103 protein-coding genes and 2 pseudogenes (2 of these 105 running past the window's edge) are annotated in these 115,343 nt (G+C 50.1%); 60 read left to right on the forward strand and 45 right to left on the reverse strand.

The window, feature by feature from the left end:
- The 3 genes from CWC46_RS06885 to CWC46_RS06895 all read left to right on the forward strand — a co-directional run.
- Positions 1 to 516: the 3' end of a glycoside hydrolase family 1 protein gene (locus CWC46_RS06885; protein ID WP_021017608.1), read on the forward strand. Its footprint begins 921 nt before the window's first position; the window shows 516 of its 1,437 coding nt (coding positions 922–1,437); the start codon falls outside the window, past its left edge; it ends in the stop codon at positions 514 to 516.
- Positions 517 to 528: 12 nt separating this feature from the next.
- Positions 529 to 846, forward strand: coding sequence for a PTS sugar transporter subunit IIB (locus CWC46_RS06890; protein ID WP_021017607.1), 318 nt, complete (start codon positions 529 to 531; stop codon positions 844 to 846).
- A 119-nt stretch (positions 847 to 965) separates the two neighbouring features.
- A complete protein-coding gene (locus CWC46_RS06895; protein ID WP_021017606.1) occupies positions 966 to 1,733 on the forward strand; it encodes an FCD domain-containing protein in 768 nt (255 codons plus the stop codon).
- Positions 1,734 to 1,808: 75 nt separating this feature from the next.
- Here CWC46_RS06895 and galR read toward each other — a convergent pair whose 3' ends face one another.
- The gene (gene galR / locus CWC46_RS06900) at positions 1,809 to 2,834 is read right to left on the reverse strand and encodes an HTH-type transcriptional regulator GalR (RefSeq protein WP_021017605.1); all 1,026 of its coding nucleotides are present in this window, start codon (positions 2,832 to 2,834) and stop codon (positions 1,809 to 1,811) included.
- Positions 2,835 to 3,673: 839 nt separating this feature from the next.
- Between galR and ltrA the strand changes: the two genes are divergently transcribed.
- From ltrA to CWC46_RS06920, 4 genes are all read left to right on the forward strand, one after another.
- Positions 3,674 to 5,062 (forward strand): group II intron reverse transcriptase/maturase, encoded by a 1,389-nt coding sequence (gene ltrA, locus CWC46_RS06905; protein WP_021017604.1) that lies wholly within the window; start codon positions 3,674 to 3,676, stop codon positions 5,060 to 5,062.
- 335 nt (positions 5,063 to 5,397) lie between these two features.
- Complete coding sequence (gene aas / locus CWC46_RS06910; RefSeq protein WP_021017603.1) at positions 5,398 to 7,560, forward strand: bifunctional acyl-ACP--phospholipid O-acyltransferase/long-chain-fatty-acid--ACP ligase; 2,163 nt, start codon at positions 5,398 to 5,400, stop codon at positions 7,558 to 7,560.
- Positions 7,557 to 8,765, forward strand: a complete 1,209-nt coding sequence (gene lplT, locus CWC46_RS06915) for a lysophospholipid transporter LplT (protein ID WP_021017602.1) — start codon at positions 7,557 to 7,559, stop codon at positions 8,763 to 8,765. Before aas ends, lplT begins: the two co-directional genes overlap by 4 nt.
- 51 nt (positions 8,766 to 8,816) lie before the next feature.
- A complete protein-coding gene (locus tag CWC46_RS06920) occupies positions 8,817 to 9,272 on the forward strand; it encodes a GNAT family N-acetyltransferase (protein ID WP_021017601.1) in 456 nt (151 codons plus the stop codon).
- 109 nt (positions 9,273 to 9,381) lie between these two features.
- Here CWC46_RS06920 and CWC46_RS06925 read toward each other — a convergent pair whose 3' ends face one another.
- The 7 genes from CWC46_RS06925 to CWC46_RS06955 form a co-directional block, all read right to left on the reverse strand.
- Entirely contained in the window at positions 9,382 to 9,501 is a 120-nt protein-coding gene (locus CWC46_RS06925; RefSeq protein WP_416354395.1) for an entericidin A/B family lipoprotein, read from the reverse strand.
- 164 nt (positions 9,502 to 9,665) lie between these two features.
- A complete protein-coding gene (hemW, locus tag CWC46_RS06930) occupies positions 9,666 to 10,805 on the reverse strand; it encodes a radical SAM family heme chaperone HemW (RefSeq protein WP_021017599.1) in 1,140 nt (379 codons plus the stop codon).
- A complete protein-coding gene (gene rdgB / locus CWC46_RS06935; protein WP_021017598.1) occupies positions 10,798 to 11,391 on the reverse strand; it encodes an RdgB/HAM1 family non-canonical purine NTP pyrophosphatase in 594 nt (197 codons plus the stop codon). The genes hemW and rdgB overlap by 8 nt, the downstream gene beginning before the upstream one ends.
- A 17-nt stretch (positions 11,392 to 11,408) precedes the next feature.
- Positions 11,409 to 11,699, reverse strand: a complete 291-nt coding sequence (yggU, locus tag CWC46_RS06940) for a DUF167 family protein YggU (protein WP_021017597.1) — start codon at positions 11,697 to 11,699, stop codon at positions 11,409 to 11,411.
- Positions 11,696 to 12,250, reverse strand: coding sequence for a YggT family protein (locus CWC46_RS06945; protein ID WP_021017596.1), 555 nt, complete (start codon positions 12,248 to 12,250; stop codon positions 11,696 to 11,698). Before CWC46_RS06945 ends, yggU begins: the two co-directional genes overlap by 4 nt.
- A gap of 52 nt (positions 12,251 to 12,302) precedes the next feature.
- On the reverse strand, positions 12,303 to 13,124 hold the full coding sequence (gene proC, locus CWC46_RS06950; RefSeq protein WP_021017595.1) for a pyrroline-5-carboxylate reductase: 822 nt from the start codon (positions 13,122 to 13,124) through the stop codon (positions 12,303 to 12,305).
- 23 nt (positions 13,125 to 13,147) lie between these two features.
- On the reverse strand, positions 13,148 to 13,861 hold the full coding sequence (locus tag CWC46_RS06955) for a YggS family pyridoxal phosphate-dependent enzyme (protein ID WP_021017594.1): 714 nt from the start codon (positions 13,859 to 13,861) through the stop codon (positions 13,148 to 13,150).
- Positions 13,862 to 13,900: 39 nt separating this feature from the next.
- Between CWC46_RS06955 and CWC46_RS06960 the strand changes: the two genes are divergently transcribed.
- Positions 13,901 to 14,893 carry a type IV pilus twitching motility protein PilT gene (locus CWC46_RS06960; protein ID WP_021017593.1) on the forward strand — a complete coding sequence of 331 codons (993 nt, stop codon included), beginning with the start codon at positions 13,901 to 13,903 and terminating at the stop codon, positions 14,891 to 14,893.
- Positions 14,894 to 15,066: 173 nt separating this feature from the next.
- On the opposite strand, the gene codA is transcribed toward CWC46_RS06960, so the two are convergent.
- The 4 genes from codA to CWC46_RS06980 all read right to left on the reverse strand — a co-directional run bounded on the left by codA (position 15,067) and on the right by CWC46_RS06980 (position 20,759).
- Positions 15,067 to 16,305: a cytosine deaminase gene (gene codA / locus CWC46_RS06965; protein ID WP_021017592.1), complete on the reverse strand. Its 1,239-nt coding sequence runs from the start codon at positions 16,303 to 16,305 to the stop codon at positions 15,067 to 15,069.
- On the reverse strand, positions 16,302 to 17,537 hold the full coding sequence (locus CWC46_RS06970; protein ID WP_021017591.1) for a PucR family transcriptional regulator: 1,236 nt from the start codon (positions 17,535 to 17,537) through the stop codon (positions 16,302 to 16,304). The genes codA and CWC46_RS06970 overlap by 4 nt, the downstream gene beginning before the upstream one ends.
- 3 nt (positions 17,538 to 17,540) lie before the next feature.
- On the reverse strand, positions 17,541 to 18,803 hold the full coding sequence (codB, locus tag CWC46_RS06975) for a cytosine permease (RefSeq protein WP_021017590.1): 1,263 nt from the start codon (positions 18,801 to 18,803) through the stop codon (positions 17,541 to 17,543).
- Between the two features lie 366 nt (positions 18,804 to 19,169).
- Positions 19,170 to 20,759 (reverse strand): methyl-accepting chemotaxis protein, encoded by a 1,590-nt coding sequence (locus CWC46_RS06980; protein WP_021017589.1) that lies wholly within the window; start codon positions 20,757 to 20,759, stop codon positions 19,170 to 19,172.
- A 405-nt stretch (positions 20,760 to 21,164) separates the two neighbouring features.
- Between CWC46_RS06980 and nsrR the strand changes: the two genes are divergently transcribed.
- The 3 genes from nsrR to rlmB all read left to right on the forward strand — a co-directional run bounded on the left by nsrR (position 21,165) and on the right by rlmB (position 24,913).
- Positions 21,165 to 21,590, forward strand: coding sequence for a nitric oxide-sensing transcriptional repressor NsrR (gene nsrR / locus CWC46_RS06985; protein WP_021017588.1), 426 nt, complete (start codon positions 21,165 to 21,167; stop codon positions 21,588 to 21,590).
- Positions 21,591 to 21,630: 40 nt separating this feature from the next.
- The gene (gene rnr / locus CWC46_RS06990; RefSeq protein ID WP_021017587.1) at positions 21,631 to 24,096 is read left to right on the forward strand and encodes a ribonuclease R; all 2,466 of its coding nucleotides are present in this window, start codon (positions 21,631 to 21,633) and stop codon (positions 24,094 to 24,096) included.
- Between the two features lie 85 nt (positions 24,097 to 24,181).
- Entirely contained in the window at positions 24,182 to 24,913 is a 732-nt protein-coding gene (gene rlmB, locus CWC46_RS06995; protein ID WP_021017586.1) for a 23S rRNA (guanosine(2251)-2'-O)-methyltransferase RlmB, read from the forward strand.
- A 95-nt stretch (positions 24,914 to 25,008) separates the two neighbouring features.
- Here the strand turns inward: rlmB and CWC46_RS07000 are convergent, their stop codons facing one another.
- From CWC46_RS07000 to CWC46_RS07010, 3 genes are all read right to left on the reverse strand, one after another.
- Positions 25,009 to 25,278, reverse strand: a complete 270-nt coding sequence (locus tag CWC46_RS07000; protein ID WP_021017585.1) for a hypothetical protein — start codon at positions 25,276 to 25,278, stop codon at positions 25,009 to 25,011.
- A gap of 19 nt (positions 25,279 to 25,297) precedes the next feature.
- Positions 25,298 to 25,660, reverse strand: a complete 363-nt coding sequence (gene bsmA, locus CWC46_RS07005; protein ID WP_101377476.1) for a biofilm peroxide resistance protein BsmA — start codon at positions 25,658 to 25,660, stop codon at positions 25,298 to 25,300.
- Between the two features lie 135 nt (positions 25,661 to 25,795).
- Positions 25,796 to 27,724: a Cache 3/Cache 2 fusion domain-containing protein gene (locus CWC46_RS07010; RefSeq protein WP_021017583.1), complete on the reverse strand. Its 1,929-nt coding sequence runs from the start codon at positions 27,722 to 27,724 to the stop codon at positions 25,796 to 25,798.
- 428 nt (positions 27,725 to 28,152) lie between these two features.
- Here CWC46_RS07010 and rpsF point away from each other — a divergent pair, with 428 nt between their 5' ends.
- The 4 genes from rpsF to rplI are packed head-to-tail and all read left to right on the forward strand — an operon-like array spanning position 28,153 to position 29,597.
- Positions 28,153 to 28,545, forward strand: a complete 393-nt coding sequence (gene rpsF, locus CWC46_RS07015) for a 30S ribosomal protein S6 (RefSeq protein WP_021017582.1) — start codon at positions 28,153 to 28,155, stop codon at positions 28,543 to 28,545.
- A 5-nt stretch (positions 28,546 to 28,550) separates the two neighbouring features.
- Positions 28,551 to 28,871 (forward strand): primosomal replication protein N, encoded by a 321-nt coding sequence (gene priB, locus CWC46_RS07020; RefSeq protein WP_021017581.1) that lies wholly within the window; start codon positions 28,551 to 28,553, stop codon positions 28,869 to 28,871.
- 4 nt (positions 28,872 to 28,875) lie between these two features.
- A complete protein-coding gene (gene rpsR / locus CWC46_RS07025; RefSeq protein ID WP_005974788.1) occupies positions 28,876 to 29,103 on the forward strand; it encodes a 30S ribosomal protein S18 in 228 nt (75 codons plus the stop codon).
- A gap of 41 nt (positions 29,104 to 29,144) precedes the next feature.
- Entirely contained in the window at positions 29,145 to 29,597 is a 453-nt protein-coding gene (rplI, locus tag CWC46_RS07030; RefSeq protein ID WP_021017580.1) for a 50S ribosomal protein L9, read from the forward strand.
- Positions 29,598 to 29,699: 102 nt separating this feature from the next.
- On the opposite strand, the gene CWC46_RS07035 is transcribed toward rplI, so the two are convergent.
- Positions 29,700 to 30,215 carry an OapA family protein gene (locus CWC46_RS07035; RefSeq protein ID WP_237160212.1) on the reverse strand — a complete coding sequence of 172 codons (516 nt, stop codon included), beginning with the start codon at positions 30,213 to 30,215 and terminating at the stop codon, positions 29,700 to 29,702.
- Between the two features lie 420 nt (positions 30,216 to 30,635).
- On the opposite strand from CWC46_RS07035, the gene fklB reads away from it, so the two are divergent.
- Positions 30,636 to 31,256 carry an FKBP-type peptidyl-prolyl cis-trans isomerase gene (gene fklB / locus CWC46_RS07040; protein WP_021017578.1) on the forward strand — a complete coding sequence of 207 codons (621 nt, stop codon included), beginning with the start codon at positions 30,636 to 30,638 and terminating at the stop codon, positions 31,254 to 31,256.
- 40 nt (positions 31,257 to 31,296) lie between these two features.
- Here the strand turns inward: fklB and CWC46_RS07045 are convergent, their stop codons facing one another.
- The 9 genes from CWC46_RS07045 to CWC46_RS07085 all read right to left on the reverse strand — a co-directional run bounded on the left by CWC46_RS07045 (position 31,297) and on the right by CWC46_RS07085 (position 40,728).
- Positions 31,297 to 33,030, reverse strand: a complete 1,734-nt coding sequence (locus tag CWC46_RS07045; RefSeq protein WP_021017577.1) for a nitrilase-related carbon-nitrogen hydrolase — start codon at positions 33,028 to 33,030, stop codon at positions 31,297 to 31,299.
- Positions 33,031 to 33,072: 42 nt separating this feature from the next.
- The gene (locus CWC46_RS07050; protein ID WP_021017576.1) at positions 33,073 to 33,711 is read right to left on the reverse strand and encodes an ANTAR domain-containing response regulator; all 639 of its coding nucleotides are present in this window, start codon (positions 33,709 to 33,711) and stop codon (positions 33,073 to 33,075) included.
- Positions 33,701 to 34,867 (reverse strand): transporter substrate-binding domain-containing protein, encoded by a 1,167-nt coding sequence (locus CWC46_RS07055; protein ID WP_021017575.1) that lies wholly within the window; start codon positions 34,865 to 34,867, stop codon positions 33,701 to 33,703. Before CWC46_RS07055 ends, CWC46_RS07050 begins: the two co-directional genes overlap by 11 nt.
- A gap of 62 nt (positions 34,868 to 34,929) precedes the next feature.
- Positions 34,930 to 35,925 (reverse strand): acetamidase/formamidase family protein, encoded by a 996-nt coding sequence (locus CWC46_RS07060; RefSeq protein WP_021017574.1) that lies wholly within the window; start codon positions 35,923 to 35,925, stop codon positions 34,930 to 34,932.
- 99 nt (positions 35,926 to 36,024) lie between these two features.
- Complete coding sequence (locus CWC46_RS07065; RefSeq protein WP_021017573.1) at positions 36,025 to 36,744, reverse strand: ABC transporter ATP-binding protein; 720 nt, start codon at positions 36,742 to 36,744, stop codon at positions 36,025 to 36,027.
- Positions 36,741 to 37,463, reverse strand: a complete 723-nt coding sequence (locus CWC46_RS07070; RefSeq protein ID WP_021017572.1) for an ABC transporter ATP-binding protein — start codon at positions 37,461 to 37,463, stop codon at positions 36,741 to 36,743. The genes CWC46_RS07065 and CWC46_RS07070 overlap by 4 nt, the downstream gene beginning before the upstream one ends.
- The gene (locus CWC46_RS07075; protein ID WP_021017571.1) at positions 37,460 to 38,506 is read right to left on the reverse strand and encodes an ABC transporter permease subunit; all 1,047 of its coding nucleotides are present in this window, start codon (positions 38,504 to 38,506) and stop codon (positions 37,460 to 37,462) included. The genes CWC46_RS07070 and CWC46_RS07075 overlap by 4 nt, the downstream gene beginning before the upstream one ends.
- Before the next feature lie 9 nt (positions 38,507 to 38,515).
- A complete protein-coding gene (locus CWC46_RS07080) occupies positions 38,516 to 39,385 on the reverse strand; it encodes an ABC transporter permease subunit (RefSeq protein WP_021017570.1) in 870 nt (289 codons plus the stop codon).
- A gap of 98 nt (positions 39,386 to 39,483) precedes the next feature.
- Positions 39,484 to 40,728, reverse strand: coding sequence for an urea ABC transporter substrate-binding protein (locus CWC46_RS07085; protein ID WP_021017569.1), 1,245 nt, complete (start codon positions 40,726 to 40,728; stop codon positions 39,484 to 39,486).
- A gap of 766 nt (positions 40,729 to 41,494) precedes the next feature.
- Between CWC46_RS07085 and CWC46_RS07090 the strand changes: the two genes are divergently transcribed.
- Entirely contained in the window at positions 41,495 to 41,851 is a 357-nt protein-coding gene (locus tag CWC46_RS07090) for a DUF2502 domain-containing protein (protein WP_021017568.1), read from the forward strand.
- A gap of 41 nt (positions 41,852 to 41,892) precedes the next feature.
- Here the strand turns inward: CWC46_RS07090 and CWC46_RS22805 are convergent, their stop codons facing one another.
- Positions 41,893 to 42,069 carry a hypothetical protein gene (locus CWC46_RS22805; RefSeq protein WP_157831361.1) on the reverse strand — a complete coding sequence of 59 codons (177 nt, stop codon included), beginning with the start codon at positions 42,067 to 42,069 and terminating at the stop codon, positions 41,893 to 41,895.
- Between the two features lie 201 nt (positions 42,070 to 42,270).
- Between CWC46_RS22805 and cysQ the strand changes: the two genes are divergently transcribed.
- Positions 42,271 to 43,011 (forward strand): 3'(2'),5'-bisphosphate nucleotidase CysQ, encoded by a 741-nt coding sequence (cysQ, locus tag CWC46_RS07095; RefSeq protein ID WP_021017567.1) that lies wholly within the window; start codon positions 42,271 to 42,273, stop codon positions 43,009 to 43,011.
- A gap of 37 nt (positions 43,012 to 43,048) precedes the next feature.
- On the opposite strand, the pseudogene CWC46_RS07100 reads toward cysQ, so the two are convergent.
- Positions 43,049 to 43,603: pseudogene (locus tag CWC46_RS07100) on the reverse strand (YtfJ family protein); the annotation flags it as partial.
- A 330-nt stretch (positions 43,604 to 43,933) separates the two neighbouring features.
- Here CWC46_RS07100 and CWC46_RS07105 point away from each other — a divergent pair.
- Entirely contained in the window at positions 43,934 to 44,140 is a 207-nt protein-coding gene (locus CWC46_RS07105) for a DUF1107 domain-containing protein (protein ID WP_021017565.1), read from the forward strand.
- Between the two features lie 75 nt (positions 44,141 to 44,215).
- Here CWC46_RS07105 and paeA read toward each other — a convergent pair whose 3' ends face one another.
- Both paeA and msrA read right to left on the reverse strand, forming a co-directional pair.
- A complete protein-coding gene (gene paeA / locus CWC46_RS07110) occupies positions 44,216 to 45,541 on the reverse strand; it encodes a polyamine export protein PaeA (protein ID WP_021017564.1) in 1,326 nt (441 codons plus the stop codon).
- 199 nt (positions 45,542 to 45,740) lie between these two features.
- Positions 45,741 to 46,379, reverse strand: a complete 639-nt coding sequence (gene msrA / locus CWC46_RS07115) for a peptide-methionine (S)-S-oxide reductase MsrA (protein ID WP_084297678.1) — start codon at positions 46,377 to 46,379, stop codon at positions 45,741 to 45,743.
- A 298-nt stretch (positions 46,380 to 46,677) separates the two neighbouring features.
- On the opposite strand from msrA, the gene tamA reads away from it, so the two are divergent.
- Genes tamA through CWC46_RS07130 form a run of 3 tightly spaced genes read left to right on the forward strand, consistent with a single transcriptional unit; the run spans position 46,678 to position 52,564 of the window.
- Positions 46,678 to 48,423, forward strand: coding sequence for an autotransporter assembly complex protein TamA (tamA, locus tag CWC46_RS07120; protein ID WP_084297676.1), 1,746 nt, complete (start codon positions 46,678 to 46,680; stop codon positions 48,421 to 48,423).
- Positions 48,420 to 52,214, forward strand: a complete 3,795-nt coding sequence (gene tamB / locus CWC46_RS07125) for an autotransporter assembly complex protein TamB (RefSeq protein ID WP_021017561.1) — start codon at positions 48,420 to 48,422, stop codon at positions 52,212 to 52,214. Before tamA ends, tamB begins: the two co-directional genes overlap by 4 nt.
- Positions 52,215 to 52,216: 2 nt before the next feature.
- Positions 52,217 to 52,564, forward strand: a complete 348-nt coding sequence (locus CWC46_RS07130; protein WP_021017560.1) for a gamma-glutamylcyclotransferase family protein — start codon at positions 52,217 to 52,219, stop codon at positions 52,562 to 52,564.
- 159 nt (positions 52,565 to 52,723) lie between these two features.
- On the opposite strand, the gene ppa is transcribed toward CWC46_RS07130, so the two are convergent.
- Positions 52,724 to 53,251, reverse strand: a complete 528-nt coding sequence (gene ppa / locus CWC46_RS07135) for an inorganic diphosphatase (RefSeq protein WP_021017559.1) — start codon at positions 53,249 to 53,251, stop codon at positions 52,724 to 52,726.
- Positions 53,252 to 53,436: 185 nt separating this feature from the next.
- Positions 53,437 to 54,054 carry a glycerol-3-phosphate 1-O-acyltransferase PlsY gene (plsY, locus tag CWC46_RS07140; RefSeq protein WP_021017558.1) on the reverse strand — a complete coding sequence of 206 codons (618 nt, stop codon included), beginning with the start codon at positions 54,052 to 54,054 and terminating at the stop codon, positions 53,437 to 53,439.
- 107 nt (positions 54,055 to 54,161) lie between these two features.
- Here plsY and folB point away from each other — a divergent pair, with 107 nt between their 5' ends.
- Together folB and bacA are read left to right on the forward strand one after the other, a co-directional pair.
- Positions 54,162 to 54,515 carry a bifunctional dihydroneopterin aldolase/7,8-dihydroneopterin epimerase gene (gene folB, locus CWC46_RS07145; RefSeq protein ID WP_021017557.1) on the forward strand — a complete coding sequence of 118 codons (354 nt, stop codon included), beginning with the start codon at positions 54,162 to 54,164 and terminating at the stop codon, positions 54,513 to 54,515.
- Positions 54,516 to 54,703: 188 nt separating this feature from the next.
- On the forward strand, positions 54,704 to 55,522 hold the full coding sequence (bacA, locus tag CWC46_RS07150) for an undecaprenyl-diphosphate phosphatase (RefSeq protein WP_021017556.1): 819 nt from the start codon (positions 54,704 to 54,706) through the stop codon (positions 55,520 to 55,522).
- Between the two features lie 167 nt (positions 55,523 to 55,689).
- Here bacA and CWC46_RS07155 read toward each other — a convergent pair whose 3' ends face one another.
- Complete coding sequence (locus CWC46_RS07155; RefSeq protein WP_021017555.1) at positions 55,690 to 56,934, reverse strand: multifunctional CCA addition/repair protein; 1,245 nt, start codon at positions 56,932 to 56,934, stop codon at positions 55,690 to 55,692.
- Positions 56,935 to 57,158: 224 nt separating this feature from the next.
- Positions 57,159 to 57,779, reverse strand: a complete 621-nt coding sequence (locus CWC46_RS07165) for a TIGR04211 family SH3 domain-containing protein (RefSeq protein WP_021017554.1) — start codon at positions 57,777 to 57,779, stop codon at positions 57,159 to 57,161.
- A gap of 248 nt (positions 57,780 to 58,027) precedes the next feature.
- On the opposite strand from CWC46_RS07165, the gene CWC46_RS07170 reads away from it, so the two are divergent.
- The 5 genes from CWC46_RS07170 to CWC46_RS07190 all read left to right on the forward strand — a co-directional run bounded on the left by CWC46_RS07170 (position 58,028) and on the right by CWC46_RS07190 (position 66,091).
- Entirely contained in the window at positions 58,028 to 59,362 is a 1,335-nt protein-coding gene (locus tag CWC46_RS07170; RefSeq protein ID WP_021017553.1) for a CYTH domain-containing protein, read from the forward strand.
- A gap of 49 nt (positions 59,363 to 59,411) precedes the next feature.
- A complete protein-coding gene (gene glnE, locus CWC46_RS07175) occupies positions 59,412 to 62,267 on the forward strand; it encodes a bifunctional [glutamate--ammonia ligase]-adenylyl-L-tyrosine phosphorylase/[glutamate--ammonia-ligase] adenylyltransferase (protein WP_021017552.1) in 2,856 nt (951 codons plus the stop codon).
- A gap of 106 nt (positions 62,268 to 62,373) precedes the next feature.
- Positions 62,374 to 63,801, forward strand: coding sequence for a bifunctional D-glycero-beta-D-manno-heptose-7-phosphate kinase/D-glycero-beta-D-manno-heptose 1-phosphate adenylyltransferase HldE (gene hldE, locus CWC46_RS07180; protein WP_021017551.1), 1,428 nt, complete (start codon positions 62,374 to 62,376; stop codon positions 63,799 to 63,801).
- A gap of 27 nt (positions 63,802 to 63,828) precedes the next feature.
- Positions 63,829 to 65,862 carry an NAD-dependent DNA ligase LigA gene (gene ligA / locus CWC46_RS07185; protein ID WP_021017550.1) on the forward strand — a complete coding sequence of 678 codons (2,034 nt, stop codon included), beginning with the start codon at positions 63,829 to 63,831 and terminating at the stop codon, positions 65,860 to 65,862.
- Positions 65,863 to 65,869: 7 nt separating this feature from the next.
- Complete coding sequence (locus CWC46_RS07190) at positions 65,870 to 66,091, forward strand: DUF3820 family protein (RefSeq protein WP_021017549.1); 222 nt, start codon at positions 65,870 to 65,872, stop codon at positions 66,089 to 66,091.
- Between the two features lie 141 nt (positions 66,092 to 66,232).
- On the opposite strand, the gene CWC46_RS07195 is transcribed toward CWC46_RS07190, so the two are convergent.
- From CWC46_RS07195 to garD, 4 genes and pseudogenes are all read right to left on the reverse strand, one after another.
- Positions 66,233 to 66,598: a FlxA-like family protein gene (locus CWC46_RS07195; protein WP_021017548.1), complete on the reverse strand. Its 366-nt coding sequence runs from the start codon at positions 66,596 to 66,598 to the stop codon at positions 66,233 to 66,235.
- A 164-nt stretch (positions 66,599 to 66,762) separates the two neighbouring features.
- Positions 66,763 to 67,095: a FlxA-like family protein gene (locus tag CWC46_RS07200; RefSeq protein WP_021017547.1), complete on the reverse strand. Its 333-nt coding sequence runs from the start codon at positions 67,093 to 67,095 to the stop codon at positions 66,763 to 66,765.
- Between the two features lie 296 nt (positions 67,096 to 67,391).
- Positions 67,392 to 67,537: pseudogene (locus CWC46_RS23220) on the reverse strand (hypothetical protein); the annotation flags it as partial.
- Between the two features lie 811 nt (positions 67,538 to 68,348).
- Positions 68,349 to 69,923, reverse strand: coding sequence for a galactarate dehydratase (garD, locus tag CWC46_RS07205; protein WP_021017545.1), 1,575 nt, complete (start codon positions 69,921 to 69,923; stop codon positions 68,349 to 68,351).
- 640 nt (positions 69,924 to 70,563) lie between these two features.
- On the opposite strand from garD, the gene CWC46_RS07210 reads away from it, so the two are divergent.
- The 6 genes from CWC46_RS07210 (at position 70,564) to CWC46_RS07235 (ending at position 77,801) form a co-directional block, all read left to right on the forward strand.
- Positions 70,564 to 71,916 (forward strand): MFS transporter, encoded by a 1,353-nt coding sequence (locus tag CWC46_RS07210; RefSeq protein ID WP_021017544.1) that lies wholly within the window; start codon positions 70,564 to 70,566, stop codon positions 71,914 to 71,916.
- A gap of 27 nt (positions 71,917 to 71,943) precedes the next feature.
- Complete coding sequence (locus CWC46_RS07215; protein WP_021017543.1) at positions 71,944 to 73,281, forward strand: enolase C-terminal domain-like protein; 1,338 nt, start codon at positions 71,944 to 71,946, stop codon at positions 73,279 to 73,281.
- A gap of 39 nt (positions 73,282 to 73,320) precedes the next feature.
- Positions 73,321 to 74,661 (forward strand): glucarate dehydratase, encoded by a 1,341-nt coding sequence (gene gudD / locus CWC46_RS07220; protein ID WP_021017542.1) that lies wholly within the window; start codon positions 73,321 to 73,323, stop codon positions 74,659 to 74,661.
- Positions 74,662 to 74,715: 54 nt separating this feature from the next.
- Complete coding sequence (gene garL, locus CWC46_RS07225; RefSeq protein WP_021017541.1) at positions 74,716 to 75,486, forward strand: 2-dehydro-3-deoxyglucarate aldolase; 771 nt, start codon at positions 74,716 to 74,718, stop codon at positions 75,484 to 75,486.
- Positions 75,487 to 75,663: 177 nt separating this feature from the next.
- Positions 75,664 to 76,548 (forward strand): 2-hydroxy-3-oxopropionate reductase, encoded by an 885-nt coding sequence (garR, locus tag CWC46_RS07230; RefSeq protein ID WP_037382540.1) that lies wholly within the window; start codon positions 75,664 to 75,666, stop codon positions 76,546 to 76,548.
- 110 nt (positions 76,549 to 76,658) lie between these two features.
- Positions 76,659 to 77,801 (forward strand): glycerate kinase, encoded by a 1,143-nt coding sequence (locus CWC46_RS07235; protein ID WP_021017539.1) that lies wholly within the window; start codon positions 76,659 to 76,661, stop codon positions 77,799 to 77,801.
- A 49-nt stretch (positions 77,802 to 77,850) separates the two neighbouring features.
- Here the strand turns inward: CWC46_RS07235 and barA are convergent, their stop codons facing one another.
- Positions 77,851 to 80,613: a two-component sensor histidine kinase BarA gene (barA, locus tag CWC46_RS07240; RefSeq protein ID WP_021017538.1), complete on the reverse strand. Its 2,763-nt coding sequence runs from the start codon at positions 80,611 to 80,613 to the stop codon at positions 77,851 to 77,853.
- Positions 80,614 to 80,672: 59 nt separating this feature from the next.
- On the opposite strand from barA, the gene rlmD reads away from it, so the two are divergent.
- The 10 genes from rlmD to queE all read left to right on the forward strand — a co-directional run bounded on the left by rlmD (position 80,673) and on the right by queE (position 93,811).
- Positions 80,673 to 82,001 carry a 23S rRNA (uracil(1939)-C(5))-methyltransferase RlmD gene (gene rlmD, locus CWC46_RS07245; RefSeq protein ID WP_021017537.1) on the forward strand — a complete coding sequence of 443 codons (1,329 nt, stop codon included), beginning with the start codon at positions 80,673 to 80,675 and terminating at the stop codon, positions 81,999 to 82,001.
- A 14-nt stretch (positions 82,002 to 82,015) separates the two neighbouring features.
- Positions 82,016 to 84,250, forward strand: a complete 2,235-nt coding sequence (relA, locus tag CWC46_RS07250) for a GTP diphosphokinase (RefSeq protein ID WP_021017536.1) — start codon at positions 82,016 to 82,018, stop codon at positions 84,248 to 84,250.
- A 209-nt stretch (positions 84,251 to 84,459) separates the two neighbouring features.
- Positions 84,460 to 85,254, forward strand: a complete 795-nt coding sequence (mazG, locus tag CWC46_RS07255; protein ID WP_021017535.1) for a nucleoside triphosphate pyrophosphohydrolase — start codon at positions 84,460 to 84,462, stop codon at positions 85,252 to 85,254.
- Positions 85,255 to 85,481: 227 nt separating this feature from the next.
- On the forward strand, positions 85,482 to 87,119 hold the full coding sequence (pyrG, locus tag CWC46_RS07260; RefSeq protein WP_021017534.1) for a glutamine hydrolyzing CTP synthase: 1,638 nt from the start codon (positions 85,482 to 85,484) through the stop codon (positions 87,117 to 87,119).
- Positions 87,120 to 87,199: 80 nt separating this feature from the next.
- Positions 87,200 to 88,501, forward strand: coding sequence for a phosphopyruvate hydratase (gene eno / locus CWC46_RS07265; RefSeq protein ID WP_021017533.1), 1,302 nt, complete (start codon positions 87,200 to 87,202; stop codon positions 88,499 to 88,501).
- A 485-nt stretch (positions 88,502 to 88,986) separates the two neighbouring features.
- On the forward strand, positions 88,987 to 89,979 hold the full coding sequence (locus CWC46_RS07270) for a TRAP transporter substrate-binding protein (RefSeq protein WP_021017532.1): 993 nt from the start codon (positions 88,987 to 88,989) through the stop codon (positions 89,977 to 89,979).
- Positions 89,980 to 90,036: 57 nt separating this feature from the next.
- Positions 90,037 to 90,567, forward strand: a complete 531-nt coding sequence (locus CWC46_RS07275; RefSeq protein ID WP_021017531.1) for a TRAP transporter small permease — start codon at positions 90,037 to 90,039, stop codon at positions 90,565 to 90,567.
- Positions 90,560 to 91,867 (forward strand): TRAP transporter large permease, encoded by a 1,308-nt coding sequence (locus CWC46_RS07280; RefSeq protein WP_021017530.1) that lies wholly within the window; start codon positions 90,560 to 90,562, stop codon positions 91,865 to 91,867. The genes CWC46_RS07275 and CWC46_RS07280 overlap by 8 nt, the downstream gene beginning before the upstream one ends.
- A gap of 18 nt (positions 91,868 to 91,885) precedes the next feature.
- Entirely contained in the window at positions 91,886 to 93,025 is a 1,140-nt protein-coding gene (bglB, locus tag CWC46_RS07285; protein ID WP_021017529.1) for a beta-galactosidase BglB, read from the forward strand.
- A gap of 114 nt (positions 93,026 to 93,139) precedes the next feature.
- On the forward strand, positions 93,140 to 93,811 hold the full coding sequence (gene queE / locus CWC46_RS07290) for a 7-carboxy-7-deazaguanine synthase QueE (RefSeq protein ID WP_021017528.1): 672 nt from the start codon (positions 93,140 to 93,142) through the stop codon (positions 93,809 to 93,811).
- 9 nt (positions 93,812 to 93,820) lie between these two features.
- Here queE and queD read toward each other — a convergent pair whose 3' ends face one another.
- Entirely contained in the window at positions 93,821 to 94,198 is a 378-nt protein-coding gene (gene queD, locus CWC46_RS07295; RefSeq protein WP_021017527.1) for a 6-carboxytetrahydropterin synthase QueD, read from the reverse strand.
- Positions 94,199 to 94,551: 353 nt separating this feature from the next.
- Here queD and cysJ point away from each other — a divergent pair, with 353 nt between their 5' ends.
- The 15 genes from cysJ (at position 94,552) to rpoS (ending at position 109,924) form a co-directional block, all read left to right on the forward strand.
- Entirely contained in the window at positions 94,552 to 96,372 is a 1,821-nt protein-coding gene (gene cysJ / locus CWC46_RS07300; RefSeq protein WP_021017526.1) for an NADPH-dependent assimilatory sulfite reductase flavoprotein subunit, read from the forward strand.
- Positions 96,372 to 98,087, forward strand: a complete 1,716-nt coding sequence (gene cysI, locus CWC46_RS07305; RefSeq protein WP_021017525.1) for an assimilatory sulfite reductase (NADPH) hemoprotein subunit — start codon at positions 96,372 to 96,374, stop codon at positions 98,085 to 98,087. Before cysJ ends, cysI begins: the two co-directional genes overlap by 1 nt.
- Positions 98,088 to 98,099: 12 nt before the next feature.
- Positions 98,100 to 98,834, forward strand: coding sequence for a phosphoadenosine phosphosulfate reductase (gene cysH, locus CWC46_RS07310; protein ID WP_021017524.1), 735 nt, complete (start codon positions 98,100 to 98,102; stop codon positions 98,832 to 98,834).
- Between the two features lie 377 nt (positions 98,835 to 99,211).
- Complete coding sequence (cysG, locus tag CWC46_RS07315) at positions 99,212 to 100,639, forward strand: siroheme synthase CysG (protein ID WP_021017522.1); 1,428 nt, start codon at positions 99,212 to 99,214, stop codon at positions 100,637 to 100,639.
- A 9-nt stretch (positions 100,640 to 100,648) separates the two neighbouring features.
- Positions 100,649 to 101,557: a sulfate adenylyltransferase subunit CysD gene (cysD, locus tag CWC46_RS07320; RefSeq protein ID WP_021017521.1), complete on the forward strand. Its 909-nt coding sequence runs from the start codon at positions 100,649 to 100,651 to the stop codon at positions 101,555 to 101,557.
- A gap of 12 nt (positions 101,558 to 101,569) precedes the next feature.
- Positions 101,570 to 102,997 (forward strand): sulfate adenylyltransferase subunit CysN, encoded by a 1,428-nt coding sequence (cysN, locus tag CWC46_RS07325; RefSeq protein ID WP_021017520.1) that lies wholly within the window; start codon positions 101,570 to 101,572, stop codon positions 102,995 to 102,997.
- A gap of 25 nt (positions 102,998 to 103,022) precedes the next feature.
- On the forward strand, positions 103,023 to 103,628 hold the full coding sequence (gene cysC, locus CWC46_RS07330; RefSeq protein ID WP_037382535.1) for an adenylyl-sulfate kinase: 606 nt from the start codon (positions 103,023 to 103,025) through the stop codon (positions 103,626 to 103,628).
- A gap of 62 nt (positions 103,629 to 103,690) precedes the next feature.
- Positions 103,691 to 104,026, forward strand: a complete 336-nt coding sequence (locus CWC46_RS07335) for a DUF3561 family protein (RefSeq protein WP_037382533.1) — start codon at positions 103,691 to 103,693, stop codon at positions 104,024 to 104,026.
- Between the two features lie 221 nt (positions 104,027 to 104,247).
- Positions 104,248 to 104,583 (forward strand): cell division protein FtsB, encoded by a 336-nt coding sequence (ftsB, locus tag CWC46_RS07340; protein WP_021017517.1) that lies wholly within the window; start codon positions 104,248 to 104,250, stop codon positions 104,581 to 104,583.
- Between the two features lie 2 nt (positions 104,584 to 104,585).
- Complete coding sequence (gene ispD / locus CWC46_RS07345) at positions 104,586 to 105,302, forward strand: 2-C-methyl-D-erythritol 4-phosphate cytidylyltransferase (protein ID WP_021017516.1); 717 nt, start codon at positions 104,586 to 104,588, stop codon at positions 105,300 to 105,302.
- A gap of 14 nt (positions 105,303 to 105,316) precedes the next feature.
- Positions 105,317 to 105,814: a 2-C-methyl-D-erythritol 2,4-cyclodiphosphate synthase gene (gene ispF, locus CWC46_RS07350; RefSeq protein WP_021017515.1), complete on the forward strand. Its 498-nt coding sequence runs from the start codon at positions 105,317 to 105,319 to the stop codon at positions 105,812 to 105,814.
- Positions 105,815 to 105,816: 2 nt separating this feature from the next.
- On the forward strand, positions 105,817 to 106,845 hold the full coding sequence (gene truD, locus CWC46_RS07355) for a tRNA pseudouridine(13) synthase TruD (RefSeq protein ID WP_037382639.1): 1,029 nt from the start codon (positions 105,817 to 105,819) through the stop codon (positions 106,843 to 106,845).
- Positions 106,846 to 106,994: 149 nt separating this feature from the next.
- A complete protein-coding gene (locus tag CWC46_RS07360; RefSeq protein ID WP_021017513.1) occupies positions 106,995 to 107,621 on the forward strand; it encodes a protein-L-isoaspartate(D-aspartate) O-methyltransferase in 627 nt (208 codons plus the stop codon).
- A 258-nt stretch (positions 107,622 to 107,879) separates the two neighbouring features.
- Positions 107,880 to 108,878, forward strand: coding sequence for a murein hydrolase activator NlpD (gene nlpD, locus CWC46_RS07365; protein ID WP_037382529.1), 999 nt, complete (start codon positions 107,880 to 107,882; stop codon positions 108,876 to 108,878).
- 53 nt (positions 108,879 to 108,931) lie between these two features.
- Positions 108,932 to 109,924 carry an RNA polymerase sigma factor RpoS gene (gene rpoS / locus CWC46_RS07370; RefSeq protein ID WP_021017511.1) on the forward strand — a complete coding sequence of 331 codons (993 nt, stop codon included), beginning with the start codon at positions 108,932 to 108,934 and terminating at the stop codon, positions 109,922 to 109,924.
- A gap of 92 nt (positions 109,925 to 110,016) precedes the next feature.
- Here the strand turns inward: rpoS and proS are convergent, their stop codons facing one another.
- The 6 genes from proS to metN form a co-directional block, all read right to left on the reverse strand.
- Entirely contained in the window at positions 110,017 to 111,735 is a 1,719-nt protein-coding gene (gene proS / locus CWC46_RS07375; RefSeq protein WP_021017510.1) for a proline--tRNA ligase, read from the reverse strand.
- 115 nt (positions 111,736 to 111,850) lie between these two features.
- Positions 111,851 to 112,558 carry a tRNA (N6-threonylcarbamoyladenosine(37)-N6)-methyltransferase TrmO gene (gene tsaA / locus CWC46_RS07380; protein WP_021017509.1) on the reverse strand — a complete coding sequence of 236 codons (708 nt, stop codon included), beginning with the start codon at positions 112,556 to 112,558 and terminating at the stop codon, positions 111,851 to 111,853.
- Entirely contained in the window at positions 112,558 to 112,962 is a 405-nt protein-coding gene (gene rcsF / locus CWC46_RS07385; protein ID WP_021017508.1) for an Rcs stress response system protein RcsF, read from the reverse strand. The genes tsaA and rcsF overlap by 1 nt, the downstream gene beginning before the upstream one ends.
- Positions 112,963 to 113,071: 109 nt before the next feature.
- The gene (locus tag CWC46_RS07390; RefSeq protein ID WP_021017507.1) at positions 113,072 to 113,887 is read right to left on the reverse strand and encodes a MetQ/NlpA family lipoprotein; all 816 of its coding nucleotides are present in this window, start codon (positions 113,885 to 113,887) and stop codon (positions 113,072 to 113,074) included.
- A gap of 63 nt (positions 113,888 to 113,950) precedes the next feature.
- Positions 113,951 to 114,604, reverse strand: coding sequence for a methionine ABC transporter permease MetI (locus CWC46_RS07395; RefSeq protein ID WP_021017506.1), 654 nt, complete (start codon positions 114,602 to 114,604; stop codon positions 113,951 to 113,953).
- Positions 114,597 to 115,343, reverse strand: partial view of a methionine ABC transporter ATP-binding protein MetN gene (metN, locus tag CWC46_RS07400; protein WP_021017505.1) — the 3' portion only. It continues 285 nt past the right edge of the window; 747 of the gene's 1,032 nt are visible here — the last part of the coding sequence; its start codon lies beyond the right edge, outside the window — the gene reads right to left on this strand; the stop codon is at positions 114,597 to 114,599. The genes CWC46_RS07395 and metN overlap by 8 nt, the downstream gene beginning before the upstream one ends.

Here is a 115,343-nt window from a genome sequence, read left to right on the forward strand (position 1 = left end):
CACCGGGTGAAAGCCCCCAGCCGGGAGTGGAATAAAAATACGCCATTCCACCCGGCTTACTACTATGAGCCTTTTGAACTACCGGGCCGTCGTATGAATAAATCACGCGGTTGGGAAATCAATCCCAGAATTATTTATGACATGGCGATGCGGCTGAAGAGCGAGTACGGCAATATCCCCTGGTTCGTGGCGGAAAATGGTATGGGTATTGAAAATGAAGGGCAGTTCAAAGACAGCTCTGGTGTGGTACAGGATGATTACCGCATTGCCTTTATTGCTGAACATCTATATTGGGCACTTAAGGCGCGGGAAGCAGGGGCAGATTGTCGCGGCTACATGTTGTGGGCCTTTACTGATAATGTATCGCCAATGAATGCGTTCAAAAACCGGTATGGGTTGATAGAGATCGATCTGGATCAAGATCGGCAGCGGAGACCCAAAAAATCGGCTGGCTGGTTCAGGCAAGTGCGTGACTCGCGGGTGTTGGAGGTAACGTTGGATGATGAAGACAAATAGTGGGGAACAATTATGAAACGTATTGTGCTGGCCTGTTCCGCGGGGATGTCGACGTCGCTGGTGGTGACCAAGATGGAGAAAGAGGTGGTTGCCCGTGGACTGGAATATAAAATTTACGCTATTCCTGAACAAAATCTGCGGGATGAATTGCAAGAATACAGCAATGATATTGTGGTGGTATTACTGGGGCCGCAAGTGCGCTTTAAGCTCAATGAGAACAAAAAACTGACCGATGAGTATCATATTCCCATCGCGGTGATTGACTCGGTTGCTTATGGCACCTTAAACGGTGCAAAAGTGCTCGATCAGGCGCTGAGTTTGGTAAACTGACCCGATTGTTGCTGTAAGACGCAGACCGGTGGTGAATATCCTGGTCCGCGTTTGTGTATCTGGCCTTGCATTGCCGGGGCAACAGCGGTGTTTAATTCTCTGCCGTTTAGGGTGAAAGCGTGACAAAGGTCGTAGTTCTGCAAGAAAGAAAGCAGTACCAGGAAATCGGTGGTGATCTGAGAGAGAAGATCCGGCAGGGAAAATACCCCATTGGGTCACGTCTTCCTCCTGAGCGAAATATCGCGGAAACCTATGGCGTCAGTCGTACCATTGTGCGTGAAGCGCTGCTGATGCTGGAACTGGAAGGCACCGTGGATATCCGCCAGGGGTCTGGCGTCTATGTGCTGTGTATTCCATCTGACGAAGACGCGTCCTCTGGTGTGCAGAACCGTATTGGGGCGTTTGAAATGCTGCAAGCGCGTCAGCTACTGGAAAGTAATATTGCGGCATTTGCCGCTCGTATGGCAACCCGGGCGGATATCGAAAACCTGCGGCATACGCTGGAGCAGGAGCAGGCGGCCGTCGCCAAAAACGATTACTGTAGCGATTTTGATAAAATGTTCCATTTGCAAATCGCCGGGGCCACCCAAAATCAGATGTTGCTGGAAACAGTGAGCAATATTTGGTCGTGCCGTGATGAGAGTCCTATCTGGCAGCAACTGTATATTCATGTTGGCACACAGGGATATCGTCTGAAATGGCTGGCGGATCATCAACTCATTCTTGCGGCGTTGCGTCGCCGTGACGTGACCGGCGCTTATCAGACCATGTGGCAGCACCTGGAAAATGTCAAAAAAACCTTAATGGAGATTTCAGACGCTGATGCCCCAGAATTTGATGGCTATTTGTTTGATTCTGTTCCTATTTTTCAAGGTAAATTAGTGTAGGGCATGGCGCAGATTGTTTCTTCGCGGATGATCCAAATAGATCAGTACGGTTTACACCATCAGGCTATGACTTCATTAGGGGTTTGCTATTTTTTTAGCCACTGTCAGGTTGTTTACCGAATGACGGCGGATAAGCGTAGGGTGGAACAGGTTGATCACGTTGGGTAACGGCGTGTTATTGGCCAACGCTAATGCCATTTGGGCCGCCTGCGTCGCCATGGTGGTAATCGGGTAACGGATGGTGGTAAGCCGGGGACGTAAATAACGCGACAGCAGGACATCATCAAAGCCTATCAGCGAAATATCCTGGGGTACGTCAATGCTGTTATCGCTCAGCACTGATAGTGCGCCAGCCGCCATCGGGTCGTTATAGCAGGTCACGGCAGTGATGGGTTTACCACGTACCAGCAGTTCCGTCATCGTCTGTTCACCACCGGTTTCATCAGGTTCTCCGTAGGCAACCAACTGCTCATCGAATGGAATACTGTTTTCTGCCAGCGCGTCTTTATACCCCAGCAAACGGTCAGCCGCGTCAGAAATCGGGTGATTGGAACAAAGCAGGCCAATCTGGCGGTGTCCTTGCTGAATCAGATGGCGGGTAGCGAGCCAGGCACCGTAGCGGTCATCCAGCGCCACGCAACGGGATTCAAATCCGGGCAGAATGCGGTTAATCAACACCATTCCGGGAATTTGCTGCATCAATTGCACCAGTTCTTCATCCGGCAGCATTTTGGCATGGACCACCAACGCCGCACAGCGGTGACGAATCAGTTGCTCAATGGCCTGGCGCTCCTTCTGGGCAATATGATAGCCGTTACCAATCAGCAGAAAGTTTCCAGTACGGTAGGCTTCCTGTTCTACGGCTTTCACCATGCTGCCGAAGAAGGGGTCGGAAACGTCAGACACGACCAGCCCTAGTGTTTCCGTGGATTGCTGGGCCAGCGCACGGGCGTTGGCATTCGGATGGTATTGTAACTGCTGCATGGCATCGAATACTGCGCTACGAGCCTGCTCACTGGCTTTCGGCGAGTGATTGATGACACGCGACACCGTAGCTACTGATACGCCTGCCAGTTTGGCAACATCCTTAATCGTAGCCATTATGTCTTCCCGGGTTATCTCTGTGTTAGGGTTGAACGAACCTGAATAAAGCGTTTATGACGTTGTGCCGCTCTGTGCAGTGTCACGAAAAAAATCCGTTACTGCAAGGGGTTGGGATCGCAACTTCAGTAAGTATCCTGCCACTGTCATGGTAAATCAGGCCGTAGATTATCCGGCGTTACAGGTTGGTTATTACATGATTCAGTATAATTTTACAGTTGGTTGCACTTCGAGCAGTTATCTTTCGATTATGCGCTAGTGAATTACGATAACTCTCTCTAGAGTAATAAGTCCCAGAGGTATTGATGGGTGACAAATCGATGTGTTCATCACATTGGACCATTCAAATTGCACCAACCTACGCAGATGCGTAGGTTTTTTTTTGGTGCGCCGGGCATGGCGCGCAGCGTCTTGACAGGCGCTATCTGTTGACTGTGGTGGTTAACAGATGACTTGGAGGTGCGAGTCCTCTACACACCCGGCAAGGGGAAGTGTTAGCTGAACGGCAAGGGTGTTCATCGCGAGGTGAAATCTGAAGGAAGCCGAAAGCAAAATGCTGGCCTGACGAACAGGAAGCGATTAAGGCGTTGTAGCAGGGTAAGGTGGCCAATATCACTAAAGCCCAATACTTGCACGGAATGTTGCAACGTAAAGTCGACAGGTATAAGCAGGAAGGTCGCGCGAATTACCCCGGGAGGTCTGAACATCTGCCACAGTGCTACTGACATCGGAAGGTGTCGGGATGGATGTTCAGAAGTCAGCCGAGGCCGTAGTAGTGCTTTTGACCAATAGCATGAAGGGCTGAACATAGTTAACCGTGATTAGGACTCTGGACCTCGATGTTGATTGATGATGCACAAGCGCAGGCTACTGCTGCCATGAACAGAGGACGCGAACAGAATTCGCCGGTGCTGACTGATGGTGTTGAAATTGACACGGCGGCCAATGGGCGAACGAAAGCGGAAATGTCGTTAACGATGGACGCAGTGATAAGTCGCAAGAACCTGATGTTGGCGTATCAGCGAGTGGTGGAAAACAAAGGTGCAGCGGGAGTTGATAAGCTCACTGTGCAGGAGTTAAAGCCATGGCTGAAACAACACTGGCTCAGTGTCAAAGGCACACTGATAGCAGGCAGCTACCTGCCGCGGGCGATACGCAAAGTGGACATCCCGAAACCGAACGGTGACGTGAGAACACTGGGCATACCCACTGTGGTGGACCGGCTTATCCAGCAAGCGATAGCGCAAACATTAAGCCCTTATGTAGAGCCAAGCTTCTCAAATTCCAGCTACGGCTTCAGACCCAACCGCAATGCGTGGCAAGCGGTGCGCCAAGCACAGCAGTATATTCAAAGTGGCAAACGCTGGGTTGTGGATATGGACTTGGAGAAATTCTTTGATCGGGTAGACCACGACATTTTGATGTCGAGGTTGGCCCGAACCATCAAAGATAAGCGGTTACTCAAACTAATCCGCCGTTATCTGGAAGCAGACATGGTGGAAGGAAAAGAGGTGATAAAACGGGATAAAGGCATGCCACAAGGCGGGCCGTTATCGCCGCTGCTATCAAATATCCTGCTGGACGAACTGGATAAAGAGCTGGAGCGACGAGGCCACAGCTTCTGCCGCTACGCCGATGACTGCAACATTTATGTCAGCAGCCAAAAGGCAGGCAAGCATGCACAGAAGGATATCAGCGAGTTCTTAATGAACACCCTGAAATTACAAGTGAATGTACGCAAGAGTGCAGTTGCACGGCCTTGGGAGCGCAAGTTCCTTGGCTATAGCTTCACATGGCATCAAGAAGCCCGACTGAAAATTGCCCCCGGTAGTATAGACAGGCTGAAAGATAAAATCCGAAGCCTGACCACGGGAAATGGTTCAAAATCAGTGAGAAAAGCTATCAGTGAACTCACACCAGTGCTGCGTGGTTGGATAAGCTACTTCCGGCTGACACAAGTCAAAGGCGTGTTGGAAGAGCTGGATGGGTGGATAAGACGCAAACTGCGTTGCCTGTACTGGCGACAATGGAAGCGAACGTTAACCCGAGCCAACATGCTGATGAAAGGGGGTCTTAGTGAAGTCAGAGGATGGGCGTCGGCGTGTAACCAGCGCGGACCGTGGTGGAATGCGGGAGCCAGCCATATGAATCAGGCGCTAAAGAAGAAGTGGTTCGAAAGGCTGGGACTGGTATCACTGCTGGACTGCCACCGACAGTTCCAGTGTTAACATGAACCGCCGTATGCGGAACCGCACGTACGGTGGTGTGAGAGGACGGCGGGAGTGATCCCGCCTCCTACTCGATCCGGTACTTATTTACATGATAACGGCAAGCAAGCGTAGACCATCAATACTGGCAGATAGACGCGCCAAAGTCAGGACAAGCGCAAAGTTGGTTGCGCCGGGTTGGGCGCGTTATTCAGCGCCTTTTCTCTGTTTATTATGGTGACTATCAAGTAGCTGTAGTATTTTGAGCCGTTCGTTATTTGCCTAATCCATTTTGAACCATCACGTATACGGCAACTCCAATTCAGGTCATGTCGTTTATTACATAAGGAGGTGGGATGATTTTTACCTTTTTACGTTGGTTATTACGGCATCTGTACCGTATTCGTATTACCGGTGACGAGGTTTTTTCCCAACACTCGAGGTTATTAATTACCCCGAACCATGTTTCGTTTCTCGATGGCGTATTGTTGGTGCTGTTCCTGCCAGTAAACGTCAAACCGGTATTTGCCATCTATTCCCACATTTCTGAGCGCTGGTTTATGCGCTGGCTTCAGCACTATATTGACTTTGTGCCGCTGGACCCCACCAAGCCGTTGGCGCTCAAACGACTAATCCGTATTGTGGAACAGGGGCGTCCGGTGGTGGTGTTTCCGGAAGGGCGCATTACTGTCACCGGTTCATTGATGAAAATATACAGTGGTGCCGCGTTTGTGGCAGCACGCGCCGGTGCCGTGGTGGTTCCGGTACGACTGGAAGGGCCGGAGTTTACCCCGTTGAGCCGCTTGGCTGGCGTGGTCAAATACCGGATGTTTCCGCCGATCTCCATTCATTTCCTGCCTCCAGTACCATTACCGATGCCGACAGCAGAGACCGCCAGAGCCCGCCGTGAGCTGGCCGGACAGCATCTGCACCGGATTATGATGGATGCCCGAATGGCGATCCGTCCGCCGCATACGTTGTATCAGGCGTTTCTTGCCGCCTGCTCCCGCTATGGCTACAGTTCGGCCAGTATCGAGGATATTGCATTCAAAGAAGACAGCTATCAGTCGCTGCTGAAAAAATCGCTGGGCGTATCGCGTATTCTGCGGCGTTTTACCACCGAAAAAGAACATATCGGTTTGCTATTGCCGAATACTACCATCACGGCGGCGGTGATCCTGGGCGCGTCGCTGAGTGGTCGCGTGCCGGCGATGCTGAATTACACTACCGGTGCCAACGGGTTGCGAAGTGCGGTAACCGCGGCTTCTATCAAAACCATTGTTACGTCCCGCCAGTTTCTGGAAAAGGGTAAGCTGACCAACTTGCCATCGCAGGTTTCTGAAGCCAATTGGGTGTATCTGGAGGATTTGAAAGGGGCCGTCACGCTGAGCGACAAACTGTGGATCCTGTTTCATCTGCTGTTCCCGGTGCGAGCCATGAGCTTCCAGCAACCGGACGATGTGGCGATGATCCTGTTTACCTCCGGTTCGGAAGGCAACCCGAAGGGTGTGGTGCATTCTCATGACAGTCTGCTGGCTAATGTTGAGCAGATTCGTACCATTGCCGACTTTACGCCCCACGATCGCTTTATGTCGGCATTACCGTTGTTTCATGCTTTCGGGTTGACTGTCGGACTTTTGACCCCGCTGATGACCGGTGCACGGGTATTTCTCTACCCCAGTCCTCTGCATTATCGTGTAGTTCCAGAGCTGGTTTATGATCGCAATTGTACCGTCCTGTTCGGCACATCCACCTTTCTGGGGCATTATGCCTGCTTTGCGCATCCGTATGATTTTGCCCGCTTGCGCTATGTGGTGGCGGGAGCGGAGAAATTGTCAGAAAGCACACGCAACCTTTGGCAGGATAAGTTTGGTATTCGCATTCTGGAAGGCTACGGGGTAACAGAGTGTGCGCCCGTGGTGGCGATTAATGTCCCGATGGCGGCGAAAATTCATACTGTTGGTCGCTTGTTGCCGGGGATGGAAGCGCGTCTGATTGATGTGGACGGCATCGCTCATGGCGGCCGTTTGCAACTGCGCGGCCCGAATATGATGAAGGGTTATCTGCGGGTCGAACATCCTGGCGAACTGGAAATACCCATGGCTGAAAATGCCGCAGGTCATCAGGCAGAGGGCTGGTATGACACGGGTGATATTGCCAACCTGGACGATCAAGGCTTCTGTAGCATCGTCGGCCGGATTAAACGTTTCGCTAAACTGGCGGGGGAAATGGTGTCGTTGGAAAGTGTAGAACTTCTGGCTTTGCAGATCTCACCCGATGGGCAACATGCCGCCAGCGCCAAAAATGACAGCAGCAAAGGAGAAGCCGTGGTGTTGTTTACGACTGATGCCGAACTGACGCGCGAACGCTTATTGGCGCAGGCACGTTATAGCGGCATACCAGAGCTGGTTGTGCCGCGAGATATCCGGCATATGAAGGCGTTGCCGCTGTTGGGTAGCGGTAAGCCGGATTTCGTGACGCTGCGGCAAATGGCAGAGCAATCGGAGCAGAAGCGATGAGTAGCGTTCCAGAGAACGCCACATCGCTATTTTCCCGTAGTATGAAGGCGGTTATGGTAGCGCAGTTTTTCTCCGCTTTTGGCGACAATGCCTTGTTGTTCGCCACGTTGGCGTTGGTGAAATTCCTACATTATCCCAGCTGGAGCCAGCCTTTTCTGCAAATGGGGTTTGTGGCGGCTTACATCATTCTGGCTCCGTTTGTTGGCCAGTTTGCTGACAGTATTGCCAAAGGTCGGGTCATGATGTTGTCAAACGGACTGAAACTGGCGGGCGCGTTAGTGATCTGTTTCGGCGGGAGCCCTTTTTTGGGCTATACGTTGGTGGGGTTGGGGGCGGCGGGCTATTCTCCAGCGAAGTACGGTATCTTGGGAGAAATCACCTGTGGCAACCAACTGGTAAAAGCCAATGGACTGATGGAAGCATCGACCATCGCTGCTATTCTGATCGGCTCTGTGGCAGGTGGTGTACTGGCTGACTGGAATATTTATGGCGCACTGGCGCTGTGTGTGCTGGTGTATGGCATTGCGCTGGTGGCTAACCTGCTGATTCCCCGTTTGCCCGCGGCGCGTCCCGGTGCATCGTGGCATCCGTGGCGGATGACACTGGCGTTTTTTTCTGCCAGTAGGGTGTTATGGCGCAATGGTGAGACGCGTTTTACGCTGGTCGGGACCAGTATGTTTTGGGGGGCGGGTGTTACACTACGTTTTTTACTGGTGCTGTGGGTGCCGCTGGCGCTCGGTATCAGTGATAACTCGACACCGACGCTGCTGAACGCGATAGTCGCCGTCGGGATTGTGCTCGGCGCCGCCGCTGCCGGGCGTCTGGTGACGCTGAATACGGTTTGGCGTTGTCTGCCAGCGGGTTTGTTGATTGGCGTGATGGTGGTGATTTTTACCCTGCAACACAGTCTGCTGAATGCTTATGTTTGTCTGATTATTCTGGGGGTGCTGGGAGGATTTTTCATCGTGCCGCTCAATGCACTGCTGCAAGAACGGGGTCAGGCGAGTGTTGGTGCGGGGCACGCTATTGCGGTGCAGAATCTGGGGGAAAACAGCGCCATGTTACTGATGCTGGCACTGTATTCACTCGTGGTTAAATTAGGCGTATCTATTATCGTTATCGGAATCGGTTTCGGTATATTGTTTGCGCTGGCGATGGTTGCACTTTGGGCCTGGTTAATCGTGACCAAACGGCGTAGTAATTAACAACAACGGGGCAAATCACATCGTGCTGAATATATTACCGGATGAGTTGATATGAATCTTATATGGCATGACTGGGGTATTGATGATCTCAACCTCTATTCGTTACATGACATTCTGTTGCTGCGTAATCAGGTGTTTGTGGTCGAGCAACACTGTCCATATCAGGATATCGACGGCAGAGATTTAACGGTCGGTAACCGTCATGTAACGGCCTACCAAAACGGTAAATTGGTGGCCTATGCCCGCATACTGGCTCCTCATTCAGACCATGATGCAGTGAAAATCGGCAGAGTAATTGTCGCATCACCGGCAAGAGGGGAACATGTTGGACATCAATTGATGGAGCACGTTTTGATAGTCAGCGCCCGTCACTGGCCAAAGAAGCCGCTGTTTCTCTCCGCACAGGTCCATTTACAGCGCTTTTACAGTCAGTTCGGTTTTATGACCACTGGCGACGTCTATGATGAAGACGGTATTCCCCATATTGATATGCGAACGACGCTTTAACGATCTGTCTGGTCTCTTTGATGTGATGTTATTACCGCATCTTAGCGAAAAAATAACCCCCGGCGTGTGGGTGCCGAGGGTTAATAGCGGGATATCAGCAATGACGCAATTAGCTGGCTGAATGGGAAATCTTACTGCCCAGTTTCTCCACATCCTGACCAAAACCGCGAGTGGTATTACAGCCGCTTAACGTTGTGGTCATCAACAGCACTACCGCCAGTAATTTCATTATTTTCATAATTGTTACCTGTTATCTCGGTTTGAATTCTGTGCCCACTTTGTCATATTTCAGCAAGGAAATTCAATATGGTGTGGTGAGCTACTCAAGGTACTCGTGTGTTTCAGCTATTTCCGATAAACCAAGGATACCGCTTGATATCACTGAGGTTATCGTCATTCATCGTCCAGAAACAGTTCCAGCAATGAATTAAGAAACAGTTTTCCATGTTCGGTAATCTGCCAGTGGCTGTCTGTTTCGATCACATATCCCTGTGTGATCGCCGCCTCGATCTGTGGCCGGATGGCATTTTCAGTTAACCCGGTATAGGCAATGAAATCCGCACGTGGCGCAGGTTCCAGCAGACGAAAACGGTTCATGAAAAACTCAAACGGGCGCTCTTTGGCAACAACGTCATTCGTCTGGTGCAGGTAATTCCCTTGCATATAGCCGCGTGGATGCCGAGTTTTAACGGTACGCATAATCCGCCCATCCCTAAATGTTAGTTTGCCATGCGCGCCGCAGCCAATACCCAAATAATCGCCGAAACGCCAGTAGTTGAGGTTATGTTGGCACTGGTAGCCCGGTTTGGCATAGGCGGAGGTTTCGTACTGTTGATAGCCTGCATGACTCAGTAACCGGTGACCACGTTCGAAAATCTCCCACAAGGCGTCATCGTCCGGCAAGGCGGGAGGGCGTGAGCCAAACAGCGTGTTGGGTTCGATTGTGAGCTGATACCACGACAGATGCGGTGGATTAAGTGCTATCGCCTGGTGTAGATCGTCCAGTGCGTCTTCCAGCGATTGATCCGGCAAGCCGTGCATCAGATCAAGATTGAAACTGCGTAAACCAAGCCCTGATGCTAATTGTGCCGCACGTTTGGCCTCTTGTGGGCCGTGAATGCGCCCTAGCCGGGCCAGTTTCTCCGCACTGAAACTCTGCACACCGATGGAAATGCGATTAATGCCCGCACGCTGGTAGCCACTGAAGCGTTCGGCTTCCACTGTTCCGGGATTGGCCTCCATGGTGACTTCGGCGTTTTCCTCCAGTGGTAAGCGTGCCCGTACTCCGTCCAGCAAATGTTGCATGGCGTCGGCGCTGAGTAGACTGGGGGTGCCGCCGCCAATAAAAATGGAATGCAGAGACCGACCGCCGGCAAGCGGTAAATCGGCATCCAGATCCGCAAGCAGATGTTTCACATATTCCTGATGTGGTACATCACCTTTCAACGCGTGAGAATTGAAGTCGCAGTACGGGCACTTCTGTACACACCAGGGAATATGAATGTACAAGCTGAGTGGCGGTAGCTTAAGCATGGTGCAATGCGTCCAGCAGCAGGCGTAATGCCTGTCCACGGTGCGAATGGAGGTTCTTTTCGGCGCGGCTCAGTTCGGCGGAAGTTTTTCCCAATTCAGGGATATAAAAGATCGGATCGTAACCGAATCCGCCTTCTCCAGCAGCAGCATGAGTGATGATGCCGGGCCAGCGTCCATGACACACCAGTGGTGTTGGATCTTCCGCGTGACGTAAATAGACCAGTACACAGTGAAAACTGGCAGATCGCTGTTCATCTGGCACGTCTTTCAACGCGATTAACAGTTTCTCCAGATTTTGCCGGTCACTGGCTGCATCTCCGGCATAGCGGGCAGAGTAGATACCCGGTGCGCCACCCAATGCGTCAACTGCCAGACCAGAATCATCGGCAATGGCGGGTAAACCAGTGATTTTTGCGGCATGGCGTGCCTTCAGAATCGCGTTCTCAATGAAGGTCAGTCCGGTTTCTTCGGCAGAATCGACACCCAGTTCGGTTTGCGCCACGATATCCAGACCAAAATCTGTCAGTAGACTGGCGAGTTCACGCACCTTACCGGTATTACCCGTAGCCAAAACCACTTTTTGCATGTGTTATTCCTGCGATGTTATTGAATGAGTTCCGCGACAGTCGCCGGGATAGTTTGCGGATTAACAATTTTAATCTGCTTATGACGCCCAAGTTCACCTTTTTCGATCGTTACCAACCCTTTGGCGACGCGAAACTGCTTGGCGAGAAATTTGATCAGATGCGCATTGGCCTGGCCGTCAACCGGCGGGGCGGTAATGGCGACTTTCAGTTCGTCGCCATGCAAACCGACAATGAGGTCGCGGCTGGCTTTCGGCTGGATGTACAGTTGAATTACCAGCCCATTGTCGCAGCGAGTAACGGCACTCACAGCAGGAACCACAGCCCCGGGAACAGATCCATGCCCAGATAATTCAGCATGTACAGGATCAGGATAACCACCATGGCTGAGAAATCCAGCCCGCCCATCACCGGCAGAATACGGCGGATCGGCGACATCATCGGTTCCGTCAGTTGATACAGCAGATAGTCCACCGGGCTACGGCCCTGACTTACCCAGCTCATCAGTGAACGAATGATGATCATCCAGAACACCAAATATCCCGCTGATTTCAGCAGTGACAGCAGACCAACCAGCAGATTCACCGGGCTCAACGAAAATGCCCCTACCTGAATCAGTAACAGTAGCGGATATTTCAGGGTCGTCAGCAGGAAAGCCACCAGTAGCGATGAACTGTCAATCGGGCCCAGTGACGGAATAATACGGCGTAGTGGTCCCACTATCGGTTGGGTCAGCTTCACCACGAGCTGAGAGAGCGGGTTATAAAAATCGCTGCGAGACCACTGCATCCAGATACGTAGCAGCAGTACCATTACATAGAGGTCAACCAACGTTTTGACCAGAAAAGTCAAGGTAAGCATAGAGGCAATAATTCCTTAATTAACAGGGATAATTCCGATGAAATTACCGTCATTAAAACAGCTTTTCCATTTCTTTTGCACGAATTACCGCTGCCTGCATGGCATCGGCAACCGTTTGTGTTAACTGCCGTTCATTAAATACCCGTAAGGCCTCAGCCGTCGTGCCGCCTTTGGAGGTGATATTCTCACGCAGGGTAGCCAGAGACGTTCCAGGGTTGGCTTCGACCAGCGCCGCTGCGCCGCAAGCTGACTGCTGCACGAGCAGACGCGCGGTATCCGGATCGAACCCTTGACGTATCGCCTCTTCCTGCATGGCTTCCATCAACAGGAAAAAATAGGCTGGAGCACTGCCCGCCGCTGCAATAATACCGTTAATCTGGGTTTCTTCCTCCACCCAACACACTTTACCAACACTGCTCATCAGGCTGGTGGTAAACGTCCGATCGGCATCGCTGACCGTTGTCGGGGCGTAAAGGCCGCTCATGCCTTTCCCCACCAGTGATGGCGTATTGGGCATAATCCGCACGATATTCAATTTTTCATCCAGTATGGACTGAAAACGGGCGACACTGATGCCTGCCGCAATCGACAATACCAGCTTGTGACTGAAATCCACCTGTTGTGATAGTGGTTTGCATACGGTTGCCATCAGTTGCGGTTTTACCGCCAGCACGACGACCTCGGCCTGCTGTGCGCAACTGATATTATCATCGCTGCTGATGACGCCATAGCGTGCCGCCAGCGCATCGCGGTGTAGGGTCGAAGGCGCGCATACGCTGATATATTGCGCGGGATACCCGCTATCAACCAAACCGGCAATAATGGCCTGTGCCATATTCCCCGCCCCAATGAACGCTATTTTACGGTACTTCATACAGATTCTCTTTTTTTTAATGGTTAAACGGCTGGTGACGAATAATCACGCGCGCCAAAAATAGCGGTGCCGATCCGAACCAGCGTACTGCCTGCTTCAATTGCCGCAGCCATATCATCTGTCATTCCCATGGATAGCGTGTCGATATGGGGATAGTTGGTCTTGAGCTGTTGAAAAAGTACCGACATCTGCTGGAATACGGCCAACTGGTGCTGGTGATCGGTTTCCGGTGCCGGAATAGCCATCAAACCACGCAGACACATATGGGGTAAAACCGCAACTTTAGCGGCCAGTTCAGGCAGTTCGTCGACCATAATGCCGGATTTGCTCTGTTCATGGCTGATATTAATCTGTAACAGAACATTGAGCGGCGGCAGTGAAGCCGGGCGCTGTTCGCTCAACCGTTGGGCGATACGCAGGCGGTCAATGGTGTGGCACCAGTCAAAGTTCTCCGCGACCAGACGACTTTTATTCGACTGCAACGGACCGATAAAGTGCCATTCCAGTTGTGTCTGTGGCTGGTGTTCCCGGAAGTAATGGATTTTATTAACCCCTTCCTGAACGTAGTTTTCACCAAACGCACGTTGCCCGGCAAGGATGGCTTCTGCGATGGCCGTCACAGGTTTGGTTTTGCTGACGGCAAGCAACGTCACTTCTTCTGGTACCCGCGCGCAATGTTCAACTGCCGCTGAGATTCGCAGCCTGACGTCCTGTAGATTCTGCTGGATAGTGCTCATAGTGAGGTTCGTACTCATAGTGATTCAGGAGGCTTATCTATGGATGTGCATGAATGGGTGAGGTGTAGTGTAAAACAGAATGCCTCTGATCTGCACCTGTGTAGCGGACATCCGCCGGTACAGCGTATTGATGGTGTGCTGAGAATGGACAATAGCGTGCCGAACTTGAGATCAGATCAACTGGAATGTTGGTGTGAACGCTGGCTGGAACCCGTTTATCAGCAGCAGTTACAACAGTGCGGGCAGGTTGATTGCGCACTCACCTTGCCTGAGGGGCAGCGTTTGCGGGTGAATCTGTTTATGCAACGGCACGGCCTTTCCATCGCACTGCGGTTGATTCCTGCCTCCCATCCTTCGCTTTCCGCGCTGAAAACGCCACCGATTGTCGCGGAGTTGGCTGAGCGTCCAGATGGACTGGTTCTGGTGACTGGCGCCACCGGCAGTGGCAAGTCCACCACATTGGCGGCGATGATCGATGCGCTGAACCAGCGGTGCTCACGGCATATCATCACACTGGAAGATCCCATCGAGTTTCTTCATACCAGCCAGCGATGTCTGATTCAGCAGCGTGAAATAGGCCGGCACAGTGAGTCATTTAACGCGGCATTGCGGGCAGCACTGCGAGAAGACCCAGATGTGCTGTTACTGGGGGAATTACGGGATGCCGAGACTATCCGGCTGGCATTGACGGCCGCAGAGACCGGACATCTGGTGCTGGCCACGCTACACACCCGTAGCGCTGTGCAGGCGGTAGAACGATTGGTGGATGTGTTTCCCGCCGATGAAAAAGCGTTTGTGCGCACTCAACTGGCAGCGAGTTTACAAGCGGTGGTAGCACAAAAACTGATGCCGGGAGTCGGAGGCGGGCGCATTGCGCTGTTTGAAATACTGATGGTAACGCCTGCCGTTAGTAATCTGATCCGGGAAGGCAAAACCCATCAACTCCCCAGTTTGTTGCAAACCGGTGGGCAATTGGGCATGCAAACCTTTGAGCAAAGCTATCAGCAGCGTTGCCGGGAAGGCGAATTATAAATAACGATGATGAGTGTCAATTCAACACACGCTATGGCTATTTGTGCCTATCTTGTATCTTCCTTATTCACTATTGGAAACCGGTATCGTCCCATCGTATTGTCCGCTGCTTGCGGACATCTGATGATGACGCTACGGTAATATAAACATCATGCCTGCGATGTCAGAAGATGTTATTGACCATAACCGATTTGCTCCGGAATGCGCCGCATAATCACTTTACCGTGGCGGATGGAGAGCCGTGCTTTGGCTTGACGTCGTACCGCTTCGTAATCATTTTCCGCATCAAGAATCAGCAGATTTGCCGGACGTCCAACGACAATGCCATAACGTTCGCCCAGATGCATGGCAACGGCGCTGTTATCGGTTACGAAGTCCAGACAACGTTGTAAATCCTGATATCCCATCATATGGCAAATGTGCAACCCGGCATCCAGTATGCGCAGGATGTTTCCGTTGCCCAGCGGATACCAGGGATCTTTGATGGAGTCCTGCCCGAAACACACGTTCAGGCCCGCGCGGTCGAGTTCTGCCACTCGGGTGACGCCGCGTCGTTTGGGGAAGGTATCGAAACGTCCTTGCAGATGAATGCTTTCCGTCGGGCAAGAGATAAAGTTGATGTCTGATAAACGCAGTAGCCGAAACAGTTTGGAGCAGTAGGCATTGTCATAGGAACCCATCGCAACGGTATGGCTGGCGGTAACTCGTTGTCCCATACCGCGAACCCTGGCCTCCTCCGCTAATACTTCAAGAAAGCGGGATTGGGGGTCGTCGGTTTCGTCGCAGTGAACGTCAACCAGACAACCAGTGCGTTCGGCCAGATCCATCAGAAATTTTACCGAACTGACACCCTGTTCACGGGTATTTTCAAAATGTGGAATGCCACCGACGACATCGGCACCCATTTCAATCGCCTGCTCCATTAAGCGGCGACCATTGGCAAACGACTCAATGCCCTCTTGCGGAAACGCCACGATTTGCAGATCGATCAGGCCGCGGGCTTCTTCCTTTACCTCCAGCATGGCCCGCAAAGCGGCCAACGACGGATCAGTAACGTCCACGTGGGTACGTACATGCTGAATGCCGTGATCCCGCAGCATGCCGATCGTGGTATGCGCCCGCTGTTTGATATCATTGTGGGTCATGGTCGCCTTACGTTGGCTCCAACGCTCTATACCTTCAAACAGCGTACCGCTCATGTTCCATTCCGGTTCCCCGGCAGTTAATGTGGCGTCCAGGTGAATATGTGGCTCCACCAGTGGTGGAATGACCAACTGGCCGTTAGCATCAATGGCGTCGCTTTCCGGCGCTAGTCGTCCGGTTTGCGGTTCGATGGCAACAATCAGCCCGTTCTGTAACCGGAGGGTATGGAAACCCTGTTGATGTCGTAGGCTGGCGTTAATCAATTTCATAATAACTCCTGCTGTTGCGCATTGGACATGCGCCAGACCAGTAAGGCTACTGACGCATTTAAACGAAATTGTGGGTCATTGAGTGATTGCCCGGATCGCTGTTCGATACGCTGTAATCGCTGATGCAGCGTATTACGGTGGATAGCCAGCCGTTCCGCCGCTTTGATCAGATTACCGTTTTCCTGCAGAACGGCATCCAGTGTTTCAATTAGCAGCTCGGGATGTTTGCGGTTGCTTTCGAATAGCATGCCGAGCGTCTCTTTCACAAACTGAGTGACCAGCGCTGGTTCACTTACCGCCGTCAGTAGTTTGAGTACGCCAAGTTCATTGTAATCACACCAGCCTTTTTCCGGCCGCATGCTTTCAGCGACGTCGAGCGCCTGGCGTGCCTCCGTTAATCCCCGTCGATATTGATGAGCCGAAGCCACTACTGATGAAAGACCGCCTAACAGCATCAATGGCTGAATATCGGTGCCGAGAGTTTGCTGCACCTGCTGTAACCACGGTTTGTCTGGCTGAAACAGTACACTGTTACTGGGTAACAGCAGAATGTATAGATCTCCCAGCACAATTAACGGCAAAGCGTCCTCAACATCGGCCAGGTACTCTTCCAACCGCTGTTGTACTCGTTGGCGTATCAGTTGAAGTCTGCTTTCGGCAATAGCGGGTGTTTGGGTAGCAAACAGGGTCTGAATGCCGGAAAGCCGTAGTGAGATGACACGATGCGGGCGATCAAGCATCAGTTGCAAGTTATTAGCCCGCAGACTGGCTATATCAATACTGGGGTAGTCGCCGGTGAGCAACTGGACCAGAATATCGCGCTGTGAACGCAACAAGGTTTCCCGCTGTACCAAGGCAGTACCAATAAGTTGCGTCACGATCACCATCTTGAGCAGGTAAGGTTGCTCAATCAATGGAATGCCGAACTGATTTGCCAACATAATCACCGAATCGGGAATAGCGTGAATGAAGGGTTCGCCAGTGAGGATCACCATCCCGGCAATACCGCACTGGTATCCTTCACGCACCAACTGTTGCAGGTTCGCCTCGTCACGAGGATGGTTTATACCGGTCACGAATACCAGTTCCCCGCCCATAACCCACTCAGCAATTCCTTCGTTTTCTGCCACATAATACCAACGTACCGGCCGGTGAATTTTGCTTTGGCCGGCACGCAGCGTTAATTCCTCAAGTCCTGGTAGTACCATAATCTCACTGACGGACAAACTCATGCACTATTCTCCCTGCGTCGCCACAGAAGGTGTGGCGCGCCTGATGATCATCGTAAGGAGCAGATAGCTGGTTGCGGAGGCGGCAATGCCCACCAACGGCGCAATCCACGGTGAGAAATAAGCCAGCAGTGCGCCGATGGCGTAGGCACTCAACCCGGTTACATTAAAGCGTGGCAAGACTGTTTGCCGAATGGCGGGGTACTGTCCACGATAACGAAACCAGTAGTCAGCCATGATGACACCGCCGATCGGGGGAATGATTGACCCCAGTAGTACCAGGAAAGGGATCAGCATTTCATACATACCGCCAAGTGCCAGCAGAATGCCGACTCCCGCGCTGGTCAGCGTCAGTGTGCGGCGACGTTCGGTGCGTAGCAGATGGCAGGCCGCCGCGGAAACGTTGTAAATGGTCGGGCCCTGAATAGTCCACAGATTCAGGCACAGCATGATGACAGCAGCGATAGAAAGCCCTTGTAACATCATGACTGCCACGATATCCGCCTGTTGATAGACAATCGCGCAGTAGGCGCCAGAAATAATCATCAGGCCGTTGCCGCCGAGAAAGCTGATGATACTGGCGGTAACGGCAACCTTGCCACTGCGTGCCAGTCGGGTCCAGTTGGTGGCCTGCGTGGCACCACTGGCAAATGTGCCGAATACCATGGTAATGGCCACCGACCAGGTCATGGTTTTCGCCGGCATTTTACCTGTCAAACCTTGCCAGCCACCGGCGTCTCCCGTGGCGATCCACATCGATACCACCAGCATGATGAACATCAGTGGTACAGAGATGCGCGACAATATATCCAATCCTTTATAACCCACCAATGCCGTAATGGAAAAACCGAGTCCGAACAGCACCATCAGTGGTTGTGTGAATTCGGCTGGCAACGCCAGCAGTCTGACCAGCGTGATGGCGACTGTCGCGGTGCCCCAGGCATACCAACCCAATTCGGCAAAGCCCAGCAGAAAATCGGAAAGCTTGCTGCCTATTTCGCCAAAGCAGAATCGTCCCATCAGGACAGAGTTCAGCCCGCTGCGTGCGGCAATCAGTGCCAGTGACGCGGCATATAAAGCCAGTAGCAGGTTGCCGATGATGGCGATCCACAACATATCGACAAGCGGGAAAGCGACGCCCAGCTTCCCCCCAGCAAACATGGTGCCGGTAAAAAAGGTGAAGCTGAACAACACCATGGAAATGGATAATAGCCCTCGGCGGCCCTCTTTCGGGGCTTCGCTTAAGGGAAATTCGGTCTGTTCAGACATGATTTTTCCTCTGGTTCACTCTCTCTGACAGAGATGAAAGCAATAACAATCAGAGGGAATAGAGCAATAAGCGTGCCTATTTTTGTATGTACAGGAAGAGGGCAATCAGCACAATAATTATTGTGCAAAACGCATTGTTTAATGGTTTTTTTTTGCTAATTATTGCCCACTTTCTGTGCATTATGCTGAGCAATGCACTGAAAGTGGGCCGCAAAAAAAGAGAGACCGGTTGATATTTGTATATATCCCTCATCTTGAAGAACGATGAGGATAATCACTCCAATTCAATAATAGTCCTGATTTACATTTCCATACCGCCCTTTTACATAGGGCAGTTTCGTCATGAGTGGTAGTGATGTGTGTTGATCAATTGGCCTGACTCAGCAACGGTGTGTTCTCTTCAATGTGAAACATCCCCATCGCCTGGATCAGCTGACGTGATTGTTCTTCCAGTAACTGTGTCGTGGTGGCGGAGGCTTTTACCAACGAGGCGTTCTGTTGCGCGACCTTGTCGATTTGCGTAAACGCCACATTCACCTGTTCAATGCCGAGATGCTGTTCCTGCGAAGCATACGAAATTTCCTTCATCAGACTGGTAACACGGCTAATTTCCTGAGCGACATTATCCATGGTTTCACCCGCAGTTGATGCCAGATCCAACCCTTCCGACACGCGTGACTGGGAATCCATAATCAACGTTCGAATCTCTTTGGCCGCCTGGGCACTGTGCTGCGCCAGATTACGCACCTCGCCTGCTACCACCGCAAAGCCTTTACCCTGTTCGCCGGCACGGGCCGCTTCTACCGCCGCATTTAGCGCCAGAATATTGGTCTGGAACGCGATACCATCAATGACGCCCAGAATGTCACTGATACGTTTGGCGCTATTGGAGATTTCCTGCATTTTTTCGATCACATAACAGACCGATTCATTGCCGCGATCGGTCGTGTCAGAGGCTTTATTGGTCAACTGATGCGCCAGCTCGGCATTGTCGGCATTACGCTTCACAGTGGCACTCAGCTCTTCCAGGCTGGCTGCCGTTTGTTCCAGTGCGGCCACGGATTCCTCCGTGCGTTCAGCCAGATGGCTATTCCCGGCGAACAGCTCCCGGCTGCCATTATCGATCTGGACGCTGGCATCGCGCACTTGGCTAACCGAATCCAGCAACGCCATTTGCATACGATCAATCGCATCACTGAGCCGTCCCAGCTCATTGGTTCCTCCTTGTGAGATCCGGTGTGTCAGATCACCGGCAGCGACCAGCTCCAATTGTTCAATGGCGCGATCCAATGGTTTTAACAGCATGTGGCGCAGTGCGATCCAGGCAAGCAACACCATCACCACAGAGAGTGCGCAGGCAATGCCAATCAATAACAGCATGAGCTTTTCGTCATGTGCGGCTTCCTGAATCCGGGCATCGGAGAGCTGTTGGGCATAGGTGTGGAAATCCTGAATGGATTGTTCAAACGTATCACTCAGCGGCGTGAGGCTATTTTCCAGCAGGGTGTAATATTCATCGGTATACTGCTTTTTCAGCGCCTCGTACATGGGTTTCAGCCCTTGTGCAAGATAGGCCTGATAGCTTTTCAGCACTTTTTGTGCAAGCAATTGTTCCTGTTTGTTTTCGCTTTTTGCTTCGCTAAATTGCGTGATGACTTTCTCGGATTGCTGGATATAGTTCCCCAGTCGTTCGGTTTCTCTGGCGCCGACGTCCAGCAGGCCTATCTCGATTTTACGCACAGCCAGCGTGGCTGAAGCTCTTGATCGCAATGTCAGGTTATAGCCATCCATCAACCCGCCTAATTGCGTGCCTTGAATCTGGTTTAATGCGGTGAGAGATTCCCGGCTTTTGTTGATGGACTGGATGCCCATGCCGCTGACAATCAGCAGAAGAAGCGTGATGAGTAACAGTAATACCAATAAGCTGGCACGGATGGAGATATTTCTCAGACGCATGATGTCCCTTTCCTAAGGTGTACAGGTAATGAAGATAAAGAATAATTGACAGAACGTGGCAAGGTATCGCTGGGTGCTATGTTCTGTAAGAATAATACGTTCAGAACATAACAAAATAATTATCGTGTATGGAAAAACATTTCACTTATCTTTTACGACATTGCCGGCCTCGTTAACATGAATTCTGTTTTAAAAAGCAGAAGATGTTTCTAATTTGCATGAAATGATTAGCCCTGATGTTTACGGCTGGTTTATTATCTACCGATAAAAAATGAGCATGTGTTTCGAGAGTGTGTTTATGTGTGCCATTGCGTAATATCTGGTTCTTGTTAATAGTTTATGGTGAAAATCACCATGTACCCTCGACATACCAGCGATTGATACCCTGAGGTTCCAGAGGTTTATGTGCAGTTAACAAGCTTTACGGATTATGGTTTACGGGCGCTGATTTACATGGCGTCACTGCCAGAAGGGCGGATGACCAGCATTTCGGAAGTCACTGAAGTGTATGGCGTCTCACGTAACCATATGGTCAAAATCATCAATCAGTTAAGCCGAGCCGGATTGGTAACCGCGATACGAGGTAAAAACGGAGGCATACGGCTGGGCAAAGATCCTGCCACTATCCGCATCGGTGATGTGGTTCGTGAACTGGAGCCTTTGGCACTGGTTAACTGTAGCCATGAATTCTGCCATATCACTTCAGCCTGCCGGTTAAAGCAGGTGCTTCAACAGGCGGTGCAAAACTTTTTGGTGGAACTGGATAAATATACCCTCGCCGATATGGTTAAAGAGAACCCACCGCTCTACAAATTGCTTTTGGTTGAATAAATTTGTTCAGCCTCCTGCTGATGACAACGGAGGAACCGCTATGTCAAAAGATCCATTTTTGGAACGAGAAGCAGAGAAATACGAATCCCCAATTCCCAGTCGTGAATATATTCTGGCGCACATTGCCAAGCGGGATACGCCAATCAGCCGTGAGGAGTTGGCAACTGATCTGACATTAACTACCGACGAACAGCTTGAAGCGTTACGCCGCCGTTTGCGGGCCATGGAACGTGATGGGCAGTTGGTCTTTACCCGTCGTCAGTGCTATGCATTGCCGGAAAAACTGGATCTGCTGCGCGGTAAGGTTATTGGTCACCGCGATGGTTATGGTTTTCTGCGGGTGGAAGGTCGCAAGGACGATCTCTACTTATCGGCAGAGCAAATGAAAATTGCCATTCATGGCGATGTCGTATTAGCCCAGCCGTTGGGTGAAGATCGTAAGGGGCGCCGAGAAGGGCGTATTGTCCGTATTCTTGAACCTCGTACCGGGCAGATTGTTGGCCGCTATTTTGTTGACGCCGGTACTGGTTTTGTCGTGCCGGACGACAGTCGCCTGTGTTTCGATATCCTGATCCCGCCGGAATCTATTGGTGGTGCGCGGATGGGGTTCGTGGTGGTGGTAGAGCTGACTCAGCGTGCTACGCGTCGTACCAAGGCGGTAGGGAAAATCGTCGAGATCCTCGGAGACAACATGGGCACCGGGCTGGCGGTAGACATTGCCCTGCGCACCAACGAAATACCGCATACCTGGCCACCTAAAGTGGAAGAGCAAGTACGTGATCTTGCTGAAGAGGTGCCGGAAAATGCCAAGAAAGGTCGGGTGGATCTCCGTGAACTACCACTGGTAACGATTGATGGTGAAGATGCCCGTGATTTTGATGACGCCGTTTTCTGCGAGAAAAAACGTGGTGGCGGTTGGCGTCTGTGGGTCGCTATTGCTGATGTCAGTTATTATGTCCGGCCTAATACCCCGTTGGATAACGAGGCTCACGCCCGCGGCACGTCGGTTTACTTTCCTTCCCAAGTTGTTCCCATGCTGCCGGAAGTGCTCTCCAATGGACTGTGCTCGCTGAATCCACAGGTAGATCGTCTGTGTATGGTGTGCGAAATGACAGTCTCAGAGCAAGGTAAACTCACTTCTTACAAATTCTACGAAGCGGTGATGAGTTCCCACGCCCGTCTCACCTATACCAAAGTGTGGCATATTTTGCAGGGCGATGAAGAGTTGCGCACCCAGTATCATTCACTGGTGACGCCGCTGGAAGAACTGCACCGTTTATATAAGGTGTTGGAACATGCCCGGGATGTCCGCGGCGGTATTGCGTTCGAAACGGAAGAAGCCAAGTTTATTTTTAACGCCGAACGCCGGATTGAGCGGGTCGAGGCAGTAGTGCGTAACGATGCGCATAAACTGATTGAAGAGTGCATGATTCTGGCGAATATCTCGGCAGCCAGATTTGTGGAGAAAAACGAAGAGCCGGCATTGTTTCGTGTGCATGACCAGCCGAGTGAAGATCATGTCCTGGCGTTGCGCAGTGTGCTGGGAGAGCTGGGGCTGACATTAAAAGGTGGCATGAAACCGCAGCCGAAAGATTACGCCGAGTTGATGAACGAGGTCGCCGAACGTCCTGATCATGAAATGTTGCAAACCATGCTGCTGCGCTCAATGAAGCAGGCAGTGTACGATCCGGAAAACCGCGGACACTTTGGTCTGGCGTTGACGTCGTATGCGCATTTCACTTCGCCGATTCGTCGTTATCCTGATCTTTCACTGCATCGTGCAATTAAATATCTGCTTGGTGCACGTAAGGAACGTTGGACGCCAACCGGAGGCTGGCACAGTGATTTCCAGGAAATGCTACAACTGGGCCAACACTGCTCGATGACTGAACGCCGTGCGGATGAAGCCACCCGTTATGTATCGGACTGGCTGAAATGTGATTTCATGCAGGATCATGTAGGTAGCGTCTTTACCGGTATTATTGCCAGCGTGACGGGTTTTGGTTTCTTTGTTCGCCTGAACGATCTTTTCATCGACGGCCTGGTGCATGTCTCCACGCTGGATAACGATTACTATCGTTATGATAACGTCGGTCAGCGTTTGATCGGTGAATCCCGTGGCCAGGTTTATCGGCTGGGCGATGAAGTGGAAATCCGAGTGGAAGCGGTACATATGGATGAACGCAATATCGATTTTGCACTGGTTTCCAGTACCCGGAAAGTGCGGGGAGAAGGGAAAACCGCCCGTGAGCGCACCAGGAAAAGCAATGATCGGGAAGAAAAACCTACCCGTCGTCGTCGGGTAAGCCCGCGTACCAATTTTGAGCCGGATAAGGCGTTCCGTAATGAAGGGGAACGTAAGGGCAAAACTGCGGCCAAGTCGACAGACAAGCCGACAGACAGGCCGAAAAAGAAAACGGACAAAGCCAAAAAGAACGTGGAAAAAACACGTAAAATTGCGGCCGCGACCAAAGCAAAGCGGGCAAACAAAAAAACCGCAGAGTGATCTCTGTGGTATCGGTGATATGCCGATGATTGATTGAAATGATAGCGGGCGGTTTCCGTCCGTTTACCACTGTTGAAGAGCATCAATGAGCGAAATTATTTACGGTATCCATGCGGTTAAAGCCCTGTTGGAGCGCGATCCTCAGCGCTTTCTGGAAGTATTCATCCTGAAAGGACGCGAGGATCGTCGTTTGCAGCCGCTGATTGCGGAACTGGAATCCAGCGGTATCGCGGTACAGGTTGCCAACCGTCAGTGGCTGGATACCAAGGTCGAAGGCGCTGTACATCAGGGGATTGTCGCCAGAGTAAAGGAAGGTCGGCAATATCAGGAAAATGATCTGCCCGACTTGTTGTCGTCACTGGATACACCGTTTCTACTGGTGTTGGATGGTGTGACGGATCCGTACAATCTCGGTGCCTGCTTGCGTAGCGCCGATGCTGCTGGCATCCATGCGGTTATTGTCCCCCGAGATCGTTCTGCCCAATTAAACGCTACAGTGAAGAAAGTCGCTTGTGGTGCAGCGGAAAATGTACCGCTGATCCGCGTCACTAATCTGGCGCGTACACTGCGTTTTCTGCAGGAACAGAATATCTGGATTGTGGGCACGGCTGGGGAAGCTGACCATACGTTGTACCAAAGTAAACTGAATGGCCCGTTGGCGCTGGTCATGGGTGCCGAGGGTGAGGGCATGCGCCGGTTGACCAGAGAGCATTGCGACGAGTTGATCAGCATCCCGATGGCGGGTAGCGTTTCTTCCTTGAACGTCTCTGTGGCGACGGGGATCTGCCTGTTTGAGGTGGTGCGTCAGCGTAGCTGAAGCGGATTTTTTCTGTGGCGGGCAATTAATCACTGGCGTGTTTTATTGCCCGTTTCTCTGGTTGCCTCCATGGGGCGAATCGCCGTAATTTACCTTTATTGAGCAGCGAGTTTCTTCTGTACCATGATGCACCACAGTACCGAGTTCTTGGTCGGCCATGTCTCTTTCTTCGATGTTGATCTCAGTTGTTGCTCCACCTGCTGTTGCCAGCTTGTCGAGCCAATCTCTTTATTCTGCGTTTTAACCTGAGATTCAACCCAGTCATTCCATGCTGTACTACGACATGGTGCCGACGAGGTTGATGCTGCGCTGACATAGCCGGCCACAATGACTGACAGAACAAAAATGGTAATCGCTTGTTTCATTACTTACTCTCACGCCCTGTTAAAACGACGATGTGGAAGCGGGTTTCACGGATGAATTCGACGCGGAGTGGTACAGCACGGCATAGGCACGCCAAAGCTCCGAGATTATGCCATCACCATCGGTTTTCATGACGATCAGATAGTAATCCGCACCACGGGCATCGGCCTGGCGCTGAATTTCCCGATCAGCATCATCCGGGCTGCCACGTACGGTAACGGAAACGGTTCCGAATTTTTTCAGCGAGTAAGTCTGTGCCCGGCTAACTTCAATGGCGTGCTTGCCTGGCGGTGGCGGTGGAACGGGTTTTCCCTCAAACACGCTACATCCGGCCAATAACATAATCAACAGGATAGGCATAGCAAGTGTGCGCACCTTCATCATAGATTCCTATTTTTTCGAGGGTGATTCACAGTGTATCTGTTCTGACGGACGGTCGATACCGTAGCGGAGCAAGGTTCAAGAATATCATCAGGAAAATTACCTCCATGGTATGCCCGTAGCGGCCACCAAGGGTAATTAATCCTGGATGCGGAAGACGCTGACCAGTTCACTCAGGTGATGGCCTTTCTGGCGGAGTTCGTGCGCTGTCTGGTCGGAGTTTTGCACCAGTGAGGCATTTTTATGAATTGCCAGGCCAATCTGGTTGATGGCGTTATTTACCTGATCGATTCCCATCGACTGTTCACGAGAAGCGGTGTCAATGTCATTAACAATGGTGCTGACTTGTTGGATCCGTTGCAGCAGGTCTTCCATTACTGCCTGTGTTTTTTCAGAAAAACGATATCCGGATTCAATTCTGTCCAGTGACTCGGCGATCAGCGTTTCAATTTCTTTGGCGGCAGATGCGCTGTGCTGGGCCAGCGAACGCACTTCAGCGGCTACTACCGCAAAACCTTTACCGTGTTCACCTGCACGGGACGCCTCTACAGCAGCATTAAGCGCCAGAATATTAGTTTGAAACGCAATGGACTCAATGGTGGTAGTAATGTCGGCGATTCTCTGAGAAGAGCTTTTAATTTCACCCATGGTTGTAACCGAATCCGCGACTGTTTTGCTGCCGCTTTGTGCAGCTGATGCACTTTTATTGGCCAGATTTTTGGCGGCGGAAACATTATCCGCATTTTGTTTCACGGTAGAGGACAATTGTTTCATCGTGGCGGATGTCTCTTCTATACTGCTGGCCTGACGGGACATCTGCTCACTGATATTATCACTATCTTGTGCCAGCACATCGGTACCCTGTGCGATATCTTCCGAAGCATTCCGGACCTGAGAGACAATCCGGGTCAAGCCCTGACCGATACCGTTAATGGCATCAATCAGACGCCCCACTTCATCTTTGCTGGTAGAGGTCATTGTCGCTTGCAGATTTCCGTCCGCGAATTGTTCTGCGACTTTAACCACCTCTTCCAACGGTCGACTGACCCAGCGGCGGGTGAGAAACGCGAAAAACAGTGCGAAAACCACCACCGGTACGATACCACCCGATAGAAACAAATTGCGGGTACGATTCACCTCGGCCAGTAGACTCGCTTTACTGACAGTGCCGCCGATAATCCATTTCCACTGGGGAAGCGTGCGGTAAACCATCACCTGGATATCACGTTGCCCATCATCATATTCGAGCGTTCCGGTTCCGGTGCTGAGTACTTTTTGCAATGTGCCTTTTGACCAGTCAGGCTGTTTACCGGTCAGTTTGGGGTGGACCAGATAATTACCCGTTGTTTTTCCACTGTTGCCGAGTACGAAAAAGTAGCCGTCTTCGCCAATCTTTTTATCCAGAATACGTTGCTGCATCAGAGCAAATTCTTTGCTGATATCCACACCAACAAACAGAATGGCAACCACTCTGCCACTGTTGTCCATCACGGGTTTGTACTGGGTCATGTACTGTTTGCCAAACAGTGCGGCGATGCCACTGTACACTTGTCCATGACTGATTTTGGCATATGAGGGGCTTTCCCTGTCGAGTTTGGTGCCGATAGCGCGGGTGCCGTCCTCTTTTTTCAATGACGTAGTGATGCGGATAAAATCATCGCCGTCACGGGCGAAAACGGTGGATATTGCCCCGGTTCGGGCAAAGAAATCATCAACGATGGCGGTATTCTGATTAAGCACATCCTCGCCAGCGCGCAATGTGGGTGCGGTAATTGTCCCCACAGGAACGCGAGTCTGATTGTCGAGCGTGAACCGTGAGGGTAAAAAGCTGGTAAATAGGCGGGTGTAACTGTCAACTTCAGCTTGCAGGCTGGTATCGTACATTGAGATCATGTCAGTCACTCCGGTGACCTGGACTTCCATGTTTTGCAATGTAAGCGATTGGAGTTTATCGCCTGCTGAGCGCGTCATACTGAGAGTAAAGGTAATAAGTAACACGGCAACACTTAGTGAGGCAATAACTGACAGCCTTACACCCAAGTTCCAGTGTCTGAAAGTAAACCGCATAATTCTTCTCCCATAATAATGGAGTTACAAATATGTTAACGGCAAAAAGGTAAAAAAATTTATAACCTTATTTGTTTTGTCATGAGGGTCTTGAACTGGGGCGTTGTTGCTTGTTATGCGTAGCGCATGTCATTTTTTTTCAAAACGGTAGAACCTTTCCCGTGTATTTGAGCTGGCTATTCCTGAAATTAAAGGCAATCCGCAATATTGACATCATTGTGAAATGGCAGCACCGATGCCATTGTCATCCCGGTTTGTCACGCTATGGTGATGGTTGGCTGATTAATCTGTAATGTTCCTTGTGTTCCCTATCGCTGGCACCTATAATTACGCGTCATTTTTTCAGCCGATCATATAACACGTTCCTTGCTTCCATGGGCCGCGGCTGACCCTGACAGGAGGCTGAATAATCCGTAAGGAGCAATTTGATGCGTCATTACGAAATCGTTTTTATGGTTCATCCTGACCAAAGCGAACAGGTTCCAGGCATGATCGAACGTTACACTGGTGCTATCACCAATGTACAAGGTCAGATTCACCGTCTGGAAGACTGGGGCCGCCGTCAACTGGCTTATCCGATCAACAAACTGCACAAGGCTCATTATGTTCTGATGAACGTTGAGGCTCCGCAGGAAGTGATCGACGAGCTGGAAACTAACTTCCGCTTCAACGACGCCGTTATCCGTAGCATGATTATGCGCGTTAAACACGCGGTAACCGAAGCATCTCCAATGGTGAAAGCGAAAGACGAACGCCGTGAGCGTCGTGATGATTTCGCTGAAGCTGGCGAAGGTGCCGAAGCTGGGGATTCTGAAGAGTAATTGTTGTGGTGACGACTAATCGTCTGGTGCTGTCAGGCACGGTGTGCAAGACACCTATTCGAAAAGTCAGTCCTTCGGGTATTCCTCACTGTCAGTTTGTGCTTGAGCACCGCTCGACGCAGAAGGAAGCCGGATTCAACCGACAAGCATGGTGTCGTATGCCCGTGATTGTCAGTGGACGCGAGTCACAAGCATTTACCCACAGTATAACGGTCGGCATGCAACTTACTGTCTACGGTTTCATTAGTTGCCACCAAGGGCGCAATGGGCTGAGTAAGGTTGTGTTACATGCCGAGCAGATTGAATTGATAGATTCTGGAGACTAGCCAAATGGCACGTTATTTCCGTCGTCGCAAGTTCTGCCGTTTCACCGCGGAAGGCGTTGTAGAGATCGACTATAAAGACATCGCTACGCTGAAAAACTACATCACTGAAAGTGGTAAAATTGTACCAAGCCGTATTACCGGTACCCGTGCAAAATACCAGCGTCAACTGGCTCGTGCGATCAAGCGCGCGCGCTACCTGTCTTTGTTGCCGTACACTGATCGTCATCAGTAATCGGCCACTGTCCATTAACGAGACTTTGAGAGGATAAGGTAATGCAAGTTATTCTGCTTGATAAAGTAGCAAACCTGGGCAGCCTGGGTGACCAGGTAAATGTTAAATCGGGTTATGCTCGTAACTTTCTGGTTCCGCAGGGTAAAGCTGTGCCGGCAACCAAGAAAAACATAGAGTTTTTTGAAACTCGCCGCGCTGAACTGGAAGCCAAGCTGACAGAAGTTCTGACAGCTGCCGAAGCACGCGCTGCTAAAATCACCGCGCTGGGCACCGTTACCATCGCGTCTAAAGCAGGCGATGAAGGTAAATTGTTTGGTTCTATCGGTACCCGTGATATCGCTGATGCGGTAACTGCGGCGGGTGTTGACATTGCCAAGAGCGAAGTTCGTTTACCGAACGGCGTTCTGCGTACTCTGGGCGATCACGAAGTGAGCTTCCAGGTACACAGCGATGTATTTGCTACGCTGAATGTTGTTGTCGTTGCTGAAGTGTAATTAGCGCTGAAGATAACGAGTGAAACGCTGGCTTAGGCCAGCGTTTTGCATTTTGGGATACATACCCACTCCATTAATGGCCTCGCACTATTGCCATCACCATTAACGGGTACGGATGAATGAGCCATCCTGCTGCCGGACAAACTGGATAACCTGATTTTCCGGTGTTTCAATTTCCAACTCACTTACCATGCCTTGTGCGTTAAGTTGCAGCTTTATCTTCTGCCCAGCGTGGAGATTGTTGAGTGGTTTATTGCGCCCTTCTACCTGTGCCATGGCAAACACATCATTTACCGGCAGATTATTATCCCGAAATAATTGCGCCAGCGTTTGCCCAGCAACAATCTGGTAGTTCTTCCACTGATTGTTTGTGGTTGATGCCTCTGGTGCAGGCATGTTATCGACCAGTTTTGCCTGCATTGGTATGTTTCCCATCGTCAGTGGTATGGATCCGGACTCCTGATGTGATTGTAGCGGTGATTGTGGGGATGAATAAGGCCATAGCAGAACCAACAGCAGAAAGCCGGTGGCGATTAAAATCCAGCGACGATGAAAGTGGGGCAGTGGATCCATCCAATGGTAATCATCAGAAAGATGCCAGATATGATTCAGTGACATTTTTATTTGCCGAATAATGAGAGGTGCAGCAGAAGCGGTATCCGTTTCTTTATGCTCACCTGTCCTGCCAGTTTGTATCCGTCTCTGCCGGAAAAAACACAGGCGAGATTGCCACGAGATGTGGCGATTCCCGGTAGCTTTTTCTCTCCTGGGCGCGATTCTGCCCATGGTGACCTCTCTTAAAACCGTATAAAAGTAATAACAGATTAAGTATATCGGTAATTGATGAATGATGACCAGTTAACCATTTGATGCACAGCATAAGCTGTACTTTGGTTAGTCTATTCTTTGATAGCTGTCGGATGCCAGTATCATTCTGGTTTGTGAAATAAACTATAACCGTCTGCACAGAGGATTTTACCCCTAAACGCCGCGCTGTTATGCTTCGCTCTCAGTATTTTACAGATTAAAGGAACATCAATGACAACCCCTTCTTATGAAAGTGTAGAAGCGCAGGCAAGTTACGGTATTGGTTTACAGGTTGGTCAACAGTTGCAGGAATCAGGTTTGGAGGGATTAATTCCCGAAGCACTGGTTGCCGGCTTGCGTGACGCGATAGAAGGAAAGGTGCCCGCAGTGCCTGTAGACGTAGTACATCGTGCGCTGCGTGAGGTCCATGAACGTGCAGATGCCGTGCGACGTGACCGTCAGCAGGCGTTGGCTGTTGAAGGACAACATTTTCTGGAGGTAAACGCACAGCAGGAAGGCGTAAGCAGTACAGAGTCTGGTCTACAGTTCCGGGTCCTGACCCAGGGCGAAGGTGAGATTCCGTCGCGTCAGGATCGTGTACGGGTACATTATACTGGGCGTTTGATTGACGGAACGGTATTTGACAGTTCGGTAGAGCGCGGTCAACCTGCCGAGTTTCCGGTCAATGGCGTGATCCCCGGCTGGATTGAAGCGCTGACCCTGATGCCCGCCGGCTCCAAATGGGAACTCTATATCCCGCATAATCTGGCGTATGGCGAGCGTGGCGCGGGTGCCTCTATTCCGCCATTCAGTGCGTTGATTTTTGAAGTCGAATTGCTGGAAATTCTGTAAATAGTCATGCCGGACATTCAGACTGATGTCCGGCTGCTCATCATCTGGTCAGCATGGGACGATAGTGATGAACCCGTCGCATGGCCACCAGATCTTTGCGTCTGACCACATTGGTGGGATAAACGCTTCCGGCCAGTGACGTGGTGTCCACCTGTAGTGTTGTCGTAACGCCTTCCTCCTGCCATAACACTTGTTCATCTCTGGGATAATGAAAGGTTTCCGGTCCGAATAGACCACTGTAGCCGCCGATTCCTGACTTGGGTTCTACTCGGTTTGCCAGGGCCAGATAGAGGTTGTTTTCTCCAGCCCGTGTACGGAATAAGTGCCAGTGAAGCGGGTCAGCCCCGGTGGGGATCGGGTAGTTTTGTGCCACCCGGCTGCCGGTATGCTTATCGGTAAATCCGCCGTCCAACGCGGCTGAGCAGGCTACGATATCGCATCCCATCAAGGCCAGAATGCGGGCCGATTCGGGAAATAGCGCATCATGTCCCAGTAGTAGTCCAATACGACCGACATCGGTATCGAAAACACCCCATTGTTCACCTGCACTGGCCCACTGTTGGTAAGTCGTGGGAATGTGCAGTTGGCGATAACAACCGACCACGCCTTCCGGGCCGAGCAACACCTGAGCGTTATAGCGATTTCCACCGATCTTTTCGGCCATGCCGAATACCAGCCAGACACGCTGGGTCATGGCCAGATGCAACAAGGGCTGGAGATACGGCGACTCTAGCGTGATGGCCCGATTTTCCGGGTTGTCATAACCGGTGAGCGCCAGTTCGGGAAAGACGATCAGGTCACTGTGCTGCTGTTCGATGGCTTGCCGAGCCAGCGTTACCATACGTTTACTGTTGTGTTCAATGTCGTTCTCCGGAGAGAACTGAACCACCGAGAGGTGGCTTTGTTTGCCGGGTGGTAGCGGACGGTGATCGTAGAGTTTGAAGAAGTCAGTTGGATTCCATAAGAAACTATTACTCAGCAACTGATGATAGAGCGTGGGGCGGCGTTGCTGAAAAACCGCTTCCCCCAGCACCTGTCGTGGGCGGTTGATAATATCCAGCATGGCGTAGGCGATGCCATTGCCCTGATCTACCACATCCAGAATATGGCCGTCCGGTGCAATGATGCAACTTCCACCGCTGAACTGCACGCCTCGTTCCCGTCCCCAGCGATTACTTTCCAGCAGGTAACAGCTGTTTTCCATGGCCCGGCTGATCCAATATGGCGCAGGAGTTCGTTCCGCTAACCAGTTGCTGATATGGCAGATAATATCTGCCCCGGCCAATGCCAGCAGTCGTGCAGTTTCCACATAATGAATATCCATGCAGATCAGCATACCAATGCGGCCCAACGGGGTATCAAACACCCGGTGTTCCTCGCCTGCGGCGGCCCATTTGGGTTCGGAAATATAGGGGTGACTTTTACGGTGGCAACCCATGACGCCATCAGGGCCAATTAATATAGCGCTGTTGTAGTAAAGTCCTGTTGCCGCTTCAAGCTCTGGCATACCCAGCACGATGTAACATTGATAGTGTTTCGCCAGTTCAGTAAACCGTTCCGTCGTGTGTCCGGGCACGGTTTCCACTTGATCGGCAATTTCCTCCCGGTCGTACCAACAGTAACCGGTGGTGGCCATTTCTGGGGTAGTGATGAGTCTGGCGCCTTGTTGCGCGGCTTGTTCCACCAGTGAAAACAGACTGTCAATATTAGCTTCCTTGTCGAATAACCTGGGTTCGAACTGCACGGCGGCGGCAAGAAAAGAGGGAGTAGGCATTATGTTTCCTCTCAAAATAGGATTCAGGGATGCGGTTTGCTGTCAGCCTTTTTTGGTAGCAAGCGCATTAGGGGTCGTCATGGAAAACACATCGTTGGCTTGCATCAGTGCGCAAGCCATCTCTTCCACAGTGATGCGTTTGTCCATGGCCTGATGGCGTAAAATTTCATAAGCACGTACCTCACTGATGCCATGCATACGCATCAGAATCGCTTTGGCTTCGCTGACGTAGCGAATCCCTTGCATTTTCTTTTCCAGCCTTTCGAAACGTTCCGCCATGCATCGGTGTCGCTGGGTATGATGTAGTGCCATCACCATGGAGGAGAGCAGACCTGATGCGCGGATAGGCGTGGTGATGATGGCACCGGCTCCCATGTTCAACGCTTGATCGATAAACGTCGGGTTTTCATAGGTAATCACCGAAATCAGTGCATGACGGCAGTGATCCATCCAGGGGGTGTCCAGTTCAGGTTGATCCGATTGTGGCGTGAAAAAAATGACGTCAGTGTCCGTTGGTAATCGTTCCGGAATCGGCCAGAAGGCCCGAACCTTGAACCCCATGCGGCGCAGATGTTTGGTTAGCGTTTCACCGTCCTCGTCATTGGGATGAAGAACGACACAACGGACTTCCCGGCTGAGCAATAGGGTGGTGGTATTGTTATTAAGTGGGTTATGGCGCATGGGGATACTCCACTTTTGACAGTTTGGTGACCCAGTCTCCCTGTACCTGATTGGTCATGTAAGGATCGGGAGGGACAATCCGTCGTGATTCCCGCAAGATGGTGAACTGGCCGGTTGGGTTGGCTTTTCCGATACGTGGATACAATCCGGTATGGTGGTTAAGCGGGTCGATGCATATCCGTCCCTGGGGGGCGTTAAATTCACTACCGCACAGTGCAGGCAGCAATTTCGGCAGGGCATCACTGCCGCAAGCGCCCATAGCGTTGGCGAACAGATGTACCTGGCTGTAAGTGGCTTCCCAGTTCATGTCCGTGGTCAGTGTCGAGCCGAACATTTGCCGAAATGTGGTCAATGCCATTTGGTTGGCTGGTGTGGCAATGCTTTGAAAATACGGGGACGAGGTGATATGCCCCGCCGCCATGTCTGCCCCCATCACGGCAATTTCCGTCTCGGACGTGTTCAGACTACCGATAGGCATTTTCTCCGGATCGAGCCCTGCCTCATAGTAAGCCCGGTATAGATAGGGAACGGTTTGGCCGATGACCGTACTGAAAATAAAGTCTGGTTGTTTCTTGCGTACTTCTTCCATGATGGGTAGAAACGCGTCATAAGAGGCATTCAGGTCCAAATAGCGTTCACCTATCACCGCGCCATCATCTCGTTGTAACAGCAACTCTTGCATATTCCGGTTGCATTCATAGGGATAGATGTAACGTGAGCCGATCATGAATACCCGGGCGCCAAAATGGCTGGAAAGGTAATCTTCCAGTTGCAGGCAATTCTGGTTTGGTGCCGCCCCGCCATAGAAAATGTTTTCTGAAAATTCAAAACCTTCATATAACTGAGAATAGAACAGCAGGCGCTGATATTTTTCCACCACAGGTGACATGGCTTTGCGGCTGCTGGACGTGTAGCCGCCGAAAATGACATTCACCTGATGTTCCACAATCAGCTGTTCTGCCAATGTTCGAAAGCGGGCATTGTCTGATAATGGATCAAGGTGAATTGCTTGCAGGGGACGTCCGTGGATCCCCCCGGCCTGATTGATCTCGTCAATGGCTTGCAGTGCTCCCCGTAGCTGAGACTGTTCCAGCAGCGCGGTGACACCACTGGACGAGTACAGCAAGCCGATGTTGATTGGTGTTGAAAGCCCCATAATGACTCGCTTTAGGTTGGTAAAAGGGTAACGAGACGCCGAACGTCATCTATTTCGTAACATTACCGGGCCAGCAGATGTTTGTTCAGCATGGCCCCAACGGTATATTTAGGATCGACCATATTGCCCAGCCGGACCTTACCGCACTGGCTTAGCAGCATGTAGGCATCCCACTGTTCAAAGCCAAAATCCTCCACCAGCCAGTAAATCAAGTCACGGTAGGCAATACGGGTGGCATCTTCCAGCGGACGGGCGCTGCCAATGCTCATAATGGTTTCCTGGTTTTCCATCCGCGGCCAGGAGAGTGCCCAATGTTTGATTAGATCGACTTTAATGGTAGTAACGGATGGGTATTCCACCGCCGTACCGCAGATTTCACCATCTCCCTGACAAGCGTGCGCGTCGCCGATGAACAACCTGCCGCCGGGAGAACGTACCGGCAAATAGGTAATGCTGCCTGGGCCGATGTCAGGAACATCCATATTGCCGCCGTGATTATCTGGCGTCAGTGAGTTGATAGAGTCGATCTCCGGCGACACGCTCAGTGTGCCGATATGGGGCTTATAAGGCAGAGTATGGCGTTTGCTCCAGTAGACTTTTTCGCTGTCCAGCTTGATGATCCTGACCTTTTCCGGCAGTGGATCGTTAAGCATGGCGGTCAGATCGGTGCCGGTCAGCCCGCCAAAATGCGGGATCATGGCGCAGATGCCATAGGGATTTTCCCCACGTGGCAGCATGGATTCAATATGTACCGCCAGCACATCACCTTTTTCCGCGCCACGGACCATAATCGGACCATTTTGCGGATTGAGAAAAGGCATCTTCAGTAACTGGCTGGGGATATCCTGCTCGGACTGAATAGCACCTTCAAACGCATCCCGGGTATCGACAATGACACGATCACCTGGATCGATGGTGAGCACTGGCGTGGAGTAAGGACCGATAGTGTAGTGGAATGCTTTCTGCATCTCTTCGGTCAAATGGTGAGTAATGGATTCTCGCTGTGCGCCTACTCCACGTTTGAACATGATCGATTCTTTCAACCAGTCATTTTTCATTGTTCATTTCTCCGTAAATGGGTTACCAACTGCAGGTATTGGTATCGGGTCACCAACGTGAACGTGTGCTGATGACGCCAGTAATTATTGGCATGACGGTTACAACATCAGATGTCGGCGTATGCCGTCGTCATCTGAGAGCTGCCGCTGATCCAGCGTGTCGATGACCCGGCCTTTATCCATGACACAGCATCGGTGAGCAGCCCGTTGAATCATGGCGATATCCTGTTCTACCAAGATCACGGCGACTCGCAGCTCTTGAGCGATGCGCACCAGCGTATCGGCGATGATGGTGACGATAGAGGGCTGAACGCCTTCGGAGGGTTCATCTAGCAACAATACTTTGGGGGAACCGACCAGTGCGCGGGCGATGGCCAGTTGTTGTTGTTCACCACCACTCATGGTGCCGGCCTTTTGTTTCAGCCGCTGGCGTAGAATCGGAAAATAGTTGAGCACCCGCTCCAGCAGATCCTGTGCCAGTTCCCGGTGTTCCCGGACAAACTGCATGCCAACCTGTAGGTTTTCCGCGACGGTCAATCCGGAGAAGATCTCCCGTCCTTGTGGCACATAGCCGATGCCCAGCCGAGCCCGTCGTTGGGGGGAGGTGTGGGTGATTTCGGTTTCGCCCAGCAGTATCTTGCCTTGTCGTATAGGTATGGTGCCGATCAGGGAACGCATCAGTGTGGTTTTACCCACACCATTTCGGCCAATCAATCCCAGGATTTCCGCCGTATTGAGTTGCAATGAGGTGCCATTGAGCACCAGTCCGCCGTCGTAGCCACTGGTGACATTATCGATTTGCAGTAGTATGTCTTTCATCCGTTTTTCCCCAGGTAGATATCTGCCACGTCATCCCGCATCAGTACATCTTGTGCATTACCGTCGGCAAACACATGACCACCGTGCAATACGGTGACCTGAGAGGCGATCTGTCGAACGAACGTCATGTCGTGTTCCACCACCATCAGCGTCAGGCCATCGCGCTGCATTTGTTTGATAAGTTCACCGGTTAAATAGGTCTCTTCCACCGAGAGCCCTGCTACAGGCTCATCCAACATCAGCAGAGAGGGTTGAAGCGACACCGCCATAGCCATTTCAAGCCACTGTTTTTTACCATGGGAGAGGTTGCCCGCCCGTTGATGGTATTCGCTGGTGAGATTGAAACGCTGCAACAGGTCATCAACGTTATCGGACTGGCGGCGCTTTGCTCGCCGATGACTCAACGACAGTTGCAGATGCTGCGCTACGCTGAGATCCGCAAAGATGCCGGGGATCTGAAATTTGATGCTCATGCCCCGACGAATGCGCTGAAAAGGGGGTAAGGCATTGAGGCGTTCTCCCTGAAAACGGATCTCGCCGCTACTGGGGGCGTGTTCACCGGTCAACAACTTGAAGAAGGTGCTTTTGCCCGCGCCGTTCGGCCCGATCACACAGCGCACTTCTCCCTGGCGGATGCGGATGTCTACCTGATGGATCACCTGAATGCCGCCGAAACGTTTACCCAGCCCCTGCGTCTCTAATACCGGTGTGTTATTCATAATGAAGTCCTCTTGTGACGAGAGGCGGCAAATAGTCGTCGTATACGATGCATCAACCAGGCCAAAATACCTTCAGGTGCGATAAGAATGACGAACAGCAGGATTACGCCGAGCAGAATCATGGCGTATTCACTGCCATAAACCGCCAGCCACTGCGACAGCCACACCAGTAGTGCGGTTATGATGACAGTGCTGAGGAGGCTTTTTCGTCCAGCGGTAGCCACCCAGATCACTGGCATGGCCGCCGCAGATAATCCCATTGAAGACGGGGTGATGTAGGAGCCCCATAGGGTGTACAGCACACCAGACAGGCCGGACAGCACCCCGCCGATAGTGAATATCAGCAATTGATAGCGACGAATATCAATACCCAACATTTCGGCTCGACGCGGATTTTCCCGGATAGCGGCGAGCGTCAGGCCGGTATCGCTGCGCAACAGGCGCTGCATGCCGAAGTAAACCACTGTCAGCAGCAACACAATCAGGTAATAGAAGGCGTTGTCCTCCAGCGTAATCCCTCCCGGCAGCGCCAGCGGCGGCATGCCAGACATACCATTGAAGCCGTTCAGGCGTGCGCTGCCGATAGCCCATTGTGGTCCGGCGGTTTGCGACATAAACATTTCCAACACCAGTGTGAACGACAGCGTGACAATCCCTACGAAGATGCCAGTCACACCACCATAGAACATCATGTAACCGAGGGCGGCAGCGACTGCGCCAGCCATCACTAATGCCAGTACAAAGCCAGACCAGGTAGAAAAAACGCCATCACCGAAGTTCAGTGTTAGAACACCATAGGTATATCCGGCCAGCCCGAAAAAGGCTGTCTGGCCAAACGAGAGAATCCCGGCCTGCCCCCACATGGCGGCCAATCCTATAGCGCAGAAAGCCCAGAGTAGAAAGTAGGCCAGATTGTTAATGAACCCGCTGTCTAGAATCAGTGGCAACAGCACTGCCGATACCAGAAATATCAGACCATTCCATGGTATACGCGGGTGTTTCTGTCGTTCTGTTATGGTGAGGTTGAGAGAGTTTATGGTCACAGGCAGCTCCTAACGATTGCGGGTAAACAGGCTGCCGACACCGTTTGGCAACAGGCGGATAACCAACATGGCCGTAATCAGCAGGCCGATTTGACCGGCCAGTTGTCCATACCAGGCATTCAGACCGGTCTGGATAGTGCTAAGCGTCATGGCAGCAGGAATGGTGCCAATCAGCACATTGGCACCGCCTACGACGACTGAAACGAAAGCTTGTATGATGAACGCATTGCCCATCGTGGGAACAGCCGTCATCGTCGGGGCATAAATAGCCCCCGCCAACCCGGCCATCCCGGCACCCAGTGCGAATGTCTGGGTATAGATACGGTCGGTTTCCAGTCCAAGACAAGAGGCCATGCGGGCATTTTGTATTGTGGCTCTGGCGCAGACGCCGTAATTGGTATGGAAAAACAGCCAGTACAGCAGCAGGAGCACCGCGATGGCGAACAGCGGCAGCAAGGCCCGGTAGGTGGAAAACGAGTAGTCACCTAGTGTGAATGAACCAAACGGCGTGGAAAGTCCTTCCAGTGAGGGCCCCGCCAACAGCAACATGCTTTGCTGCACAATCAGGCTAATCGCCCAGGTGGCTACCACCGAGTCATATAGGCGATCATACAGATGACGAACCACTAGCCGTTCGATGACGCCACCGGCAAAAGCCGACACCAGAGCGCCGACCAGCATGGCGAGCGGAAGTGGTAGCCCGGATTTGTTCAGCGTGATGGTCACGTAAGCTCCGCACATGATGAATTCACCATGGGCCAGATTAATAACGCCCATCATGCCGAAGATCACCGCCAGCCCAAGAGCTGACAGAACCAGAAAGGCAAAGTTATCGCCAAACTGGTAGATCGCTGAATAAACAAAGGACAGCAATAACATGACAGTACAATCCTTGGTGTCCCGACTGACACCGGTTGAGATAGATAACTCAGGGAAGCGCATGTAGGACAACGGCTTCCCTGATGGTCATTTCAGACTCAGGCTTTGGGCGGATTGGACGGCGTATACTGGCTGGTATCTGGTTTGACCGGGAGGTTGCAACCTGCCTGATCCAGCCAGTAAGGTTGGATATCCGGCCATACCTTGGGTATTTCGACAGAATGGTCGGCCTTGACGTGCGCCAGATAAATGGTGTGGCTCAGATGGTGGCTTTTGGGATCGATACAGACCTTGCCGGAAGGGCCATCGGTACAGATACCACCACTTTCCAATGCCTTGCGTACAGCAACTTGATTGGTGCTATTGGCTTTTTCCACTGCCAGTTTGTAGAGGTAAACCGCATCATAGGCGTTGGCCGCCTCCTGATTGATATACGGCTCATCAGGGAATTTGGCGTGGAACCGTTTTTTGAAGTCATTACTGGCAGGTGTGTCCACCTCTTCCATATAGTTGGCGGTGATGTACATGTCTTTCAGCGCTGGTGGCTTAAAGCGTTTGTGTTCATAAGCTTGTGCCACGCTAACTGAGCTTGCCATGGGTAGATTCAGTCTGGCGGCAGCTTGCTGCTCATAGTAGGAAGACTGGTTGGTGCCGACCAGAAGTGTCATGACAAAGTCTGGTTTGGCTTTCTGAATATTCTGAATGGTTTGGCTAAACTGAGAAACACTCAGCGGGATAAACTCTTCCCCAACCATGGTGCCACCGTTTTCTGCGACAATTTTTCGCACCCATTCCGCCGAGATCTGACCAAAGTTGTAATCGGCAGCAATGGTATAAACCCGTTTGCCATATTTCTTCATCATCCAGGGAATCAGTGTGGAAAACTGCTGTTCAGGTACCGCGCCGGTGACAAATACATTGGTGTCGCAGACACCGCCCTCATACTGGTTGTTATACCAGTAAAGCTGTTTTGCTTTATCCATAATAGGGCGAATGGCCTCACGGGAAGCACTAGAGAAAGCGCCGAAAATAACATCCACTTTATCGTTTTTAATTAAACGACGAGCCATTTGCTGAAAACGGGTATTATCGGATTGGGTATCATATTTAATTAGTTCAATCGGACGACCAAGAATACCGCCTTTCGCATTGATTTCGTCAACAGCTAATTCCGTAGCGTGGATCTTGGGAATAACGGGTAAGGCAAAATTACCGGATGCGTCTTCTAATAAACCTATTTTAATGGGCTTGTCGGCCGCAACAGCTATGTGTGCAGTGCCTGCTACTAATATGGATGCCAGCGCAAGTGTCAACGTGGCGTAATGACATTGTATTCTGGACATAATTACCCCTGGTGTTGGTATTAAAAAAAAAGCAAAAAAAAAGCCCCGTAAAGTCAGATGACTTTCTCAGGGGCTCTGATGCCTTCACCACAAGCCGACAGCGTTGGCGGTCTTGCGGGGGAGTGGGTATCACTATAAGAAGCGAGTTAATGGATTGTCAACGGTTAACTTGTATTATAAGTATTCTCTATTTCAGTATTAATGATTGCACTTAAATAGCACTGTGATGCACAAAAATATCACAAGATGAAGAGAAGATAGATAAGAAATAAACAACATTTTTACGATAAAAAACAAATGATGAACTTGGCGTAAAACAATATAGAACACAAGCGGAGCGAATTCCGTTAATTATTTGCACCAGAATAAAGCGAGAGTTTATTTTAATCATTCCATTTTATGAAAAGTTATATGAAAAGTCATTTTAGGGCGGCCTGAATATAACTATTCCATTCCTATGAAAGCTATTCATTATATATCTAATAGACGGCAAGATGCAGCGGTAAGCATACCTGAGTAAGTGATTCGGGTGAGTGATACTTCTGCCTGAAGTCAATCTGAACGCTACTTGCAATGGCTCAGAAGCGGCCGAATACCATGGTGAATCATCAGGTTGGCGAACAGAATGAGTGGCGGTATTTATCGTGCTTTACGGATAAACTTGGGGATGACTTATCGAAAATTAGCCCTTTTCTGATGGTGACAAGGCTTGATTTGCCGTATATCTGTGCCATCCGCCGCATCGCGGTGACGTAGGGGTTGTTTTATGATTAAGCCGCTTTTATTCGGTGTCATGATGACTGGAATGCTGTCGTTCGCTGTGCCTACGGTACAGGCCGATAGTCTGAGCATTGCGCTGCCGGGGGTTTATTTCCATATCGGCGATCGTGACCAGCGTGGCTATTATTGGGATGGCAATCGGTGGTGTGCTCCGCATGAGTGGCGGCGTGAACACAGATACCACAGGCCACGACCCGTTTATTACTATGAAGCACCACCACCGAGATATTATGAAGCGCCACCACCGCGGGTTGTTGTAGTACAACCACCTCGGCCAGTGTTTATTGCGCCGCCGCCAGAACCTGGTTGGGGTCATCACTATAGAGGTGATCCTCGTTGGTAAACAGGCACTAGCGAAACCGCGCCATCCTTGGCGCGGATGCCTTACTTTTCTTCCTCATTATCATCGTTTTGACTCCGTTTCATTTCAACACCGATGTAGGTTCTCATGATCGCCTGATTTTCATCTGGTGATGCAACGGCATTATATTTCTCGCTGTAAACACGGTAGTAATTGGCGGTAATCGTAATCAGTGCGACGCGCAAACTTGGCGTCGGCATGTGCTTTATTACATTGTTTTCTCGACGTGTTAATGAGGCCGGTATCTCATGTAATGCTAAATACAGCGTTAATTATCACGGCAAAACACGGAAGGTGGCATAGAATAACCACAACAAACATAAAGAATCACAGTTATCAGTCACAAAGACAAATCTGAACGGGCGGATGATGCGCCCTGACAACCGGTAGAGAGGTGAAAAATGTTAGAACACATTTGCCAACTGGCGCGTGAGGCAGGCGATGCCATTATGCAGGTTTATGAGGGACATCAGCCGGTTGAGGTCGCGCACAAGAAAGATGATTCCCCAGTAACCGCTGCCGACATGGCGGCGCATCGTGTCATCAAACGAGGGTTGGCGGCACAGTACCCCAATATCCCGTTACTGTCTGAAGAAGATCCTCCACTGTGGTCGGAGCGCCAGCACTGGCAGCGTTACTGGTTGGTGGACCCGCTGGACGGTACGAAAGAGTTCCTGAACCGCAACGGTGAATTCACGGTAAATATTGCGTTGATTGAGAATGATCTACCGGTACTGGGCGTGATCTATGTTCCGGTGACTGGTGTGATGTATGCGGCGGCAAACGGCAAAGCCTGGAAAGAAGAGGGGGGACACCGACAACAGATACAGGTGAATGATGCCCGGCCTCCACTGGTGGTGGTAAGCCGCTCACACTCAGATAAAGAGCTACAGGATTACCTTGGTCAGTTGGGTGAGCATGAGACTGTTGCTATTGGGTCATCGTTAAAGTTTTGTCTGGTGGCGGAAGGGAAAGCCCAGCTTTATCCCCGTTTTGGACCTACCTGTATTTGGGATACCGGTGCCGGGCATGCAATCGCGTTAGCGGCGGGAGCACAGATACATGATTGGCAGGGAAAACCGCTATCTTATGCCCCACGGGAATCGTTTATTAATCCCGGATTTCGTGTTTCACTGTTTTGATGACAGGCAGCGTGCCTGTGTCATGATGAGATTCCTCCTGGTGTAATAGAGTATGCAGCAGGCTGACGACCTGCTGTATTTCTTGTCGGTTCAAGGCGCCATCCTTTACAAAACGAACTTTTCCCTGTGCATCCAGCACGACGATAGCCGAGCTTTTAGGCGTCAATTCCCATGCTCGACATGCATCACCATTACTGTCGATAACAAACTGTGACCAGGGATTTGCCTGCTTACTGTCCTTGACGCGCCCACGTACAAACATGCCCGTGCCTATCACGGCATCGTCGACATTGACGATTGTCGTTGTTTGGTAATATTCACGCGGTAGATTAGCCTCCCTGAGCGTGGTGATCAGCGGATTATTCATGTTCCGGGCAGATATACGCCCGGCGACATGCAGGATGACACGGACTTTCCCATTGAGCTGGGCACTACTCCAGTTCTGGTAGCTGAATTTTTCATTCTGATAATTCAGCTCCCCCTTTTCTACCACACCAACGGATGGCACAGGCTGGTTAATGGCAAAGGAGTGTGCGGATGTCAGGAACGGAATAAAAACCAGGGCAACAAACAGACAGGTCATTCTGGTCATTGATATTTCCCTCTTGTATCAAGCTTGTGGCGAGTCGTGTATTACTCATAAGCGTAGATACTGAGTGTTAGTCTGTCCTGAGCGGTTTATCGCTGAGTTTGTGTCAGTTCGCACAATTTACAGCGACTTGAAGGTTTATACTGATTTGTGAAGGATAACGTTAATCTACTCCGTAAAATTATGTAAATTCAGTAAGGAATGCTGAGATGTGAGGAACTATTGAGGGAATCACAGCACTAAATATTGTGTATGTCATTGACACTCCATCAGCTCTGTTACTTTTTTGAAACGGACGGCGTGTCAGAAGAAAAAGCGGGAGGAGAATAAAACATGAGGATCTTCGAACGTTACAACCCGATGAAGGTCGCAAAGTACGTGAAAACGTTGTTTCGCGGACGGTTGTATATTAAAGGAGTCGGTGCTTTTGAGTTTGATTACGGCAAGATTTTATTGCCGAAAAAACAGGATAAACAACACTTGGTGGTGATGTCAGAAGTTAACCGCCAAGTGTTGAAATTGCAGGCCGAAATGGGATGACGGCGCGTGCGTACAAGCAGTGCTGAAAAATAAACGGCCCACATACGGGCCGTTGTGGTTTAAGTCGATAATGGTTTATGACTCGGAGGTATTGGCAGCGGGTGATGCTACTGTTGGTTTGTCTTCCAGTCGGGTGACCAGTAACTGATCAATTTTGTAACTGTCGATATCCACCACTTCAAATTTATAACCGTAAAAGCGTACAAAATCAGTGCGTTTTGGTATTTTACGCAGCGTATACATCATAAACCCCCCGATGGTTTCGTAGTTACCGGAATGCGGGAATTCATCAATATTCAGCGCTCGCATCACGTCGTCGATAGGTGTCCCGCCTTCAATCAGCCACGAGTTTTCATCACGGGCGACAATCTGCTCTTCCAGGCCTTGTCCCACCAGATCGCCCATTAGGGTGGTCATCACATCATTGAGCGTAATAATCCCCACGACCAGTGCATATTCATTGAGGATAACGGCAAAATCTTCTCCGGCAGCTTTAAAACTTTCCAGTGCTTCTGACAGGGTAAGAGTATCTGGCACAATCAGCGCCGGACGAATCTGCACGCCGCTGTTCAGCTCCAGACTTTGATTCCCCAGTACGCGATTCAGTAAATCTTTCGAGTCGACATAACCGACGATCTGGTCAATGTGGGCATTACAAACCAGAAACTTGGAGTGCGGCTGCTGGGCAATCTTCTCTTTAATCTGCTCTTCGTCCTCATGCAGGTCAAAGTACACTACGCTTTCCCGGGATGTCATGGACGAGGGAACGGTACGGGACTCCAGCTCAAACACATTCTCAATCAGTTCATGTTCTTGCTTGCGCAACACACCAGCCAGTGCGCCGGCTTCCACCACCGCATAGATATCATCGGAAGTGATATCGTCCTTGCGCACCATGGGTAATTTCAGCAACCGGAAAATTACGTTAGCCAGACCGTTAAAAAACCAGACCAGTGGCCGGAATATGAACAGGCAAAAGCGCATAGGATTGATAATCTGGACAGCCACTGTCTCCGGGGCAATCATGCCAATACGTTTGGGGGTCAAATCACCGAACAAGATAAACAGACTGGTGACAAGAACAAAAGAGCAGATAAAGCTGACTTTTCCCGCTAACTCCGGAGACATGACGTTTTCAAACAACATATTGAGATAGGGGGAAAAGGCTGCGTCACCAATAATACCGGCCAGAATGGCGACGGCATTAACACCAATTTGAATCACAGTAAAAAAGATACCTGGTGTCTCCTGAAGTTTTAACACCAGGTCAGCATTCAGGTTGCCCTCATCGGCCATCTGCTTCAGTTTGATTTTACGTGAAGCGGCAAGGGATATTTCAGAAAGAGAAAAAAACGCGCTGATGGCAATGAGAAGTATTATTAGTAATAAGCTGTTTAACATAGTTTTTTCGCTTTGTCTCAGCAGACATAGGCGATCCTCGGGAAGGAAAAATCATTATAAGGCAGCGGATGTGGTACCCGCTGGCAAGGGCTGGTTTCCAGCCCTGTATTCCTTGAATCTATCCGGTCAGGAACCTATCACCGTGGGTGGCCCTGACGCGGTGCGCATTATAACAGGTGTGACGAAATAACCGCCATATTTAGCGTTGCGGCGGCAAGCAGACACCAATGCCACCTAATCCGCAGTAACCATCCGGGTTTTTGTACAGATATTGCTGGTGCTCGTCTTCAGCATAGTAGAACGGCCCGGCAGGTTTGATTTCCGTACTGATGGTACGATCATCTCCGCTGTCTTTCATCGCCTGCTGGAAACCGTGTGCGCTTTCCTTGGCGGCCGACTCCTGTTCAGGTGTGACGGGGTAAATAGCGGAACGATACTGAGTGCCAATATCGCCACCCTGACGCATGCCTTGCGCTGGGTCATGATTTTCCCAGAACAACTGTAACAGTTGTTTGTAGCTGATGACCGTTGGGTCAAAAACAACCCGTACTACTTCAGCATGGCCGGTTTTACCGGTACAGATTTCCCGGTAGGTAGGGTTGGGCGTATAGCCGCCACAGTAGCCTGCTGCTGTACTGTATATTCCCGGCTGTTGCCAGAACAAACGTTCCGCCCCCCAGAAACAACCCATGGCAAAGATGGCCACCTGCATATTTTCTGGCACGTATGTCATGGAATGTTGGCTAACCGCATGAAGTCGGGCGACGGGCATTGGCGTTATCCGACCGGAAAGTGCGTCAGATTGACTGATGCATTGGGTTTTATCGAAACTATCGATCACTTTTGGCTCCCGATATTGTAGTAATATCATTGTGTTTTCAGAGCATAACCGAGAAGCATTCGCCTGTCTTTACGGTATTATGGTTAAAAATGGCAGTAATGAATCAGTTAAGAAACCAATATTCACGGGGAAAACCGCTTAAGTAAGCAGTATGACAGTAATTACCCTACGCCATTTTTAGATTTACAAATTTAACTCTATATTTAGAAAGAAAAACCAGTTTATCTGATTGATATTACCAAGGGGTAACGTGGTAATTTTTACAGGAAAAAAGAAGCCATTCTTTCACCACAATATGCAACGCGGCTGTGATTTGAAAATATGTGTATTGTGCATATTGTTGGCGTTGCCTTCAGCCAGGGCAGCGTCCAATGTCCGGTTGCAACTTGTCGGGCTTAAGGGTGAATTACAAAAAAATGTCCGGGCGCGGTTATCGACAATTACACCAGACGAAGTTAGTGCCGACGGCCGTTTCCAGGCCCGTGTTGATGAGGCGATCCGACAAGGGTTGCGGGCATTGGGGTATTACGATCCTGAAATTCTGTTCAAATTCGAACCAGCGGTGAACGGTGGTCGCCCGGTACTCTTGGTTAACATCACGCCGGGAAAACCAGTCAGGATCGCCGGTGTGAATATCATTATTACTGGTCAGGCGCGAAACGATAAAGATTTTCAGCAACTGATTCAGACGAGTAAACCGCCCCTGGGAAGCATTCTGAACCATGGCGATTATGATGGCTTTAAACGCGCACTTAGCGACCTTTCCGTCAATAAGGGCTATTTCGATGCCCGTTTCACTAAAAGCCAATTGGGAGTGATACAAAGCACGCGTCAAGCGTACTGGAATATTGATTACGCTAGTGGTGAGCGTTACCGCTTTGGCAAAGTTCACTTCCAGGGGTCGCAGATCCGTGAAGATTATCTGCAAAATCTGTTGCCGTTCCATGAAGGCGATGAATACACCACACAAGCATTAGGTGAATTTAACCGCCGCTTATCGGCGACAGGCTGGTTCAACGCCGCTGTGGTGTCGCCGGATTTCAGTCAGGCCACACAGAGTAAAAAACTGCCGTTGGATGCGGTGCTGACGCCACGCAGCCGCAACACGGTAGAAGTCGGGGGCGGGTATGCCACGGATGTGGGCCCCCGTCTGAAAACCACCTGGAAAAAGCCATGGATTAATTCGCGTGGACACAGTCTGGAAAGCAGCCTCAGCCTGTCGGCACCGGAACAGATGCTGGATTTCAGCTATAAAATACCGCTGCTCAAGAATCCGCTGGAGCAATATTACTTGTTACAAAGCGGATTTAAACGGGAAGACCTGAATGATACCCGTTCGGATGCCACTACGCTGAATGTGGCGCGTTATTGGAATTATCCCAGTGGTTGGCAGCGGGCGGTCAACCTGCGCTGGAGTCTGGACCACTTTACGCAAGGCAGCATAACCGATACCACCATGCTGATTTATCCTGGTGTCAGCATCAATCGTACGCGCCAACGCGGTGGTCTGATGCCGTTCTGGGGAGATACCCAACGTTACTCGATAGATGTTTCCAATACGACGTGGGGTTCGGATATCGATTTTGCTATTTTCCAGGCGCAGAACGTGTGGATCCGTACGTTGGCGGATAAACATCGCTTTGTGGCCCGCGGCAATCTGGGGTGGATAGAAACCAGTGACTTTTCCCGCGTGCCGCCATCCCTGCGTTTCTTTGCCGGGGGAGACCGCAGTATCCGTGGTTATAAATACAAATCAATCTCGCCCCGTGATGATGACGATAAGCTGACCGGGGCCTCAAAGTTAGCTACTGGATCGATCGAATATCAATACAACGTCACTGGCAAGTGGTGGGGGGCGGTGTTTATCGACAGTGGTGAAGCGGTTAACGATATCAGAAAGAGTAATTTCAAAACCGGTGCCGGGATTGGTGTGCGCTGGGAATCACCAGTGGGACCAATCAAGTTTGATCTGGCCAGACCGATTGGTGATGCTGAAAAACATGGATTGCAGTTTTATATCGGTCTGGGGCCTGAATTATGAGTTGGCTAAAAAAAACCATAATTGGTTTCACCGCGTTTTTGTTGATGCTTATCCTCACTGTCGCCTTGCTGATCGGTACGACCCCGGGCCTGCATCTGGTGTTGAACAGCGCTTCGCGCTGGGTGCCGGGATTGAATATTGGCAGTGCCAGTGGTGGCTGGCGAGATTTAACACTAAAAGATCTGCATTACCATATGCCCGGCGTTTCGGCTAATGTGAGTGCATTACACTTATCGCTGTCGCTATCGCCCGCTTGCCTGTGGCGGGGGCAATTGTGTATCGATGCACTATCCGTCCAGGGTCTGGACGTCGTAGTGAAAACACAACAGATGCCAGTATCTGAGACGCAAGCCGCACCCACGGCGCCGTCAACAGAAATCACCATACCTTTTACTCTCGATCTCCAGCATTTCAGTCTGTCTAACAGCCTGGTCACCGTCGATGACATGACATTGTCATTGGCGGAATTCCGCTCCGGGCTGCATTGGCAGGGTCGAAAGTTAACACTGTTGCCAACATATATTGGATCGTTACTGGTAGCGCTACCCAAAACGCCCTCGACGAATCCTGAAACACCGCCCTCCGTGGTGAACAGTAAGCTGTCATCCCCTGGATTATCTGCGCTGTCAGAGCAACCTTTGGGGGAACGTTTGCAATCGCTGTTTGCCAAACCGCTGTTGTCAAAGATCCCTGACATTACTCTGCCGATGGATGTCACGGTCACTGAAATACAAGGTAAGCAGCTACGGATTACCGGCAGTCAGGACCTGATGATCACCCGGTTTTTTTTACAGGCCAGCAATCAACGACAGAAGTTGACTCTGCACCGGTTGGACCTCCAATCGCCACAAGGCGCGTTGTTTGCTCATGGAGAGGCGACACTCGGTGGACAGTGGCCGCTAGTGATAAATGCCAACGGTGTGCTGAATATCGATCCGTTGAAAGGTGAACGCCTCAAACTGACGGTAAACGGTGCTCTGCATGAGCAATTGAACGTCGCGCTGAATCTGTCCGGGCCACAACGTGCGCAACTGGCATTGCAGACAAAACCGGCTGTAGCGGGACTACCACTGTCACTTAGCCTGCAAAGTCCGCAGGTCCGCTGGCCTATTACCGGAGATGCGCGCTACCAATTGAACGATATCCATTTGAATATTAACGGTAAGGCCACAGACTATGCACTCTCACTGCATAGCGCTCTGCAGGGCAGCGAGTTACCTCCTGGTTCACTGTTACTGGAAGGTAAGGGAAATGTACGACAATTCTCTCTGACCCGCCTGCGTCTGGATGCGTTGCAGGGGAATGTGGAAATGACAGGGCAGATGGACTGGAACAACGCTATCAGTTGGAACAGTGAACTCACGCTGAGCGGTATCAATACCGAGCAGCAATGGCCGCAATGGCCCGCCCGCCTGAACGGTAAACTCGTTACCCAGGGGAGCATTGAAGGACGCGACTGGCAACTGAAGATTCCACAACTACAGTTGGAGGGCAATGTCCGTCAGAATCGGCTGACAGCACAAGGTAAACTGAGCGGCAATGCCGCCGGGCAATGGAGTATCTCTGATCTTGCCCTGACGCTGGGCCGTAATCGGCTGATGGTGAAGGGAACGTTGGGTGAGCAATGGAATATCACGGGTGATATTAATGCACCGGCATTGGACGGCACACTGCCCGGTCTGGCTGGGAGGATCGTGGGCAATCTCAAACTGGATGGCAACCGCGATGCGCCGCATCTGAAAACCGATCTGGCGGTGTCGGAATTACGCTGGCAAAACATGACTATCAAGCAGCTTGATATCGCGGCTGACGTGCAATCCGACAAGCAGATCCACGGGGCGATAACGGTACATTTGCAGCAGCTACACCGGGATAGCCTACGCATGAATACCCTGGCACTGCGGGTGGAGGGCAATGAAACTGAGCACCAGATGCACCTGACCATGAATGGGGAGCCGGTGTCGGGTCAACTGTCGCTGGCCGGCAGTTTTGATCGGGCACAGCAACGCTGGCGCGGTGAAATAACGAGTACTCATTTTGACACCCCGGTTGGCGAGTGGCGGTTGATGCAGGCGATGTCACTGGATTATCAGGTGGCTCAGCAGAAAATGACGATTGGTCATCACTGTTGGCATAACCCTGATGCTGAGCTGTGTGTGCCGCGTCCGATTGAAGTCGGGCCCTCGGGTCAGGCAAGTCTGGTCCTGAAACGGTTTGATTTGGTAATGCTGAAACCACTGATGGGAAATGGCACTGAACTGGGCGGTAATGTCACTGGCAATGCAGATGTCAGCTGGCAGACCGGAGCAGGGTTACCTCAGGCGAAAATTACGCTAACTGGACACGGCGTTACTGTGCAGCAACAAGTGCAGGGGAAAACGCTGCCGATTGCTGTTGAAACCCTGACACTGAATGCGGGGATCACGCATGATCAGGCGCAACTTGCCTGGGAGGTAGCGTTGCGCGGAAATGGGCGTTTTGCGGGTGATGTGCAGATTGCCGATCCGCAAAACCGACGTGACCTGAGTGGAAATGTGTCCATCAGCCATTTCTCATTGGATATGCTGAATCCGGTGTTGCGGGAAGGCGAAAAAGCAGCGGGATTGTTGAATGCCAGTCTGCGGCTGGGTGGTAATGTGCAGCGTCCTGAACTGTTTGGGCAAATGGTGCTGGAGCAGTTGGATATCGATGGTAACTGGATGCCGGTGGATCTGACTAATGGCCGCCTGGCTGTCTATTTCAACGGGGTTAATTCGACGTTACAGGGTTTCCTGAAAACCACCAATGGTCAGGTCAATCTGGCAGGGAATGCCGACTGGTCACAAGTAAATGACTGGCGAGCACATATTGCCGTCAAAGGGGAGCGTGTGCGGATTACCCTGCCGCCGATGGCCCGTCTGGATATTTCTCCCGATATCACCTTTGATGCATCGCCGCGGATACTTGCATTAAATGGTATGGTCACTATTCCCTGGGCAAGGATTGTCGTCCATGATATGCCACCGAGTGCGGTGGATGTGTCCAAAGATGAAGTCATGCTGAATGAGAAACATCAGCCAATTACGAAGGCATCAAGTGGGATACTGATTAACAGCAACCTGATCGTGCGGATCGGGGATGATGTTTGGCTGGATGCCTATGGCCTGCATGCTCAGTTGAAAGGTGATTTGAAAGTAGCGCAGAATGAGCGTGGACTGGGGCTGAACGGCCACATCAATATACCTTCCGGCCGTTTTAAAGCCTATGGGCAGGATTTGCAGATACGTAAAGGGCAACTTCTGTTCTCCGGGCCACCGGCACAGCCGATGCTGGACATTGAGGCTATCCGTAATCCGGACAATACTGAAGATGATGTGACTGTCGGTGTCCGTATCACGGGGTTGGCGACGTCACCTCGGCTGACAATATTTTCCGAGCCGACTCTGTCGCAACAGGAAGCGCTCTCTTACCTTCTGCGTGGTCAGGGATTGGGGAGCAGTGGCACCGACAGTGCAATGATGACATCCGCACTGATTGGTTTAGGGGTTGCACAAAGTGGTCAAGTTGTGGGTAAAATCGGCGAGGCTTTTGGCGTAAGCAATTTAGCCCTGGATACACAGGGCGCTGGCGACAGTTCACAGGTGGTGGTCAGCGGTTATGTCCTGCCGGGCCTGCAGGTCAAATATGGTGTTGGTATATTTGATTCACTGGCAACGTTAACATTACGTTACCGTTTAATGCCGAAACTATACTTGGAGGCGGTGTCTGGTATCAATCAGGCATTAGATGTGCTCTATCAGTTTGAGTTTTAGCGATGCGAATTATTGTCTACGGCAGTTTACGACGCAAACAGGGAAACAGTCATTGGATGACCAATGCGCAATGGTTAGGTGACCATCGGCTTGAAGGGTATGAGCTGTATGACTTAGGTCACTATCCGGCCGCAGTGGCAGGCGAAGGGGAGATTTATTGCGAAGTCTACCGGGTTAGTTCGTCCATTTTATCAGAGTTGGATGAGTTGAAACGGGGAGGGGGAGAGTATAAGCGTGCGTTAATCTCAACACCTTACGGTAGTGCCTGGATTTATCTCTATCAACGTCCTGTTACGGGGTTGCGTAGAATTACCAGTGGTGATTGGTTGAAGCGAGATACAGCGAAATAAAGTGAGAAATAAAAACACCGCGTACTGCACGGTAATACTTGTTCAGTTAAGAAGCCGAATACACGGGACTTAAGTGAATTGTATTACGCATTACGCGGTGTTTTTGACTATTGGCTGAAACGGCTCCCGCTATTTCTGTTGGGATCGGTGCGGCCTTGATTATTTTTTTGCGCGGTTGAAAGAAGCCAGAATCTCTGCTTTGGCAGCGTCAACGTCAGCCCAACCTTCAACTTTCACCCACTTGCCTTTTTCCAGATCTTTATAGTGCTCGAAGAAATGACTAATCTGCGCACGAAGCTGTTCCGGCAGGTCGGTCACGTCTTTAACATGATCGTAGTCTTTGCTGAGTTTGCTGTGGGGAACGGCAACCACTTTGGCATCTTCACCAGACTCATCGGTCATTTTCAGTACACCAACCGGACGGCAACGGATCACTGAACCCGGCTGTAACGGATACGGGGTTGGCACCAACACGTCAACCGGATCGCCATCCAGTGACAACGTGTGGTTGATGTAACCATAGTTACACGGATAGAACATGGCGGTAGACATAAAGCGGTCTACAAACAGCTCACCGGTTTCCTTATCAACTTCATATTTGATGGGATCGGCATTCGCAGGGATTTCAATAACCACGTAAATATCTTCCGGAAGATCTTTACCCGCCGGGACTGTATTCAAACTCATGTCGGTTTCCTTCTCTTCAAACCAGAAATAGAGTGGCGGCCATTATAGCCAACTCGTCAGAAAAGTTCGCGATTTTTAGGGCCTACAATCGGGAGGGAATCGGTGTGAAACGATGGGTGTACCGATAGGACTGGCTGGCCCCCATCATTTCCGTCCACCCGAAGATCATGGAAAACAGCCGCCGATTATTTTTTCTGCGCGGGCTTGTTTTTTCGCCGCTTTTTCCAGATTTTATGTTCCTGACCACGCCACAAGCGTTGGATATTATCGTGATGGCGCATCAGAATCAGGCAAGAAAGCATCGCGACCGGGAAAGTAAGCTGTGGTTTGAACCACCAGACATAGAACGGGGCGATTAACGCACTGACAATAGCACCTAACGAGGAGTAGCCGCTCAGCAGCACGGTCAGTAACCAGGTACCGATCATCAGGCCGGTAAGATCCCAACCGATCGGCGCGATGGCGCCTAACGCCGTGGCGACACCTTTGCCACCGTGAAAGCGAAAAAAGGCCGGATAAATATGCCCAAGGCAGGCGGCAATGGCAGTCAGCCCGAGATAAAGAGGGGGGATGCCCAGCGCATAGGCTCCCCACACGGGCAACATTCCTTTCAGAATATCGAAGATCAAGACAGTGGCAGCGGCGGCTTTTCCTCCGATACGCAGTACGTTGGTAGCACCAGGATTGCCTGATCCATGCTCGCGTGGGTCCGGCAGACCGGCGATCCTGCAGACCAGAATTGCACTGGAGATCGAGCCGCACAAATACGCGAGGATAATCATGCCAAGCGCGATAGCACTCATAATACGGTTCCGTTTAATAAAGGTCGTTTTAATCTCAGCATCAATGGATAATACGCATATTCTGTCGGAAGTGGTATCCGGCAACAGTAAAAACAGAGTGTGACGTGATGGATATCGTATTTATTGAAGAACTTGGCGTGATCACCACTATTGGTGTTTATGACTGGGAACAGACTATTCAACAGAAGCTGGTGTTCGATATCGAAATGGGATGGGATAACCGTCATGCGGCGGCCAGTGATGATGTGAACGATTGTCTGAGTTATGCCGACGTCAGCGACGCGGTCATCTCGCTGGTGGCCGGGCAACGTTTTGCGCTAGTGGAAAGAGTGGCGGAAGAGGTGGCGCAATTACTGATGCAACGGTTTGGTATTCCCTGGTTGCGAATTAAGGTTAGTAAACCCGGTGCAGTGGCCCAGGCACGCAGCGTAGGGGTAATAATTGAGCGGGGTGTGCGATAACGCTGATTTATTGGAAACTGGGATTAACTTTGGTCTATCAAAAACCGGGATTAATTCTGATTTATTGGAAACAGGGATATTAAGGTAACCTAAAGGTAACCTGTATAACGTAATATGTGTTCTTTTAGTAGCGGCTCGCTGGTAGCGATGCCGCTTTTTTATGAGCTACGGGAAAAGGTAAGCGTGTGATGGCGGATATGCATTCGTTACTGGTGGCATTCATTCTTGGTATAGTCGAAGGGCTCACCGAATTTTTGCCGGTATCATCTACCGGACATCTGATTATTGTGGGCCAGTGGTTGGGTTTTGAGGGCGCAACAGCTAAAACATTCGAAATTATCATTCAACTGGGATCCATTCTGGCGGTGGTAGCGGTGTTCTGGCGCCGGATGTTTGGTCTGATTGGGATTCATTTTGGCGAGGTTCCCCACGAGGGGCAGCATAATGGTCATTTAGCGCTGGGGCATATCCTGCTGGCGATGATACCTGCTGTGATACTGGGTCTGGTGTTCCATGATTTCATCAAATCGCTGTTTAATCCGCGTACGGTTGCATATGCACTGGTTGTCGGTGGTTTTTTACTGTTGGCCGCCGAGTGGTTAAAGCCAAAACATCCACGTTCCGTGGGACTGGATGATATCACTTACCGCCAGGCATTTATGATCGGCTGTTTCCAGTGTCTGGCGTTGTGGCCGGGTTTCTCTCGTTCTGGAGCAACCATTTCAGGTGGGATGTTGACGGGTGTTAGCCGTTATGCAGCGTCTGAATTTTCGTTCATTCTGGCGGTGCCGATGATGCTTGGTGCCAGTGCGCTGGATCTGTACGAAAGCTGGCACTTTCTGACAAAGGCTGATTTACCGCTCTTTATCGTGGGATTCCTGACGGCGTTTGTCGTGGCGATGATTGCGATTAAAACTTTCCTGCAACTGATTAAACGGATGTCGTTTATCCCGTTTGCCATCTATCGGTTCATTATCGCGGCAGTGGTGTATCTGGTCTTTATGTAAATCAGTAACCCGTCGGCCGGATCCCTCCGTTCGATCGCTATAATGTGATATCTGTAAGGTTCCCGGGGATAAAATTTCAGAAAATTCTTATCCCCGGCCTGCACATGAAAGCGTGACGTGGTAATGACGCAATATTGCCTTCGGATGTGGTTTTTATTGCAGCCAGATTATGGGCGGTCGGAAACACCAGACTGCTGTGCTTTCCAGCTTTCCAATGCACTAAGGCGCCGACGCTGTAATTCTTCTCCGATTTCGGCATTCTGAAATCCTGCGGCAATCACTTCTGCATTGGTAATCTGGCTGGCGACCTGAAAAGCCTGCCGCAGGTAGTCACCTTGGGGATAGGCCGCGTGTTCAAAACCGGTGCGGCCCCGGGCGTCCGCTTCTCCGGTAATAATCAATTGCTCCAGCCGTTGTGGTTTGCGCCAGACGTCAATCGCACTAAGCAGTTTCAGTAACGTTTTGGGTTTCAGGATCTGTACGTTATGCATCAGGTCGTGATATTCGGCCACAATTCTGGCCAGATCTCTTAGTGCATTGGGAATACGCAAGCGATGACACAATGCATCCACCAGCTTGACACCTGCCAGCCCATGTCCGTGATGATGTGGCCACTGTTCGGGCGGGGTCAACCCTTTACCCAGATCGTGGCACAATGTGGCGAAGCGTACATCAAGGCTCGGGCTCAGGCGGGCGGCCATCTCCAGTGCCATCATCGTGTGGATACCCGTATCGATTTCCGGATGCCATTTGGCCGGTGCCGGAACACCATACAGGCGGTCAATTTCGGGGAACAACACGGCCAGCGCGCCGCAATCACGCAAAACCTGAAAATAGATTTGCGGATCCTGTGTTCCCAGTGCTTTTTCCGTTTCTTTCCAGACTCGTTCTGGTGTCAGATATGCCAACTCATCTTCTCGGGTCATCCGTTGCATTAATGCCATGGTTTCTTCAGCAATATGAAACCCCAGATGAGCATAGCGAGCGGCAAAACGAGCGACACGCAACACCCGTAACGGATCCTCACCAAAGGCGTCGGAAACATGGCGTAAAATACGATTTTGCAGATCGCGCCGACCTTCATAAGGATCAATAAGATTGCCGTTTTCATCCTGAGCGATGGCATTAATGGTTAAATCCCGACGTTGTAAATCTTCTTCCAGCGTAACATTCGGTGCGGCATCGCAGATAAAACCCGTGTAGCCTTTACCGGCTTTTCGCTCGGTTCGTGCCAGTGCGTACTCTTCCCGGCTGACAGGGTGCAGGAAGACCGGGAAATCCTTTCCCACCTGCTGATAACCCAACGCCAGCAGATGTTCTGGTGTCGTGCCAACCACGACCCAGTCACGTTCCGTCACCGGTCTGTTTAACAAGCCGTCACGTACTGCACCGCCAACAAGATAAATCTTCAAGCCCGGCTCCCTTCCATCCGATATTACGGTTTATGTTTTTACCGCATACTATAGACTCCCCGTCATCTTTCAAGTCGCGGGTGCGTTGCCCACCCCAGTCACTTACTGGCATAAGTTCCAGGGAATTCATTCAGTTATCGCTTTTTTGTACGTTGAAATCTATTGGGTATCGCCGTTATTTTTATTCGCATTGGGGTCGTCACTATCAGATGTTGATGATGTGCCTATCCCATCCAGCGATCGTTCTTCTTGCGGCGCGGGATGAGATGTGGCAGCAGTAAACCGAGCAACAATCCGGCACCGGCTACGCCGCCACCGTACATAAACCACTGTAAAATGAGCGTGCGCTTTTTGTCATCTAACTGCACGCTGGCCGCGCTGACCTTTTGTTGCGCCGATAGCAGTTGTGCTTTCAAATCCTGATTATTCTTTTGTAGCCCGCTGATGATGCTGTCGCTGGCATCCACCTTCTGTTGCATGGCGGTGGTGCGCTGTTTCCAAGTCTGATCGATATTATTCAGCTTGTCCGTCAATACTTTGACTTGATTTTCCAGTTCGGGCACTCGGGTACTCAAACTGGGTGTCTGACTCAGTTGATCGAGAGGAATCCAACTGGTGTGATTTTTGTCATCGCGGATCTGAGCATAACCCGCGCTGTCATTCACGCTTAGTAGCGTGACTTCTGCGCCAGCTTTCAGCGCGCCAACGATACGGTATTGATTACCCGGACCGCTATGGGTGTAGGTGATTAATTCATCGGAGATATAGCGCTTTTCTTCTGCATGGATAGAAAAACTGCAAACGAGAGCGATAAGGCAGATAAAAATAGAACGTGATTTATGCATAAGATCATTATGTTATGTGAGTAGTTAGCGAAGAGTCGGAGAATAAGTCTGACTATGCAGGCGGAAAACCTGAATGAGAACTGTCTTACTCTGGTAAAGGTGCATTCCTGAATTATAACCTGTGATTCGTCTTGCAGCAGAATAACAGTAATGCAGCGAACCTCGGCATCTGATATGCCTAAAAGTGGCAAGGTGACGTAAAATGTTATTTACTGGCGTCATTATTACTGAACCCGGTGTTGTAGATTATGAGTGAAGAGATCGAGCTAAAGTTTATTGTCCATCCAGATACCGTTAGTTCTTTACGGCAGCAACTGAATGACTGGCAGAGTGAATACAGTCATAGCGAGCATCTGCAGGCACAGCAGTTAGCAAATACTTACTATGAAACCAAAGATGGCTACCTGCGACAGCATGGTATCGGCTTGCGTGTGCGTGGCGAAAATGGTCATTATGAAATGACCGTCAAAACAGCGGGTAAGGTTGTTGGCAGTTTGCACCAACACCCGGAATATAATGTCGATTTGACCAGCCCGCAGTTGGATATCAGTCTATTGCCGGAAGATATCTGGCCGGAAGGGTGTGATGTGGCTGTACTGGCGCAAGCGCTTCAGCCGTTGTTCAGTACGGATTTTCGTCGTGAAAAGTGGGTAGTGACTTACGCGCAAAGCGTGATTGAAATGGCACTCGATAGCGGTGAAATTGTTGCAGGTCATCACCGTGAGCCTATTTGCGAATTGGAACTTGAACTGAAGGTTGGCAGAATCGAAGATCTACTGTCATTTGCCAATGAGCTGTCCGATGTCGGGGGACTGCGTCAAGGCAGTTTAAGCAAGGCCGCTCGCGGGTATCATCTGGCAAAAGGCAATCCACATCGTGAACGGCGGCCGCTGGCGTTCATGCCGGTAGAACCCAAGATGACTCTCGATCAGGCTATTCGTGCCGGATTGGAATATGCATTAAGCCACTGGCAATATCATGAAGAATTGTGGGTTCGAGGTAATGCGGCAGCTCGTGAAGCATTGCCAGAGGCAGGGACCATGCTTCGGGAAATGCTGGTGCTGGTAGGCGGCGTGGTGCCACGTAAAGTCACGGCGTTATTTCGGGCGGCATTAAGTCAACTGGAAGCACTGGTTGACGCGAATCAGGATGCTGAAGCCGTCTGTTATACCAAGGATTACCTGAAAAGTAAGCTGGTACTTACTTCCTGGTTGGTGGAAGCTGGTTGGCGCCAATACATGGATAACAAGGAGCGTATGCGATTGCAAAGTTCCTACAAACGCTTTGCAGATATTATGCTGAGCCGAACGTTATCCGAGCTCAAGCAGGTATTCAGCCACTCGCTGGACACCCTGCAATATTCACAACAGTTGCCGCGCCTGAGGCGTGGAGTTTGTGCATTTCTGCTGCTTTCCGGTTTTTATCCTGTTCATGAAGCGACAAGTTATCTGCGTTTCTGGCGAGACATGGAAGATATTATTGCCCATCTTTCACCAGGAGATGACCTTCCGCATCAATTGGAGCTCAGCCGTAAGCAGGCCATATCGCAACCCCCATTCTGGCTGAGTAGCGCCAATAATTGATAACTGAAGCCGCCTGCATGCTGTCAGGCGGCCGTGCAAGGATATTGCCATGCCCAGTAGTCCTACGCAGGTTTTCCCCTTATCCGAACCGCTGGTTGCTCAGGCCCAATGCATCATGGCGCGACTACGAGAGCAGGACGTCTCCACTACATTCTCTGAGCAGGAACAGGCTGTACTGGCGCTCAGTGATTTTGTCAGTGATGCACTGACGCTCCACGCTGACTGGTGGCAAGAAATGCATCAGCAGCCGCCACAGCCAGACGAGTGGAGGAATTATGCTCAATGGCTGGCCGTAGCGATGGGTGAGGTGACAGATGATAACGGGTTGATGAGGATACTACGGTTGTTCCGTCGCCATATACTGGTGCGTATTGCGTGGTCACAAATCCTGCAAACCAGCACTACGGAACAAACGTTGCTTCAGCTCAGTACCTTGGCGGAGTTGCTGATTATGGCGGCGCGCAACTGGCTGTATGAAGCATGTTGTCGCGAATGGGGAACGCCGTGCAATGTGGCGGGCGATGCACAACCGCTACTGATCCTCGGCATGGGAAAACTGGGCGGCGGAGAGTTGAACTTTTCGTCGGATATCGACCTGATTTTTGCCTATCCGGAAAATGGTCAAACCCGCGGCGGACGTCGTGAGTTGGATAATGCCTCGTTTTTTACCCGTCTGGGGCAACGGCTGATCAAGGTACTGGATCAGCCGACTGTTGATGGTTTTGTCTACCGTGTCGATATGCGATTGCGGCCGTTTGGCGATAGCGGCCCACTGGTGCTGAGTTTTGCGGCGCTGGAGGATTATTATCAAGAACAGGGACGAGACTGGGAACGGTATGCGATGGTGAAAGCGCGTCTGATGGGTGGAACGGAGGACCGCTACAGTCAGGAACTGATGAGCATGCTGCGGCCTTTTGTGTATCGTCGTTACATTGATTTCAGCGTGATTCAATCGTTACGTAATATGAAGAGCATGATCGCGCGGGAGGTTCGCCGTCGTGATTTACGTAATAATATTAAGCTGGGCGCTGGCGGTATTCGCGAAATTGAATTTATCACTCAGGTATTTCAGTTAATTCGTGGTGGCCGGGAACCGGTGCTGCAATCGCGCTCGTTATTGCCCACGTTAGATCAAATAGGGACGCTGGGATTGCTGGCTCCGCCGCTGGTTTCCCAACTGCGTACCGCTTACTTGTTCCTGCGCCGGCTGGAAAATCTGTTGCAGTCGATTGCTGATGAACAGACGCAGACGCTACCGACTGATGAGCTCAATCAGCAGCGCCTGGCCTGGGGAATGGGAGTAGAGAGCTGGGCACAGCTGTGCGAAGCGTTACAGCAGCATATGCAGGCGGTACGCGCGGTATTTAATGATCTGATTGGGGATGACGCACCGGACGGCAGCGAAACGCCAGAATATACGCGCTATGGCAGTTTGTGGCAGGATCTGCTGGATGAAGCGGATTTGGCGTCATTGATGCCGCAATTGACAGAAGGCGTCCGCGAGACGCTGTTACGTAACATCATGGATTTTCGGAGCGATCTGGCAAAGCGGACTATTGGCCCGCGGGGCCGGGATGTGCTCGACCAACTGATGCCGACGCTGTTGGCGCAGGTATGTCAGCATGAACAGGCTGATAACATTCTGGCGCGTATTACGCCGTTGTTACTGGGTATTGTCACCCGCACCACATATCTGGAATTGCTGCTGGAATCCCGTGCCGCGTTAATTCATCTGATTCGGTTATGTGCGGCGTCACCGATGATTGCCAACCAATTAGCCCGCTATCCGCTACTGCTGGATGAACTGCTTGACCCTGCCACCTTATATCAACCTACCGCGCCACATGCTTATGCCGATGAACTGCGGCAATACATGATGCGTGTGCCGGAAGAGGATGAAGAACAGCAACTGGAAGCATTGCGTCAGTTTAAGCAGACCCAACAACTGCGTATCGCTGCCGGGGATATTGCCGGGGCATTGCCGGTAATGAAGGTCAGCGATCACTTAACCTATCTGGCGGAAGCGATTATCGCTGCCGTCATTCAGCAGGCATGGAGCCAGATGGTGGCCCGGTTCGGACAACCATCGCATCTGCATCAGCGCGAGGGACGTGGTTTTGCCGTTATCGGCTATGGCAAACTGGGTGGCTGGGAACTGGGCTACAGTTCCGATCTCGATCTGGTGTTTCTGATCGACTGTCCGTCTGATGTCATGACTGAGGGTGAACATAGCATTGATGGCCGTCAGTTTTACTTGCGGCTGGCCCAGCGGGTAATGCATCTGTTCAGTACCCGTACCTCGTCTGGCATTTTATATGAAGTGGATGCGCGTCTGCGTCCGTCCGGCGCGGCAGGCATGTTGGTCAGTACCGTGGAGGCCTTTGACGACTATCAGCGTACTGAAGCCTGGACTTGGGAACATCAGGCGCTGGTACGTGCACGCATGGTCTATGGGGAAAAACAGATCCAGCAGCAGTTTGAATCTATTCGCCAGGCTATTCTTTGCTGTCCCCGTGATGGTGACCGACTGCGTATTGATGTCCGGGAAATGCGGGAAAAAATGCGCCTCCATCATGCCAGCAAATCTCAGGATTGGTTTGATCTGAAGGCGGATGCCGGCGGCATTACCGATATCGAATTTATCGTCCAATATTTAGTGCTGTGCTATTCCGCTCAAGAGCCACGATTGACACGCTGGTCCGATAATGTGCGCATTCTGGAGCTGATGGCCCAGTATGACATTATGGAAGAACGTGAAGCCACGGCCCTGAAGCTGGCTTACATCACACTGCGTGATGAGATGCACCATCTGGCGTTGCAGGAACAGTCTGGTCGGGTCCGGGCCGACCGGTTTATGGCCGAACGTCAACAGGTACAGCAGAGCTGGGCAACATGGCTGGGTTGAGAGTGTGTTCGCATAATAGTCAATGTGGCGGTGGATTGTCATTGTTCTGTCAGTGCCTGTGATAGTATAGCGCGCGTCAAATTGAACCCATTTTTGGAGCCAGGGAATGAAAGTTACGCTGCCTGATTTTCGTCATGCCAGAGTATTGGTTGTGGGAGACGTTATGCTGGATCGCTACTGGTACGGCCCAACCAGCCGTATTTCACCGGAAGCACCGGTGCCGGTAGTGAAGGTTGATACGATTGAAGAGCGTCCAGGGGGCGCGGCAAACGTAGCAATGAATATTGCCTCACTAGGGGGCGGTTCACGTCTGGTTGGTCTCACCGGTATTGACGATGCAGCCCACGCCCTGAGCGCCAGATTGAATGAAGTTAACGTCAAATGCGATTTCGTTTCTGTTCCTACACATCCGACAATCACCAAGCTGCGCGTACTGTCCCGCAATCAGCAACTTATCCGCCTGGACTTTGAAGAGGGGTTCGATAACGTTGATCCGCAGCCAATGATTGAGCGTATCCAGCAGGCATTGCCACAGATTGGCGCCCTGGTTCTATCTGATTATGCCAAAGGGGCGCTGGTACACGTACAACAAATGATCCAGACGGCAAAAGCTGCCGGTGTTCCGGTGCTAATCGACCCGAAAGGTGCTGATTTTTCCCGCTACCGTGGCGCGACGCTTCTGACGCCTAACCTGTCTGAATTTGAAGCGGTTGCCGGTCGCTGTAAAGATGAAGACGATCTGGTGGTGCGGGGTATGAAGCTGATGGCTGATTATCATCTGTCGGCGTTATTGGTGACCCGTTCCGAACAAGGCATGACGCTGCTGCAACCGGGTAAGGCACCACTGCATTTACCGACGCAGGCACAGGAAGTTTACGACGTGACCGGTGCCGGTGATACGGTGATCGGCGTACTGGCCGCTGCGCTGGCCGCCGGGAAACCGCTGGAAGAGGCGTGCTTTCTGGCCAATGCCGCAGCCGGTGTGGTTGTCGGCAAACTTGGGACGTCAACAGTCACACCCATTGAGTTGGAAAATGCCATCCGTGGGCGTGCTGACACCGGTTTTGGCATCATGACGGAAGAGCAACTCAAAGCGGAGATGGCGATGGCTCGCCAGCGTGGTGAAAAGATCGTCATGACCAATGGTTGCTTTGACATTCTGCATGCCGGACATGTTTCCTATCTGGCAAATGCCCGTAAGCTGGGGGATCGTCTGATTGTGGCGGTAAACAGCGATGATTCAACCAAACGCCTGAAAGGACCAACCCGACCGGTAAATCCGCTGATGCAGCGGATGATTGTGTTGGGGGCTCTGGGGGCAGTGGATTGGGTTGTACCGTTTGATGAGGATACGCCACAGCGACTGATCGCCGAGATCCTGCCGGATGTATTGGTGAAAGGCGGAGACTATAAGCCAGAAGATATCGCCGGAAGTGAGGAAGTCTGGGCCAACGGTGGTGAGGTCAAGGTGTTGAATTTTGAAGATGGCTGCTCAACCACGAACATTATCAATATCATCAAGGCCGGTAAATAACTGGCCGCATCATGTTAGATAAAAGGTATGAACCTATTGAATTCACAGTCTGTTGAGTCTCGTATTAACGCATTACGCGCCCTGCTGCGTCATCACGAATACTTGTATCACGTCGAAGATGCGCCGGAAATTCCCGATGCGGAATACGATCGGCTGATGCAGGAGTTGAAAGGCCTGGAATTGACGCATCCTGAACTGGTGACGTCGGATTCGCCTACTCAGCGGGTAGGTGCTGCGCCACTGGCGGCATTTGAGCAAGTACGCCATGAAGTACCCATGCTGTCGCTGGATAATGTATTTGATGAGCAAAGCTATCTGGCCTTCAACAAACGTATCGGCGATCGTCTGAAGAGTGACGATGAGCTGACATTTTGCTGCGAACTGAAACTTGATGGTCTGGCCGTCAGCTTGCTGTATGAAGAGAGTGTGCTGGTCGGTGCTGCTACTCGTGGTGACGGTACCACGGGTGAGAATATTACTACCAATATTCGTACTATTGGTGCAATTCCGCTGCGACTAACGGGAGATAATATTCCTCGCCGACTGGAAGTGCGTGGTGAAGTGTTTATGAAACACAAAGGGTTCGAGGCGCTGAATGAGGAAGCGCGTCGTACCGGCGGCAAAGTGTTTGCCAATCCACGTAATGCGGCGGCAGGTTCTCTGCGTCAACTGGACCCACGTATTACGGCCAAACGGCCATTGAGCTTTTTTTGTTACGGTGTTGGGCTGGTGGAGGGGGGCACGTTACCCGATAGTCATTGGCAGCGTCTGATGCAGTTTAAAGCCTGGGGGCTGCCAGTCAGTGGGCACGTCACGCTATGCACTGGCAGTGATGCGGTACTGGCGTTTTATCACCGGGTTGAGCAGGAACGGGGCTCGCTGGGTTTTGACATCGATGGTGTGGTGATCAAGGTTGACGATCTGGTTTTGCAGGCGCGGTTGGGGTTTGTCGCCCGAGCCCCACGCTGGGCGGTCGCGTACAAGTTCCCGGCGCAAGAACAGCTTACCTGGCTGCGTGATGTGGAGTTTCAGGTTGGTAGAACCGGGGCGATCACACCGGTGGCTCGTCTGGAGCCGGTGGCTGTGGCCGGCGTGATGGTCAGTAATGCCACGTTACATAATGCGGATGAAATTGAACGCCTTGGTATACAGATTGGCGATCGGGTGATTGTGCGCCGCGCGGGCGATGTGATACCACAGATTGTGGGTGTCGTCATGGCGGAACGGCCGCAGGATAGCTATCCGGTCGTGTTCCCGACACATTGCCCTGTCTGTGGCTCCGATGTGGAACGCGTCGAAGGGGAAGCAGTCACCCGTTGCACGGCAGGGTTGGTGTGTGGTGCACAGCGAAAAGAATCACTGAAGCATTTTGTTTCCCGCCGGGCACTGGATGTAGATGGTATGGGCGATAAGATCATTGATCAACTGGTAGAAAAAGAATACGTGAAAACGCCGGCTGATCTATTCCGGCTTGGTGCGGGTATGCTTACCGGGCTGGATCGTATGGGGCCAAAATCAGCACAGAATCTGGTAAATGCGCTGGAAAAAGCCAAGTCCACCACGTTGGCCCGTTTTCTGTATGCGTTGGGTATCCGGGATGTTGGTGAAACGACGGCCGCCAGTCTGGCTTCACATTTCGGTTCGCTAGAGACATTATTCAACGCCGATATTGAAATGTTACAGCAAGTTCAGGACGTGGGAATTGTCGTTGCCACACATGTGCGCCATTTCCTGGATGAGGCACATAATCAGCAGGTTATCCGCGAACTGATCGGTTCTGAGATTGGGATTCACTGGCCCGCTCCCGTGGTAATTGATGCTAATGAACTAGACAATCCGTTCGCGGGTAAAACTATCGTGTTAACTGGTTCACTCAGTATTCTGTCCCGTGATGAGGCTAAAGATCGGTTAACGGCGTTAGGGGCGAAAGTCAGCGGCAGTGTCTCGAAAAAAACGGATTTGGTGATAGCTGGAGAGGCGGCAGGTTCCAAGCTGACTAAAGCGCAAGCGTTGGCTATTCCGGTGATTGATGAAGCAGAAATGATACGGTTATTAGGGTGACTACGATATGGAAAAAGACGATCTGGTCGCTATTGCCACCACGGTAATGCCATTTGGTAAATATAAAGGCCGAGTGTTGATCGATCTGCCGGAAGAGTATTTGCTGTGGTTTGCCCGTAAAGATGAATTTCCCAAAGGGCGATTGGGTGACCTCATGCAGATAACGTTAGTTATTAAAACGGAAGGATTGCAAAATCTGGTGATGCCACTACGAAACGCTGGTGGTTGAATGTGTCTCATGTTGGCGGCATTCGAGCCAGATTTTGTTGTTTACCGCGCAGAGAAGTCTTGATGCTGAGCGTAAAAAAAAAGCACCGCGGAGTGATGCTTTTTTGTATTGAATCAATTATCTATTATGCGATATTGACCATTAAACGTACATGTTAATGCTGTTTTCAGCTGTAGGGCTGTTAACGCCTTCCTTAGGCTTTATTTGCATGGTATCGCTGGATTGTGGTTGTTGAGCAGCTGTTTGACTTTGAGTCTGTTGCTGCTCTAACCGGGCAATTTGAGCTTGTAATTGCTGGATTTGTGCCTGAATGAGTGCTTGTTGTTGGCTCAACAGTTCGCGCTGTTTTTCATCCTGTGCCGCCACCTCCTGACTTGCTAACTCTTTTGTCTTTTGCATCAGCCTTTGAACCTGCTTGTTCAACTGTGCAATTTGCTGATCCGAGCTGCCACTGCTGCTGGATGAAGCCGCTGTGCTGGAAAGCACAGAATTGACTATACCTGCCATCGTTCTCTCCTGAAGATGAAATAGCTTTGCGTTACTACTATCGGCTCAACGCGCTATGTCTTTATCGTCTTTTTCAAAATGTCAACAAACGCGGCATTATACGATATTCCTTCCCAGGAGATAGGCCAGGTACTTCACTCCAATAAAAACGTAATGGATATCATCTAGATATAAACATCGATAGCATGTTCAGCCGAAGGGCGATTAACGCCTTCCACTGGTTTTACCAATGGTTTGCTTTCCTGAGTTGGCTGAACCGGTTGATTTTGTAACTGAGCTATTTGGGCCTGTAACATGACAATTTGCGCCTGCATAACCTGTTGTTGCGCATTGGGACTGGTTGTCTGCTGTTTATTTGTCGTATCCACAGCACTTTCTGCCACTTTTTGATTTTGCAGATTACGCTCAGCGACTTTCTGATCAGTATTGGTTCTTACATTCGATGAAGCCGTAATCGGCATCACAGCGAATGCGGAGGGGGCGAGTGAACTTATCATATTTCCTCCTTGACGGCTTACCACTCAGCAGAACGGTTGTTCTGCTATATAGGTTATCGGTATGAAACTTAAATATATGAATAATTATTGACCAAAGAAAGCAATTTATCTCTTCGTAGGTGTTCAATAAAGGTAAGCACATGTACTTTTCGTCTATCGGCTCGACTGCTATAGCCGTTCATGGTTATGATTTTTTTAAGTTTTAATCCTTTGATTGCTTCAAAATATTTCTTTTAATGCAGTGATTATTTTATCTGCGAGACAGTGGCTGTCCCACAGGTATGTTTTCAGGAGTATCAGGTTACCGGAGCCGGGTTGAAAACCGCGAACGCATTATACAGTCCTCTTCAATGGACCACATTTTCTTTCTGCCACTGGCGATATTACCAGCATTGATCGCCATGAGATCATACCAGCGGGTGGTCAGTGCTGTGCGGGTTGCTGTGCACCACAGAAGAAATCACACTGATACTGTTCATTTTTCCTTCGGATAAATGAACGAAAATTGTATTAATTCACTACTGGCAAAAGGTATTTTCCTTTGATCTGGATAAACGTGGAATTGGCGTAAGTAATATGACTTTTTACATTGGTGGTTGACATAAATGTCGCATCGGTATTCAACGGATACTCTTGTTGTGTAATAAGTGTATTGACCTCCATGAAAAATCCGGATGTGTGTGTCAGCCCATATTATTGGATTGATGCTAAGCAAGTAAAAGTAAAAATAAATAGGAAGGTCAATCGTCTTGACCTATATGGTAAATAAGTAGATGCGAAAAATGTATATCCACCATTCTCCACGTTACAGATACATTGGTGATGCTTGTTGACCCGAATTACTTACCTGGGTAAACACATCAAATTTATTCTTTTGCACCTTACCATGTCTTGAAATCTATTCGATTTATTAGTAACTATTTATTGGCTTTTATTATGGTATTGCTCTTATCTGAACAATAGATTAATTTTTTAGAAAATCCTTTGCTAAAGCCTTTTTATTCCTCTAGCAGGAGAATTATGATGAGGGGGTATGTCTGTCAATGAAATAATTACTTGAACGCAGAATTACAAATGATAATTTGATTTAATAATCATGTAATGGAGTAAGAAAAGTAACTTATTGTTATTCATGATCGATATATTTGATTAAGTGAAAGATAGATATGTTATTTCACATGACGGCGGTGTTAATTCTATGTGTTTGTTACCCTCTGCCCAGCATCTGACCAGAGGGTGTCATTGAGGGATGTTCAGGTTACTGGCGCCGGGTTGAAAACCGCTAAAGCATTATGCAGTCCCCATTGATCGGACCACGTTTTCTTTCTACCACTGGCGATATCCAGGATAAAGTGGAACAACTGCCAGCCGACGTCTTCAATAGTGGCTTCGCCAGTGGCAATAGTACCGGCATCAATATCCATGAGGTCATGCCAGCGGTTGGCCAGTGCTGTACGGGTCGCCATTTTGATTACCGGAACCGCAAGCAGTCCATAAGGCGTACCGCGACCGGTAGTAAATACCTGCACGGTAATTCCGGATGCGAGTTGCTGTGTACCACAGACGAAATCGCTGGCAGGTGTCGCGGCGTAAATCAGGCCTCGTTTCGTGGGGCGCTGACCCGGTGACAGCACTTCCATAATCGGGCTGGTGCCTGATTTGGCAATCGAACCGAGCGCTTTTTCCACCACATTTGCCAGCCCCCCTTTTTTATTACCAGGCGACGGGTTGGCACTGCGATCTGTCTGCCCGTTATCCAGATAATTGTCGTACCAGGCCATCTCTTCCAGCAGACGTTTGCCAACGTCCACATTAATAGCGCGTGGCGTCAACAAATGGATGGCATCACGTACTTCGGTGACTTCGGAGAACATCACAGTGGCACCACAACGGACCAGCAAATCAGACGCAAATCCTACTGCTGGGTTGGCGGTTACACCGGAGAAGGCATCGCTGCCGCCGCACTGCGTGCCAACCACCAGTTCGGAAGCCGGTACAGTTTCCCGACGGCGCCGATTGAGGCGTTGTAAATGTTTATCCGCCATGGTCAGGATGTCATCCACCATAGATCTGAATCCTACGTGAGATTCATCCTGCAAGCGCACGATACTGGTATCATCTGGCGAAATGGGCTGCACATCCGGCGTTCCTTCCAGCAGACGCTCAGGTTGCAGTTTTTCACAACCCAGTCCGATAATCATGACTTCACCGCCGAAATTGGGGTTAAGTGCCAGATTGTGGATGGTACGGATCGGTACAATCGCTGCTGGAGCATTGATAGCCACACCACAGCCATATAGATGATTCAGTGCGACTACACCCTCTACGTTTGGATATTTGGGTAATAGATCGCGTTCAATAATCTTCACCACATAATCCACGACGCCAGCCACACAATGTACGCTAGTGGTGATACCTAACAAATTTTTGGTACCGACACTGCCATCAGGATTACGGTAACCTTCAAAGGTATACCCTTCTAGCGGCGGCAATGGAGGGGGAACTTTGGTTGCCAGCGGTAGCGTTTCCAACGCCGGAGCCTTTGGCAATGCGACCAATGACTCATCGATCCAACTTCCCTGAAGTATATCCCGCAATGCATAGCCAATAATTTCACCGTAACGGATAATCGGATCTGATGCGGCAATATCTACCAGCGCGACTTTATGTCCCTGTGGAATATGTTCAATCAATTCCAATCCGTTATTAAAACGGGTACCGATGCGTAAGCCATTATTATTAACCACAATGGCAACATTATCAGACTCATGAACTTTTATATAAAGTGGCTGCTCTTGAGCTGCGTTTTCTCTGGTGTGATCTGACATGATGCAACCCTTTTATTATCTTATGATAATGCGTAAACCCTATTACACTATGCCTGTTTCACCTGCTACGTTGAAGCCATTACGTTGAAACGGGAATCATGCCTGAAATCCTCATATACTACGTGTGCTTTGCTGTTTCCGTCATCCGTCGCTGTCAATTATCACTTCGCTCAGGAAGTAGTATAGGTGAATGGGATGGACCAAACATTATGCAATTGACTGACATTATGTTTGATTACTTTTAATTTCTTTGGCAAAGAACTCATTATCAGTGAGGCCAATCACATTATTGGGCGTTTATCTCTTTTCTTTATGATATGGCCTATACCGATCGGTGTGCTTTTCTCTTCTCAATACCCACTTCCGTGAAATAACTCCCATTAAGTCGTACTTTTGCACCAACATAAGTTTTTTAAAACGGATAATGTTGTGCATACCTACAATGAGTCGCTATTGATAACCTTTTATAATCTCTCCCCGAAGCCATAAGACGTCATTCGTGTTTATTGTTGCTGTCATGCTATTTGCTCTGCTCAAAATTAAAAAATCATTACCTGACACTCGACTTCATTCTGATAACCCTACACCGTTTTGTTATCCAGGATGAATGAGCTAACCGCGATTTAAGTAGGAGTTCATTATGAATACAGCAAGCTCAGCGGTAGGCGCGATACCAAAGAGAACTAACGCCCGCTACTGGATTGTCGTGATGTTGTTTATTGTCACGTCATTTAACTATGGCGACCGCGCCACGATTTCCATTGCGGGTTCCGCAATGTCTAAAGATATAGGACTGGATGCTGTTGGCCTGGGGTATATCTTTTCCGCATTTTCATGGGCCTATGTGATCGGGCAAATACCAGGAGGCTGGTTGCTTGACCGCTTTGGTTCGAAGCGGGTGTATTTCTTCAGTATTTTTACCTGGTCGGTGTTCACCTTCTTACAGGGATTCGTCGATCTTTTCCACGGTTCTGCCATTGTCGTTTCGCTGTTTATGTTGCGCTTTATGGTCGGGCTGTGTGAAGCGCCATCGTTCCCCGGTAACAGCCGTATCGTCGCGGCCTGGTTCCCGTCACAAGAACGTGGTACGGCTGTGGCTATTTTCAACTCGGCCCAGTATTTCGCTACCGTGATTTTTGCTCCCATCATGGGTTGGTTGACACATGCTGTGGGGTGGTCGCATGTATTCTGGTTCATGGGCGGTCTGGGCATCATCATCAGTTTTATATGGTTGAAAGTGATTCATGATCCGAAAGATCATCCAGGTGTCAACAGTGCCGAGCTTGAGTACATCGAAGCGGGTGGTGCGTTGATCAACATGGATGCGGCCAAGGCCAGGAAAGCAACGGTCAAGGGTGAGAAGTGGCACCAGATTAAGCAATTGCTGACGTCTCGCATGATGCTTGGTGTGTATCTCGGCCAATACTGTATCAATGCGTTAACCTACTTTTTTATTACCTGGTTCCCGGTTTATCTGGTACAGGCCCGTGGAATGTCGATTTTGAAAGCCGGGTTCGTTGCTTCTGTGCCTGCTATTTGCGGTTTTGCTGGTGGGGTCTTAGGCGGAGTGATTTCTGACTTTTTGATGCGTCGTACCCAGTCACTGAATATTGCACGCAAAACCCCAATTGTACTGGGCATGCTGCTTTCCATGTCGATGGTGATTTGTAATTACGTGTCAACCGAGTGGGTGGTTATCGCCGTAATGGCTATGGCCTTCTTCGGTAAAGGCATCGGTGCGCTGGGCTGGGCGGTGATGGCTGATACCGCGCCGAAAGAAATCAGCGGGTTAAGTGGTGGACTGTTCAATATGTTCGGTAATATTTCCGGCATTGTTACCCCGATAGCGATTGGTTATATCGTCGGCGAAACGGGGTCATTTAGCGGCGGTCTGGTTTACGTCGGTATCCATGCGTTAGTGGCGATTCTTAGCTTCCTGTTCATCGTTCAGGATATCAAACGTATCGAACTGGAACCTTACCGAGCAAATTGATGCCTATTTTCACTAAAGGAATACGTTATGCGTAGTACACAAGATACGCCTGTCATTACTGACATGAAGGTCATTCCTGTCGCTGGTCATGACAGCATGTTGTTAAACATCGGGGGTGCTCACGGGGCTTATTTCACCCGTAACATCGTGATTCTTACCGATAGCGCCGGTCATACTGGTGTAGGGGAAGCACCCGGCGGTGAAGTGATTTACAAAACGTTGATTGATGCTATCCCTCAGGTTGTCGGTGCACAGGTAGCGCGGATGAACCGGCTGGTTCATGACGTGCATGTGGGGAATCAGTCATCTGATTTTGATTCCTTTGGTAACGGCGCCTGGACATTTGAGCTGCGGGTCAACGCGGTAGCGGCACTGGAAGCCGCTTTGTTGGATCTGATGGGGCAGTTTCTTGGGGTTCCGGTGGCTGAACTGCTGGGGCCGGGCCAACAGCGTGATGAGGTCACGGTACTGGGTTACCTGTTCTATATTGGCGATCGCACCAAAACCGACTTGCCTTATCAGCCGGGGGAAACGGGCAAACATGAGTGGTATCACCTGCGTCACCAACAGGCTATGAATAGCGACGCGGTGGTTCGGTTGGCTGAAGCAACTGCGGATCGCTATGGATTCAAGGATTTCAAACTCAAGGGAGGTGTTCTGCCGGGCGAACAGGAAATTGATACGGTTAACGCATTGAAAAAACGCTTCCCAAATGCCCGTATCACGGTCGATCCCAACGGTGCCTGGCTGTTGGATGAAGCCATTCGTCTGTGCAAAGACATGCAAGGAGTATTGACCTACGCGGAAGATCCCTGTGGTGCAGAGCAGGGTTTCTCCGGTCGTGAAGTCATGGCGGAATTTCGCCGCGCGACCGGATTGCCGGTCGCCACCAATATGATTGCCACCAACTGGCGTGAAATGAACCATGCAGTGATGTTACAGGCAGTGGATATCCCGTTAGCGGACCCGCATTTCTGGACCATGCACGGTGCGGTGCGTGTTGCCCAGTTGTGTGATGAGTGGGGGCTGACCTGGGGTTGTCATTCCAACAATCATTTCGATATTTCACTGGCGATGTTCACTCACGTCGGGGCGGCGGCACCGGGTAATCCTACCGCGATTGATACCCATTGGATCTGGCAGGAAGGACAGCATCTGACCAAAGAGCCGCTACAGATTGTGAACGGGAAAATCAAGGTGCCGGAACGACCGGGATTAGGCATTGAGCTGGATATGACGCAGGTAATGAAAGCGCATGAATTGCACAAAAAACTGCCCAGTGGCGCACGCAATGACGCGATGGCGATGCAATACCTGGTTCCCGGCTGGAAATTTGACCGTAAACGCCCGGTATTTGGTCGCTAGTTTTCACTGAATTTCGACATTAAGCAGAAGGAAAGAATCATGACTTCGCAAAGTATGACACCGGTGATAGCCAGTATGCAGGTTATCCCGGTAGCGGGGCACGATAGCATGTTGCTCAATTTGAGTGGCGCGCACGCCCCTTATTTCACCCGTAACATTGTCATTCTGAAAGATAACGCTGGCCATACCGGTGTGGGAGAAGTGCCCGGTGGTGAGAAGATTCGTCAGACGCTGGATGATGCCAGCGCGCTGGTGATCGGTAAAACGCTGGGTGAATACAAGAACGTAATGACAGCGGTTCGTCATCAGTTTGCAGATCGTGATGCTTCTGGTCGTGGTACGCAAACTTTCGACTTGCGAACCACCATTCATGTGGTTACCGGTATTGAAGCCGCGATGCTGGATTTACTGGGGCAGTTTCTCAACGTATCGGTAGCTTCACTGCTAGGGGATGGTCAGCAGCGTGATGCGGTAGAAATGCTAGGTTACCTGTTCTATATCGGCGATCGTAACAAAACTGACTTGCCGTATCAGAGCCAGCCAAATGAGACATGCGATTGGTATCGTCTTCGTCATGAAGAGGCGCTGACGCCGGAAACCGTGGTGCGTCTGGCTGAGGCGGCTTACGAAAAATATGGCTTCAACGACTTCAAACTGAAAGGCGGTGTACTGGCTGGTAGTGAAGAAGCGGAGGCGGTAACCGCGCTGTCAAAACGTTTCCCGCAGGCGCGTATCACACTGGATCCGAATGGTGCCTGGTCATTGAATGAGGCTATCCACCTGGGCAAGCAATTACGTGGCGTGCTGGCGTATGCGGAAGACCCGTGTGGGGCGGAGCAGGGCTTCTCCGGTCGAGAAGTGATGGCGGAGTTCCGGCGTGCTACCGGGTTGCCGACGGCTACCAATATGATCGCCACTGACTGGCGTCAGATGGGGCACGCCATTTCTCTGCAATCCGTGGATATCCCACTGGCGGATCCTCACTTCTGGACTATGCAGGGATCTGTCCGTGTCGCACAGATGTGTCATGAATGGGGTCTGACCTGGGGTTCTCATTCCAATAATCATTTTGATATTTCGTTGGCAATGTTTACCCACGTTGCGGCGGCAGCACCGGGCAAAATCACCGCTATTGATACTCACTGGATCTGGCAGGAAGGTAACCAGCGCCTGACCAAGGAACCGTTGCAGATTATGGGTGGGATGGTTGAAGTACCGAAGAAACCGGGTTTGGGAATCGAGCTGGATATGGCTCAGGTTATGAAAGCCCATGAATTGTATAAAAACATGGGGTTGGGTGCCCGCAACGATGCCGTCGGTATGCAGTATTTAATTCCTGACTGGACGTTTGATAACAAGCGTCCTTGTCTGGTTCGCTAATGATAAACCGTGCCGCTTCGGCTGAGGTGGCGTGGTAATGAGTAAGGACAAAACATGAAAACTCCACTATTACCTAACCGTTTTCGTCAAGACTTACAGCAAGGAACAACACAGATTGGTTGCTGGTGTGCACTTGGCAACCCCATTTCCACCGAAGTACTTGGGTTGGCGGGATTTGACTGGCTGGTACTGGATGGGGAACACGCACCGAACGATATCAACACGTTTATTCCGCAATTGATGGCGCTGAAGGGCAGCCATAGTGCGCCGGTGGTTCGTCCACCTTGCAATGAGCCGGTGATTATCAAACGTTTGCTGGATATCGGGTTTAACAATTTTTTGATCCCGTTTGTAGAAACTGAAGAAGAAGCTGTGCGTGCCGTTGCATCAACACGCTATCCGCCTGCCGGGATCCGCGGGGTTTCTGTCGCCCATCGTAGTAACGCCTATGGCACAGAACCTGATTACTTCGCCACGATTAACGACAACATCACGGTGTTGGTTCAGATCGAAAGCCAGGATGGGGTGGATAACCTGGATGCGATTGCGGCGGTAGAAGGTGTCGACGGTATTTTTGTCGGCCCGGGAGATCTTTCTGCGGCGCTGGGCTATTTGGGGCAGCCAAATCATCCAGCCGTGCAAAAAGTTATCCGCCATATTTTTGACCGTGCGGCGGCTCATGGTAAACCCAGCGGCATTCTGGCTCCACAGGAAGCGGATGCCCGTCGTTATCTGGAATGGGGGGCCACCTTTGTCGCGGTCGGCAGTGATCTAGGCGCTTTCCGTGCCGCTACACAGGCACTGTGTGACAAATTCAAACAGTAACCAAACAACAGGTTCCCTGAATAATCTGATGGCGTCATTTTTGCGTGAAAAGCGAAAATTAATCTATCTATCAGGTTGTTGGCGCCGTGAATGAGCGGGAGAGGGAATCGCAAGGCATGCTGTCCGGATTAATGCAGCACAAGGTATCTAAATGCATCTGACAATGGGGTTATAGCGATGAAAATTGGTTTTATTGGACTGGGCATCATGGGGAAACCGATGAGTAAAAACCTGATCAAAGCGGGTTACTCATTAGTCGTGCTGGATAGAAATAGCGATGCTGTCGCCGAAATCGTAGCGGCGGGCGCTGTAGCGGCGGAAACCCCTAAATCTGTTGCAGAACAGAGTGATATCGTCATCACCATGTTACCGAATTCACCGAATGTGAAAGAGGTGGTATTGGGTGAAAATGGTGTAATCGAAGGTGCGCGTAGTGGTAGCGTGGTCATCGATATGAGCTCTATTGCACCACTGGTTAGTCGTGAAGTTGCCTCCGCGCTGGCGGAGAAAGGGGTGGATATGCTGGATGCCCCGGTGAGCGGGGGTGAGCCCAAAGCAATTGATGGCACGCTTTCCGTAATGGTTGGCGGAGATAAAGCAATCTTTGCGCGCTGCTATGACATCATGAAATCAATGGCCGGATCCGTGGTACATACGGGGGATGTGGGCGCGGGTAACGTGACCAAACTGGCAAATCAGGTGATTGTGGCACTGAACATCGCGGCGATGTCGGAAGCTTTGGTGCTGGCCACCAAAGCAGGCGTGAATCCGGATTTGGTGTTTCAGGCTATTCGTGGCGGACTTGCGGGCAGTACCGTACTGGATGCCAAGGCTCCGATGGTGATGGATCGTAACTTCAAGCCCGGTTTCCGTATTGATCTGCATATTAAGGATCTGACAAACGCGCTGGATACTTCTCACAGTATCGGGGCGCAACTGCCGTTGACCGCGGCGGTTATGGAGATGATGCAGGCACTGAAAGCAGACGGTTTGGGTACGTCAGATCACAGTGCGTTGGCTTGCTACTATGAGAAACTGGCTAAAATTGAAGTCACTCGGTAGTTGGCAGGGCTGGTGCCCTGCGTCTATGGGAGCCAGCCCGGTTAACGGGTAATCATTCCGGCAAGCGTCTAGTCAATAACGCGCGGAGTATTTATGAAATCGGACTGTTTATGAAAATAGTTATCGCACCGGATTCTTATAAAGAGAGCCTATCCGCACAAGAGGTTGCCGCACAGATTGAAGCCGGGTTTCGGGAGGTGTTTCCTGATGCCTGCTATATCAAGTTGCCGGTCGCGGATGGTGGTGAGGGTACCGTGGAAGCCATGGTGGCGGCGACCAATGGTAAAATTGTGCATGTGAATGTAACTGGTCCGTTAGGCGATAATATTGACGCTTTTTTTGGATTGTCTGGTGATGAACAAACAGCGTTCATTGAAATGGCGGCGGCTAGTGGTCTGGAACGAGTGCCATCTCAATTGCGGAACCCATTGTTAACCACCAGTTACGGTACTGGTGAATTGATCCGCAGTGCACTGGATCATGGTGTGAAACATTGCATTATCGGTATTGGTGGTAGTGCGACCAACGACGGTGGTGCCGGGATGGTTCAGGCGTTGGGCGCAAAATTGCTGGATGCGCAGGGCGCCTCTATTGGTTTTGGCGGTGGTGAACTGGAGACGTTGGCTCAGATTGATATCAGTGAACTGGATAAGCGGATTAAGTTCTGTCGTTTTGAGGTGGCGTGCGATGTCACCAATCCGTTGACGGGTGAAAATGGCGCCTCGGCTGTTTTTGGTCCACAAAAAGGGGCGACGCAAGCGATGATCTTACAGTTGGATAGCGCGCTGAAACATTATGCTGCAGTTATCCGTCACGATCTGGATATCGATGTCGAACAAGTGTCGGGTGCGGGTGCCGCCGGTGGCATGGGTGCTGCATTGCAGGCGTTTTGCGGTGCGGAACTGCGCCAGGGGATTGAAATTGTTACTGAAGCCTTGGGGCTGGAGGCGTTGGTCCGTGATGCGTCACTGGTGATTACCGGTGAAGGCCGTATCGACAGCCAGACCATTCACGGTAAAGTGCCAATAGGCGTGGCGCGGGTAGCCAAACGTTATAACAAACCGGTCATTGGTATTGCAGGAAGTCTGACCGAGGATGTCGGTGTTGTGCATGATCATGGTCTGGATGCGGTATTTAGCATACTGCACAATATCTGTTCATTGGAGGAAGCGTTGGATAACGCCGCCGCTAATGTACGTATGACGGCGCGTAATATCGCGGCGACGATTAAACTGGCCCAGAAACTCGTTTGACTTGTCTCAACATTGCAGGCGTTGCTGCTGCTACGCCTGCCTATTGGTTTCAGTTGATTTTTGTCAGATGCCGCCTGGCCGCTATATCCACATTGGTTATTTCATCCAGCAGTTCCAGCCATTCCGGTTCCAATTCTAAGATATCAGCACCTTCACGTAGTTGCTGTTCCAGGCAATGGCAGATCTGTTTCAGCCGGGGAACGCCGCTATAACTGCAACTGCCATGCAGTTTGTGGACCAGATCCACAATATGATCCACCTTATGTCCATTGAGCATGGTTTCTACCTGTTGGCGAACCTGGGGTAAAAAATCCAGCAACATGATGAGTAGATCCCGTGCCAATTCAGGTTTATTGGCCGCTTGTCTTTTCGCCAGTTCCCAGTCAAGGGAACTGGTAATAAGGCGGTTTTCGGTAGCGGGTGGCACGGTATTTTCATGATTATGTACATGACGTAACAAGACATTCTGCAACATCTGTTCGTCTATCGGCTTGGCCAGATAATCGTCTATTCCGGCCTGAAGCAGTGATTCGCGTTCTCCACTGATGGCATGAGCCGTAACAGCGATAATCGGCGTATGGTGATGGTAAGGTAATTGTCGGATTAATTCGCTGGCGTGGATGCCGTCCATACCTGGCATCTGGATATCCATCAAAATAACATTGAGTGTATTTTCCCGGGCTTTGGCCACGGCTTCGGTACCGCTTCCACACAGAATGATGTTTTCCACTTGCTCATCCAGTAATGCACCAATCAGTTTTAAATTAGCAGGATTATCGTCTACGGCCATGACACTTAATGGCAGTCGTGATAGCGGCATTTTTTTAATCTGAGGTGTGGAGACTACCGGTAATGTCTGTTGAAGCAGCGAACTATCCTGTAACAATGATCGCAGTCGGGGAACGGTAATCGGTTTGCTCAGGAGGGTATGAATGCCAAAAGATTTCAATTGCTCTTCATCAATTTGCGCCAGGCTGGGAAGTGCCAGAATAGCCACTGGCGCCAGACGGCAGATATCCCGAATCGTAGGCGTAAAATCAAGCAAGGCTTGGTGGCTGTTAACAGGAACACCAATCAGCAGAATATCAAAAGTGTGATTGGGGAGCTGTTCCAGTGTCGGGCTGTAACTCACTATCAATGGGGTATCGGCCAGAATATCCAGCGTGGACTGAGCCGCCGCCGGGTTGGCTTCTACATAGGCCAGATGCCGGCCTTCCAGCATATCAAAGTTATTATTAATCGAAATGGTATGTGGATTAAGCAGCAGGTTGATGGTGAACCAAAAGGTAGATCCTTGATTTAATTTGCTGTGGAAACTGATATCGCCCCCCATTTCACGCACCAGTCGTTGAGTAATAACCAGACCCAGGCCGGTACCGCCATGACGGCGGGAAATACTGGTATCCGCCTGACGAAACGCCTGAAAAAGCTGAGCTTGCTGGATTTCAGCGATACCGATACCGGTATCTTTAAGCTGGATTTCCAGTTGTACCTGCTGATGTTCCTGCCTACGTTTTTCGACCCGAATATCAATGTTGCCCTGTTCAGTAAACTTGATGGCATTACCAAGCAGATTAGTGATGATTTGCTGCAACCTCAGCGGATCGCCGATGAACTGTTCCGGGACATCGTTCTGAATATTTAGCGTCAGCTCCAGACCCTTTTCATGCGCGGTATGTGCTAGCAGCATCACCACTTCATCCAGCGTGTTATGCAAGGAGAAGGGAATGTTCTCCAGTACCAGCTTGCCAGCTTCCAGCTTGGAGAAATCCAGCACGTCATTGATGATGTTTAACAGGTTATTGGCAGAACGTTCAATGGTTTGCAGATAATCTTTTTGCGTAGCGGTAAGCTGGGTTTTCAGTGTTTGGCGGGTAAATCCGATCACGCCATTAAGTGGTGTGCGCAGTTCATGTGACATGTTGGCCAGAAATTCTGATTTAATCCGGGCGGCTTCCTGAGCGCGTTTTTTGGCCAAATCCAGCTCTACGTTCTGTATTTCCATCTGCTCCAGCGTTTCACGCAGATCGTAAGTTGCCTGATCGATATTTTGCTGCATCTCTTCGTGATAAGCCGTTAGCGACATCGCCATAGAGTTGATGCCGTTTTTCAACATATCCAGTTCGCCGAGCATTTTCCCTTCTACTCGGCTGTCCAACTGACCGCGCCGGATGCGATCAACCGTTTCCACCATATTACTGATAGGCGCGGTGACATCACGCATTAGCCGGTAGGCGAACAATACGGCAATACCCATGCACAGCAGCAGTAACAGTGCCGCCATGGACATCTCCCGGTATTGCTGCAATTCAATCGTGTTTAAACTCAGCTCGATAGCGACATACCCGGAGGGGATAGGGCTTGGCATCGCTTGGGAAGCGGTCGGCGTAAATTCACCATCTGTAAAGATCGGCGTGCGTAAAATCAGGTGATCATCATGGCGTTCCATATAGAGTGAGCCAGGAATAGGCTCGCCTTTTGACAATTGAAGTATCGTTGAGTCGTCACGAACGCTGGAGGTGATAATCAGTTGATTTTGTGCGTCGAAAATACTGATAGCACGGATGATGTCGGAATGTTGGCGGTGCAACATATTAACCAATCGGCGTAATGAGTCTGGCTGGTGCATTGCAATGGCGTAAGCGCTGTTTGCTGCCAGTGGTTCAATGATACTGGTACCGGTATCTGCCAACTGGTTCTGCAATTGGTTGTAGCGGTGGATGACAAAAAAGGTACTGAGCAGTAATCCGATCATCAGCGTCGGAGCCAGAATCAGTATCATCATGCGCGCACGCAGACTGTATTTGGTCATGTGGTTCCAATGTGGGAGAATTAAAGCCGAATATTCCGTTAAAACAATGACAGCAAATTATGGCGCAATTCTACTCTCCAAACCGGCGTGTGACGACCCGGCAAATCATAACTGTGACGGTAAATGATCTCGATCCTTTTGGCCAGGGTGTCGCCCGCCATCAAGGTAAAACGGTTTTTATTGCCGGTGTATTACCGGGAGAGCAGGCCGAGATACAAATTACTGACGAAAAACGTCAGTTTGCGCATGCCCGACTCAAACGGTTGCTCAGTCGCAGCGAAGAGCGTGTCGAGCCGTGCTGTCCACACTTTATGGTGTGCGGAGGCTGTCAGCAGCAGCACGCTAGTCAGCCGCTTCAGCATCGCAGTAAAACGGCGGCTTTGACGCGAATGATGGCCCGGGAAACCGGTGCCCCGATACCGGAGGCGACGTTGATCGCCGGATCGGCCTATGGGTACCGGCGGCGTGCCCGACTTGCATTATACTATCTGGCGAAACAGCAGCGTTTGCTGATGGGATATCGGCAGGCTGGCTCACACGATCTGGTAGATATTCAAGTCTGCCCGATATTGTGCCATGAACTGGAGACATTGTTGGTGCCGCTGCGTGATTGCCTGAGCAGTTTACAAGCGGTGAAACGGCTGGGGCATGTGGAACTGGTACTGGCAGAACAGGGACCGCTGGTTGTTCTGCGTCATCTCGATGTGCTCAGTCAGACTGACCGGCAGGTATTGTCTGGATTTGCCCGGCAACAGGCTGTCTCTTTGTTTCTGGCCTCTGATGCCGACACGTTGGAATGCCTGCACGGTTCTGAGCCGCATTATCAGGTTGATTCACTATCTCTGGCATTCAGTCCGCGTGATTTTATTCAGGTTAATGATGATATTAACCAGAAAATGGTCGCGCAGGCGCTGGATTGGCTGGATGTCCAGCCGCAAGATCGGGTGCTGGATCTGTTTTGCGGCATGGGGAATTTTACGCTACCGCTGGCACAGCGTGCGGCAGCGGTCGTCGGCGTGGAAGGTGTGGCTGCCCTCGTGGTAAAGGGCAAGGAGAATGCCTACAGTAATGGTTTATCCAATGTTACATTTTTTCACCAAAATCTTGAAGATGATGTGACCCGGCAGCCGTGGGCGTCCCAAGGATTTGATAAAGTGTTACTTGATCCGGCACGTGCGGGTGCTCCCGGCGTGATGCCACAGATTGTGAAACTGAGCCCCAAACATGTAGTTTATATATCCTGTAATCCGACCACGCTGGCACGGGACAGTAAAGTCCTGCTGACGGCGGGTTACCAGCTGGCGCGTATCGCGATGCTGGATATGTTTCCACATACCGGGCATCTTGAATCAATGGCACTTTTTTGCTTGGTTCCGGTGGCTCGGTAAAGTAGGGAGAAATTATGGTTGCGGTAAGAAGTGCGCATTTGAATACGGCGGGCGAATTTGTACCGGATGCATGGATTGCGTCGTTAGGGATTGCCAGCAAGCAATCGTGTGACCGTTTAGCCGAAACCTGGCGCTATTGCGAACAACGAACTCAGAATCATCCGGATGCTATGCTGCTGCTGTGGCGTGGTATCGAGATGGTCGAAATCCTGTCTACATTGAGTATGGATAATGACAGTATGCGCGCCGCCATGCTGTTTCCGTTGGCCAATGCCAACGTGGTGGATGAAGAAGTACTCAGAGAAGAATTCGGTGCGAATATTGTCAATCTGGTGCATGGCGTGCGTGATATGGATGCTATCCGCCAACTGAAAGCCACGCAGAATGATTCGATGGCCTCAGAGCAGGTGGATAATATCCGCCGTATGTTGCTGGCCATGGTGGAGGATTTCCGTTGCGTCGTGATCAAGCTGGCAGAGCGGATCGCACATCTGCGTGAAGTGAAAGATGCGCCAGAAGAAGAGAGAGTACTGGCCGCCAAAGAGTGTACCAATATCTATGCGCCACTCGCGAACCGGCTGGGTATTGGTCAACTTAAATGGGAATTGGAAGATTTCTGTTTCCGTTACCTGCATCCGGATGAATACAAACGGATTGCCAAGCTGTTACATGAGCGGCGTATTGACCGTGAACAGTACATTGATGATTTCGTTAAAACATTGCGTGCAGAAATGGCGAAGGAAGATGTGAAGGCTGACATATATGGCCGTCCCAAGCATATCTACAGTATCTGGCGCAAGATGCAAAAGAAATCGCTGTCGTTCGATGAGCTGTTTGATGTCCGCGCCGTGCGTATCGTGGTTGAGCGTTTGCAGGATTGTTATGCGGCGTTGGGGATTGTTCACACTCACTATCGCCATCTGCCGGATGAATTTGATGACTATGTAGCCAACCCGAAACCGAATGGTTATCAATCTATTCATACTGTGGTGTTGGGGCCTGGCGGTAAAACGCTGGAAATACAGATTCGTACCCGGCAGATGCACGAAGATGCCGAACTGGGCGTGGCGGCGCACTGGAAGTATAAAGAAGGTGCTTCGGTCGTCGGTCGTGCCGGCTATGAAGGCCGTATTGCCTGGTTACGCAAACTGCTGGCCTGGCAGGAAGAAATGGCTGATTCGGATGAAATGCTGGACGAAGTTCGTAGTCAGGTGTTTGACGATCGGGTTTATGTGTTTACCCCGAAAGGGGACGTAATGGATCTGCCTATCGGCTCAACCCCGCTGGATTTTGCCTACCATATTCACAGCGACATTGGTCACCGTTGCATTGGCGCCAAGGTCGGCGGACGTATTGTGCCGTTTACCTACCAGTTACAGATGGGTGACCAGATCGAAGTCATTACCCAAAAACAGCCTAATCCCAGCCGTGACTGGCTGAATCCTAATCTGGGTTATGTCACCACCAGTCGTGGTCGTTCCAAAATTCATAACTGGTTCCGTAAACAGGATCGCGATAAGAATATTCTGGCGGGCAAACAAATCCTGGATGACGAGCTGGGTAATCTGAACATCAGTCTGAAGATGGCGGAGAAGCTGTTGCTGCCCCGCTATAACATTAATTCCATGGATGAGTTGCTGGCGGGCATTGGCGGTGGGGATATCCGTCTCAACCAGATGGTAAATTTCCTGCAATCCAAGGTGAATCAGCCCAGTGCGGAAGAGCAGGATCGCGAGGCGTTGCGTCAGTTGACACAAAAGCCACAGCCATCCATCCAGCGCAATAACAAAGATAATGGACGAGTGGTGGTGGAAGGGGTTGGTAACCTGATGCACCATATTGCTCGTTGCTGCCAGCCGATACCCGGCGATGATATTGTGGGGTTCATTACCCGCGGGCGGGGGATTTCCATTCATCGGGCGGATTGTGAGCAACTGGATGATCTGCGTGTCCATGCGCCGGAACGAATTGTGGAAGCCGTGTGGGGAGAAAGTTATTCCAGCGGTTATTCATTAGTGGTACGCGTTACTGCTAATGATCGTAGCGGATTACTGCGTGATATCACCACTATCCTGGCCAACGAAAAGGTTAATGTGCTTGGGGTTTCCAGTCGTAGTGATGTGAAGCAGCAGGTCGCCACTATTGATATGGAGATAGAAATCTACAACCTTCAGGTGCTGGGGCGCGTATTGGCGAAGCTGAATCAGCTACCAGACGTTATTGACGCCCGTCGTCAGCAAGGAGCCTGAGGTGAATCCAGCCACGAATGTTTGTCGGACTTTGTGCATGACACCTTCCCGTCCTTTTCTTTTCAGGAGAGGGTATTTTTGCCTTCTCTCTCCTGAAAAGGGGGACTGGTCGGGGTTAAGCATGTCGATTTGCCATCATACTCTCGACGCTTATCAACTCTGCTTTCCTTCTCATCGGAAAAACTCATCGGAAAAATCAGGACAGAACAATGCCTTCATCCACAGAACGTCTGCTTGACATCATGAAAAAACTGCGCGATCCCGCAAAGGGTTGCCCCTGGGATCGTGAGCAGACGTTTGACACCATTGCTCCTTATACGCTGGAAGAAACGTACGAAGTTTTGGACGCCATCAGCCGTAAAGATTTTGATGATTTGCGCAGTGAACTGGGCGACCTGTTATTTCAGGTCGTGTTTTACGCGCAGATGGCACAAGAGCAAGGGTTGTTTGATTTTTCTGACGTGTGTGATGCCATTAGCGATAAGCTGGAACGCCGTCACCCGCATATTTTTGCTGATGCTTGTCTGCCAGACAGTAAGGCCGTGCTGGCCAATTGGGAACAGACCAAGTCGCAGGAACGTGCCGAAAAAGATCGTCATTCGCAGTTGGATGACATCCCTGAATCGTTTCCGGCACTGATGAGAGCGCAAAAGATACAGCAGCGCTGTGCCGCTGTCGGTTTTGACTGGACCAGCCTGGGACCCGTACTTGACAAGCTCTATGAAGAAATAGACGAAGTCATGTTTGAGGCAAAGCAGGCGGTGATTGATGAAGATAAACTGGAAGAAGAAATTGGCGATATGCTGTTTGCTGCCGTGAATTTTTCCCGTCATCTCGGACATAAAGCGGAAATTGCGCTGCAAAAGGCGAATCATAAATTCAGCCGACGCTTCCGTCAGGTAGAACAACTCATTAGTACTAAAGGAAAAACGCTCTCTGACGCGAGTCTGGACGAAATGGAAGTAGCCTGGCAGCAAGTGAAAGAGACTGAAAAAAAAAGGTAAGTCCTTTTCCTCTGAGATAATGCCTGTTTAAGGACCTTTTTTCCGCTATCTACATGATTATTAAATAACTTGTTATGGTTGCTTTTTGGAGTTAGCGCCCGTTCACCAAGAAGATGGCTACGTCACAATTGGCAAAACGAACATTTGTGACGTTCATCAGGTTCGGGTATACTACTTTCCCGTCTTGGTCTTTCTATCGTCCTTAAACCTAAACTCTCAGGTTCAGCATGACAACTAATTATATTTTTGTGACCGGCGGGGTCGTTTCCTCTCTGGGTAAAGGCATTGCCGCAGCCTCTCTCGCGGCTATTCTCGAAGCCCGTGGCCTCAACGTTACCATCATGAAACTGGACCCGTATATCAATGTGGATCCGGGTACGATGAGTCCAACGCAGCATGGTGAAGTGTTTGTTACCGAAGATGGCGCAGAAACCGATCTTGATCTGGGTCATTATGAGCGCTTTATCCGTACTAAAATGACGCGCCGTAACAACTTCACCACCGGACGTATCTATTCCGATGTTTTGCGTAAAGAGCGTCGAGGCGACTATCTGGGGGCGACCATTCAGGTTATTCCTCACATCACTAACGCGATTAAAGAGCGCATCATTGAAGGCGGTGAAGGCCATGATGTTGTGCTGGTGGAAATCGGCGGTACGGTGGGTGACATCGAATCCCTGCCATTCCTGGAAGCTATTCGCCAGATGGCAGCGGAAGTAGGGCGTGAGCACACGCTGTTTATGCACCTGACGCTAGTGCCTTATCTGGCGGCGGCTGGTGAAGTGAAAACCAAACCTACCCAACATTCCGTTAAAGAGCTGCTGTCTATCGGTATTCAGCCCGATGTGCTGATTTGCCGTTCTGATCGTACCGTGCCGGCTAATGAGCGCGCAAAAATTGCGTTGTTCTGCAACGTACCGGAAAAAGCGGTTATCTCTCTGAAGGATCTTGATTCCATTTATAAAATCCCGGCGCTATTGAAATCACAGGGCCTGGACGATTATATTTGTAAACGATTCAGCTTGGACTGTGAGGAAGCTGATCTGTCAGAATGGGAACAGGTCATTTATGCAGAAGCGAATCCTGGCGGCGAAGTGACGATTGGTATGGTCGGTAAGTATGTTGAACTACCGGATGCCTATAAGTCAGTAATTGAAGCATTGAAACATGGTGGTTTGAAGAACCGCCTGACGGTGAATATCAAGCTTATTGATTCACAGGACGTTGAAACCCGTGGTGTCGGCGTGCTGAAAGGTTTAGATGCGATTCTGATTCCGGGTGGCTTTGGCTATCGTGGTATCGAAGGCAAAATCATGGCGGCAGGTTATGCCCGTGAAAATCAGATTCCCTATTTAGGCATTTGCCTGGGGTTGCAGGTCGCATTAATTGAATTTGCCCGTAATGTTGCCGGTATGGATGGGGCAAACTCAACAGAGTTTGTACCAGACTGCAAGTATCCGGTTGTCGCGTTGATTACCGAGTGGCGTGACGAAGATGGTAACATCGAAGTCCGCAGCGAGAAGAGCGATCTGGGCGGTACTATGCGTGTAGGCGGACAGCAATGCCATCTGGCTGAAGGAAGCCTGGTACGCCAGCTTTATGGTGAGCCGACGATCATTGAACGCCATCGTCACCGTTATGAAGTGAACAATATGTTGTTGAAACCGCTTGAAGCGGCGGGATTGCGTGTTGCCGGTCTTTCCTCCGATCGCAAGCTGGTGGAAATTATTGAAATTCCTGATCATCCGTGGTTTGTCGCGTGTCAGTTTCATCCGGAATTTACGTCAACTCCCCGTGATGGACACCCCTTGTTTGCTGGCTTTGTAAAAGCCGCAGGGGCGTATCAGAAGCGTTTGGTGAAATGAATTTTGTCAGCAATGCGCGAGTCTGTGATCGCGCGTTGTCTGTCTGAGGTTTTAGTTTAACTTGTACTGAGGAAAATCTAATGTCCAAAATTGTTAAAGTCATTGGCCGTGAAATCATCGACTCACGCGGAAATCCGACTGTTGAGGCTGAAGTTCACCTGGAAGGTGGTTTCGTTGGTCTGGCTGCGGCGCCGTCAGGTGCTTCTACCGGTTCCCGCGAAGCTCTGGAACTGCGTGATGGCGATAAATCCCGTTTCCTGGGCAAAGGTGTTACCAAAGCGGTTGCTGCTGTTAATGGTCCGCTTGCTCAAGCTGTCTTGGGAAAAGATGCCAAAGACCAGGCTAACATCGATAAGATCATGATCGATCTGGATGGCACTGAAAACAAATCCAACTTTGGTGCCAATGCCATACTGGCGGTTTCTCTGGCCAGCGCTAAAGCGGCGGCGGCTTCCAAAGGTATGCCGCTGTATGAACATATTGCCGAACTGAACGGTACCCCAGGCAAATTTTCTATGCCATTGCCGATGATGAACATCATCAACGGTGGCGAACACGCGGATAATAACGTTGATATCCAGGAGTTCATGATTCAGCCGGTTGGCGCGAAAACCGTGAAAGAAGCGATCCGTATCGGTTCTGAAGTATTCCATAACCTGGCAAAAGTCCTGAAAGCTAAAGGTATGAATACCGCTGTGGGTGATGAAGGTGGTTATGCACCAAACCTGGAATCCAACTCGGCTGCATTGGCTGCTATCAAAGAAGCGGTAGAAAAAGCCGGTTACGTGCTGGGTAAAGACATCACGCTGGCCATGGACTGCGCGGCTTCCGAATTCTACAACAAAGAAACGGGTAACTACGAGCTGAAAGGCGAAGGTAAAACCTTTACTTCTCAGGAATTCACTCACTATCTGGAAGGCCTGACCAACGAATACCCGATCGTGTCTATTGAAGATGGTCTGGATGAGTCCGACTGGGATGGTTTTGCTTACCAGACCAAAGTGCTGGGTGACAAAATCCAGCTGGTGGGTGACGATCTGTTCGTGACCAATACCAAGATCCTGAAGGAAGGCATCGAAAAAGGTATCGTCAACTCCATCCTGATTAAATTCAATCAGATTGGTTCTCTGACCGAAACCATGGCGGCTATCAAAATGGCGAAAGATGCTGGCTACACCGCTATCATTTCTCACCGTTCTGGCGAAACTGAAGATGCTACCATCGCCGACCTGGCGGTAGGTACGGCGGCTGGCCAGATCAAGACCGGTTCCATGAGCCGTTCTGACCGTGTTGCCAAATACAACCAGCTGATTCGTATCGAAGAAGCACTGGGTGCCCGCGCACCGTTTAATGGTCTGAAAGAAGTGAAAGGCCAGGCGTAATTATTGCGTCTTCCGCGGAGCGGTATTGCTGGTAGTATGCGGTAAAAACGTTCTGCGTTACGTAACAGAAAAACCAGAGGTGCAAAGCACCTCTGGTTTTTTTTGTCATCACTTCTCTGTTTTCCAGACCACGATATCTCCTAAGCCACAATGTTTCTCGGTGCGCTAACTGCACTGACGAGCAACTCTTTTTCTCTCCTGCGTTATCGGCCTTGATGCCACAAGTCTTTCTCGTGGTGGCGTGGCAATAACCCCTCATTTCCTGTGATCGTCATAAACAAACTGTGGGTTTTATTTTGTTAAAATTGCTTTTTATAAAAACTTTGAACCCGATCAAGATGTTCTTCTTCAGGTTGCCAGTGCATAGCCCGACATGGCAAAAGCACAAAGGTCTTCAGTATGGTCGGGTGCTACGTTAGGGCAATGACAGCGAAATATTGGTCTGTCCTGAAACCGTCATAAAAAACGATTGGAGAAGAATGGCGATGAAGATATGTAAAATTAATACCTCGATGAAGTTGGTTGCTGCGGCCTTACTCTTCTCACTCAGTCACGGTGTTTACGCAGCAACCGTACTTAAGCTGGCCTATGCGGAAAATAGTGAACCAGTAAAACAAGCGCTGCAATACATCGGTCAAAGTGTTGAACAAAAAACGCATGGTGAGGTGCAAATTCAGTATTTCCCCGACAGCCAGCTCGGTGGTGAGCGTGAACTGGTTGAAATGACGCAGGTCGGTGCGATTGACCTGACCAAGGTTTCATCGGGTTTATTGGAAAGTTTCTCTCCGCTTTATGGGGTGTTCTCTTTACCCTATCTATTTAAGAATCAAGAAGAATTTTACAAGGTGATGGACGATCCCGACATCATGGATCCGGTTTATCAATCTACTGAAACACAGGGTTTCATTGGCATGGGGTGGTATGACTCTGGTGCGCGCAGTTTCTATATGAGCAAAGGACCGGTCAAAAGTATTGATGATCTGAAAGGGAAAAAGATTCGGGTCATGCAGAGTGAAACGTCCATCAACACAATGAAACTGCTCGGCGCTTCCCCTATCGCCATGAGTCAGGCAGAAGTCTATACCTCATTGCAGCAAGGTATCATTGATGGTGCGGAGAATAATGAATTTGCCCTCACTATCGCCCGCCACGGAGAAGTGGCCAAGTATTACACCTACGACATGCATACCCGCATTCCTGACATTGTGATCATGAGTAGTTTGACCAAAACCAAGTTAACACCGGCTCAAATGAAAGCGTTACAGGAATCGATTCACGAATCGGTTGAGGTTGAGAAGAAAGCGTGGAAGGAAGAGATGGATAAAACCCGTGATCTGGCCAAATCCCAGTTTGGTGTGCAGTTCTTCAACATCGACTATGCCCCGTTTAAAAAGGCGGTCCAGCCGATCTATGAAAAACTGAAAAGCAAGCCACAGGTTTATGCGCTGTACCAAAAAATCAGCCAAGTGAGTCAATAGGTTTTGTTGTGGAGAAAGGGTTTCCTTTCTCCCATTTGGCATGATGTTGAGGGTTTTATGAACATAATTAGAAAATGGCTGGACAGAGTCATAGAAGTCTTCTGTTGCAGTTTACTGATCGTGATGGTTTTGGTTGCCTGCTGGCAGGTTATCAGTCGCTATATATTCAATGCACCCAGCATTTTCTCAGAAGAATTTCTCCGTTTCTCCCTGGTTTGGCTGTCCGTCATTGGTTTAGCCTATGTTGCAGGTAAACGTGAACACATTAGTTTAACGCTGTTCCTGGATAAGTGCCCGCCACGCCTGACCGCTTACTGGAACATGGTTATTCAGGTGGTGTTTATCCTATTTTCGATTTACATCCTGATCATTGGCGGCTGGCATGTTTCGCTGAACGCCATGATGCAGATTTCTCCAGTCTTGCAGATTTCGATGGGTAAAGTGTATTACTCCCTCCCGCTTTCAGGTGTCCTCACCATTGTTTACTGCGTGCTGAATATTGTCGATATGAGCAGGGAGGCGCGGAACCACAATAAGAAATCGAACCCGAAGCAAGGTCATACATTAGCGGGAGGCCATCATGATTGATCCTGTTATCGCCGCCAGCATGTTGGTGGGTATTTTTATCTTGTTACTGGCTTTGGGCGCCCCCATTGGTTTGTGTATCGTGATTGCTTCCGGCGCGACTATCATGTTGGTGCTGCCGTTTAATATCGCGATGTTCACCACGGCGCAAAAAATGTTTTCCAGCCTGGACAGTTTTGCACTGCTGGCGGTCCCGTTTTTCATTCTGTCCGGGGTCATCATGAATAATGGTGGTATAGCCTCCCGTTTGGTGAATTTTGCAAAACTCTTCACTGGCCGCATTCCCGGTTCACTCTCTTACACTAATATCGCCGGGAATATGATGTTTGGTGCGGTCTCCGGCTCAGCGATTGCGGCATCAACCTCCATTGGCGGTGTACTGGTGCCGATGAGTGCTAAAGAGGGATACAGCCGTAGTTTTGCTTCCGCAGTCAATATTGCTTCAGCACCAACGGGCATGCTGATTCCGCCCACTACCGCCTTCATCCTGTATGCACTGGCCAGTGGTGGAACCTCTATCGCTGCACTGTTTGCGGGGGGGCTGGTGGCAGGGGTTTTATGGGGAATCAGTTGTATGGTAGTGGCTTATATCGTTGCCAAGCGTAACAACTATACTAACTTCTTTGCTCTGCAAAAGGGGATGGCCTGGAAAGTTACACGTGATGCGCTCCCGAGTATGCTGCTGGTGGTCATTATTGTCGGTGGTATCGTCCAGGGCATCTTCACTGCCATCGAAGCCTCTGCGGTAGCCGTAATCTATACCGCCTATCTGACACTGTTCTTGTATAAAACGCTGTCCTGGAAGGATATCCCAAGGATCCTCATCCAGACCTTTATTATGACGGGCGTCATCATGTTCTTGTTGGCAACGTCTTCCGCGATGTCGTTTGCCATGTCGATGACTGGCATTCCAGGTGCCCTTAGCAAACTGATCCTGGGTATCTCACAAAGCCCGAAAATAATCTTGCTGGTAGTGACACTCTTCCTGCTGGTTGTGGGTGCGTTTATGGATATTGGCCCGGCAATTTTGATTTTCACTCCCATTCTGCTGCCAATAATGGTGAGAATCGGCGTCGATCCAGTGCATTTTGGGATTCTGATGGTTTACAACCTGGCGATTGGCACTATCACACCGCCTGTCGGTAGTGGACTGTATGTTGGGGCCAGTGTCGGACAAGTCAAAGTGGAAGATCTGATTAAGCCATTAATCCCTTTCTACATTGCCATCATCGCTGTGCTGATGCTTATCACCTATTTACCTGAATTAACGCTATTTTTGCCAAAAATGCTTGGTGTGATGTAATCGAATTCGAGGAACGCTATGAACGTCTTTCCTGTAAAACACAGTCCGCTACTGTGCCAGCCTGCATACTTTATTTCACGTGATGGTCTGAAAGCGCTGATTTGTCGTATTACCAATAATCTGATCAATATCGAGGACAAAACCGGGGAGTTTTTGCTACGACTGGATGATGGGCGTGTCATTGATACCAAAGGCTGGGCTGGCTGGGAATGGACGCATGGCATCGGGTTGTATGGTATTTATCAATATTACCGCCAGACTGGTGATGAACAGATGCGGACCATCATTGATGACTGGTTTACCGCTCGTTTGAAGGAAGGCACGCCGACCAAGAACGTCAATACCGTTTGCCCGTTTCTGACGTTGGCCTATCGCTATGAAGAAACCGGTGACAGCCGTTGGCTACCTTACCTTGAGCGTTGGGCTGAGTGGGTGATGTACGACATGCCGCGCACCCATAAAAACGGCCTGCAACATATCGTGTATAACAGTGAAAATACCGATCAACTGTGGGACGATACGCTGATGATGAGTGTGTTGCCGCTGGCCAAAATCGGTAAATTGCTTAACCGCCCTGAATTCGTTGAGGAAGCGACTTATCAGTTCCTATTGCATGTGCAGTATTTGATGGATCGCCAGAGCGGGTTATGGTTCCACGGCTGGACATTCGCGGATAGTCACAATTTTGCCGAGGCGCGCTGGGCACGTGGTAACAGTTGGCTGACGATTGTCATCCCGGAATTTATCGAGCTGCTTGATCTGCCAGCACACAATGCAACCCGTCGTTTTCTGATTCAGGTACTGGAAAACCAGGTTGAGGCGCTGGAGAAATATCAGGATGACAGCGGCCTGTGGCACACCTTGTTGGATGACCCGAATTCCTATCTGGAGAGCTCCGCTACCGCCGGGTTTGCCTACGGTATTCTGAAGGCGGTACGTAAGCGTTACATTGATAAACGCTACTCTGTCGTGGCTGAAAAGGCGATTCGTGGTGTGGTGAACAATATAAATAGTGACGGTGAGCTGCTACAGGTGTCTTTCGGCACCGCGATGGGCAAGGACCTGGACTATTACCGCCAGATTCCGCTGACTTCCATGCCATATGGCCAGGCGATGGCGATTTTGTGTCTGTCTGAATATTTGCGTGTGTATTTATAATTGGGCTCATGGCTTATCCTGTACGGGCTTTCGTGGTTGGAAGCCCTTTTTTTTATGATTGTTACCCGCTATCGGTGATAATGCGGATTTAGCCAGAAGGAATGATGAAACACGATGCTGTACCCGATTAACGAAATGTTCCAGACCCTGCAGGGTGAAGGTTACTTTACTGGCGTGCCGGCGGTGTTCATCCGCCTACAGGGCTGCCCGGTGGGGTGCAGTTGGTGTGATACCAAACATACCTGGGATATGTTGGCGGTTCGACAGATTCCGCTGGACGAAGTATTGGTAAAAACCCAGGAGAGTGACGCCTGGGGCGAAGCCAGCGTGGATGATATCCTGCTACAGATCAGTAAACTGGGCTATACCGCTCGGCATGTGGTGATTACCGGCGGAGAACCCTGTATCCACGATCTGACACCGCTGACACAAGCGTTGGAGCGGCAGGGATTCAGCACACAGATTGAAACCAGCGGCACACACGAAGTGCGCTGTTCGCCGAAATGTTGGGTCACCGTCTCGCCGAAAGTGAATATGCGCGGTGGTATGGTGGTTATCGATCAGGCGTTGCTGCGTGCCGATGAAATCAAACACCCAGTCGCGCGGGAGCGGGATATCGCCGCACTGGATATACTGCTGGCCCGCCTGACTGACGATAAATCCCGTATTGTCGCCTTGCAGCCTATTAGTCGGAAAGAGGATGCTACCCGGCTGTGCATTGAAACCTGTATTGCCCGCAACTGGCGGTTATCGATGCAGACCCACAAATATCTCGATATTGCCTGATGCCCGGATTCAGGCGTTATTGATGCCTTCACCCCGATAGATACAGCCCGCAGTGCAGGTTTCTTTAACCATGACTGCACTCAGTTCCGGCAGTGATGGTTTTATCTGCTGCCAGATCCATTGGGCCAATACTTCACTGGTCGGGTTTTCCAGACCGGGAATCTCATTCAGATAGTGGTGATCCAACTGTTCCCAGACTGGTTTAAACGCTGCTTTCAGTTCGGCGAAATCCATTACCCAGCCGGTATACGCGCCGACTTCGCCAGTAATTTCCAGTCGGACTATAAATGAGTGTCCATGCAGGCGGCCGCATTTGTGTCCGGCAGGAACATGGGGAAGACGATGTGCAGCTTCAAACTGAAAATCTTTGAACAGTGTGGTTGGCATGGCGGTAAATCTCTTATGGCCTGAAAAACCGACGCATACTACCGGAAAGTTGTCTGTTGTGCTATTTCTCACCAGTAAGTAAGCATGAATAGTGATTTTCACTGCTTAATTGTGAACATAGAGGCATATTTTCTGTAGCTAAAGTATGAATGAGATATTTTGCTATGAATGCGCCATACCACTTTTGATGGTAGTTTCTATCAAAAAAACCATTTAGTCGTTTTGGTTATTTGATATGTCCATCATTTCTTTAATTGTTACCATGCGGATGGTTACCTTATACCCTATTCGATTTTTATCGCGCTCAATCTGCATGAGTGCCGGCCGACCAGAACAAGGATACAGATATCACGATGACAACTTCGGTTTCCCCGACTTCGTTGCTCCCGTTGAGTACGGAGCAACTTTCGCGCTTGCAGGCGGCAACTGGTGATTTATCACCGATGCAACTGTCCTGGTTGTCCGGTTATTTTTGGGGGATAGCGCAGCATCAATCCGGAGTGACAACAACGGATATCACGAACAGTGTGACTGTTGCTTCCGCGCCACCACAGATAATCACGCTGATTTCAGCTTCTCAGACAGGTAATGCCCGACGCGTGGCCGAGCAGGTGCGCGATGATTTATTGGCCGCCAACCTGCCGGTGACGCTGGTCAATGCTGGTGATTACAAATTCAAACAGATTGCGCAGGAAACGCTGCTGCTGCTGGTAACGTCTACCCAGGGTGAAGGCGAACCGCCGGAAGAGGCGGTAGGGTTGTATAAATTTTTGTTTTCGAAAAAGGCTCCCCAACTTACCGGTACGGCGTTTGCAGTATTCGGTCTGGGCGATACGTCTTATGAATTTTTCAGCAAGGCTGGCAAAGATTTCGACCGCCGTTTGGCGGAACTGGGTGCCGAGCGTTTGTTGGAGCGTGTTGATGCGGATATGGAATATCAGCCGCAGGCGGAGCAGTGGCGTCGCCAGTTGGTGGACACGATTCAGCCTCGATTGTCGGCTCAGAGCAGGGCAACCGCGCCGACGGCAGTCAGTTCAACGGCTAACACTATTGTCAGCAGCCCATATACCAAGGAGGCACCGCTGGTGGCCTCTTTGTCGGTGAATCAAGTCATTACTGGGCGCGCTTCTGAAAAGGATATCCGCCATATCGAAATCGATTTGGGGGAATCCGGGTTGCGTTATCAGCCTGGTGATGCCCTCGGTGTCTGGTATGAAAATGATCCGGCGCTGGTGCAGGAATTATTGGATTTACTGTGGTTGAAGGGTGACGAACCCGTGGTGGCGGCGGGGGAAACCGTGCCGTTATCGCAAGCGTTGCGTTGTCATTTTGAATTGACCCAGAACACGGCACCGATTGTGGAAAAATATGCCGCCTGGTCACGCAGTGAAAAACTGCTGGGGCTGGTGGCGGAAAAGGCCGTGCTACAACGGTACGCACAGCAGACGCCTCTGGTTGATATGGTACGCGAAGCCCCGACAGAATTAACGGCAGAGCAGTTAATAGCGTTACTGCGTCCATTAACGCCACGCCTGTACTCCATCGCTTCTTCACAGGAAGAGGTCGGCAATGAAGCACATATCACCGTTGGGGTAGTTCGTTATGATTATGAAGGGCGTAACCGCATCGGTGGCGCTTCTGGTTATCTGGCAGATCGGCTCGGTGAAGATGACGAAATTCGTGTTTTCATTGAGCACAATGACAATTTCCGTCTGCCAACCAATCCGGAGGCACCCGTTATCATGATCGGCCCCGGAACCGGAATTGCACCGTTTCGAGCCTTTATGCAACAACGGGAAGCCGCGGGTGCCGAGGGTAAAAACTGGCTGTTTTTTGGTAACCCGCACTTTACCGAAGATTTCCTGTATCAGGTGGAGTGGCAACGCTATGTGAAAGATGGCTTGCTGACCGATGTCGATCTAGCCTGGTCACGCGATCAGCCGCACAAGATCTATGTGCAGGACCGGATCCGCGAAAAAGGCGCTGAAGTGTGGCGCTGGATTCAGGATGGTGCACATATTTACGTTTGTGGCGATGCTAATCATATGGCGAAAGATGTCGAAAGGGCATTATTGGATGTGGTGGCGGCACACGGTGGCATGGATACCGAGCTGGCAGATGAATTTTTAAGTGAACTGCGCCTTGAGCGGCGTTATCAGCGAGATGTGTACTAATGAGCGATAAACATCCTGGCCCTCTGGTGGTAGAAGGTAAACTGGCTGATGCCGAACGTCTGAAGCTGGAAAGTAATTTTCTGCGCGGCACCATAGCTGAAGATTTGAACGACGGCCTGACTGGCGGTTTCAACGGCGATAATTTTTTGCTGATCCGTTTTCATGGTATGTATCAGCAGGATGACCGTGATATCCGCGCCGAGCGGGCTGAACAGAAACTGGAACCACGGCATGCCATGATGCTGCGTTGCCGTCTACCCGGTGGGGTAATGACGCCTGATCAGTGGCTGGGCATTGATAAATTTGCTGCGGAAGAGACGCTGTACGGCAGTATTCGTATCACTAACCGGCAGACGTTTCAGTTTCACGGTATTCTGAAATCGAAGTTGAAATCGGCTCACCAGGTATTACACGATGTGGGGCTGGATTCACTGGCTACCGCCAATGATGTTAACCGTAACGTATTGTGTACCTCTAATCCGGTAGAGTCTGAACTGCACCAGCAGGCTTATGAATGGGCGAAAAAGATCTCAGAGCATCTGTTACCCCGTACTCGCGCCTATGCTGAAATTTGGCTCGATCAGGAAAAAGTAGCCACTACGGACGAAGAACCGATTCTCGGTCCGGCTTATTTGCCGCGTAAATTTAAAACCACGGTAGTCATTCCACCACAGAATGATGTAGATCTGCATGCTAACGACCTGAACTTCGTTGCTATTGCCGACAATGGTCGCCTGGTGGGCTTTAACGTACTGGTGGGCGGGGGATTATCCATCGCTCACGGTGATAAAGCGACCTATCCGCGTACCGCCAGCGAACTGGGTTACATCCCAGTGGAGCAGACGTTGGCGGTGGCTGAAGCTGTGGTAACCACTCAACGTGACTGGGGCAATCGCACCAATCGTAAAAACGCCAAAACCAAATACACTCTGGAGCGGGTTGGCGTAGATATTTTCAAACAAGAAGTAGAGCGTCGGTCGGGTGTAACGTTCGGAACGGTACGTCCGTATGAATTCACCGGGCGTGGTGATCGTATCGGCTGGGCAAAAGGTATTGACAATAAATGGCATTTAACACTGTTTATTGAGAATGGCCGCATCCTGGATTATCCGGGACGTCCGCTGAAAACCGGTATCGCCGAGATTGCCAAAATTCATAAGGGAGATTTTCGTCTGACAGCCAATCAGAATCTGATTGTGGCCGGTGTATTGTCACGGGATAAGGCCAGCATTGAAACATTAGCCCGGCAATATGGGCTGATGGATGATGCGATCAGTGAGCAGCGTAAGAATTCAATGGCGTGCGTGTCGCTGCCAACCTGTCCGCTGGCGATGGCAGAAGCTGAACGTTTTCTTCCGGAGTTTGTCACTAAAGTGGAAGCGGTGATGCAGCAACACGGTGTGGCTGATGAACATATCGTTTTGCGGGTAACTGGCTGCCCCAATGGCTGTGGTCGTTCCTTACTGGCGGAAATCGGGCTGGTGGGTAAAGCGATTGGCCGTTATAACCTGCATATTGGTGGGAATCGGGAAGGTACGCGAATTCCACGTATGTATCGGGAGAATATTACCGAAGCGGAAATCCTCAGTGATATTGATCAATTGGTTGGCCGTTGGGCCAAAGAGCGTCATGACGGGGAAGGCTTCGGCGATTTCACGATCCGCGCCAACATTATTAAACCGGTGCTGGACCCAGCCCGTGATTTTTATGACTGACAGGAGATCCTGATGTCTACGTTTGATCTGGCGGCGCTTAACGTTTTGCCACATTCAGAACAGTCTGCCGCGCTGGTGGTGATAAACGGCCAACTTGAATTACTATCGGCACAGGAGCGGGTAGCCTGGGCACTGGAAAATCTGCCAGGTAATTTTGTGCTCTCCTCCAGTTTTGGCATTCAGGCGGCAGTGTGTCTGCATCTGGTGACTCAGCAGCGTCCCGATATCCCGGTTATCCTGACGGATACCGGGTACCTGTTTCCGGAAACCTATCAGTTTATCGATAACCTGACGGAGCGGCTTAATCTGAATCTGCATGTCTACCGTGCGGAATTCTCTCCAGCCTGGCAGGAAGCTCGCTATGGCAAGCTGTGGGAGCAGGGTGTGAAAGGTATTGAGCAGTATAATCACATCAACAAGGTTGAACCGATGAATCGTGCCCTTAAGGAACTACAGGCGCAGAGCTGGTTTGCCGGGTTGCGTCGTGAGCAGTCTGGCAGCCGTGGTCATTTACCGGTATTGGCGGTGCAGCGTGGTGTGTTCAAGCTCTTGCCGATTATTGACTGGGATAATCGGCAAGTTTATCAGTATCTGAAAGAAAACGACCTGAGCTATCATCCGCTGTGGGATCAAGGCTATTTGTCGGTAGGCGATACACATACTACTCGTAAATGGGAGCCTGGTATGAGTGAAGAGGAAACCCGTTTCTTCGGCCTTAAGCGAGAGTGCGGGCTGCACGAAGGCTGAACGCTATCTCGGCTTTACTACTGTTGTCAGTAAATGTGCTTTTGACGGTTACTCTTTTTGTTGTAGTAATCACTTTTGCGTGGTGATGCTTGCTGTTTCTGTGATCTCCGTGAAAGCGGAGATCTATTTTGATGTAAATAAACGCACACTGTTTTTGATGTAAGCGTGAAAAATGTTGAATCAGAAAAATGCTATACTGTTCAACAATAAATGCAGTGTAATTAAGGGTTAATATAAACAGTTATTAAGCTTTTTGTTCTGTTTTTAATAACTCGTTATTCCATTACGGAACTTATCATTCTAATTCGGCATTTCATAACCCTTCCCCATACACTTTATAGTCACTTTATGATTTTTTTAGCTTAGTAAAGGCCTCTGTGAACTATCTCCCTTTATTCGCTGATCTCCGGCATCGCCCCGTACTTGTCGTCGGTGGCGGCGAAGTGGCAACGCGTAAAATTGAACTGCTTCACCGTGCTGGCGCTGAAGTGAAAGTGGTGGCTAAGGCATTGTGTGAGCCACTCAGTATGCAGCAGCAGACGGGAAAGATCGCTTGGATTGCCCAGGAGTTTACGCCATTGCAGTTAGACGGTGTTTTTCTGGTCATCGCGGCGACTGATGATACTGAATTGAACGCGGTAGTATTTGATGCCGCCAATCGGCATCAGTTGTTGGTTAACGTGGTGGATGATCAGCCAAAATGCTCGTTTATTTTCCCTTCGTTGGTCGACCGTTCTCCTTTGCTGGTAGCGATCTCTTCTGGTGGACAAGCACCGGTGCTGGCACGGATGTTGCGCGAAAAATTGGAAGCGTTATTACCCTCCAGCTTGGGGCAAATGGCTCAATTGGCGGGTAGTTGGCGTACCCGAATCAAACAGCGTTTGCAATCGATAACAGAGCGCCGGCGTTTCTGGGAGCGTATTTTCAACGGACGCTTTGCCAGTTTAATCGCTACCGGACAATTGGCGCAGGCAGAGCAGGAGCTACAGCAGCAGCTCGAACAGCCTCAGTCAGTACAGGGCGAAGTAGCGTTGGTTGGTGCCGGTCCGGGGGATGCGGGGTTACTCACACTCCGCGGTTTACAATTGATCCAGCAGGCTGATGCCGTGCTGTATGACCATCTGGTCAGTTCGGATGTATTGGAACTGATACGCCGGGATGCGGAACGCATCTGTGTCGGTAAGCGTGCTAGTGCGCATCTGCTACCTCAGGAAGAGATTAATCAACTGCTCGTCACGTTGGCACAGCAGGGGAAACGCGTCGTGCGTCTGAAAGGCGGCGATCCGTTCATGTTTGGCCGTGGTGGCGAAGAGTTGCAACATGTTGCACAGGCAGGAATTCCATTTCAGGTGGTGCCGGGAATTACGGCGGCAGCGGGAGCAACAGCGTATGCCGGTATTCCGCTGACGCATCGGGATTATGCCCAGAGCGTCGTGTTCATCACCGGTCATTGTCGTCCTGATGGTGATGTTTTGGACTGGTCTGCACTAGCTGGTGGGCGTCAGACTTTGGCGATCTATATGGGAACGGTCAAGGCGGCGGAGATCAGCCATCAGTTGATTACTCACGGACGTGAGGCGACAACGCCCGTGGCGGTGATTAGTCGTGGTACACGACGTGATCAGCAGGTGCTGATCGGCACATTGCAAACATTGGAACAACTGGCGCAGCAAGCCCCGACGCCAGCTTTGCTGGTGATCGGCGAAGTGGTCAATTTACACCAGCATATCGCCTGGTTTGGTGAACATACACAAACGCAGATGGCTACGGTTGAACACCGTCCGGTCGTCGTGAATTTGTCTTAAGGTACGATTATGGACGAAAAAAGACTCACGCATTTACGGCAGTTAGAAGCAGAAAGCATCCACATCATCCGTGAAGTGGCGGCTGAATTTGGTAACCCGGTAATGCTCTATTCGATCGGCAAGGATTCATCAGTCATGCTCCATCTGGCGCGTAAGGCATTTTATCCGGGAACACTGCCGTTTCCATTACTGCACGTGGATACTGGTTGGAAATTCCGCGCCATGTACGAATTCCGTGATCGCACGGCCAAAGCCTATGGCTGTGAATTGCTGATACACCGCAATCCGCAGGGCGTTGCTATGGGAATTAACCCCTTTGTACACGGCAGTGCCAAACACACCGATATTATGAAAACCGAAGGGTTAAAGCAGGCACTGGATAAATACGGTTTTGATGCCGCCTTTGGTGGCGCACGCCGGGATGAAGAGAAATCGCGTGCCAAGGAACGTATTTATTCGTTTCGTGATCGTTTTCACCGCTGGGATCCTAAAAACCAGCGCCCGGAGCTGTGGCACAACTACAACGGACAGATTAATAAAGGTGAAAGTATCCGTGTGTTCCCGCTGTCTAACTGGACTGAGCTAGATATCTGGCAGTACATCTATCTGGAAAATATCGATATTGTCCCGCTCTATCTGGCGGCTCCACGTCCAATTGTGTCGCGTGATGGCATGTTACTGATGGTGGATGACGATCGTATCAATCTGCAACCGGGTGAGGTGATTACGCAACGTATGGTGCGTTTCCGTACTCTGGGATGTTGGCCGTTGACGGGGGCGGTGGAGTCGCAGGCACAAACATTGCCGGAAATCATTGAAGAGATGTTGGTCTCTACTACCAGTGAGCGTCAGGGACGGGTGATCGACCGCGATCAGGCCGGGTCAATGGAGCTGAAAAAGCGTCAAGGGTATTTCTGAGGAATCGGTCGCATGAATCATGTAATAGCAAAACAGATCGCTGAACAGGGCGGTGTCGAGGCTTACCTCCAAGCACAGCAGAACAAAAGTTTGCTGCGTTTTCTGACCTGTGGCAGCGTCGACGATGGCAAAAGTACGCTTATCGGGCGTTTGTTGCACGATACCCGTCAGATTTATGAAGATCAGCTCTCCACACTGCATAGTGACAGCAAGCGGCTTGGCACCCAGGGTGAAAAGCTGGATCTGGCATTACTGGTGGATGGTCTGCAGGCAGAACGTGAGCAGGGTATTACCATTGATGTGGCTTATCGCTATTTCTCTACCGAGAAGCGTAAATTTATTATTGCTGATACGCCGGGCCATGAGCAGTACACGCGTAATATGGCGACAGGAGCTTCTACTTGTGAGCTGGCCATTCTGTTGATTGATGCCCGTAAAGGCGTGTTGGATCAGACTCGGCGGCATAGCTTTATTGCCACCTTGCTGGGCATTCGCCATCTGGTGGTCGCGGTGAATAAAATGGATTTGGTGGATTACCAGCAAGCCGTTTTTGAACAATTCAAACAGGATTATCTGGATTTTGCCCAGCAACTGCCTACCGATCTGAATATTACTTTTGTGCCCATTTCTGCACTGGATGGTGACAATGTAGCTTCGCCCAGTGAGACGATGAATTGGTACACTGGACCGACCTTGCTGGATGTACTGGAAACGGTCAACGTGATTCCACGTAGTCTGGAACAACCGATGCGTTTTCCTGTGCAGTATGTCAACCGCCCTAATCTGGATTTTCGTGGTTACTCGGGAACCGTGGCTTCGGGAGTCGTCCGCGTCGGTAATCGTATCAAGGTGTTACCTTCTGGCGTTGAGTCCACCATCAGCCGAATTGTCACCTTTGATGGTGACTTGCAGATGGCGCAAGTGGGAGAAGCCATAACATTGGTACTGGAAAACGAAATTGATATCAGTAGGGGAGACCTGCTGGTGGACAGTGCTGAAAACCTGAATACGGTACAAAGTGCGCAGGTGGATGTGGTCTGGATGGCGGAACAACCGTTAGTGCCGGGCCAAAGTTACAATATCAAGATTGCGGGTAAGAACACTCGCGCCCGGGTGGAAAATATCCAGTATCAGGTTGAAATCAATACGCTGACGCAGCGTGTGACGGATGCTTTGCCATTGAATGGTATTGGGCTGGTTGAACTGACTTTTGATGAACCGCTGGTATTGGATAATTACCAACAGAATCCTGTTACCGGCGGCATGATTTTTATTGATCGTTTAACCAATGTCACGGTGGGTGCGGGCCTGGTACGTGAAGTGATTGAACAGCCGTATCAGGATCCTGATGCTCATAGTGCGTTTGAGCTGGAGTTGAATGCGTTAGTCCGCCGTCATTTTCCTCATTGGGGTGCGCGTGATCTGTTGGGAGGGAAATAGCGTGTCTGAATATTCTCCCCGAGTGATGGCGTCTGCTGACGAGAATATTGTCTGGCATCCTCATGCGGTTACACGAACTGATCGAGAACGCCGGCATGGACACCGTGGTGCCGTGGTGTGGTTTACCGGACTTTCCGGTTCTGGTAAATCTACGTTGGCTGGCGCGCTGGAGCAGGCGCTGCATGCAAAAGGCGTCAGTACCTATCTGTTGGACGGCGATAATGTCCGGCATGGTCTATGTCGTGATTTAGGCTTCAGTGATGATGACCGGCGGGAGAATATCCGCCGAGTAGGCGAAGTATCTAAATTAATGGTCGACGCGGGTCTGGTTGTGTTAACGGCGTTTATATCACCGCACCGCGCTGAGCGGAAAATGGTGCGTGATTTGCTGGATGGTCAGCCATTTATTGAAGTTTTTGTGGATACGCCACTGGCGATCTGTGAAACACGCGATCCCAAAGGGTTGTACAAGAAAGCCCGTGCGGGTGAGTTGCGTAATTTTACTGGCATTGACGCTGTTTATGAGGCCCCTGAGCTGCCAGAATTGCATTTAGATGGAGAACAATTGGTAACACATTTGATCTCTCAATTGTTAGATATGTTGCAGGGTCGAGCTATTATCAACCCTTGATCTCCTTGTGAAAATATCATCAGGCGTTTGATGATAGGGAGACCGTGGGAAAGATAAAGATTATGCAGAATGTCACACCATTACTGGGTAGTGAAGCCAGCCATCGGCGGGATGAGGATACTCAAGTATCCTATCCGTTTATGGGGGCTATCGCTGGTTTCTCTTTCTATTGGCTGGCGTTTGTCCTTCCTTTTTTGGTCTACGGCCTGAATGTTACTTTGTTTCTGATGTTATACACTTGGCCTTTTTTCCTGGCTCTGATGCCGTTATCGGTGTTGATTGGCGTGGCTTACAGTATATTGTGGCAGGAAAATACCACGATGATGATTTTGTGCAGCGGGATCACGACGGTATCGCTGTTCTGGCTGGTATTTGCATTAATTACCGGCTGGTGGTGATCATTCAGGCTGTGTTAGTCGTTTTATCAGCGATTATTCCCCCCGATTCTCCTCTGTTCCACTTCTTTGTTGAATTGTGTTGTCTTGTAAAAAATTCACCTTTCCCCTCTTTCTTCGCTATTTAGCGGCTTTTTTCTCTCTCATGTATTCAGCAATTGTTGATGCACTGTGGAGTCTGGATAAAAGTTATGGGATGATTAGATGGCTTTTCAGGGGGCGGAATGGGAAAACTTACGCTGTTATTGTTAATAATACTTGGCTGGTTACAGTATTCACTGTGGCTGGGCAAAAATGGTATCCATGATTACGTGCGGGTGAAAGATAGTGTGTCTGTTCAACAGGAGAATAACGCCAAACTAAAATCCCGTAACGAGCAGTTGTTTGCTGAAATCGACGATCTTAATGGTGGACAGGAAGCCATCGAAGAGCGTGCACGTAATGAGCTGGGAATGATTAAACCTGGTGAAAGTTTCTATCGTCTGGTTCCTGATCAATCTGGCCGTCACACTGCCACTACCGCGCTACCTGCGCCATCCTCCAGCTCAACATTACGCTAGGTATGTCTACTCTGATTGCTCCCCCGCATGAGGTCGTTGCTATCTTGCCGGCTGCTGGCAATGGTAGCCGGATGAAAAGTGACCGTCCGAAACAGTATTTGACTATCGGTTCCAAAACCATCCTCGAACATACTATTGACGCGTTGCTACAGCATCCTCGTATTCGGCAGGTGATCGTAGTCATCAGTGCCGATGATGGCTATTTTTATTCTCTTCCTTTGGCAAATAATCCGCAGATCGCGGTGGTGACTGGCGGCAAACAGCGTGCGGATTCCGTCTTGGCGGGTTTGCTGCATGTGACTCAGGCCGAATGGGTACTGGTACATGATGCAGCTCGTCCATGTCTGCATCGAGATGATCTGAATCATCTGTTGGCGCTGACAGAACAGAGTGAGATAGGTGGCATTCTGGCTGCTCCTGTTCGTGATACGATGAAGCGCAGTTCAGACGGGTTGATTGAGCATACAGTAGAACGAGATGATCTCTGGCATGCCTTAACTCCGCAGCTTTTTCCTCTGGATTTGCTCAGAACCTGCCTTCAGCGGGCACTGAATGATGGCGTATCCATCACTGATGAAGCATCAGCGTTGGAGTACTGCGGTTATCATCCACAGATTGTCAGTGGCAGATCGGATAATATCAAGATAACACGTCTGGAGGATTTGGCCTTAGCTGAGTTTTATCTGACCAATAGTTTTAAAAATCAAAAAATTACCTAAAAGGAGAATGCGCGATGCGTATCGGTCACGGTTTCGATGTCCATAAATTTGGTGGCGAAGGTCCACTGGTGATCGGTGGTGTTCGTATCCCTTATGCTCAGGGATTGTTGGCCCATTCTGATGGTGATGTCGTGTTGCATGCCATCACCGACGCGTTGTTGGGTGCGGTTGCTCTGGGCGATATCGGTAAACTCTTTCCCGACACCGACCTTGCTTATAAAAATATAGACAGTCGGGAACTGCTACGTGATGCATGGCAACGTATCAGAGATAAAGGTTACTGTATGGGAAATCTGGATGTCACCATCATTGCCCAGGCCCCTAAAATGGCTCCGCATATTCCACAAATGCGTGTCAATCTGGCGGAAGATCTGCAATGCCACATGGATGATGTGAATGTCAAAGCGACCACGACTGAACAACTAGGATTTACTGGTCGTGGCGAGGGCATTGCCTGTGAAGCAGTCGTATTGTTGTTAAAAGATGATTCTGCCGGGGTCGTGGCATGGTAACGATGAACACTGCCGATGAGCTTACCTGGTTGCATGGAAAACCACAGTCAACAGGGATGATGAAATCCACTGCTGACGATTTTATTGTGGTCGAGGATCTCGGTTTCCAACCAGATGGCGAAGGCGAACATCTGTTGGTACGAATACGCAAACGGGGATGTAATACTGTATTTGTGGCTGAAGCGCTGGCAAAGTTTGCTCATATTCCTGCGCGTGCTGTCAGTTATGCCGGTCTTAAGGATCGTCATGCGGTTACTGAACAATGGTTTTGTCTCCATTTACCAGGAAAAGAAACTCCGGATCTGCAGGCATTTGAACTGGAAGGATGTGAGCTTCTTGAGGCTGCTCGACACCGTCGTAAACTGCGTATAGGCGCGCTGCAAGGCAATACCTTTACGCTGGTATTGCGTCACATCAGCGATCGACAATCGGTAGAAGATCGTTTGCAACGTATTACTACTGCTGGCGTGCCTAATTATTTCGGTAGTCAGCGGTTTGGCCGCGAGGGCAATAACCTTGATCAGGCCCGGCGTTGGGCGAGTAATGACATTCTGGTGAAAGAACGTAGTAAACGCAGCTTTTATCTTTCTGCCAGCCGTAGTGAACTCTTTAACTGTGTTACCAGCGCCCGCTTGGCGCAGCAACAGGAAAAAGTGGTCTTTTGCGGTGATGCTTTACAATTGACGGGTCGAGGCAGTTGGTTTGTGGCGCAGAAGGATGAGCTAACTGCTCTACAGCAGCGTGTCGAACAGGGCACATTACAGATTACGGCGCCATTGCCTGGCGATGGTGCGTTAGGTACGCAAGATGCGGCTCTGGACTTTGAGCAACAGTGTCTGCAGACACAACCATTGCTGCTGTCATTACTACAGCGTGAGCGGGTAGAGCCCGCTCGTCGTGCCGTTTTACTTTATCCTCGGGAATTGCAGTGGGAATGGCAGGATAAGATGACGGTTCAATTACGCTTTTGGCTTCCAGCGGGAAGTTTTGCCACCAGCGTAGTAAGGGAAATTGTGCTACAGGCACAGTAGGCGGCAGACATTACTGCCTCATTCAACACGAGTTTACCTTTTTCAGTTTTAGAATATCTGAATATTTTCTTGATGTTACAGAGATATATTCCCTTTCTTTAGAGGATAGATACGTTGATAAGGTTAGCTAGCGCTGAGGTTTGCGGGGAATGGTAAACAAGCGTATGCAAACGTTGCTGGCGCAGTTGCATCAGCAGGGGATTCAGGATGAGCGTCTGTTACAGGCGGTATCTGCCGTACCTCGGGAGCGCTTTGTTGATGAGGCTTTTGAACATAAAGCCTATGAAAATACAGCGCTACCAATAGGTTTTGGCCAAACGATCTCTCAGCCTTATATGGTTGCCAGAATGACCGAACTCTTACGGTTAACACCAGTTTCAAGAGTATTGGAAATAGGTACGGGTTCCGGTTATCAAACTGCAATTCTGGCTCACCTGGTTCAACATGTATGTTCAGTCGAGCGTATTAAAGGACTACAGTGGCAGGCCAAACGTCGCCTTAAACAGCTCGATCTGCATAATGTATCTACACGTCATGGTGATGGATGGCAAGGCTGGGCATCAAAAGGCCCTTTTGATGCCATAATCGTCACGGCTGCGCCACCTGAAATTCCTACCGCGTTGATGGAGCAGCTCGATGAAGGTGGCATTATGGTATTACCGGTGGGTGAACAGCAGCAAATGTTGCAGGTGGTAGAACACCATAACGGTGAATATATCGTTCAGACCGTTGAAGCTGTTAGGTTTGTTCCGCTGGTCAAAGGTGAGCTTGCCTGATACCGTGGCAAATCATCATTTAAATGTTCTCAGCCTTTAAGATTTCAACACACGTGTTTATTGTACTAATTTGTTGATATCGCTAGCATCACAGAATTGCATTATTTCTTAGATTGGCTTGTATGCCTTGATGAAAAAGTACATTTTCTCATTCTGAATACAGAATAAATTACCAGAGTTCAGCGACTTTTCTACGGATGAGGGATATCACTGGCTGGATAGAATAGTAAATTTTATGGTTATAGGGGAGTTCGGCGCATGGGAGGCCAAATAATGAATTGGCAACAGATCGCTGCATGTATGGTTATTGTTGCAGGATTAGCTAGTTGTTCTAACAGTAACAATCGATCGGCACCGATCAGCAGTGTGGATGGTGGCACTGGAAGTCGGGGAGGCATGATGTCTTCTCCGACTCCGCGCATTACTTCGCCAAGCTCTTCCAATATTACCACTCATGAAGGCAAGATAGTTTATAACCGCAGCTACAGTAATATTCCGAAAGGCAGTTATACCGGTACTAACTATATCGTCAAGCGCGGCGATACCCTGTTTTATATTGCCTGGATCAGCGGTAATGATTACCGGGAGCTGGCTCAGCGCAATGGCATTTCAGAACCTTATAGTCTGAATGTCGGCCAGACACTGACGCTGGGCAACAATATGAACGCTAATGCTTCACAGGTAATGGCCAGTAATAGTGGTCACATGTTACCTGTGAATGCAACCAGAAATGGGCAGATGCAAACTTCTCAGGTTGATTCTCAATCGACTAATGCGTATTCTGGAAATTCGGGTAAAAAGAATGTGGGTAAGATGTTACCCAAGGCAGGGGCGTCGGCTCCTGTTGCCGAACCGAGGCCAGTACCCAGCAGCAGTAATGTTGCTATCACTGGTTGGCGTTGGCCTACAGAAGGGAAAGTCATAGATAATTTCTCAGCCGCTGAGGGGGGAAATAAAGGGATTGATATCGCTGGCTCACGTGGGCAACCTGTAGTCGCTACCGCTGGCGGGCGTGTAGTGTATGCGGGCAACGCGTTGCGCGGTTACGGTAATCTGATAATCATCAAACATAATGATGACTACCTGAGCGCCTATGCCCATAACGAAACCATGCTGGTCCGGGAACAACAAGAGGTAAAGGCGGGGCAAAAAATCGCTACTATGGGTAGCACCGGAACCAGTTCAGTACGCTTACATTTTGAAATTCGTTACAAGGGGAAATCCGTAAACCCGCTGCGTTTTCTTTCGCAGCGATAAATCGGGCAGGGTATTTCGGTATTCTGCCATGGGATCACGGGTAGGAGCCACTTATGAGCCAAAGTACGCTGAAAGTTAACGAGTTACATGAAGATACTGATTTCGACGAGAATGGAATTGATGTATTTGATGACAAAGCGCTGACAGAAGAAGAGACTAATGATAATGACTCGCAAGAAGATGAGTTGCTATCACAAAGTGTTGTCCAGCGAGTTTTAGATGCAACGCAACTCTATTTAGGAGAGATTGGCTATTCACCTCTTTTAACCGCTGAAGAAGAGGTTTATTTTGCCCGGCGCGCGTTGCGTGGTGATGTATCATCACGCCGCCGTATGATCGAAAGCAACCTGCGGTTGGTGGTGAAAATTGCCCGCCGTTACAACAACCGCGGACTGGCACTGCTTGACCTGATAGAAGAGGGAAATCTCGGTCTGATTCGGGCAGTTGAAAAATTTGATCCGGAAAGAGGATTCCGCTTTTCAACCTACGCTACTTGGTGGATTCGGCAGACCATAGAGCGAGCAATTATGAATCAGACTCGCACTATTCGTTTGCCTATTCACATCGTTAAAGAACTTAATGTTTACCTTCGTACCGCGCGTGAATTATCTCATAAACTGGATCATGAGCCGAGTGCGGAAGAAATTGCCGAACAGCTCGATAGACCGGTTGATGACGTTAACCGCATGCTACGCTTGAATGAGCGCATTACTTCCGTTGATACTCCATTGGGTGGGGATTCGGAAAAAGCGTTACTGGATATTCTGGCAGACGAAAAAGATAACGGACCTGAAAATACAACTCAGGATAACGATATGAAGCAAAATATCGTTAAATGGTTGTTTGAGCTGAACGCCAAGCAGCGTGAAGTTCTGGCTCGTCGTTTTGGCTTGCTGGGGTATGAAGCCGCTACGCTGGAAGATGTTGGTCGTGAAATCGGATTAACACGCGAGCGTGTTCGCCAGATTCAGGTTGAGGGATTGCGGCGTCTGCGTGAAATATTGCAGGTACAAGGATTGGATATTGAAGAGCTGTTTCGTGAATAATGTTCACTGGCTGTTCTGAAAAATAAAAAATGGTGGGGTTACCCACCATTTTTTATACTACGCTTAGCGACTATTCAGTGATAAACAGTGGATTAATGGAAAATCCGCGCCAGCAGAAAATCCACAATTTCACTGGTTTTAAGCATCTGTTTCTCGCCGTTACGGCGATTCTTGTATTCAACCTCTTCGTTATCAAGGTTACGGTCACCGATAACGATGGTATGTGGGATCCCGATCAGCTCCATATCGGCAAACATCACCCCAGGACGTTCTTTACGGTCATCCAACAAAACATCAACTCCTTTAGCCCGTAACTGCTGATAAATACTTTCCGTCATTTCCTGCACACGGAAGGATTTATGCATATTCATTGGCAGGATAGCCACATGGAACGGCGCAATCGCTTCTGGCCAGATAATACCGCGGTCATCATGATTTTGCTCAATAGCAGCGGCGATAACGCGGCTAACGCCAATACCGTAGCACCCCATTGTCAGGATCTGATTACGTCCATCTTCACCTTGCACTGTGGCTTTCAGCGCTTCGGCGTATTTTGTACCAAGTTGGAATATATGGCCTACTTCAATACCGCGTTTGATCAACAGCGTGCCTTTACCATCCGGGCTTCTGTCTCCTTCAACGACATTGCGGATATCGGCAACTTGTGGCAATGCCATATCGCGTTCCCAGTTGATACCAAAATAGTGCTTACCATCGATATTGGCACCAGCGCTAAAGTCACTCATCGCCGCCACCGTGCGGTCAATAATCACCGGAACCGGTAAGTTAACCGGGCCTAGAGAACCTGGACCAGCGCCTATGGTGGCACGGATCTCTTCTTCAGTGGCGAATGTCAACGGGTTGGCAATCGGCTCAAATTTTTCGGCTTTCACTTCATTGAGTTCGTGATCGCCACGAACTAGCAGTGCCACCAGCTTATGTCCACTTTCTTCGGTAGCTTTGACTAGCAGAGTTTTGACCGTTTTTTCTATTGGTACATTGAATTGTTCAACCAGTTCCGCGATGGTTTTCGTGTTCGGTGTATCGATCAGTCGCAGTTCTTCCGTTGCTGCTGCGAGTGTTGCCATGGGGGCAACTGCTTCTGCCAGTTCAATGTTAGCGGCATATGCGGACTCCGTGGAAAAGACGATATCGTCTTCTCCACTGCCAGCCAGAACCTGGAATTCGTGGGATGCGTTGCCTCCAATAGAGCCGGTATCAGCCTGTACTGCACGGAAATCCAGATCCATACGGCTGAAAATCTTACTATATGCGGCATACATGGCATCGTAAGTCACCTGTAACGATTCCTGTGATGTATGAAAGGAATAGGCATCTTTCATCAAAAATTCACGAGCGCGCATTACACCAAAACGTGGGCGGACTTCATCACGGAATTTAGTCTGAATTTGGTAAAAATTCAGTGGCAACTGTTTGTACGAGCTGATTTCATTGCGGATCAGATCGGTAATCACTTCTTCATGTGTTGGGCCCAGGACAAACGGGCGATCTCCGCGATCGACAAAACGAAGTAATTCTGGGCCGTATTGTTCCCAACGGCCACTTTCCTGCCATAAATCTGCAGGTTGGACGACAGGCATGGATATCTCGATAGCACCGGCGTTATCCATTTCTTCTCGCACAATGTTTTCGACTTTTTTCAGAACCCGTAATCCGGTCGGCAACCACGTGTAAAGCCCTGAGGCCAGTTTACGAATCATCCCGGCACGCAGCATTAGCTGATGGCTGATGACTTCTGCATCGGCGGGAGTCTCCTTCAATGTGGAGAGCAAATATTGACTTGTACGCATGATGTTTTAGTTCCGTCAGAACGATAGATATCATTGGCTGCAATTCAGCCGAAGACATAAAAAGTGGCCTAGTTTACCAGTGTGAACGGTTACTCAAAAGAGAAGACCGGGGTTTTTAGCTCGGGTCCAGGCATATTACTTCTGTTTGCTCGTCAGTTATCCGCCATCGGACGTTAAATTCTAACAGTAATGCGGCATATTCTCTCGAGTCTGCCACATTTTTGCGATAAGCGGGACGAGGATCCTGTGCCAGCACTTGAGTTATAAAACGGCGTAAATAGGGATATTTGTGCTGACAGGCCGCAAGTTGTTGTTCTGCTAAAGGCGTAAAAGTTACTGACATGTCTGTCGCTGGTGCCAATTGGGCAAAGCCTGCTTTTGCCTGTGGTTTACTTTCTGCAAAGGGAATATAAGGCTTGATGTCAATAACGGGCGTTCCATCAATCAGATCAAGGCTGCCTAACTCAAGGGCAACAACATCTTTTTCAATACGAATGGATTTTAATTTAACCAGTGACATACCAATAGGATTGGGGCGGAATGTTGACCGAGAGGAGAATACACCAACACGAGTATTCCCGCCGAGCCGTGGGGGGCGCACTGTAGGATGCCAACCGGCATTCAATGTTTGGTGAAAAATAAAGAGCAACCATATATAGCTAAAGTCACCAAGTCCACGCACTGTTTCCGGGTGGTTGTAAGGCGGAGTAAGGTACAACTCGCCACCACCATCTTCAATAAGACCGGGTTGTCGTGGAACGGCGAATTTCTCTTTATAAGGTGAGCGGATCACACCGATCTGATTGAAGATGAATTGGCTCATTATTCAGAAACTTTCAGTGCTGTACCTTGGCAAATTGCCTGACGATAACAACCTGCAATACTGCTGACGATCTGACAGTCATGCAACAAAACCGCGTTTGCCTTCATAGCCGCAGCACGACTTTGCATTCTTTTCTGTGCACTGGCTATGTTGGGTGGTGTGTCCCGAGCGCTTACCTGACAAGATGATCCTGAAACTTCCCCCATATCACGGAATGGTTTACCGACTAGCTCTTCGGCATTTTTATACAGAACAGCGTGTACTGGGCGGTAAACCGGTTTGGCTTTGGGAGAGTGTTCAGTGGCTGTATGAACTGGCTGTTTGGGCGCTGGGTGCGTCGATTTATTTAGCAGAGAACATCCGGTCAGCGAAAAGGCTAACATCAGAAAGAGTATAGAACGCATAGGTTTCCCTCTGGTTTTTTAGGTGAGGCTATTGAAGCAAGCTATTAAATAAATAACAAGACGGGCTAAAGCCCGTCTTGTTATTTATTTACATGACGTAAGTGTGAGTTTACCAGCCTTTAACTGCACCACCGTTAAAGATTTTATTTGCTGCCTGGTTCACTTCTTCAGATTGATAAGCTTGCACGAATTTTTTTACATTTTCGGCATCTTTGTTATCTTCACGAGCGACGAGTAGATTGACATATGGAGAGTCTTTGTCTTCCACGAACAAACCATCTTTGGCAGGTGTCAGGTTAATCTGGCTAGCATAGGTAGTATTAATCACTGCTAGCGCAATTTGGTTGTCATCCAGTGATCGCGGCAATTGTGGCGCTTCCAGTTCAACCAACTTCAGATTTTTCGGGTTTTCTGTCACATCTAGTGCTGTTGGCATCAGTCCGACGTTATCTTTCAGTTTAATTAACCCCACTTTTTGCAGCAGTAATAGTGAGCGTCCTAGATTGGTTGGATCATTTGGCAGCGCAATTTGTGCACCGTTTTGCAGTTCGTCCAGAGATTTGATCTTTTTAGAGTAACCGGCAATGGGATAGACAAAGGTGTTACCAACCGGAACCAGTTTATAACCACGATCCTTGATTTGCTGATCGAGGTAAGGTTTATGCTGGAATGCATTGAGATCAATATCTCCTTTGCTTAGCGCCTCGTTAGGTAAAACGTAGTCGTTGAAGGTAACCAGCTCAACGTCCAGCCCATATTTATCTTTAGCAACTTTTTGTGCAACTTCAGCGACTTGTTGCTCGGCACCAACGATAACGCCCACTTTTATGTGGTTGGGATCTTTTTGTTTCTGATCACAACCGGCTAATGCCAATACACCAATCAAGGCACCAACAGTAGCGATAGATTTCAATTTAATTGCCATTTCCTTACCTCAGCTTCAGAGTCTTTCCATCACGCACTTGATGAGTGCATGGCTATTGAACAATTACTTGTGTGTGACTGCCCGTACTGCCTTATCACCACAGAATTGAATTAGATAAACCAAAATAACTAACAATACTAATACGATATTCATTATTGTGGCGTTATACCCGACATAGCCGTACTGGTAACCAATCTGACCTAATCCGCCAGCACCGACCGCGCCTCCCATAGCAGAATAGCCCACCAGCGTTATCAATGTGATGGTGGCAGCATTGATCAACCCTGGTAGCGCTTCGGGTAACAATATTTTTTTGATTATTTGCATCGGTGTGGCTCCCATCGCCCGGGCCGCCTCAATTAAACCGGTCGGAATTTCCAACAGCGCATTTTCTACCATGCGGGCAATAAACGGCGCTGCACCGACAGTTAATGGAACCATTGCCGCTTGTAGCCCGATAGCTGTACCGACAATTATACGGGTAAATGGAATCATCCAAACGAGTAAAATGATGAATGGAATCGAGCGGAAAATATTTACCAGCGCGGAGATGCTACGGTAGATTTTAGGGTTGGCGATAATTTGCCCTGGACGGGTGATATAAAGAAGAACACCAACAGGTAATCCAAGTACAAAGCCAAAAAAACCGGAAACAAGCGTCATGATTACGGTTTCCCAGACACCGCGGGCAAGTAACCAGATCATTGCTTCAGACATAACCCAATACCTCGATATTTACATGGTGATCTTTCAGGAACTGAATTGCGGCAGTAGTATCTGCTACTTCGCCGTGCATTTCTGCCAGCATGATGCCGAATTTCACGCCACCGGCGTAGTCCATCTGAGCACTGATAATGTTGTTGTTGATATTAAAGCGTCGGGCTATTTCAGACAGCAAAGGTGCATCAACCGATTGGCCGGTAAACTCCATACGCAACAATGGTAAACTTCCCAGCTTGGGTGTTGGCATCATCCGTTCCAGATAGTCATCAGGAATATCCAGATGTAGCGTTGACTGAATAAACGTTTGTGCCAAGGGTGTCTTGGGATGAGAGAAAACCTCACTTACCGTGTCCTGCTCAATCAGACGACCATCACTAATAATGGCGACCTGGTCACAAATGCGTTTCACGACATCCATTTCATGGGTGATCAGTAAAATTGTTAATCCCAGACGACGGTTAATGTCTTTCAGCAGTTCAAGAATAGAGCGTGTGGTTGCCGGATCCAGTGCGCTGGTGGCTTCATCGCATAACAGCACTTTAGGCGCGCTAGCCAGCGCCCTGGCAATGGCTACTCGCTGTTTTTGTCCGCCAGAAAGATTTGTTGGATAGACATCGTGTTTATCCGACAGACCGACCAACTCCAGTAAATTATGTATGCGCTGTTTGATTTCTGCTTTAGGCATATTATCCAGTTCAAGTGGTAATGCCACATTGCCAAAAACAGTTCGTGA

Origin of the sequence: Prodigiosinella confusarubida (genome assembly GCF_002847015.1) — a bacterium.
GTDB classification, from domain to species: Bacteria; Pseudomonadota; Gammaproteobacteria; order Enterobacterales; family Enterobacteriaceae; genus Prodigiosinella; species Prodigiosinella aquatilis.

Bases quoted from the DNA above. Each gene is read 5' to 3' on its own strand.
- CWC46_RS06890 (WP_021017607.1), top strand. From the start codon at position 529: ATGAAACGTATTGTGCTGGCCTGTTCCGCGGGGATGTCGACGTCGCTG.
- galR (WP_021017605.1), bottom strand. From the start codon at position 2,834: ATGGCTACGATTAAGGATGTTGCCAAACTGGCAGGCGTATCAGTAGCT.
- ltrA (WP_021017604.1), top strand. From the start codon at position 3,674: ATGTTGATTGATGATGCACAAGCGCAGGCTACTGCTGCCATGAACAGA.
- aas (WP_021017603.1), top strand. From the start codon at position 5,398: ATGATTTTTACCTTTTTACGTTGGTTATTACGGCATCTGTACCGTATT.
- lplT (WP_021017602.1), top strand. From the start codon at position 7,557: ATGAGTAGCGTTCCAGAGAACGCCACATCGCTATTTTCCCGTAGTATG.
- CWC46_RS06920 (WP_021017601.1), top strand. From the start codon at position 8,817: ATGAATCTTATATGGCATGACTGGGGTATTGATGATCTCAACCTCTAT.
- CWC46_RS06925 (WP_416354395.1), bottom strand. From the start codon at position 9,501: ATGAAATTACTGGCGGTAGTGCTGTTGATGACCACAACGTTAAGCGGC.
- hemW (WP_021017599.1), bottom strand. From the start codon at position 10,805: ATGCTTAAGCTACCGCCACTCAGCTTGTACATTCATATTCCCTGGTGT.
- rdgB (WP_021017598.1), bottom strand. From the start codon at position 11,391: ATGCAAAAAGTGGTTTTGGCTACGGGTAATACCGGTAAGGTGCGTGAA.
- CWC46_RS06945 (WP_021017596.1), bottom strand. From the start codon at position 12,250: ATGCTTACCTTGACTTTTCTGGTCAAAACGTTGGTTGACCTCTATGTA.
- proC (WP_021017595.1), bottom strand. From the start codon at position 13,124: ATGAAGTACCGTAAAATAGCGTTCATTGGGGCGGGGAATATGGCACAG.
- CWC46_RS06955 (WP_021017594.1), bottom strand. From the start codon at position 13,861: ATGAGCACTATCCAGCAGAATCTACAGGACGTCAGGCTGCGAATCTCA.
- CWC46_RS06960 (WP_021017593.1), top strand. From the start codon at position 13,901: ATGGATGTGCATGAATGGGTGAGGTGTAGTGTAAAACAGAATGCCTCT.
- codA (WP_021017592.1), bottom strand. From the start codon at position 16,305: ATGAAATTGATTAACGCCAGCCTACGACATCAACAGGGTTTCCATACC.
- CWC46_RS06970 (WP_021017591.1), bottom strand. From the start codon at position 17,537: ATGAGTTTGTCCGTCAGTGAGATTATGGTACTACCAGGACTTGAGGAA.
- codB (WP_021017590.1), bottom strand. From the start codon at position 18,803: ATGTCTGAACAGACCGAATTTCCCTTAAGCGAAGCCCCGAAAGAGGGC.
- CWC46_RS06980 (WP_021017589.1), bottom strand. From the start codon at position 20,759: ATGCGTCTGAGAAATATCTCCATCCGTGCCAGCTTATTGGTATTACTG.
- rnr (WP_021017587.1), top strand. From the start codon at position 21,631: ATGTCAAAAGATCCATTTTTGGAACGAGAAGCAGAGAAATACGAATCC.
- rlmB (WP_021017586.1), top strand. From the start codon at position 24,182: ATGAGCGAAATTATTTACGGTATCCATGCGGTTAAAGCCCTGTTGGAG.
- CWC46_RS07000 (WP_021017585.1), bottom strand. From the start codon at position 25,278: ATGAAACAAGCGATTACCATTTTTGTTCTGTCAGTCATTGTGGCCGGC.
- bsmA (WP_101377476.1), bottom strand. From the start codon at position 25,660: ATGATGAAGGTGCGCACACTTGCTATGCCTATCCTGTTGATTATGTTA.
- CWC46_RS07010 (WP_021017583.1), bottom strand. From the start codon at position 27,724: ATGCGGTTTACTTTCAGACACTGGAACTTGGGTGTAAGGCTGTCAGTT.
- rpsF (WP_021017582.1), top strand. From the start codon at position 28,153: ATGCGTCATTACGAAATCGTTTTTATGGTTCATCCTGACCAAAGCGAA.
- rpsR (WP_005974788.1), top strand. From the start codon at position 28,876: ATGGCACGTTATTTCCGTCGTCGCAAGTTCTGCCGTTTCACCGCGGAA.
- rplI (WP_021017580.1), top strand. From the start codon at position 29,145: ATGCAAGTTATTCTGCTTGATAAAGTAGCAAACCTGGGCAGCCTGGGT.
- CWC46_RS07035 (WP_237160212.1), bottom strand. From the start codon at position 30,215: ATGTCACTGAATCATATCTGGCATCTTTCTGATGATTACCATTGGATG.
- fklB (WP_021017578.1), top strand. From the start codon at position 30,636: ATGACAACCCCTTCTTATGAAAGTGTAGAAGCGCAGGCAAGTTACGGT.
- CWC46_RS07045 (WP_021017577.1), bottom strand. From the start codon at position 33,030: ATGCCTACTCCCTCTTTTCTTGCCGCCGCCGTGCAGTTCGAACCCAGG.
- CWC46_RS07050 (WP_021017576.1), bottom strand. From the start codon at position 33,711: ATGCGCCATAACCCACTTAATAACAATACCACCACCCTATTGCTCAGC.
- CWC46_RS07055 (WP_021017575.1), bottom strand. From the start codon at position 34,867: ATGGGGCTTTCAACACCAATCAACATCGGCTTGCTGTACTCGTCCAGT.
- CWC46_RS07060 (WP_021017574.1), bottom strand. From the start codon at position 35,925: ATGAAAAATGACTGGTTGAAAGAATCGATCATGTTCAAACGTGGAGTA.
- CWC46_RS07065 (WP_021017573.1), bottom strand. From the start codon at position 36,744: ATGAAAGACATACTACTGCAAATCGATAATGTCACCAGTGGCTACGAC.
- CWC46_RS07070 (WP_021017572.1), bottom strand. From the start codon at position 37,463: ATGAATAACACACCGGTATTAGAGACGCAGGGGCTGGGTAAACGTTTC.
- CWC46_RS07080 (WP_021017570.1), bottom strand. From the start codon at position 39,385: ATGTTATTGCTGTCCTTTGTTTATTCAGCGATCTACCAGTTTGGCGAT.
- CWC46_RS07085 (WP_021017569.1), bottom strand. From the start codon at position 40,728: ATGTCCAGAATACAATGTCATTACGCCACGTTGACACTTGCGCTGGCA.
- CWC46_RS07090 (WP_021017568.1), top strand. From the start codon at position 41,495: ATGATTAAGCCGCTTTTATTCGGTGTCATGATGACTGGAATGCTGTCG.
- CWC46_RS22805 (WP_157831361.1), bottom strand. From the start codon at position 42,069: ATGCCGACGCCAAGTTTGCGCGTCGCACTGATTACGATTACCGCCAAT.
- cysQ (WP_021017567.1), top strand. From the start codon at position 42,271: ATGTTAGAACACATTTGCCAACTGGCGCGTGAGGCAGGCGATGCCATT.
- CWC46_RS07105 (WP_021017565.1), top strand. From the start codon at position 43,934: ATGAGGATCTTCGAACGTTACAACCCGATGAAGGTCGCAAAGTACGTG.
- paeA (WP_021017564.1), bottom strand. From the start codon at position 45,541: ATGTTAAACAGCTTATTACTAATAATACTTCTCATTGCCATCAGCGCG.
- tamA (WP_084297676.1), top strand. From the start codon at position 46,678: ATGCAACGCGGCTGTGATTTGAAAATATGTGTATTGTGCATATTGTTG.
- tamB (WP_021017561.1), top strand. From the start codon at position 48,420: ATGAGTTGGCTAAAAAAAACCATAATTGGTTTCACCGCGTTTTTGTTG.
- CWC46_RS07130 (WP_021017560.1), top strand. From the start codon at position 52,217: ATGCGAATTATTGTCTACGGCAGTTTACGACGCAAACAGGGAAACAGT.
- ppa (WP_021017559.1), bottom strand. From the start codon at position 53,251: ATGAGTTTGAATACAGTCCCGGCGGGTAAAGATCTTCCGGAAGATATT.
- plsY (WP_021017558.1), bottom strand. From the start codon at position 54,054: ATGAGTGCTATCGCGCTTGGCATGATTATCCTCGCGTATTTGTGCGGC.
- folB (WP_021017557.1), top strand. From the start codon at position 54,162: ATGGATATCGTATTTATTGAAGAACTTGGCGTGATCACCACTATTGGT.
- bacA (WP_021017556.1), top strand. From the start codon at position 54,704: ATGGCGGATATGCATTCGTTACTGGTGGCATTCATTCTTGGTATAGTC.
- CWC46_RS07165 (WP_021017554.1), bottom strand. From the start codon at position 57,779: ATGCATAAATCACGTTCTATTTTTATCTGCCTTATCGCTCTCGTTTGC.
- CWC46_RS07170 (WP_021017553.1), top strand. From the start codon at position 58,028: ATGAGTGAAGAGATCGAGCTAAAGTTTATTGTCCATCCAGATACCGTT.
- glnE (WP_021017552.1), top strand. From the start codon at position 59,412: ATGCCCAGTAGTCCTACGCAGGTTTTCCCCTTATCCGAACCGCTGGTT.
- hldE (WP_021017551.1), top strand. From the start codon at position 62,374: ATGAAAGTTACGCTGCCTGATTTTCGTCATGCCAGAGTATTGGTTGTG.
- ligA (WP_021017550.1), top strand. From the start codon at position 63,829: ATGAACCTATTGAATTCACAGTCTGTTGAGTCTCGTATTAACGCATTA.
- CWC46_RS07190 (WP_021017549.1), top strand. From the start codon at position 65,870: ATGGAAAAAGACGATCTGGTCGCTATTGCCACCACGGTAATGCCATTT.
- CWC46_RS07195 (WP_021017548.1), bottom strand. From the start codon at position 66,598: ATGGCAGGTATAGTCAATTCTGTGCTTTCCAGCACAGCGGCTTCATCC.
- CWC46_RS07200 (WP_021017547.1), bottom strand. From the start codon at position 67,095: ATGATAAGTTCACTCGCCCCCTCCGCATTCGCTGTGATGCCGATTACG.
- garD (WP_021017545.1), bottom strand. From the start codon at position 69,923: ATGTCAGATCACACCAGAGAAAACGCAGCTCAAGAGCAGCCACTTTAT.
- CWC46_RS07210 (WP_021017544.1), top strand. From the start codon at position 70,564: ATGAATACAGCAAGCTCAGCGGTAGGCGCGATACCAAAGAGAACTAAC.
- CWC46_RS07215 (WP_021017543.1), top strand. From the start codon at position 71,944: ATGCGTAGTACACAAGATACGCCTGTCATTACTGACATGAAGGTCATT.
- gudD (WP_021017542.1), top strand. From the start codon at position 73,321: ATGACTTCGCAAAGTATGACACCGGTGATAGCCAGTATGCAGGTTATC.
- garL (WP_021017541.1), top strand. From the start codon at position 74,716: ATGAAAACTCCACTATTACCTAACCGTTTTCGTCAAGACTTACAGCAA.
- garR (WP_037382540.1), top strand. From the start codon at position 75,664: ATGAAAATTGGTTTTATTGGACTGGGCATCATGGGGAAACCGATGAGT.
- CWC46_RS07235 (WP_021017539.1), top strand. From the start codon at position 76,659: ATGAAAATAGTTATCGCACCGGATTCTTATAAAGAGAGCCTATCCGCA.
- barA (WP_021017538.1), bottom strand. From the start codon at position 80,613: ATGACCAAATACAGTCTGCGTGCGCGCATGATGATACTGATTCTGGCT.
- rlmD (WP_021017537.1), top strand. From the start codon at position 80,673: ATGGCGCAATTCTACTCTCCAAACCGGCGTGTGACGACCCGGCAAATC.
- relA (WP_021017536.1), top strand. From the start codon at position 82,016: ATGGTTGCGGTAAGAAGTGCGCATTTGAATACGGCGGGCGAATTTGTA.
- mazG (WP_021017535.1), top strand. From the start codon at position 84,460: ATGCCTTCATCCACAGAACGTCTGCTTGACATCATGAAAAAACTGCGC.
- pyrG (WP_021017534.1), top strand. From the start codon at position 85,482: ATGACAACTAATTATATTTTTGTGACCGGCGGGGTCGTTTCCTCTCTG.
- eno (WP_021017533.1), top strand. From the start codon at position 87,200: ATGTCCAAAATTGTTAAAGTCATTGGCCGTGAAATCATCGACTCACGC.
- CWC46_RS07270 (WP_021017532.1), top strand. From the start codon at position 88,987: ATGAAGATATGTAAAATTAATACCTCGATGAAGTTGGTTGCTGCGGCC.
- CWC46_RS07275 (WP_021017531.1), top strand. From the start codon at position 90,037: ATGAACATAATTAGAAAATGGCTGGACAGAGTCATAGAAGTCTTCTGT.
- CWC46_RS07280 (WP_021017530.1), top strand. From the start codon at position 90,560: ATGATTGATCCTGTTATCGCCGCCAGCATGTTGGTGGGTATTTTTATC.
- bglB (WP_021017529.1), top strand. From the start codon at position 91,886: ATGAACGTCTTTCCTGTAAAACACAGTCCGCTACTGTGCCAGCCTGCA.
- queE (WP_021017528.1), top strand. From the start codon at position 93,140: ATGCTGTACCCGATTAACGAAATGTTCCAGACCCTGCAGGGTGAAGGT.
- queD (WP_021017527.1), bottom strand. From the start codon at position 94,198: ATGCCAACCACACTGTTCAAAGATTTTCAGTTTGAAGCTGCACATCGT.
- cysJ (WP_021017526.1), top strand. From the start codon at position 94,552: ATGACAACTTCGGTTTCCCCGACTTCGTTGCTCCCGTTGAGTACGGAG.
- cysI (WP_021017525.1), top strand. From the start codon at position 96,372: ATGAGCGATAAACATCCTGGCCCTCTGGTGGTAGAAGGTAAACTGGCT.
- cysH (WP_021017524.1), top strand. From the start codon at position 98,100: ATGTCTACGTTTGATCTGGCGGCGCTTAACGTTTTGCCACATTCAGAA.
- cysD (WP_021017521.1), top strand. From the start codon at position 100,649: ATGGACGAAAAAAGACTCACGCATTTACGGCAGTTAGAAGCAGAAAGC.
- cysN (WP_021017520.1), top strand. From the start codon at position 101,570: ATGAATCATGTAATAGCAAAACAGATCGCTGAACAGGGCGGTGTCGAG.
- cysC (WP_037382535.1), top strand. From the start codon at position 103,023: ATGGCGTCTGCTGACGAGAATATTGTCTGGCATCCTCATGCGGTTACA.
- CWC46_RS07335 (WP_037382533.1), top strand. From the start codon at position 103,691: ATGCAGAATGTCACACCATTACTGGGTAGTGAAGCCAGCCATCGGCGG.
- ftsB (WP_021017517.1), top strand. From the start codon at position 104,248: ATGGGAAAACTTACGCTGTTATTGTTAATAATACTTGGCTGGTTACAG.
- ispD (WP_021017516.1), top strand. From the start codon at position 104,586: ATGTCTACTCTGATTGCTCCCCCGCATGAGGTCGTTGCTATCTTGCCG.
- ispF (WP_021017515.1), top strand. From the start codon at position 105,317: ATGCGTATCGGTCACGGTTTCGATGTCCATAAATTTGGTGGCGAAGGT.
- truD (WP_037382639.1), top strand. From the start codon at position 105,817: ATGAACACTGCCGATGAGCTTACCTGGTTGCATGGAAAACCACAGTCA.
- CWC46_RS07360 (WP_021017513.1), top strand. From the start codon at position 106,995: ATGGTAAACAAGCGTATGCAAACGTTGCTGGCGCAGTTGCATCAGCAG.
- nlpD (WP_037382529.1), top strand. From the start codon at position 107,880: ATGGGAGGCCAAATAATGAATTGGCAACAGATCGCTGCATGTATGGTT.
- rpoS (WP_021017511.1), top strand. From the start codon at position 108,932: ATGAGCCAAAGTACGCTGAAAGTTAACGAGTTACATGAAGATACTGAT.
- proS (WP_021017510.1), bottom strand. From the start codon at position 111,735: ATGCGTACAAGTCAATATTTGCTCTCCACATTGAAGGAGACTCCCGCC.
- tsaA (WP_021017509.1), bottom strand. From the start codon at position 112,558: ATGAGCCAATTCATCTTCAATCAGATCGGTGTGATCCGCTCACCTTAT.
- rcsF (WP_021017508.1), bottom strand. From the start codon at position 112,962: ATGCGTTCTATACTCTTTCTGATGTTAGCCTTTTCGCTGACCGGATGT.
- CWC46_RS07390 (WP_021017507.1), bottom strand. From the start codon at position 113,887: ATGGCAATTAAATTGAAATCTATCGCTACTGTTGGTGCCTTGATTGGT.
- CWC46_RS07395 (WP_021017506.1), bottom strand. From the start codon at position 114,604: ATGTCTGAAGCAATGATCTGGTTACTTGCCCGCGGTGTCTGGGAAACC.